112 protein-coding genes and 3 tRNA genes (2 of these 115 only partly in view) are annotated in these 115,343 nt (G+C 52.4%); 74 read left to right on the forward strand and 41 right to left on the reverse strand.

The window, feature by feature from the left end; translation table 11 throughout:
* The 3 genes from ACVL1J_RS08480 to ACVL1J_RS08490 form a co-directional block, all read right to left on the reverse strand.
* Positions 1–10: the 5' end (the start) of a peroxiredoxin gene (locus ACVL1J_RS08480; RefSeq protein ID WP_159570954.1), read on the reverse strand. 461 nt of this gene lie to the left of the window's left edge; 10 of the gene's 471 nt are visible here — the first part of the coding sequence; it begins with the start codon at positions 8–10; its stop codon lies off the left edge, out of view.
* Positions 11–91: 81 nt separating this feature from the next.
* Complete coding sequence (locus ACVL1J_RS08485) at positions 92–445, reverse strand: SMR family transporter (protein WP_236550878.1); 354 nt, start codon at positions 443–445, stop codon at positions 92–94.
* 14 nt (positions 446–459) lie between these two features.
* On the reverse strand, positions 460–837 hold the full coding sequence (locus ACVL1J_RS08490) for an Mth938-like domain-containing protein (protein ID WP_159570948.1): 378 nt from the start codon (positions 835–837) through the stop codon (positions 460–462).
* 117 nt (positions 838–954) lie between these two features.
* Between ACVL1J_RS08490 and ACVL1J_RS08495 the strand changes: the two genes are divergently transcribed.
* The 10 genes from ACVL1J_RS08495 (at position 955) to ACVL1J_RS08540 (ending at position 11,421) form a co-directional block, all read left to right on the forward strand.
* A complete protein-coding gene (locus tag ACVL1J_RS08495; protein ID WP_159570946.1) occupies positions 955–2,181 on the forward strand; it encodes a pyridoxal phosphate-dependent aminotransferase in 1,227 nt (408 codons plus the stop codon).
* A gap of 7 nt (positions 2,182–2,188) precedes the next feature.
* Positions 2,189–3,502 (forward strand): homoserine dehydrogenase, encoded by a 1,314-nt coding sequence (locus ACVL1J_RS08500; protein ID WP_341237432.1) that lies wholly within the window; start codon positions 2,189–2,191, stop codon positions 3,500–3,502.
* 1 nt (position 3,503) lies between these two features.
* On the forward strand, positions 3,504–4,919 hold the full coding sequence (gene thrC / locus ACVL1J_RS08505) for a threonine synthase (RefSeq protein WP_341237431.1): 1,416 nt from the start codon (positions 3,504–3,506) through the stop codon (positions 4,917–4,919).
* 124 nt (positions 4,920–5,043) lie between these two features.
* Positions 5,044–6,456, forward strand: coding sequence for a sigma-54-dependent transcriptional regulator (locus ACVL1J_RS08510; protein ID WP_341237430.1), 1,413 nt, complete (start codon positions 5,044–5,046; stop codon positions 6,454–6,456).
* Complete coding sequence (locus tag ACVL1J_RS08515) at positions 6,441–8,603, forward strand: sensor histidine kinase (RefSeq protein ID WP_341237429.1); 2,163 nt, start codon at positions 6,441–6,443, stop codon at positions 8,601–8,603. Before ACVL1J_RS08510 ends, ACVL1J_RS08515 begins: the two co-directional genes overlap by 16 nt.
* A 1-nt stretch (position 8,604) precedes the next feature.
* Positions 8,605–9,105 (forward strand): molybdopterin-guanine dinucleotide biosynthesis protein B, encoded by a 501-nt coding sequence (gene mobB / locus ACVL1J_RS08520; RefSeq protein ID WP_159570931.1) that lies wholly within the window; start codon positions 8,605–8,607, stop codon positions 9,103–9,105.
* Positions 9,098–10,318, forward strand: a complete 1,221-nt coding sequence (locus ACVL1J_RS08525; RefSeq protein ID WP_491665278.1) for a molybdopterin molybdotransferase MoeA — start codon at positions 9,098–9,100, stop codon at positions 10,316–10,318. Before mobB ends, ACVL1J_RS08525 begins: the two co-directional genes overlap by 8 nt.
* Positions 10,315–10,572 carry a molybdopterin converting factor subunit 1 gene (gene moaD / locus ACVL1J_RS08530; protein ID WP_159570925.1) on the forward strand — a complete coding sequence of 86 codons (258 nt, stop codon included), beginning with the start codon at positions 10,315–10,317 and terminating at the stop codon, positions 10,570–10,572. The genes ACVL1J_RS08525 and moaD overlap by 4 nt, the downstream gene beginning before the upstream one ends.
* A 1-nt stretch (position 10,573) precedes the next feature.
* Complete coding sequence (gene moaE / locus ACVL1J_RS08535; protein WP_491665279.1) at positions 10,574–11,041, forward strand: molybdopterin synthase catalytic subunit MoaE; 468 nt, start codon at positions 10,574–10,576, stop codon at positions 11,039–11,041.
* The gene (locus tag ACVL1J_RS08540) at positions 11,038–11,421 is read left to right on the forward strand and encodes a fluoride efflux transporter FluC (RefSeq protein WP_236550877.1); all 384 of its coding nucleotides are present in this window, start codon (positions 11,038–11,040) and stop codon (positions 11,419–11,421) included. The genes moaE and ACVL1J_RS08540 overlap by 4 nt, the downstream gene beginning before the upstream one ends.
* A 16-nt stretch (positions 11,422–11,437) precedes the next feature.
* Here ACVL1J_RS08540 and ACVL1J_RS08545 read toward each other — a convergent pair whose 3' ends face one another.
* Positions 11,438–11,908, reverse strand: a complete 471-nt coding sequence (locus ACVL1J_RS08545) for a rhodanese-like domain-containing protein (protein WP_159570919.1) — start codon at positions 11,906–11,908, stop codon at positions 11,438–11,440.
* Positions 11,909–12,244: 336 nt separating this feature from the next.
* On the opposite strand from ACVL1J_RS08545, the gene glnA reads away from it, so the two are divergent.
* The 4 genes from glnA (at position 12,245) to ntrC (ending at position 17,081) form a co-directional block, all read left to right on the forward strand.
* A complete protein-coding gene (gene glnA, locus ACVL1J_RS08550) occupies positions 12,245–13,657 on the forward strand; it encodes a type I glutamate--ammonia ligase (protein WP_341237427.1) in 1,413 nt (470 codons plus the stop codon).
* A 177-nt stretch (positions 13,658–13,834) separates the two neighbouring features.
* Positions 13,835–14,362, forward strand: a complete 528-nt coding sequence (locus tag ACVL1J_RS08555; RefSeq protein ID WP_341237426.1) for a DUF4124 domain-containing protein — start codon at positions 13,835–13,837, stop codon at positions 14,360–14,362.
* A 5-nt stretch (positions 14,363–14,367) separates the two neighbouring features.
* On the forward strand, positions 14,368–15,474 hold the full coding sequence (gene glnL / locus ACVL1J_RS08560; RefSeq protein ID WP_341237425.1) for a nitrogen regulation protein NR(II): 1,107 nt from the start codon (positions 14,368–14,370) through the stop codon (positions 15,472–15,474).
* 23 nt (positions 15,475–15,497) lie between these two features.
* On the forward strand, positions 15,498–17,081 hold the full coding sequence (ntrC, locus tag ACVL1J_RS08565; protein ID WP_341237424.1) for a nitrogen regulation protein NR(I): 1,584 nt from the start codon (positions 15,498–15,500) through the stop codon (positions 17,079–17,081).
* Between the two features lie 70 nt (positions 17,082–17,151).
* Here ntrC and ACVL1J_RS08570 read toward each other — a convergent pair whose 3' ends face one another.
* From ACVL1J_RS08570 to ACVL1J_RS08595, 6 genes are all read right to left on the reverse strand, one after another.
* Complete coding sequence (locus tag ACVL1J_RS08570) at positions 17,152–19,221, reverse strand: methyl-accepting chemotaxis protein (RefSeq protein ID WP_341237423.1); 2,070 nt, start codon at positions 19,219–19,221, stop codon at positions 17,152–17,154.
* A gap of 158 nt (positions 19,222–19,379) precedes the next feature.
* A complete protein-coding gene (xth, locus tag ACVL1J_RS08575) occupies positions 19,380–20,159 on the reverse strand; it encodes an exodeoxyribonuclease III (RefSeq protein WP_491665323.1) in 780 nt (259 codons plus the stop codon).
* Between the two features lie 8 nt (positions 20,160–20,167).
* Complete coding sequence (locus tag ACVL1J_RS08580) at positions 20,168–22,225, reverse strand: M3 family metallopeptidase (RefSeq protein WP_491665280.1); 2,058 nt, start codon at positions 22,223–22,225, stop codon at positions 20,168–20,170.
* A gap of 39 nt (positions 22,226–22,264) precedes the next feature.
* Entirely contained in the window at positions 22,265–23,113 is an 849-nt protein-coding gene (gene folD / locus ACVL1J_RS08585) for a bifunctional methylenetetrahydrofolate dehydrogenase/methenyltetrahydrofolate cyclohydrolase FolD (RefSeq protein ID WP_159570900.1), read from the reverse strand.
* 83 nt (positions 23,114–23,196) lie between these two features.
* Entirely contained in the window at positions 23,197–23,844 is a 648-nt protein-coding gene (locus ACVL1J_RS08590) for a response regulator transcription factor (protein ID WP_201301478.1), read from the reverse strand.
* 5 nt (positions 23,845–23,849) lie between these two features.
* The gene (locus tag ACVL1J_RS08595; RefSeq protein ID WP_491665281.1) at positions 23,850–26,183 is read right to left on the reverse strand and encodes a PAS domain S-box protein; all 2,334 of its coding nucleotides are present in this window, start codon (positions 26,181–26,183) and stop codon (positions 23,850–23,852) included.
* Positions 26,184–26,414: 231 nt separating this feature from the next.
* Here ACVL1J_RS08595 and aceE point away from each other — a divergent pair, with 231 nt between their 5' ends.
* The 5 genes from aceE to phoU all read left to right on the forward strand — a co-directional run bounded on the left by aceE (position 26,415) and on the right by phoU (position 33,925).
* Positions 26,415–29,120 (forward strand): pyruvate dehydrogenase (acetyl-transferring), homodimeric type, encoded by a 2,706-nt coding sequence (aceE, locus tag ACVL1J_RS08600; RefSeq protein ID WP_159570894.1) that lies wholly within the window; start codon positions 26,415–26,417, stop codon positions 29,118–29,120.
* Positions 29,121–29,134: 14 nt separating this feature from the next.
* On the forward strand, positions 29,135–30,487 hold the full coding sequence (gene aceF / locus ACVL1J_RS08605) for a dihydrolipoyllysine-residue acetyltransferase (protein WP_491665282.1): 1,353 nt from the start codon (positions 29,135–29,137) through the stop codon (positions 30,485–30,487).
* 14 nt (positions 30,488–30,501) lie between these two features.
* Positions 30,502–32,286, forward strand: a complete 1,785-nt coding sequence (gene lpdA / locus ACVL1J_RS08610; RefSeq protein ID WP_341237418.1) for a dihydrolipoyl dehydrogenase — start codon at positions 30,502–30,504, stop codon at positions 32,284–32,286.
* Between the two features lie 138 nt (positions 32,287–32,424).
* A complete protein-coding gene (gene rpiA / locus ACVL1J_RS08615) occupies positions 32,425–33,078 on the forward strand; it encodes a ribose-5-phosphate isomerase RpiA (protein WP_491665283.1) in 654 nt (217 codons plus the stop codon).
* A 145-nt stretch (positions 33,079–33,223) separates the two neighbouring features.
* The gene (phoU, locus tag ACVL1J_RS08620) at positions 33,224–33,925 is read left to right on the forward strand and encodes a phosphate signaling complex protein PhoU (protein WP_491665284.1); all 702 of its coding nucleotides are present in this window, start codon (positions 33,224–33,226) and stop codon (positions 33,923–33,925) included.
* A gap of 89 nt (positions 33,926–34,014) precedes the next feature.
* Here phoU and ACVL1J_RS08625 read toward each other — a convergent pair whose 3' ends face one another.
* The 11 genes from ACVL1J_RS08625 to ACVL1J_RS08675 form a co-directional block, all read right to left on the reverse strand.
* Entirely contained in the window at positions 34,015–34,287 is a 273-nt protein-coding gene (locus ACVL1J_RS08625) for an oxidative damage protection protein (protein WP_008249931.1), read from the reverse strand.
* Positions 34,288–34,316: 29 nt separating this feature from the next.
* On the reverse strand, positions 34,317–34,898 hold the full coding sequence (locus tag ACVL1J_RS08630; protein ID WP_236550875.1) for a dihydrofolate reductase: 582 nt from the start codon (positions 34,896–34,898) through the stop codon (positions 34,317–34,319).
* Between the two features lie 3 nt (positions 34,899–34,901).
* Positions 34,902–35,696 (reverse strand): thymidylate synthase, encoded by a 795-nt coding sequence (gene thyA / locus ACVL1J_RS08635; protein WP_474562360.1) that lies wholly within the window; start codon positions 35,694–35,696, stop codon positions 34,902–34,904.
* A gap of 66 nt (positions 35,697–35,762) precedes the next feature.
* Positions 35,763–37,544 (reverse strand): ABC transporter transmembrane domain-containing protein, encoded by a 1,782-nt coding sequence (locus ACVL1J_RS08640; protein WP_491665285.1) that lies wholly within the window; start codon positions 37,542–37,544, stop codon positions 35,763–35,765.
* Positions 37,545–37,563: 19 nt separating this feature from the next.
* Positions 37,564–38,682, reverse strand: a complete 1,119-nt coding sequence (locus tag ACVL1J_RS08645) for a lipocalin-like domain-containing protein (RefSeq protein WP_159570868.1) — start codon at positions 38,680–38,682, stop codon at positions 37,564–37,566.
* Positions 38,679–41,237 carry an FtsX-like permease family protein gene (locus ACVL1J_RS08650; protein ID WP_341238171.1) on the reverse strand — a complete coding sequence of 853 codons (2,559 nt, stop codon included), beginning with the start codon at positions 41,235–41,237 and terminating at the stop codon, positions 38,679–38,681. Before ACVL1J_RS08650 ends, ACVL1J_RS08645 begins: the two co-directional genes overlap by 4 nt.
* A gap of 8 nt (positions 41,238–41,245) precedes the next feature.
* Complete coding sequence (locus ACVL1J_RS08655) at positions 41,246–41,917, reverse strand: ABC transporter ATP-binding protein (RefSeq protein WP_341238170.1); 672 nt, start codon at positions 41,915–41,917, stop codon at positions 41,246–41,248.
* 43 nt (positions 41,918–41,960) lie between these two features.
* On the reverse strand, positions 41,961–42,746 hold the full coding sequence (fabI, locus tag ACVL1J_RS08660) for an enoyl-ACP reductase FabI (protein WP_159570859.1): 786 nt from the start codon (positions 42,744–42,746) through the stop codon (positions 41,961–41,963).
* A 75-nt stretch (positions 42,747–42,821) separates the two neighbouring features.
* Positions 42,822–43,961, reverse strand: coding sequence for a glycosyltransferase family 4 protein (locus ACVL1J_RS08665; protein WP_394672519.1), 1,140 nt, complete (start codon positions 43,959–43,961; stop codon positions 42,822–42,824).
* A 6-nt stretch (positions 43,962–43,967) separates the two neighbouring features.
* The gene (locus tag ACVL1J_RS08670; protein ID WP_491665286.1) at positions 43,968–44,924 is read right to left on the reverse strand and encodes a UDP-2,3-diacylglucosamine diphosphatase; all 957 of its coding nucleotides are present in this window, start codon (positions 44,922–44,924) and stop codon (positions 43,968–43,970) included.
* A gap of 96 nt (positions 44,925–45,020) precedes the next feature.
* Positions 45,021–45,290 (reverse strand): hypothetical protein, encoded by a 270-nt coding sequence (locus ACVL1J_RS08675; protein ID WP_008249951.1) that lies wholly within the window; start codon positions 45,288–45,290, stop codon positions 45,021–45,023.
* Between the two features lie 128 nt (positions 45,291–45,418).
* On the opposite strand from ACVL1J_RS08675, the gene ACVL1J_RS08680 reads away from it, so the two are divergent.
* The 11 genes from ACVL1J_RS08680 to ACVL1J_RS08730 all read left to right on the forward strand — a co-directional run bounded on the left by ACVL1J_RS08680 (position 45,419) and on the right by ACVL1J_RS08730 (position 53,579).
* A tRNA-Val gene (locus tag ACVL1J_RS08680) sits at positions 45,419–45,495 on the forward strand.
* A 78-nt stretch (positions 45,496–45,573) separates the two neighbouring features.
* Positions 45,574–45,726 (forward strand): hypothetical protein, encoded by a 153-nt coding sequence (locus ACVL1J_RS08685; RefSeq protein ID WP_159570850.1) that lies wholly within the window; start codon positions 45,574–45,576, stop codon positions 45,724–45,726.
* 88 nt (positions 45,727–45,814) lie between these two features.
* The gene (gene thrS / locus ACVL1J_RS08690; RefSeq protein WP_491665287.1) at positions 45,815–47,722 is read left to right on the forward strand and encodes a threonine--tRNA ligase; all 1,908 of its coding nucleotides are present in this window, start codon (positions 45,815–45,817) and stop codon (positions 47,720–47,722) included.
* A 30-nt stretch (positions 47,723–47,752) separates the two neighbouring features.
* Entirely contained in the window at positions 47,753–48,274 is a 522-nt protein-coding gene (gene infC, locus ACVL1J_RS08695; RefSeq protein WP_491665324.1) for a translation initiation factor IF-3, read from the forward strand.
* Between the two features lie 171 nt (positions 48,275–48,445).
* Positions 48,446–48,643, forward strand: a complete 198-nt coding sequence (gene rpmI / locus ACVL1J_RS08700) for a 50S ribosomal protein L35 (RefSeq protein WP_008249957.1) — start codon at positions 48,446–48,448, stop codon at positions 48,641–48,643.
* A 16-nt stretch (positions 48,644–48,659) separates the two neighbouring features.
* A complete protein-coding gene (rplT, locus tag ACVL1J_RS08705; protein ID WP_008249959.1) occupies positions 48,660–49,016 on the forward strand; it encodes a 50S ribosomal protein L20 in 357 nt (118 codons plus the stop codon).
* A 211-nt stretch (positions 49,017–49,227) separates the two neighbouring features.
* Positions 49,228–50,190: a phenylalanine--tRNA ligase subunit alpha gene (gene pheS / locus ACVL1J_RS08710; protein ID WP_491665325.1), complete on the forward strand. Its 963-nt coding sequence runs from the start codon at positions 49,228–49,230 to the stop codon at positions 50,188–50,190.
* A 31-nt stretch (positions 50,191–50,221) separates the two neighbouring features.
* The gene (gene pheT / locus ACVL1J_RS08715) at positions 50,222–52,654 is read left to right on the forward strand and encodes a phenylalanine--tRNA ligase subunit beta (RefSeq protein WP_341238006.1); all 2,433 of its coding nucleotides are present in this window, start codon (positions 50,222–50,224) and stop codon (positions 52,652–52,654) included.
* A 46-nt stretch (positions 52,655–52,700) separates the two neighbouring features.
* On the forward strand, positions 52,701–53,054 hold the full coding sequence (locus ACVL1J_RS08720; RefSeq protein ID WP_371717251.1) for an integration host factor subunit alpha: 354 nt from the start codon (positions 52,701–52,703) through the stop codon (positions 53,052–53,054).
* Between the two features lie 37 nt (positions 53,055–53,091).
* Positions 53,092–53,475, forward strand: coding sequence for a MerR family transcriptional regulator (locus ACVL1J_RS08725; protein ID WP_138518433.1), 384 nt, complete (start codon positions 53,092–53,094; stop codon positions 53,473–53,475).
* A 27-nt stretch (positions 53,476–53,502) separates the two neighbouring features.
* Positions 53,503–53,579: transfer RNA gene (locus tag ACVL1J_RS08730), tRNA-Pro, on the forward strand.
* A gap of 80 nt (positions 53,580–53,659) precedes the next feature.
* On the opposite strand, the gene ACVL1J_RS08735 is transcribed toward ACVL1J_RS08730, so the two are convergent.
* A complete protein-coding gene (locus ACVL1J_RS08735; RefSeq protein ID WP_341238005.1) occupies positions 53,660–54,232 on the reverse strand; it encodes an exopolysaccharide biosynthesis protein in 573 nt (190 codons plus the stop codon).
* Positions 54,233–54,260: 28 nt separating this feature from the next.
* Positions 54,261–54,929 carry a TetR/AcrR family transcriptional regulator gene (locus ACVL1J_RS08740; RefSeq protein WP_341238004.1) on the reverse strand — a complete coding sequence of 223 codons (669 nt, stop codon included), beginning with the start codon at positions 54,927–54,929 and terminating at the stop codon, positions 54,261–54,263.
* Between the two features lie 93 nt (positions 54,930–55,022).
* Here ACVL1J_RS08740 and ACVL1J_RS08745 point away from each other — a divergent pair, with 93 nt between their 5' ends.
* The 7 genes from ACVL1J_RS08745 to ACVL1J_RS08775 all read left to right on the forward strand — a co-directional run bounded on the left by ACVL1J_RS08745 (position 55,023) and on the right by ACVL1J_RS08775 (position 64,399).
* On the forward strand, positions 55,023–56,372 hold the full coding sequence (locus tag ACVL1J_RS08745; RefSeq protein WP_341238003.1) for a GDSL-type esterase/lipase family protein: 1,350 nt from the start codon (positions 55,023–55,025) through the stop codon (positions 56,370–56,372).
* 8 nt (positions 56,373–56,380) lie between these two features.
* Positions 56,381–58,702, forward strand: coding sequence for a TIM-barrel domain-containing protein (locus ACVL1J_RS08750; protein ID WP_491665288.1), 2,322 nt, complete (start codon positions 56,381–56,383; stop codon positions 58,700–58,702).
* Between the two features lie 46 nt (positions 58,703–58,748).
* Complete coding sequence (locus tag ACVL1J_RS08755; protein ID WP_491665289.1) at positions 58,749–60,200, forward strand: sensor histidine kinase; 1,452 nt, start codon at positions 58,749–58,751, stop codon at positions 60,198–60,200.
* Positions 60,197–60,898, forward strand: a complete 702-nt coding sequence (locus ACVL1J_RS08760; RefSeq protein WP_341238000.1) for a response regulator — start codon at positions 60,197–60,199, stop codon at positions 60,896–60,898. Before ACVL1J_RS08755 ends, ACVL1J_RS08760 begins: the two co-directional genes overlap by 4 nt.
* A gap of 73 nt (positions 60,899–60,971) precedes the next feature.
* Positions 60,972–62,861: a potassium transporter Kup gene (locus ACVL1J_RS08765; RefSeq protein WP_491665290.1), complete on the forward strand. Its 1,890-nt coding sequence runs from the start codon at positions 60,972–60,974 to the stop codon at positions 62,859–62,861.
* Between the two features lie 53 nt (positions 62,862–62,914).
* Positions 62,915–63,136 (forward strand): DUF3820 family protein, encoded by a 222-nt coding sequence (locus tag ACVL1J_RS08770; protein ID WP_159570823.1) that lies wholly within the window; start codon positions 62,915–62,917, stop codon positions 63,134–63,136.
* 12 nt (positions 63,137–63,148) lie between these two features.
* A complete protein-coding gene (locus ACVL1J_RS08775; protein ID WP_491665291.1) occupies positions 63,149–64,399 on the forward strand; it encodes a TIGR03862 family flavoprotein in 1,251 nt (416 codons plus the stop codon).
* Here ACVL1J_RS08775 and ACVL1J_RS08780 read toward each other — a convergent pair.
* Positions 64,389–65,036, reverse strand: a complete 648-nt coding sequence (locus ACVL1J_RS08780; RefSeq protein WP_491665292.1) for a class I SAM-dependent methyltransferase — start codon at positions 65,034–65,036, stop codon at positions 64,389–64,391. The genes ACVL1J_RS08775 and ACVL1J_RS08780 overlap by 11 nt on opposite strands.
* Before the next feature lie 251 nt (positions 65,037–65,287).
* Between ACVL1J_RS08780 and ACVL1J_RS08785 the strand changes: the two genes are divergently transcribed.
* From ACVL1J_RS08785 to ACVL1J_RS08805, 5 genes are all read left to right on the forward strand, one after another.
* Complete coding sequence (locus ACVL1J_RS08785) at positions 65,288–65,569, forward strand: BrnT family toxin (RefSeq protein WP_341237973.1); 282 nt, start codon at positions 65,288–65,290, stop codon at positions 65,567–65,569.
* Complete coding sequence (locus ACVL1J_RS08790) at positions 65,544–65,879, forward strand: helix-turn-helix domain-containing protein (RefSeq protein WP_341237972.1); 336 nt, start codon at positions 65,544–65,546, stop codon at positions 65,877–65,879. The genes ACVL1J_RS08785 and ACVL1J_RS08790 overlap by 26 nt, the downstream gene beginning before the upstream one ends.
* Before the next feature lie 19 nt (positions 65,880–65,898).
* Positions 65,899–66,534 (forward strand): hypothetical protein, encoded by a 636-nt coding sequence (locus ACVL1J_RS08795; RefSeq protein WP_341237971.1) that lies wholly within the window; start codon positions 65,899–65,901, stop codon positions 66,532–66,534.
* Positions 66,535–66,708: 174 nt separating this feature from the next.
* The gene (locus ACVL1J_RS08800) at positions 66,709–67,548 is read left to right on the forward strand and encodes an SDR family NAD(P)-dependent oxidoreductase (RefSeq protein ID WP_341237970.1); all 840 of its coding nucleotides are present in this window, start codon (positions 66,709–66,711) and stop codon (positions 67,546–67,548) included.
* Between the two features lie 15 nt (positions 67,549–67,563).
* Positions 67,564–68,544 (forward strand): NADPH:quinone oxidoreductase family protein, encoded by a 981-nt coding sequence (locus tag ACVL1J_RS08805; protein ID WP_159570812.1) that lies wholly within the window; start codon positions 67,564–67,566, stop codon positions 68,542–68,544.
* Between the two features lie 5 nt (positions 68,545–68,549).
* Here ACVL1J_RS08805 and ACVL1J_RS08810 read toward each other — a convergent pair whose 3' ends face one another.
* On the reverse strand, positions 68,550–68,948 hold the full coding sequence (locus tag ACVL1J_RS08810) for a GreA/GreB family elongation factor (RefSeq protein WP_491665293.1): 399 nt from the start codon (positions 68,946–68,948) through the stop codon (positions 68,550–68,552).
* Between ACVL1J_RS08810 and ACVL1J_RS08815 the strand changes: the two genes are divergently transcribed.
* Positions 68,947–69,090 carry a hypothetical protein gene (locus ACVL1J_RS08815; RefSeq protein ID WP_491665294.1) on the forward strand — a complete coding sequence of 48 codons (144 nt, stop codon included), beginning with the start codon at positions 68,947–68,949 and terminating at the stop codon, positions 69,088–69,090. The genes ACVL1J_RS08810 and ACVL1J_RS08815 overlap by 2 nt on opposite strands.
* Before the next feature lie 77 nt (positions 69,091–69,167).
* Here the strand turns inward: ACVL1J_RS08815 and ACVL1J_RS08820 are convergent, their stop codons facing one another.
* Positions 69,168–69,791: an LON peptidase substrate-binding domain-containing protein gene (locus ACVL1J_RS08820; RefSeq protein ID WP_341237968.1), complete on the reverse strand. Its 624-nt coding sequence runs from the start codon at positions 69,789–69,791 to the stop codon at positions 69,168–69,170.
* 45 nt (positions 69,792–69,836) lie between these two features.
* Positions 69,837–70,472, reverse strand: coding sequence for a LysE family translocator (locus ACVL1J_RS08825; protein ID WP_491665295.1), 636 nt, complete (start codon positions 70,470–70,472; stop codon positions 69,837–69,839).
* Between the two features lie 104 nt (positions 70,473–70,576).
* On the opposite strand from ACVL1J_RS08825, the gene ACVL1J_RS08830 reads away from it, so the two are divergent.
* Positions 70,577–71,428 carry a LysR substrate-binding domain-containing protein gene (locus tag ACVL1J_RS08830; RefSeq protein WP_491665296.1) on the forward strand — a complete coding sequence of 284 codons (852 nt, stop codon included), beginning with the start codon at positions 70,577–70,579 and terminating at the stop codon, positions 71,426–71,428.
* A 68-nt stretch (positions 71,429–71,496) separates the two neighbouring features.
* Positions 71,497–72,324, forward strand: a complete 828-nt coding sequence (locus ACVL1J_RS08835; RefSeq protein WP_491665297.1) for an MBL fold metallo-hydrolase — start codon at positions 71,497–71,499, stop codon at positions 72,322–72,324.
* 7 nt (positions 72,325–72,331) lie between these two features.
* Here ACVL1J_RS08835 and ACVL1J_RS08840 read toward each other — a convergent pair whose 3' ends face one another.
* Genes ACVL1J_RS08840 through ACVL1J_RS08860 form a run of 5 tightly spaced genes read right to left on the reverse strand, consistent with a single transcriptional unit; the run spans position 72,332 to position 77,705 of the window.
* Complete coding sequence (locus ACVL1J_RS08840) at positions 72,332–73,105, reverse strand: enoyl-CoA hydratase/isomerase family protein (RefSeq protein ID WP_159570795.1); 774 nt, start codon at positions 73,103–73,105, stop codon at positions 72,332–72,334.
* A 20-nt stretch (positions 73,106–73,125) separates the two neighbouring features.
* Positions 73,126–74,592, reverse strand: coding sequence for an LVIVD repeat-containing protein (locus ACVL1J_RS08845; protein WP_159570793.1), 1,467 nt, complete (start codon positions 74,590–74,592; stop codon positions 73,126–73,128).
* 19 nt (positions 74,593–74,611) lie between these two features.
* The gene (locus ACVL1J_RS08850) at positions 74,612–75,271 is read right to left on the reverse strand and encodes a DUF305 domain-containing protein (RefSeq protein WP_159570791.1); all 660 of its coding nucleotides are present in this window, start codon (positions 75,269–75,271) and stop codon (positions 74,612–74,614) included.
* Positions 75,272–75,330: 59 nt separating this feature from the next.
* On the reverse strand, positions 75,331–76,371 hold the full coding sequence (locus tag ACVL1J_RS08855) for an NAD(P)H-dependent flavin oxidoreductase (protein WP_491665298.1): 1,041 nt from the start codon (positions 76,369–76,371) through the stop codon (positions 75,331–75,333).
* A gap of 14 nt (positions 76,372–76,385) precedes the next feature.
* The gene (locus tag ACVL1J_RS08860; protein ID WP_341237962.1) at positions 76,386–77,705 is read right to left on the reverse strand and encodes an MFS transporter; all 1,320 of its coding nucleotides are present in this window, start codon (positions 77,703–77,705) and stop codon (positions 76,386–76,388) included.
* 144 nt (positions 77,706–77,849) lie between these two features.
* Between ACVL1J_RS08860 and cyoA the strand changes: the two genes are divergently transcribed.
* From cyoA to ACVL1J_RS08895, 7 genes are read left to right on the forward strand one after another with little or no spacing between them, the layout of a single operon-like run.
* The gene (cyoA, locus tag ACVL1J_RS08865) at positions 77,850–78,899 is read left to right on the forward strand and encodes a ubiquinol oxidase subunit II (protein ID WP_491665299.1); all 1,050 of its coding nucleotides are present in this window, start codon (positions 77,850–77,852) and stop codon (positions 78,897–78,899) included.
* A complete protein-coding gene (cyoB, locus tag ACVL1J_RS08870; RefSeq protein ID WP_491665300.1) occupies positions 78,880–80,883 on the forward strand; it encodes a cytochrome o ubiquinol oxidase subunit I in 2,004 nt (667 codons plus the stop codon). The genes cyoA and cyoB overlap by 20 nt, the downstream gene beginning before the upstream one ends.
* The gene (gene cyoC / locus ACVL1J_RS08875; RefSeq protein ID WP_159570778.1) at positions 80,876–81,511 is read left to right on the forward strand and encodes a cytochrome o ubiquinol oxidase subunit III; all 636 of its coding nucleotides are present in this window, start codon (positions 80,876–80,878) and stop codon (positions 81,509–81,511) included. The genes cyoB and cyoC overlap by 8 nt, the downstream gene beginning before the upstream one ends.
* Positions 81,508–81,909, forward strand: coding sequence for a cytochrome o ubiquinol oxidase subunit IV (cyoD, locus tag ACVL1J_RS08880; protein ID WP_341238274.1), 402 nt, complete (start codon positions 81,508–81,510; stop codon positions 81,907–81,909). The genes cyoC and cyoD overlap by 4 nt, the downstream gene beginning before the upstream one ends.
* Complete coding sequence (locus ACVL1J_RS08885; RefSeq protein WP_159570772.1) at positions 81,906–82,640, forward strand: SURF1 family protein; 735 nt, start codon at positions 81,906–81,908, stop codon at positions 82,638–82,640. Before cyoD ends, ACVL1J_RS08885 begins: the two co-directional genes overlap by 4 nt.
* 53 nt (positions 82,641–82,693) lie before the next feature.
* Entirely contained in the window at positions 82,694–84,025 is a 1,332-nt protein-coding gene (locus ACVL1J_RS08890) for an ATP-binding protein (protein ID WP_159570769.1), read from the forward strand.
* A gap of 2 nt (positions 84,026–84,027) precedes the next feature.
* Positions 84,028–84,576, forward strand: a complete 549-nt coding sequence (locus tag ACVL1J_RS08895; RefSeq protein ID WP_341238156.1) for a response regulator transcription factor — start codon at positions 84,028–84,030, stop codon at positions 84,574–84,576.
* 24 nt (positions 84,577–84,600) lie between these two features.
* Here ACVL1J_RS08895 and ACVL1J_RS08900 read toward each other — a convergent pair whose 3' ends face one another.
* The gene (locus tag ACVL1J_RS08900) at positions 84,601–85,083 is read right to left on the reverse strand and encodes a DUF1178 family protein (protein ID WP_341238157.1); all 483 of its coding nucleotides are present in this window, start codon (positions 85,081–85,083) and stop codon (positions 84,601–84,603) included.
* A gap of 116 nt (positions 85,084–85,199) precedes the next feature.
* Between ACVL1J_RS08900 and ACVL1J_RS08905 the strand changes: the two genes are divergently transcribed.
* From ACVL1J_RS08905 to ACVL1J_RS08945, 9 genes are all read left to right on the forward strand, one after another.
* Complete coding sequence (locus tag ACVL1J_RS08905) at positions 85,200–85,565, forward strand: hypothetical protein (RefSeq protein ID WP_341238158.1); 366 nt, start codon at positions 85,200–85,202, stop codon at positions 85,563–85,565.
* Positions 85,566–85,664: 99 nt separating this feature from the next.
* Entirely contained in the window at positions 85,665–87,050 is a 1,386-nt protein-coding gene (soxC, locus tag ACVL1J_RS08910; RefSeq protein WP_341238159.1) for a sulfite dehydrogenase, read from the forward strand.
* A 3-nt stretch (positions 87,051–87,053) separates the two neighbouring features.
* Entirely contained in the window at positions 87,054–88,076 is a 1,023-nt protein-coding gene (locus ACVL1J_RS08915; RefSeq protein ID WP_491665301.1) for a c-type cytochrome, read from the forward strand.
* Between the two features lie 29 nt (positions 88,077–88,105).
* The gene (gene soxY / locus ACVL1J_RS08920; protein WP_159570753.1) at positions 88,106–88,579 is read left to right on the forward strand and encodes a thiosulfate oxidation carrier protein SoxY; all 474 of its coding nucleotides are present in this window, start codon (positions 88,106–88,108) and stop codon (positions 88,577–88,579) included.
* 21 nt (positions 88,580–88,600) lie between these two features.
* Positions 88,601–88,912 carry a thiosulfate oxidation carrier complex protein SoxZ gene (gene soxZ, locus ACVL1J_RS08925; protein WP_159570750.1) on the forward strand — a complete coding sequence of 104 codons (312 nt, stop codon included), beginning with the start codon at positions 88,601–88,603 and terminating at the stop codon, positions 88,910–88,912.
* A 37-nt stretch (positions 88,913–88,949) separates the two neighbouring features.
* On the forward strand, positions 88,950–89,786 hold the full coding sequence (soxA, locus tag ACVL1J_RS08930; RefSeq protein ID WP_201301477.1) for a sulfur oxidation c-type cytochrome SoxA: 837 nt from the start codon (positions 88,950–88,952) through the stop codon (positions 89,784–89,786).
* Positions 89,787–89,803: 17 nt separating this feature from the next.
* On the forward strand, positions 89,804–90,445 hold the full coding sequence (soxX, locus tag ACVL1J_RS08935; RefSeq protein WP_341238161.1) for a sulfur oxidation c-type cytochrome SoxX: 642 nt from the start codon (positions 89,804–89,806) through the stop codon (positions 90,443–90,445).
* A 71-nt stretch (positions 90,446–90,516) separates the two neighbouring features.
* Positions 90,517–92,244, forward strand: a complete 1,728-nt coding sequence (gene soxB / locus ACVL1J_RS08940) for a thiosulfohydrolase SoxB (RefSeq protein ID WP_491665302.1) — start codon at positions 90,517–90,519, stop codon at positions 92,242–92,244.
* 5 nt (positions 92,245–92,249) lie between these two features.
* A complete protein-coding gene (locus ACVL1J_RS08945; protein ID WP_341236579.1) occupies positions 92,250–92,693 on the forward strand; it encodes a thioredoxin fold domain-containing protein in 444 nt (147 codons plus the stop codon).
* 9 nt (positions 92,694–92,702) lie between these two features.
* Here the strand turns inward: ACVL1J_RS08945 and ACVL1J_RS08950 are convergent, their stop codons facing one another.
* Positions 92,703–94,100 (reverse strand): response regulator, encoded by a 1,398-nt coding sequence (locus ACVL1J_RS08950; protein ID WP_341236580.1) that lies wholly within the window; start codon positions 94,098–94,100, stop codon positions 92,703–92,705.
* A 260-nt stretch (positions 94,101–94,360) separates the two neighbouring features.
* Here ACVL1J_RS08950 and ACVL1J_RS08955 point away from each other — a divergent pair, with 260 nt between their 5' ends.
* The 3 genes from ACVL1J_RS08955 (at position 94,361) to ACVL1J_RS08965 (ending at position 99,372) form a co-directional block, all read left to right on the forward strand.
* Positions 94,361–95,389 carry a hypothetical protein gene (locus ACVL1J_RS08955; RefSeq protein ID WP_341236581.1) on the forward strand — a complete coding sequence of 343 codons (1,029 nt, stop codon included), beginning with the start codon at positions 94,361–94,363 and terminating at the stop codon, positions 95,387–95,389.
* An 83-nt stretch (positions 95,390–95,472) separates the two neighbouring features.
* Positions 95,473–96,513, forward strand: a complete 1,041-nt coding sequence (locus tag ACVL1J_RS08960; RefSeq protein ID WP_341236582.1) for a putative solute-binding protein — start codon at positions 95,473–95,475, stop codon at positions 96,511–96,513.
* Between the two features lie 132 nt (positions 96,514–96,645).
* Positions 96,646–99,372, forward strand: a complete 2,727-nt coding sequence (locus ACVL1J_RS08965; protein WP_491665303.1) for a TRAP transporter large permease subunit — start codon at positions 96,646–96,648, stop codon at positions 99,370–99,372.
* A gap of 56 nt (positions 99,373–99,428) precedes the next feature.
* Here the strand turns inward: ACVL1J_RS08965 and ACVL1J_RS08970 are convergent.
* A tRNA-Arg gene (locus tag ACVL1J_RS08970) sits at positions 99,429–99,503 on the reverse strand.
* A gap of 220 nt (positions 99,504–99,723) precedes the next feature.
* Here ACVL1J_RS08970 and ACVL1J_RS08975 point away from each other — a divergent pair.
* From ACVL1J_RS08975 to ACVL1J_RS08990, 4 genes are all read left to right on the forward strand, one after another.
* A complete protein-coding gene (locus ACVL1J_RS08975) occupies positions 99,724–100,329 on the forward strand; it encodes an RNA polymerase sigma factor (RefSeq protein WP_159570729.1) in 606 nt (201 codons plus the stop codon).
* Positions 100,330–100,408: 79 nt separating this feature from the next.
* Positions 100,409–101,743 (forward strand): sigma 54-interacting transcriptional regulator, encoded by a 1,335-nt coding sequence (locus ACVL1J_RS08980; protein ID WP_341236584.1) that lies wholly within the window; start codon positions 100,409–100,411, stop codon positions 101,741–101,743.
* A gap of 25 nt (positions 101,744–101,768) precedes the next feature.
* Positions 101,769–101,978 carry a hypothetical protein gene (locus ACVL1J_RS08985; protein ID WP_341236585.1) on the forward strand — a complete coding sequence of 70 codons (210 nt, stop codon included), beginning with the start codon at positions 101,769–101,771 and terminating at the stop codon, positions 101,976–101,978.
* A 14-nt stretch (positions 101,979–101,992) separates the two neighbouring features.
* On the forward strand, positions 101,993–102,331 hold the full coding sequence (locus ACVL1J_RS08990) for a hypothetical protein (protein WP_159570720.1): 339 nt from the start codon (positions 101,993–101,995) through the stop codon (positions 102,329–102,331).
* A 5-nt stretch (positions 102,332–102,336) separates the two neighbouring features.
* On the opposite strand, the gene ACVL1J_RS08995 is transcribed toward ACVL1J_RS08990, so the two are convergent.
* Positions 102,337–102,768 carry a hypothetical protein gene (locus ACVL1J_RS08995; protein ID WP_491665304.1) on the reverse strand — a complete coding sequence of 144 codons (432 nt, stop codon included), beginning with the start codon at positions 102,766–102,768 and terminating at the stop codon, positions 102,337–102,339.
* On the reverse strand, positions 102,768–103,343 hold the full coding sequence (locus ACVL1J_RS09000; RefSeq protein WP_159570716.1) for an RNA polymerase sigma factor: 576 nt from the start codon (positions 103,341–103,343) through the stop codon (positions 102,768–102,770). The genes ACVL1J_RS08995 and ACVL1J_RS09000 overlap by 1 nt, the downstream gene beginning before the upstream one ends.
* Before the next feature lie 288 nt (positions 103,344–103,631).
* Between ACVL1J_RS09000 and ACVL1J_RS09005 the strand changes: the two genes are divergently transcribed.
* A complete protein-coding gene (locus tag ACVL1J_RS09005; protein ID WP_159570713.1) occupies positions 103,632–105,593 on the forward strand; it encodes a DNA topoisomerase IV subunit B in 1,962 nt (653 codons plus the stop codon).
* Between the two features lie 12 nt (positions 105,594–105,605).
* Here ACVL1J_RS09005 and ACVL1J_RS09010 read toward each other — a convergent pair whose 3' ends face one another.
* Genes ACVL1J_RS09010 through lexA form a run of 4 tightly spaced genes read right to left on the reverse strand, consistent with a single transcriptional unit; the run spans position 105,606 to position 111,503 of the window.
* Positions 105,606–108,758, reverse strand: coding sequence for an error-prone DNA polymerase (locus ACVL1J_RS09010; protein WP_341236588.1), 3,153 nt, complete (start codon positions 108,756–108,758; stop codon positions 105,606–105,608).
* Entirely contained in the window at positions 108,755–110,128 is a 1,374-nt protein-coding gene (locus ACVL1J_RS09015; RefSeq protein ID WP_341236589.1) for a DNA polymerase Y subunit UmuC family protein, read from the reverse strand. Before ACVL1J_RS09015 ends, ACVL1J_RS09010 begins: the two co-directional genes overlap by 4 nt.
* Positions 110,052–110,801, reverse strand: a complete 750-nt coding sequence (gene imuA / locus ACVL1J_RS09020) for a translesion DNA synthesis-associated protein ImuA (protein ID WP_491665305.1) — start codon at positions 110,799–110,801, stop codon at positions 110,052–110,054. The genes ACVL1J_RS09015 and imuA overlap by 77 nt, the downstream gene beginning before the upstream one ends.
* A 39-nt stretch (positions 110,802–110,840) precedes the next feature.
* Positions 110,841–111,503 (reverse strand): transcriptional repressor LexA, encoded by a 663-nt coding sequence (lexA, locus tag ACVL1J_RS09025; protein WP_159570701.1) that lies wholly within the window; start codon positions 111,501–111,503, stop codon positions 110,841–110,843.
* Between the two features lie 299 nt (positions 111,504–111,802).
* Between lexA and yaaA the strand changes: the two genes are divergently transcribed.
* The 5 genes in view from yaaA to rlmD are tightly spaced (at most 18 nt apart) and all read left to right on the forward strand, a layout consistent with a single transcriptional unit that may run on beyond the window.
* On the forward strand, positions 111,803–112,573 hold the full coding sequence (gene yaaA, locus ACVL1J_RS09030) for a peroxide stress protein YaaA (RefSeq protein ID WP_341236642.1): 771 nt from the start codon (positions 111,803–111,805) through the stop codon (positions 112,571–112,573).
* 2 nt (positions 112,574–112,575) lie between these two features.
* Positions 112,576–113,337 (forward strand): 5'/3'-nucleotidase SurE, encoded by a 762-nt coding sequence (gene surE / locus ACVL1J_RS09035; RefSeq protein WP_159570695.1) that lies wholly within the window; start codon positions 112,576–112,578, stop codon positions 113,335–113,337.
* A gap of 9 nt (positions 113,338–113,346) precedes the next feature.
* Entirely contained in the window at positions 113,347–114,087 is a 741-nt protein-coding gene (locus tag ACVL1J_RS09040; protein WP_159570692.1) for a protein-L-isoaspartate(D-aspartate) O-methyltransferase, read from the forward strand.
* Positions 114,084–114,893 carry a peptidoglycan DD-metalloendopeptidase family protein gene (locus ACVL1J_RS09045; RefSeq protein ID WP_341236591.1) on the forward strand — a complete coding sequence of 270 codons (810 nt, stop codon included), beginning with the start codon at positions 114,084–114,086 and terminating at the stop codon, positions 114,891–114,893. Before ACVL1J_RS09040 ends, ACVL1J_RS09045 begins: the two co-directional genes overlap by 4 nt.
* A gap of 18 nt (positions 114,894–114,911) precedes the next feature.
* On the forward strand, positions 114,912–115,343 hold the beginning of the coding sequence (rlmD, locus tag ACVL1J_RS09050) for a 23S rRNA (uracil(1939)-C(5))-methyltransferase RlmD (RefSeq protein ID WP_491665306.1). The gene runs 942 nt beyond the window's last position; only the first 432 of its 1,374 coding nucleotides appear in the window; it begins with the start codon at positions 114,912–114,914; its stop codon lies off the right edge, out of view.

A 115,343-nucleotide genomic window follows, 5' to 3' on the forward strand; every position in this document is an offset into this window, starting at 1 on the left:
CAAGAGACACGGTACTGCTCCCCACGGTGTTGTGATTGCATGTCGATGGCTCAGTATAACCACAGCTTTTGGCAGCAAATTGCCGCAAGTGTCAGGAACGCGCCAAAAGCGCCACACCGAGTACGATCACCCCAATTGCCACCCAGCGCTGCAGGCTCACGGGTTCATTCAAAAAGTACTGTGCCGCAAAAGCGTTGATCACATAACCAATGGCCAGCATGGGGTAAGCCAGGGTTACGTCTACCCGTGACAGCGCCATCAGCCAAATGAGCAGCGAAAATCCATAACAGAATAGTCCCAGAATCATGGGCCACTGCAAGAACAAAGCAGACATGGCACCCAGGCTGAGCGCGCTGGAGACTTCGATCACCCCCACTTTATTGGTCGCCATTTTCAGAAGAAACTGGGCCAGCGCATTCAGTACCACGCCGGAAAGTACTAGCATTGCAGCGTAGCTTGTCATAGCAGAATCGCGGCAATTACTTGCCGGCCTTCACCAATTAAAATGTTGTAAGTGCGGCATGCGGCCTGGCTGTCCATGTATTCCACCGGGCAGCGTTTGTTGGCGAAAAACTTGCGTATGTCCATGCCCGGAAAAACCTGTTTGGGACCTGTGCCAATCAGCAGCACTTCCATGCTGTCGGGGCATTGGCTGTAAAGCCATTCGCAGTGTGCCAACGTTAGCGGGCCTGAACCCGTGTTCTCCCAGATACGGGGTGCGAAATCGGTGCCAAACACCACACTTTCAGTTTGAAGCCTGCCGCTGATCACGACACCTTCCTCGTCATACCGCTGAACGACGAATTGATTGTCGAGCGATTCAGGTTGAAATTTCATTCGAAAGATGCTCCAGGATGGGGCCAAAGCCTAGCAGGCAAGGGCCTAAACGGTTAAATTATAAGACTTTGCGCGAGCAAAAGAATAACAACCTTAACAATCTACACACAGGTCGACATGAAACCCATTCTCAAATCTGCCAAGCTGGCCAATGTTTGCTATGACATCCGCGGACCGGTGATGCAGCGAGCGCGGCAGCTGGAAGAGGAAGGGCACCGAATCCTGAAGCTCAACATTGGCAATCTGGCTCCTTTTGGGTTCGAAGCACCCGACGAAGTTCGGCAAGACGTGATCATGAATCTGGGCGATGCCTCGGGCTACAGCGACAGCAAAGGCCTGTTTGCAGCGCGCAAGTCCATCATGCATTACACCCAGCAAAAGAAAATCAAGGGTGTAACACTCGACGACATCATCGTTGGCAATGGTGTGTCTGAGTTGATCGTGATGAGCATGCAGGGGCTATTGAACAATGGCGATGAGGTGCTGGTACCTGCGCCGGATTACCCCCTGTGGACCGCTGCCGTCAGTATTTCTGGCGGTACGCCGCGCCACTACCTTTGCGATGAGCAAAGCGATTGGTACCCCGACACCAAACACCTTCGCAGCCTGATCAATGAAAAAACCAAGGCCATGGTCATCATCAACCCCAACAACCCGACGGGTGCTTTGTACCCCGAGGAAGTGTTGCAAGAGCTGATCCAGATTGCCCGTGAGCACCAGCTCATTATTTTTGCGGACGAAATTTACGACAAAATGCTGTACGACGGTGCCGAGCACACCTCGATTGCCTCGCTGGCCGACGACGTGTTGTTCATCACCATGAACGGTTTGTCCAAAAACTACCGCGCCTGTGGTTACAGGGCAGGCTGGATGGTGATTTCCGGCGACAAACGGCATGCCACCGATTACATCGACGGTTTGGGCATCATGGCGTCCATGCGCCTGTGTGCCAACGTGCCGGGCCAGTACGCCATTCAAACCTCGCTGGGCGGCTATCAAAGTATCAACGACCTGGTGGGTCCGGGTGGGCGTTTAACCCGTCAGCGCGATTTGGCCTACGATTTAATGACTTCCATTCCTGGCGTTACTTGTGTGAAGCCCAAGGCAGCGTTGTATCTGTTTCCGCGCCTGGACCCCAAAATTTACCCCATCAAGAACGATCAACGCTTTGTGCTTGAACTGTTAGAGGCTGAAAAGGTACTTGTGGTGCAGGGTACAGGCTTTAATTGGATCAATCCGGATCATTTCCGGGTGGTTTTCCTACCCAACACCGATGATTTGACGGACGCAGTTGGTAGAATTGCACGCTTCCTGGAAAGTTATCGAAAACAACACCTTGGCTGATTTAAAAATGAATAAACCTCTTCGAGTGGCCCTGCTGGGTTTGGGTACTGTCGGTTCTGGCACATTCAACGTGCTGAAAGACAATGCGAGTGAAATTGAACGCCGTGTGGGTTTTCCCATTCAGATCAAAGTCATCGCCGACCTGAATACCGAGAAAGCCCGTGAACTGGCTGGCCCCGGTGTTGAGGTATTGGGTGATGCATTCGAAGCGGTCAAGCGCGATGACATCGACGTGGTGGTTGAGCTGATCGGTGGTTACACCATCGCCAAGCAACTGGTGTTGGCCGCAATCGATGCAGGCAAACACGTAGTAACCGCCAACAAAGCCTTGCTGGCGGTGCATGGCGACGAAATATTTGCAGCAGCGGAGGCCAAACACGTGATGGTGGCTTTTGAAGCCGCGGTGGCCGGTGGTATCCCTGTGATCAAGTCGATCAAGGAAGGTTTGGCTGCCAACAAAATTGAGTACGTGGTCGGCATTATTAACGGCACTTGTAACTTTATCTTGTCAGAAATGCGGGACAAGGGCTTGCCGTTTACTGAAGTATTGGCCCAGGCCCAAGCCTTCGGATATGCCGAAGCAGACCCCACATTCGACATTGAAGGCGTGGACGCCGCCCACAAAATTAGCCTGTTGAGCTCGCTTGCTTTCGGTGTGCCCGTGCAGTTCGAAAAAGCCTACATTGAAGGCATTACCAAACTGACCAAGGAAGACATTCAGTTTGCTGAGCAACTGGGTTATCGTGTGAAATTGCTGGGCATTGCCAAGCGCACCGATCAAGGCGTTGAGCTGCGGGTGCACCCTACATTGATACCGGGCAAGCGCCTGATCGCCAATGTAGAAGGCGTGATGAATGCGGTGCTGGTGAAGTCCAACGCCGTGGGCCCAACCTTGTACTACGGCGCAGGTGCGGGCAGTTTGCCCACGGCATCGGCTGTGGTGGCTGACCTGATCGAAATTGCACGTGCAAGCCAGGGACCATTGGCCAGCCGCGTGCCCGTGCTTGCGTTCCAAAAGTCGGGCATTCAGAATCTGGAAGTATTGCCCATGGAGAAGGTGGTTACGGCCTTTTACCTGCGCTTGGCGGTGGACGATCGCCCGGGTGTGCTGGCTGAAGTGACGCGCCTGTTGGCCGACAATCAAATTTCAATCGAGGCCATGATTCAGCGTCAAGCCACCAGTGAGAAAGAGACCGCTGAAATTGTGCTGTTGACTCACCGTTGTGTGGAAGGCGACGTCAACAAAGCGATTTCCAAAATTGAAGCCTTGGACAGCGTACATGGCCCATTGACTCGTATTCGCGTAGAGGACTTGAGCTGAAATGAAATACTTCAGCAGCCGAGGGGGAATGGACCCCCAAGATTTCTCGGAGATTTTGCTGGAAGGGCTGGCCCCTGACGGCGGCTTGGCCGTGCCCGAGTTTTATCCGCAAGTGCCCCTGCATGTGCTGGAAAGCTGGAAAGACCTGAGCTATGGTGAATTGGCATTTGAGGTGTTGAAGCCCTATGCCACCGACATTCCCGAAGCCGATCTGAAAGCACTGACCACCAAAACCTACACCAAGGCGGTGTATGGCACCGAGGAAATTACGCCGATTCGTGAGCTGTTTGATGGCATGAAGGTGTTGGAGCTGTCCAACGGCCCCACCTTGGCTTTCAAAGACATGGCCATGCAGTTGTTGGGCAATTTGTTTGAGTACCAATTGGCCCGCACCAACCGCGAGTTGAATATTTTGGGTGCAACCAGTGGTGACACGGGTTCTGCAGCTGAATATGCCATGCGTGGCAAGAAAGGCGTGCGTGTTTTCATGCTGAGCCCGGCAGGTAAAATGAGCGCGTTTCAGCGCGCGCAAATGTACAGTCTTCAAGACCCCAATATTTTCAACATTGCTGTTGAGGGCTTGTTCGATGATTGCCAAGACATCGTAAAGGCGGTCAGCGAAGACCTGGTCTTCAAAGCGCGTCAAAAAATCGGCACGGTGAATTCCATCAACTGGGGGCGTATTTCCGCCCAGGTGGTTTATTACTTCAACGCTTACCTGCGTACAGCTGAAAAAATCGGTGATCCGGTCAGTTTTGCTGTGCCTTCCGGTAATTTCGGAAACGTGTTGGCCGGTCACATTGCGCGCCAAATGGGTTTGCCCATTCGCAAACTAATTGTGGCCACCAATGAAAACAACGTGCTGGACGAATTTTTCAAAACCGGTGTGTATCGCCCGCGTAAATCTGCGGAAACCTACATTACCTCCAGCCCGTCTATGGACATTTCCAAAGCTTCGAATTTTGAGCGCTTTGTGTACGACCTGCTGGGCCGAGACCCCAAGGCATTGAAGGCTTTGTGGCAAGGTTTGGCGAAAAACGGTCACTTTGACCTGTCCCATGATTCGCGCTTCAAACACATCGAATCAGACTTCGGGTTTCAGTCGGGCTCATCCAGCCATCAAAATCGTCTGGATACCATCAAGGAAGTGTATGCCCGCACCGGTACTTTGATCGACACACACACTGCAGACGCAGTCAAGGTGGCTCGAGACCTGGTGGAGCCCGGTGTACCCATGGTGGTTTTGGAAACAGCGCTGGCGGTGAAATTTGCCGAAACCATTGAAGAAGCTACAGGCCAAACACCACCTGTACCGGCCCAGTTCCAGGGCATCGAGAAGTTGCCCCAGCGTGTAACTGAAATGCCAGTTTCAGTAGAACAGGTCAAAGCATTCATTACCGACAACACTGGGCTTTAAATCGTTCCAGTTCGGTATTTCAAACAATCGTTTGCCTGCAAGTAATAGGGTTTACCTAACTTGCAGGTACAAACGGAATCATGAACAATGGCAAAGTTAAGTAACACCTCGTGAAGCCACTGTTTTGACCTCTCAATCCAACACTGTTGACCTTCCCCAAGTTGCCGCAGGCCAAGGCATTGACGCCCAGCCCAGAAAGGGTTTGGCCGCATTGGCGGTGGATGACGAGCCCGGCATGCGCCACTTTCTGGAAAAAGCGCTGGAAACCCGTTTTGCCCGGGTAGACACGGCTGGTTCCGTTGAAATGGCGCAAGCACTGTTTGACGGCCATGACTACAGCACTGTGGTGCTCGATGTGAGCCTGCCGGGTAAAAGTGGCTTGTCTTGGTTGAATGAGTTGCGGCAAGGTGGTTATGAAGGCGATGTGATTTTAATCACAGGCTATGCCGACATGGACACTGCAATTGGTGCACTGCGGGCAGGGGCTCAGGATTTTCTGCAAAAACCGTTTCGAATTGATCAGCTTTGGTATGCGCTGGATCGCGCGGCTGATCAAAACCGCTTGAAGCGCGAAAATTTTGTATTGAAACGGGCAGTTTCCAACCTGCAACAAAACGAGCAGGTAATGGTGGGTGAAAGCCCGATTGTGCGCCAGCTCCGAAAGCTGGTGGCCAAAGTGGCCCCCACAGATTCAACCGTGTTGCTCACAGGTGAGTCAGGCTCAGGCAAAGAAGTGTTGGCCCGTACGCTTCATGGCATGAGCCTGCGCAGCGAACGCCCGTTTGTGCCAATTAACTGTGGTGCCATTTCCCCTGAGCTGATTGAAAGCGAGTTGTTTGGTCATGCCAAAGGTGCTTTCACCGGTGCCAATGAATCGCATCAGGGTCTGTTCTATTACGCACAAGGTGGCACCCTGTTTCTCGATGAAATTGGCGAGTTGCCGCTCAGCATGCAAACCAAATTACTGCGTGTTCTCGAGGATCGGCGAATCCGGCCCGTGGGCAGTACCAAGGAAGTGGATGTGGATGTGCGCATTGTTGCTGCCACGAACGTGAATCTGGATGTCGAGGTTAAGCGAGGGCGCTTCAGGCAAGACTTGTACTACCGCTTGCAGGTGATGCCGATTGAAATGCCGCCCCTGAGAACCCGCCCGGAAGACATCGAACTGTTGGCCAATTACTTCATCAAGGTGTTTGCCAAAAAGCTGCGCATTGATCCATTGACAATCAGCCCCGACATGCTGGCCCGCTTGCAGGCCTATGAATGGCCAGGCAATGTGCGCGAGCTTCGCAACTTCATTGAACGTTCATTGATTTTAGGCTACTTCCCCAAAGAAGACTTGCCTTTGAATCTTGATCTGGATGAGCGAGAGCAAACCGAAGAAAACCCACAAAATGAATCACTTGAGCAGGTTGAAAAGGCCCACATTCTTCGTGTGTTGAATGCGTGCAGCGGAAATAAATCCGAGGCGGCGCGTCGCTTGGGCGTGTCCCGAAAAACACTTGAACGAAAGTGCATGGCGTGGAGCCAAGAATAGGTCAGCGGCCGTTTCCGCCACGCGGGCATTTCTGGCCCAGCCACTGGACTGTCAAAACCAAACTGGTTGTTACAGCCTGTATCCCTTTGCTGGTACTTATTCCAATTGTGGCCATGTTGGTGTGGTCGGCTGGGCAAGCTGCCTACACCAAAATCCTGATTTCAAAGGTACGCAGCGATCTGGTGCTGGCACAGCAAGAACTTGCCGATGTGCAAGAGAGTAAATCGCAAGCGTTAAAGGCCTGGTCCGAGAGCGCCTTTCTTCGAAATTTGTTGAGCCAGCGTGGTGGCAAGCTGAATAACAAAGACCTGCAAACGCAGGCAGAGCGACTCGGTTTTGCTTACCTTCGTTTGATCAGTCCAACTGGCATGGTTGTGAATTCGTTTCCGTCTCGCTTGCCCTACATGCTCGACCCCGAGGTTCAAAAGTCGGTGAAGTTTCGAGAGTCGGGCAGTTACACTGTGTTGCTCTCGAACAAAGAGCTGAAGGACATTTCTCCCGATCTAGCGTCGAGTGCCGTGCAAGCCATTATTCCCACATCCAACGCCAGTCCTTCACCCAAAAGTACCGAAGATCGAGGTTTGGTCGTTCAGGTTCTGCAACCCCTTTTCAACGACGGCAACATGCTGGGTTACCTGGAAGGTGGCTTGCTGTTGAACGGCAACCTGAGTTTGGTGGATGAGATCAATAACCTGATTTACTCGCCCAATACTTTGCTGGAAGGTTCGATCGGCACCACGACTATTTTTCTGGAAGACGTGCGTGTGGCCACCACGGTTCGTCGTGATGGGGAGTCGCGTGCCTTGGGTACCCGAGTTTCCGATGTGGTTCGGCAAAGTGTGTTGGGGCGCGGTGAAGTGTGGCTGGAACGCGCCTTTGTGGTGAACGACTGGTATGTGGCCGCTTACGCACCGTTGTTGAGCCCAGAGGGCGCACGGATCGGCATGTTTTATGTCGGCTTTCTGGAAGCACCTTACGCCAATATCAAAACCCAGTTGCTGATTTTGTTTTTGCTGGCGGTGGGCGCTGCCATGGTGTTGGGTGCCATGATGGTGGTGCGCTTGACTTCGGGTATTTTTTACCCGCTGCGCCGCATGAACTACATTATGAGTCTGCAGGAAAAGGGCGATACAGCAGCCCGTGTGGGTGATCTTCGCCGCGAGGATGAGTTTGCGGACCTAGCCAATCACTTTGATGCTTTGCTGGATCAACTGGATGCTCGCCGCAGCGAGTTGCTTGGCTTGAATGAGCAATTGGATGAGCGTGTGCGGCAACGAACGGCAGATTTGCAAGCGGCCAATCAAAAACTTCATCAGGCGGTGGAACAGTTGCTGGCCTCCGAGAAATTGGCGGCCTTGGGGCAATTGACTGCGGGTATTGCCCATGAATTCAATAACCCCTTGGCGATCATGATGGGGCATCTGGATTTGATTCGCATCACCTTGAACGATCCTGAAAGCGCAAAAACATTGCGTTTGCTCGATGAGCAAGTTCACCGCATGCGCAATATTGTTCAAAAGCTGCTGCAATTTTGTAGACCAGATGAATATGCTTCTTACACCGAAGAAGTCAGTGTCAATGAAATCATTCAGGACAGTATTTTGTTCGTTCGCAATGAAATTGACACGGCGCGTGCGCAACTGAAGTTTGATTTTTCTGCGCAGCAAACGGTGCAAATCAGCAAAACCGAATTGCAGCAGGTCATGGTGAATTTGTTGATCAATGCAACCCATGCATTGGAGGGGGCCTTTGATGCGCAGTTTGCCGCTTTGAATGAAGGGCCCACCATTTGCATAAAAACTGCAGATGTTCGTTTGAGCGATGGTCAGCAAGCAGTGCAAATTCTGGTACAAAACAACGGTGAAGCGATTCCCCCTGATCGCCTGCAACTCATTTTCAAAATGTTCTACACCAGCAAACAGGCTGGTCGGGGAACTGGTTTGGGTTTGCCAGTATCGCGGATGTTGGTGCAACGTTATGGCGGCGATTTGTTGGCCGCCAGCCCGGTGGTGCCTGAAGGTGAACCACAATTCGGTGCGTGTTTCGAAATCGTATTGCGTTGCAAGGCGCGTCCATCCGCGGATATTTTGAAGGAAACAGGTCAGCAGCTTTTGCTGATCGAGAAGCAACTGTCAGAAGGAAACTGAAGTGCCCAAGGTGTTTGGCTTTGCCGGTTTTTCCGGCGTGGGTAAAACCACATTGATTGAACAGCTCTTGCCCATTTTGATTGGCGAGGGCGTTCGGGTGTCTGTGATTAAACATGCCCATCACGATTTTGACATTGATCGACCGGGCAAGGACTCGTATCGGCACCGCGAGGCGGGCGCCTATGAAGTACTGATTACAGCCAACAAGCGTTGGGTGTTAATGCACGAGTTGCGCAATGAAACCGAGCCCACCCTGGAAGAACAACTTGAAAAGCTGTCTCCTTGTGACTTGGTGATTGTTGAAGGTTTCAAAAGGGCAGATATTCCAAAAATTGAAATTTGGCGGGAGGCCAACGGCAAGCCAGTGTTGTATCCTCAGGATCAAAACATTGTGGCTGTGGCTTGCGACACTGAAATTGAATGCCGCGGCTTGCCGGTGCTCCCCTTGAATGACCCCGCTTCAATTGCGAAATTTATTCTGAAACGGTTTTTGAATGATTGATTTGAATGATTTGCTTGAGCAGGTGTGGCCGATTGCCGCCCAGCAAGCAATGCGTACTGAATCTGTGGAATTGAAGAATGCCTTGAGCCGTGTATTGGCCGAAGACGTTGTGTCCACGTTAAACGTACCGCAGCACGACAACAGTGGCATGGATGGGTACGCAGTTCGATGTGCCGATTTACAGCCGGGTCAACCATTCAGGGTGTCTCAACGTGTGCCTGCCGGTTCTTCACCGCAACATTTGCAGCCAGGAACGGTGGCCCGAATATTCACCGGCGCACCAATTCCTCCGGGCGCAGATTCCGTGATCATGCAGGAAGACGCTGTGGTCAATGACGACGCCAGCGTCACGTTCAACGCCTTGTCAAAGCCAGGGCAGTGGATACGCCGCGCGGGCGAAGACATTGCGAGCGGGCAGGTGGTGTTGTCCAAAGGCACCCGCCTGGATGCAATTCATGTGGGCTTGCTGGCCTCGATTGGCGTGCCCGCTGTGGCGGTCACCAAGCGCCTGAAAGTGGGTGTCATGGTCACTGGCAGCGAGCTTCAAAGCCCCGGAGAAGTTTTACAGCCCGGTCAAATCTACAACTCCAACGAGTATGTGTGGTGTGGTCTTCTTGAGTCGATGAATATGGAAGTGCGCTCGGTGGGCATTGTTCCTGATAATTTTGAGGCCACCTGCACTGCGCTACAGTCTTTGGCCGATTGCGATGCGGTGATCAGCTCGGGTGGGGTGTCGGTTGGCGAAGAAGATCATGTGAAACCCGCCATTGAAAAAGTGGGGCAGCTGCGTTCATGGAAAGTGGCGATGAAGCCCGGCAAGCCCATTGCATTTGGTCATATCAATCGACCAGGTGGTGGGCAAAGCTGGTTTTTCGGGTTGCCTGGTAATCCAGTCTCGAGCGCAGTCGCTTTTCAGTTGATTGTGAAACCCTTTCTGGGCCTGCTGGAAGGCCAAGCCCGAAATGAGGTGGACTGGCGTTCGCGCATGCGAAAAGTAAAAGCGGATTTTGCCTGGAGCAAGCCCGATTCTCGCCGTGAAGAGTTTTTGCGGGTCGATGTACAATCTGACAAAGCGGGTTTGTTTGCGAATCAAAGCTCGGGCGTGTTGACTTCGCTGGCCAGCTCCAGCGGTTTGATCAGATTGGCCAAAGGGCAGCAAGTTGAGCCGGGCGGCTGGGTTGATTACGTGTCGTATCAGGATTTGATGAAATGAAAGTAAAAGTGCGGTTTTTTGCGAGCCTGAAAGAATATGTTGGGCGCGACGGTCTGGAGATCAACGCGATATTTTCACCTGCAACCGTGGCAGGTTTGCGTGCCTATTTGTGTGCCGAGTATCCAGATTTCGCCAGGGCCATTTCAGAAGTGGGGCGTGTGCGTGCTGCTGTAAACCAGGACATGGCCGATGATGAAACCCCCGTGGCTGAGCACGCAGAGGTCGCCTTTTTCCCGCCGGTTACAGGGGGTTGAAATGAAGCGCTCCAAGGTCTTGGTTCAAGAGGCAGATTTTGATGTGGCCGAGGAAATTCGCTGGCTTCGGCAAGGTTTGCCCGAAATTGGTGCAGTGGCAAGCTTTATTGGCACCGTGCGCGACATCAACGACAACAGCAAAGTTCAGGCAATGACCCTTGAGCATTACCCGGGCATGACGGAAAAGGCACTTGAAAACATTTTGAAGGTGGCTGATGCACGGTTCGAAATTACATCAGCCATGATTATTCACCGAGTAGGGTCACTGTATCCTGAGGATCAGATCGTGTTTGCCGCAGCCACCAGCGAACACCGGCAGCAGGCTTTTTTGGCCTGTGAGTTCATCATGGATTACCTGAAAACAGAAGCGCCCTTCTGGAAAAAGGAAGACACGCCTGACGGTGCGCGTTGGGTGTCCGCACGCGACAGCGACGATTCCGCCAAAACACGTTGGGAGCAGGCTCAGTGAGTGCGCTGAACGCCTTGGCAGTGTTTGTGGGCGCAGGCTTGGGTGGAGTAGGGCGTTATGGCCTGGGGTTGGTATTGATCCAACCCGCCTGGTTACCTTTTCAAATCGGGACCTTGGCGGCCAACCTGGCGGGCGGCTTTGTCGCCGGTATTTTGTTCTCGGTTTTGGGACCCGTGTGGCTAAAAGCCAACCCTGTGGGTTTGTTTCTCATGACTGGGGTATTGGGTGGGTTGACCACTTTCTCTGCTTTCACAGCCGAAGGCGCTAATTTGTTGCTCGACAAGCCTGTACTGGCCTTGGGGCATGCCGCAGTGCATGTGCTGGGCTGTTTGGCAGCGTTTTTTGTGGCTGGCAGGTTGTTTGGCCTTTTCGGGCAATAATGCCCATATTGCGGCGTTAATGTTGCTCCCAGGGCAGCCCATGAAAACGCCATCCATTTGTACTCGAACGCTGGTGAAAGTCGTTCTTGTCACCCTCAAATCCTTCCAGAACATTGATTGCAAATTCAAAACCATGCTTGGCAGCCAATGTGGCGGCATGGTGTGAGCGAGCACCGCTTCTGCAAATAAAAAGTACCGGTTGATGCTTTTCAACCCGCGCTTCAATTTGAGCAATAAAGTCTGGGTTGCGTATTCCGTCGGGATAATTGTTCCACTCCACGTGAAATGAGCGGTCCTCTGAAAAACTCACTTGCCCAACCCAATCCAGTTCTGCGTCTGTTCGCACATCAATCAGCACGGCATTTTCATCGGTATTGAGTAACGCCCAGGCTTCTTGGGGGGTCAGCGCGCCCAAATAGCCCAGCCCCTTTTCAGACGCGTACTGTTTGGCCAGGTCAATCAATTGTTGTGAGGTGGATGGTGGCATCAAGATGTTGTTCGCAAATGGCATTATCAATGAGTGTATTGTAATACAAGCATGCGATCGATTAGACAAAATACTAATTTGCACCGTTGTGGTGCGTTTTGCACTGTAATGGTGCAAATCAGATTGGATGGATTCAAAGTGACCTGCGTGAAGCCTTGATTTGGTGTTGCCTGCGACTTGGTATGAACTTTGCTTTACCCCTCCACGTTGAAGATTGAATTCGTGCTGAGCGTCATATATAGCTGTATCGAACGTGCTATTGTTTCGCTTAAATCAAAGAGTTCAACCCAGAATTTTTTTAGATCACTATCCACCTCACGTACCAGGAGATTTTCAATGGCGACCGCCCAAGATGTAATGAAGATGGTTGCGGAAAACGAAGTGAAGTTTATTGACTTCCGCTTCACCGACACCAAAGGCAAAGAACAGCACGTGTCTGTGCCAGTTAAGATGTTTGACGAAGACAAGTTCGAGTCTGGCCATGCATTCGATGGCTCTTCCATCGCTGGCTGGAAAGGCATTGAAGCCTCTGACATGCTATTGGTGCCCGATGCTGACACTGCTCGCATGGACCCGTTCCGCGAAGAGCCCACACTGATTTTGACTTGCGATGTAATCGAGCCAACCGATGGCAAGGGTTACGACCGCGACCCACGCTCCATCGCGCGCCGTGCTGAAGCTTATCTGAAGTCCTCTGGCCTGGGCGACACGGCCTACTTCGGTCCAGAACCCGAATTCTTTATTTTCGACAGCATCACCTGGGGTGATGAAATGTCTGGCTGTTTCTTCAAGATCAAATCAGAAGAAGCTGCATGGTCTACCAGCATCGATTACGAGCACGGTAACCTGGGTCATCGCCCAACAGTAAAAGGCGGCTATTTCCCTGTGTCCCCAACTGATTCTTTCCAGGACATTCGTTCGGAAATGTGTCTGTTGCTGGAACAGCAAGGCGTACCCGTTGAAGTGCACCACCACGAAGTGGCTGGCGCAGGCCAGAACGAAATCGGCACCATGTTCTCCACGCTGACCAAGCGCGCTGACTGGACTCAAATTTTGAAGTACACCGTATGGAACGTGGCCGCCAGCTATGGCAAAACAGCCACATTCATGCCCAAGCCAATGTGGGGCGACAACGGTTCCGGTATGCACGTTCACCAGTCGATCTGGAAAGACGGCGTGAACCTGTTTGCTGGTAACGGTTACGCAGGTTTGTCTGATTTCGCCCTGTACTACATCGGCGGTATCATCAAGCACGCACGTGCCCTGAACGCGATCACCAACCCATCTACAAACTCGTACAAGCGTTTGGTGCCTCATTACGAAGCGCCGGTAAAACTGGCTTACTCTGCCAAGAACCGTTCTGCTTCTATCCGCATTCCACACGTGTCCAACCCCAAGGGTCGCCGCATTGAAGCGCGCTTCCCGGATCCAATGGCCAACCCATACCTGGCGTTTTCTGCCTTGTTGATGGCTGGTCTGGACGGCATTCAGAACAAGATTCACCCCGGTGAAGCCTCAACCAAAAACCTGTATGACTTGCCTCCAGAAGAAGACGCATTGGTACCAACCGTGTGTTCCAGCCTGGAACAGGCATTGGAAGCCCTGCAGGCTGACCACGAGTTCCTGACTCGTGGTGGCGTGTTCAGCAAGGAAATGATTGATTCATACATTGCCTTGAAAATGGAAGAAGTTCAGCGCTTGCGCATGAGCCCACACCCAGCTGAATACGACATGTACTACGGCCTGTAATTCAGACTGTACGCATTAGTCCGATGTGAAAATGGCCCTGCAAAGGGCCATTTTTGTTTTGAACAGTTTGTAAAGGTCTTCCCCCGTCTGGTATCAGCACTCGCCTTCAATGGGGAGGGGCTTCCGAAGGGGATCGAGTATCATGAAAGTCGTCCGGAATTTTTTAGAGATGCAACCATGGTGAAGTCGAGCGTCATCCAACATTTATTTTTTGCCTTGGTGCTGGGGGTTTTTGTTGTACCCAAGGCGCAAGCCAAAGGCACCGAAATGTTTGTGTGTACAGGCGCAGACGGTGTTCGAACCTATCAAAACTCGGATGGTGGTGCCGGCTGTGTGCCTTTGAACCTGAATCCGATTACTGTGGTGCCTTCTCCCCGTTCAGCCTCAAAAAGCAACGGAATGTCCGGGCCTTCCTCCACCGGTGGTTCTGGAAGGCGAGCCACGGCTGCTTACGACAACCGTTCAGCCTCTGATTTCAATGCGAAAGACGATCGAATGAAAATTATGCAAGAAGAGTTGCGCATTGAAGAAAGCAAGTTGAAGTCTTTGCAAGACGAATACAAAAACGGCCAGCCTGATCGCTTGGGCAGTGAGAAAAATTACCAAAAATATTTGGACCGTGTTTCACGACTTGAGCAGGAAATCATGGTGACCAATGACAATATTGAAATTCTTAAAACAGAATTGATCCGTCTTTCAAAATAGCTGTTTTGAATGCCGCCGGGTCACCCGAGGACGAAGTGAAAAAAGAACGGTTTCAAGGCCTTGAATTGTTGGCCACTGCGGTGGTGGTAAGTAACCCGGAAGGCGTGGTGTTGTACGCCAATCTGTCTGCCGAAACTTTGCTTGAAGTGTCACGGCGAAGCCTGGATGGGCAGTCACTGGCCGCGTGGTTCGTCGAGGCCAATGCGTTTCGGGAGTTTCTCAACAAATCCCTGATAGATCCCTTTGGTGTCAAGCGGCAGGTGTTTGAACTGATTCGTCCAAGCGGTACCTCAGAGCATGTGCACGTGACTCTTTCATGTCCCGATGGTGCCAACGGCGTCACCGTTATCGAGCTGCGTGAAATTGAACAGCAGCTCAAAGTAGATCGCGAAGCCAGAATGATGGACCAGTCGCTTGCGAACAAAGAGCTGATTCGCAACCTGGCCCATGAAATCAAGAATCCTTTGGGAGGTATTCGCGGCGCTGCGCAGTTGCTTGAAATTGAGCTGCCTTCACCCGAGCTAAAAGAGTACACGCAGGTGGTGATCAAGGAATCAGATCGCCTGCAAACCCTGGTTGATCGTCTGCTGGCCCCGCACCGCAAACCTCACATTGTCTCGATGATGAATATTCACGAGGTGTGCGAGCGTGTCCGTTCTGTGATTTTGGCTGAGCATCCAAAAGGTTTGAAATTCGTTCGTGACTACGACATTTCCATCCCCGAGTTTTTGGGCGACCTGGAGCAGCTTATTCAGGCAATCCTGAATATAGTGCGCAATGCTGCACAAGCTTTGGCACCTCAAATCGCAGAAAGCACCGCACAAATAACTCTATGCACCAGAGTGGTGCGTAGGGTAACCTTAAACCGCAAACAACACAGGCTGGCATTAGACTTGCAAGTGATCGACAACGGACCCGGTATACCTGCCGAAATCATGGAAAGAATTTTTTTCCCGCTGGTTTCCGGGCGTGAGGGCGGCAGTGGTTTGGGCTTAACGTTGGCTCAAACATTCGTGCAACAACACGAAGGCATTATTGAATGCAGCTCCACACCGGGAAGAACACTTTTTAAAGTCACATTGCCGCTTCAGTTTGATCACGCTACCAGCTGAGCGGTTTGAAGGAACCACAATTAATGCGTCCAATTTGGGTTGTTGATGATGACCACTCCATTCGATGGGTGTTGCAAAAAGCAATTTCCCGCGAAGGGATTCCTTGCGAAATTTTTTCGTCCGCAGCCGAGGTTTTAGAACGACTGGAAACTGAAGTACCACAGGTATTGGTCTCAGATATTCGCATGCCAGGGCAAAGCGGGCTTACGCTACTGTCCAAGGTTCGCGAGCTTCAGCCTGATTTGCCGGTCATCATCATGACGGCTTATTCTGATTTGGACAGTGCGGTGTCTGCCTTTCAGGGCGGCGCATTTGAATACCTTCCCAAGCCATTCGACATAGAAAAAGCGGTTGAATTGATTCTGCGCGCAGTGCGCGAATCGCAAACTGAAGAGTTTGTTGAAGAAGCTGATACGGCAGCCCCTGAAATATTGGGTCAGGCGCCCGCCATGCAAGACGTTTTTCGCGCCATCGGCCGTTTGTCGCAGTCCAATGTCACCGTATTGATTACGGGCGAGAGCGGCGCAGGCAAGGAATTGGTGGCCCGTGCATTGCACCGCCACAGCCCGCGCGCAGCTAAGCCGTTTATTGCCTTGAATACGGCAGCCATTCCCAAAGACTTGCTTGAATCGGAATTGTTTGGTCACGAGCGTGGTTCCTTCACGGGTGCGCAGGCTCAACGGCAGGGCAGGTTTGAGCAGGCCGAGGGCGGTACGCTGTTTCTGGATGAAATTGGCGACATGCCCGCTGAACTGCAAACCCGTTTGCTACGGGTGTTGTCTGACGGACATTTTTACCGTGTGGGCGGCCAGCAACCGATCAAAGCCAATGTGCGGGTGATTGCAGCCACACACCAGAATCTGGATGAACGTGTGAAGCTTGGCATGTTCCGCGAGGATTTATATCACCGTTTGAATGTGATTCGTCTTCGATTGCCTCCGCTGCGCGAGCGGCAGGAAGACATTCCCATTCTCGCTAAACACTTTCTCAATGTGTCGGCACGTGAACTGGGTACTGAAACCAAACGCCTGTCCGATTCAGCCATTCGAATCATCGGTGAATTCCCGTTTCCGGGCAATGTGCGCCAACTGGAAAACGTGTGCCGTTGGATCACTGTAATGGCACCTGCCCAATTGGTCGAGGCGCGTGATTTGCCTCCTGAGCTCAATGCCTTCCAGAACGAAGGTGCTAAAGCGCCGGATAAAATGGCGGAGAACTCCTCTACAAGCCCCAGTTTTTGGCGTGCCGAAGGCAGTCCTGTCTTGCCTGCAACAGATGCGCAGGCGTTGCCGCTGAACTTGGGCATGTCTGCTGGCAAGTATCCTGTTGATTCTGGCGTGGTGGATTCCTTTTCGAATTCACCTGTGCCGGTTGGCAGTGTCAGTTGGCTTGAATTGCTGTTCGTCGAGGCTGAAAAGGCATTGGAAAGCGGCCAACCTGATGTGATGGATGCCTTAACTGCCCAGTTTGAAACCATCATGATTCAAGCTGCTTTGAAGGCAACACACGGCAAACGAATTGAAGCCGCTCAGCGTTTGGGAATAGGGCGCAACACCATTACCCGTAAAATTCAGGATCTGAACATTGATGTAAAAGACATCGATTGATTGGTTCAGCCCCACCAATAAAAAAGCCTCTGCATGCAGAGGCTTTTTTGTTACACCGGGTGGTGTGAGATTACATGTTTTTAACCTGAAACTTTTTCAGAATATTGGACAGATCGGTGGCCACACCCTTCAGGCCTGAAACAGCATTGGCCGCGCGGCGTGCCATGTCCAGGTTGCCTTCGGACAACTGGGCTACCACTTCCACTTGCTGGCCGATGCTTTCCGAGGCCTGGTTTTGCTCCAGCAAGGCAGCGTGAATATTTTCAACTGAATGCGCTACCGCAGAAGAGTCTGCCGTAATTTGATTCATCGCCTGGCCTGCACGGTCCACAAGTTCCACGCCTTTTTTCACGCTTTCTACAGCCATGTCCATGTTGTTCACGGCCACGCCTGAGCTGTTTTGAATGGCTTCAATCATGCCGTGAATATCGTCGGTAGATTTGCGAGTGCGTTCAGCAAGCTTGCGCACCTCATCGGCCACAACAGAGAAACCTCGACCTTGTTCGCCGGCACGTGCGGCTTCAATGGCGGCATTCAAGGCCAGCAGGTTGGTTTGCTCTGCAATGCCCTTGATAATCAGCGCAATTTCAGAAATCTCGCGAGACTGTTCACCCAGTTGTTGAATCACACTGGCAGTTCCCTGAACGTTCTCGGAAATCTTGTGCATTTGCTGGGTGGCTGAATTGATCGCACCCAGGCCATCATCAGCCAACTGGCGAGCCTTGTTGCTCACGTCTTTGGCTTCGGTTGCAGACTCACCCACGCTGGAGATGGAAGAAGACATTTCTTCAACTGCAGCAGCCATACCCGAGGCGGCATCGCTGCCCGATGCGGCACCCTTGCTCAATTCTTCGCTGGTTTGAACCAGATCTTCAGAAGCAAACTGAACTTGATCTGTGCTGCGTTTTACCGCGCCCAGCGCCTGTTCCATGCTTTCAGCCATGCGATTCATGCTGCGAGCCAGCAGGCTGATTTCGTTTTTCGTGGACACGCTGCCATTGGTCACATCGTCGGCAGCACGTGCGGTCATATCGCCATTGCCCAACTTCAAGGCCAAGGCAGTCAGTACTTTGGTAGAAGCAGTCAAGCGGTTGGTTACCCAAAACAGGGCCAAAGCAATTATTGCAGAGGCGATCAGGCCCATCACAACCATCATCGACGACATGGCGTAAATGGTGCTAAACATTTCAGAGGTAAGCGCTGGTGCAACAATGGCTGCACCGCCCCACTGGGGAACCTTGGTGAATGCAACAAACTCTGTGCGGCTTTCACCTGATTTCGGATCGTTCCAGCTGACTTGGGTAATACCTTTGTCTTCCTTGCTCATCTTGTCGAGCAAACCCTGCAAATCAGATTCCTTGGCTGCCAATTCCTTGAATTCATCGCCTTTGAATTGCGAGTGAATCATTACTTTGCCTGCATTGGCACCTGTGGTGTACAGCACGTAAGGAATGCCAGTTTCGCCAACGCGTGTGCTTAACACGGCATTCTGAACATCGGCAAACAGATTGGTCATATCAAAACCAATGTACAGCACCAAATCATGTTGACCGTTGGTGCTTTTAATCGGCAGGTACTTGGACATGTATCGCTTGCCGAACAGCAGGGCTTCACCCACATAGGTTTCGCCTTTAATCACCTTGGCGTAGCTTGGGTGGCTGCGATCCAGCTTGGTGCCCACGGCACGGTCGCCATTTTCTTTCTTCAAACTCGTGGAAATTCGCAGGTAGTCGTCGCCCGTGCGAACAAACACCGTGGCAATGCCACCGGTCATTTTTGTAAAGTTATCGACCACACCGTAGTTGCCGGTGATGAAAGTAGAATCCAGGGTAACCATGGGGCCGTCAATTTCAGGGGTAATTGAAATTGGCTGTTCTGGATCAACCAGTAACTCACCCTTGAACTCAACCTCAAACAATTCGGCAAGTTGCGTCACAGAGCCTTCTGACAGCTTGTAGGCAATTTCCATTGTTTGTCGCAAACCTTCAGCCTGAGTTGAAACGGCACGCTCGGTGCGCGCAGTGGCGGCATTGAAAGTGTAAGCAGCAGTAATGCCGACCAGACTCAATACAATCAAGGCCACCAAGGCCGCGCTGGTGAAGCTGATCTGTTTGGAAAGGGGCAGAGTCTTTAGGTTCATGATTCGGAGCGATTGGGAGGGTGATGAACAGCCTCGATCATCGCATCGCTTACCCCAGACTAATTGCCTAATTAGAGGGGTAAATCGCCTGCTATCAGTGTCTAAAGTTCGGTTGTTGGGTTCAAGCATTCCCCCTTTTGGAGGGGGGTGCTTGTCAATCAAATACTCAAGGTTGCAATTGCGGGGGCGTGGTCGGAAGGCTTTTCCCATTTGCGGGGGGCACGGTCAATCACGCTGGCTGTGCAATTCTCGGCAAGTGGCTTGGAAAGTAAAACATGGTCAATTCTCAAGCCTTTGTTTTTCTGAAAACCCAGCATGCGGTAATCCCACCACGAGAAGGTTTTCTCGGGTTGCTCAAACAGGCGAAAACTGTCGACCAAACCCATACCCAGAAGCGTGTTGAAGCGACTGCGTTCATCGTCTGAGCACAACACTTGCCCGGCCCAAGCCTTGGGGTCGTGCACATCGCGGTCGTCGGGGGCAATGTTGTAATCGCCCACCAAGGCCAGCTTTGGATATTGGGCAAGCCAACCTTTGCAGTCTTTCAGCAAGGCATCCAGCCAGGTTTTTTTGTACTCGAACTTGTCCGAGCCCACTTCTGAGCCATTGACCACATAGGCGCTGATAAAGCGCAATTCACCGAATGTGGCTGCAATGACCCGCTTTTGTTCATCCGGAAAGCTGGGCAAGTTCACCTGCACATCTGCAGGCTCAGGCATGGTGGCTTTTTTGTACAGAATGGCCACGCCGTTGTAGGTTTTTTGACCTGCAAATACGGCACCGTATCCAGCGGCTTGAAGCTCGGCCACTGGAAAGTTCTCGTCAGTCAGTTTCAACTCTTGAAGGCCTAGCAAGTCAACCGGGTTGCTTTCAAGCCACTGCAAGAGGTGCGGCAAACGCACCTTCAGCGAATTCACATTCCAGGTTGCAAGTTGAATGTTGGCCATTACGCCGCCTGCCTGTTGTCAACCATGCCAGTGTGGCGAAGCAGGGCGTCGATACTGGGTTCGCGACCACGGAAGGCCTTGAACGATTCTGCTGCCGGGCGGCTGCCACCCACCGACAGTATTTCCTCCAGAAACTTCTTGCCAGTTTCCGGGCTTACCACACCGTTTTCCTCGAACATGGCAAATGCATCGGCCGACAATACTTCAGCCCACTTGTAGCTGTAGTAACCCGCGGCATAGCCACCCGCAAAAATATGACCGAACGAATTGGGGAATCGGTTGTAGGCTGGGGGAATCAACACTGCCACCTCGCTGCGTACTTGGGCCAGCAGGTCCAGAATATTCGTTCCGCTGTGCGGGTCGAAATCGGTGTGCACCAGCATGTCGAACAAGGAAAACTCGATTTGGCGCAGGGTTTGCAAACCACTCTGGAAATTCTTGGCGGCCACCATTTTGTCGAACAAGGCTTGGGGCATTGGCTCGCCAGTGGTCTCGTGTGCAGTCAGTGATTCAACCACACTCCATTCCCAGGCAAAGTTTTCCATGAATTGCGATGGCAGCTCCACTGCATCCCATTCCACGCCATTGATGCCGGCCACATCCAGTTCGTCTACACGGGTCAGCATGTGGTGAATGCCATGCCCGAATTCATGAAACAGGGTTTGAACGTCGTCGTGCGAAAGTTGTGCCGGCTTGCCCGCTGCCGGTTTTGTGTAGTTGCAGGTGAGGTAAGCCACAGGTGTTTGCACACCTTGGTCTGTGCGTTTGCGGCCACGGGCATCGTCCATCCAGGCACCTGAGCGCTTGCTGGCACGCGCATACGGATCCAGGTAAAAGTGCGCAATCGCTTTGCCTTCTTTCTGAACTTCAAAGAAGCGTACATCGGGGTGCCAGGTGTCCGCCTGGGCTTTCACAATTTGCACGCTGAACAGCTTCTCGGTCAGCTTGAACAGACCATCCAGCACGCGGTCTTCCTGAAAGTATTGGCGCACTTCGAGATCACTGAAGGCGTATTTCTTTTCTTTCAGTTTTTCGGATGCATAGCTCATGTCCCAGCTTTGCAATTCATCCATGCCCAGCTCGGCTTTCGCAAATGCCTTGATTTCTTCAAGGTCACGCAAGGCAAATGGTTTGGCCTTCAGGGCCAATTCGCGCAGGAAGTTTACAACCTCACCGGGTGTGTTGGCCATTTTTGGAACCAGGCTCAATTCACCGAAATTCTTGTAACCCAACATTTGGGCTTCTTCAAGGCGCAGCTGGAGCAGCTCGCGGATCAGTGCCGTGTTGTCGAGCTCCGCAGGGCCGAATTCAGACGCGCGCTTTGCATAAGCCTCATAAAGGGTTTCGCGCAACTCGCGTTTGTCTGCGTACTGCAACACAGGAAAATAGGAGGGGAATTGAAGGGTGAATTTGTAGCCTTCCTTGCCCTCAGATTTCGCCAACTCTTCAGCGGCCTGAACTGCATAATCGGGAATGCCCGCCAACTCGGCTTTGTCGGTCACGATCAGTTCAAAGGCATTGGTCGCGTCCAGCACGTTTTCAGAAAACTTGGCCGTAATGGCCGCCTGGCGGTCTTGAATTTCGGCGTAGCGCGGCTTTTGATCAGCCGGCAGTTCGGCACCGCCAAGCTTGAAGCCGCGAATGGAATTGGCCAGTACTTTCAGTCGCGCCGGTGTGAACAGCTTGGCCGCATCACTTTGTTCAATGGCTTTGTATATGGCATACAGGCGTTCGTCCTGCCCAACCATGGTCCAGAATTCGGTGGTTTTTGGCAAACAGGCATTGTAGGCGGCGCGCAGTTCGTCGGTGTCGGCCACCGAATGCAGATGACCCACCACACCCCAAGCGCGGCTGAGCTGTTCACAGACCACATCCAGTGGCAGAAGGGTGTCTTCCCAAGTTGCTTGTTCTGGTGCAGTGCTGGCGGTTGTTTCCAGTTGTTTTTTTGCGGTCGCAAGCAGCGTGTCAATTGCTGGTTCCACGTGCTCGGTTTTGATATCCGAAAAACGAGGTAATCCGGAAAAGTCGAGTAGGGGGTTGCTCATGTTCGCGTTCATAGGTCTTGGGTCCTGCTAAAAAATGCTTAAAGGCTGCGCTTATATGCTGCGTTCAACCGCTTCAATTGTGTTTTGCAACAGCATGGTGATGGTCATGGGGCCAACGCCGCCAGGCACTGGCGTAATCCAGCCGGCCACTTCCTTGGCTGATTCAAAATCCACATCGCCACACAATTTTCCGTCTGGCAGGCGATTAATACCCACATCGATCACCACTGCGCCGGGTTTGATCATGTCGCCAGTAATCATATTGGGGCGCCCCACCGCAACGACAAGTATGTCAGCGCGCTGGCAATGCGCTTTCAGGTCTTTGGTTTTGCTGTTGCACAAGGTGACCGTTGCACCTTGTTGCAGCAGCAACATGGCTTGGGGCTTGCCCACAATGTTGCTCGCGCCAATGACGACTGCTTCTGCGCCACGCAATTCAATGCCAGTCAATTCCAGCATTTTCATCACGCCGTAGGGCGTACACGGGCGAAACAGGGGTTTGCCTGTCATCAGCAAGCCCGCATTGCTGATGTGAAAGCCATCCACATCTTTTTCGGCGTTGATGGACTCAATCACCAAATGCGAATCCAGGTGCTTGGGCAAAGGCAGTTGCACCAGAATGCCGTGGATGCTGGGGTCGGCATTTAGTTGTTCAACCAAGCCCACCAGCGCGTCCTGGCTGGTGTTTTCGGGCATGCGGTGCATGACCGATTTAAAGCCCGCTTTCTCGCACGCAGATACCTTGTTGCGCACATAAACCTGCGAGGCTGGGTCTTCACCCACAAGTACCACGGCCAAGCCCGGCTGGTGGCCCAGCGCGGTGAGTTCGGCAGCGCGCTTTGCAATGGTTTCACGAATTGAGGCAGCCAGTTCAGTGCCGCTGATAAGTTGTGCAGACATGGTTGAATGAGTTCTTAAATTTGAAATGGTTCAATTGAACAAGGCCCACCTTCAGGTTGGCAGTGGGCCTTGTTGAGAGATCGTCAGGACTGTGCCAATTCCGGTGATTTACGCAAGGCAATTTTCAGCAAGTCGGCCACAGTGGTTACTTGCAGCTTGTCCATAATATTGGCGCGGTGGGCCTCTACTGTTTTAATGCTGATATTCAGGTCGTCGGCTATTTGTTTGTTCAAACGGCCAGAAACGATGCGCTCAAGCACCTGCAACTCACGCGTTGTCAGCTTGGAATACAGTTTGTTGATTTGTTCATCAAGTTTGGCAGTTTGTGCAAGTTCATGGGCAAGGCGCATGTGCTGGTGAATCAGGTCTTTGATTTTGCCTTCATCAAAGGGTTTTTCCAGAAAATCAACCGCACCGTTTTTCATGGTTTCAACGGCCAGGGTGACATCGCCATGGCCGGTGATGAACACGATCGGAATGGGTATGCCGCGTTCATTCAGTGTTTTTTGAACTTCCAGGCCAGAAAGCTTGGGCATGCGTATGTCCAGCAGCAACACACAGGGCTGTGGCCATGCCAGTTGTTCCAGAAACAACTCAGGATCTTCATAGGTTTTTACCTGATATCCCTCGGTTTCAATCAACCATTGAAGCGAGTCTCGCACCGCCTCGTCATCGTCCACGATGAACACGGTTTCTTGTATTTCGGTGGGGCGTGGCTGGGTGTGGAGCATTGGCTTTATTCCATAACAGGTGGGTTGATGTGCGCAAGCACCGAGTCTTCGGCCAAGGGCAAGGTGAACTTGAACACGCTGCCTTGGCCTTGCGCGGGTTCTACCCACAATTGGCCTTGATGATACTCAATAATAGTACGACAGATGTTCAGCCCCATGCCCATTCCATCGGATTTGGTGGTGAAAAAGGACTCAAACAGCCGTTGACGAATTTCTTCGGGCACTCCAACACCGTGATCCCGAACTTCAATCAGGGCAAACTGAGCCGATTGGCCCACCTGGATTTCAATCAGCTTTTGCTCCGATGGCAAATGCCCCATGGCCTCAAGTCCGTTCTTGATCAAGTTCATGAGTACTTGCTCGATCAGTACGGGGTCTGCTACTACAGACATCAATGCGTCCGGCAGGTGCATTTCGATTCGTGCAGACTGGTGTTTCGCCTCCAGTCGCGAGAAGCTGATCGCATCCTCAATAATTTTTCCGATCGGGCAGGGGCCACGCTTGGGTTCCTGTTGCTTCACAAACTCGCGAATGCGACGAATGACAGCTCCGGCGCGCTGGGCCTGGACATTGACCTTTTCCAGCACAGGAAGCAGTTCCTCAGGACTTACCTTGCCTGCTTTAAGGCGTGTGACGCTGCCCATGTTGTAGTTGGAAATGGCCGCCAGCGGCTGGTTAATCTCGTGGGCCAGGGAGGAGGCAAGTTCACCCAGCGTGATTAATCGGGAGGTGAACTGCAGTTTTTCCTGTTGCTGACGTGACATGTCCTCGGCTTCCTTGCGCGAAGATATGTCGGTGGCCACCTGCATCACCACCGTTGCGCCGTCTACCCAGGAAATGGATCGTCTTCGAACCTCGTACCAACGCTGTGAAACGGGATTAAGCCACTCAAAAGGCTCATACAGGTTCACACGGTTTCGGCGATTCTTCGACATGCGTGGCGGCATCGCTTTACCAAACCATTCGCGATGCAGCCGATTCACGAAAATATATTCGTCAAGCCCGGCCTCGGGGCCTTGCACGCAAACAGCGGCATCCAGCTCTTCGAGAATGCGAACAAACCGGCGGTGGGCTGCAGCCAGCTCATCGCGTACCCTGCGGGGTTCGGTGATGTCTGTCATTGAGGTCATCCAGCCACTTTGCTGGCCATCGCTATCGACCAGTGGCGAAACGTACATGCGCGCATCGAACACGCTGCCGTCGCGCCTGCGAACTTGCACTTCGATGCCCTTCTGCGGCGCGTTACCCGACAAAATCAAGTCCAGATTGGTTTGCTGTTCCTCGTAAGACCGGTCTGGCCAATAAGGAAACGGCGGCGTCATGCCCACCAGTTCCGATTCCTTGTAGCCTGTCATCTTGCAAAAAGCTGGGTTGACATAGGTAATCCGCCCTTGCATGTCGATGGCTCGCATCCCGGTGACCACTGAGTCCTCCATCGCACGTCGAAACTTGGTCTCAGCCAACAATCGCTTCTCAGCCTGACTGCGAAGTTTCGCATGGCGAAACAGCAAGATAAAACTCCATACAATCACCAATGAAAGTCCAAACACGGCCCACGCCAGCATATTGGAGAACAGCTCGGTGTTGGTTTTGTAAAGCACTGCGCGCAGTTTCAGGCCGTGCCCCGGTGGGTCTAGCGGTACCTCGTGGCTTAGTTTGGCATTGTCGATCGACCGGCTGACATTGGACGCCACCGGGTTGCCCCCTCCGTCCACAATGCTGACCAGATAGAGTTGAACAAAAGACTCCGGCACTGCATCGTTGAGCAAAGAGGCAAGGGGAATGGTCGCGGCAACTGTGCCAATGAAATCGCCCTTGTTGAAGATCGGGCTATGAACTTCAATAAAAACCTTGCCGGAGGGGTCCAGGAAAGGTCTTGAAAACACGGGCAGGCGAGTTTCCCTGGCGGTGTTGAATGCCCAGTAGCTCTCGGCATCTTCGATGGTTTGGAATAGGGGATGCAGCACTTCCGAGGATCGCGAACCAGGCAGGGCCAAATTGGTGACCCGTCTTTCCTCATCAATAATCAGCACGCTGCTGACTTCCTGAAACTCATTTAACAGGGCTTGGGCGGAAAAGCGAAACCCCTCAACATCACTGCTGTTTTGTTCAAAGCCACGGGCGATTTGGTTCAGGCGTTCTTGCGAGGCCAGCAAGCGGGTACGAATGGTTTGGCGTGCAAGTTCGACATCGCGGATCACCCGCAATTGGGTTTGATTTTGATCCTCGGAATGCAGGGTGTAGAAAAACGCCCCCATGGCGAGCAAAAACAGAATGATGCCCACCAGCGGGGTGGCCCAAACCAATGGGCTTGTACGGGGTTGATCGCTGAGGCGCACGGTCGAATCGGTCTCGAAATCCTGAAGATGACTGAAGTGTACAAAACAAGCGGGCAGGTGGGTTGACTGGATTCAAGGGGATTCGGGAAAATCCTTATAAATTCCACGATATGAAAACACAAATCATAATTTGAAACTTTATGAATTAGGTGTGATACTCTAATATCAACAGGAAATACAGCCAAAAGCTCGTACTTCTGCAAAAGAACCCAGAGACCCAAGGAGGAAGCAATGTCAGCGCAACTCGATTTCCCCGGATCGGACGATCCCGATTTCCAAGAAACCCAAGAATGGCTAGATGCCCTGGAGGCCGTGCTTGAACGCGAAGGCCCGGAGCGCGCGCATTACTTGCTCGAACAACTCATTGCCAAAGCCCGTTTAAGCGGTGCCTTTATCCCGTTTTCGGCGAACACCGAGTACGTGAACACCATCCCCGTGCACCTTGAAACCCGTTGCCCCGGCAACATGGAATATGAAGAGCGCCTGCGCAGCTGGATGCGCTGGAACGCCATGGCCATGGTGGTGCGTGCCAACAAAAAAAGCCCGCCCGATGGCGGAGACCTGGGTGGTCACATTGCATCGTTTGCATCCCTGGCTACCATGTTGGGCGTGGGTTTTAACCACTTTTGGCATGCTGAAGATGAAAACCACGGCGGCGACTTGTTGTACCTTCAAGGCCATGTTTCTCCCGGTATTTATGCCCGCGCCTTTCTCGAGGGTCGCCTAACCGAGGATCAACTGGACAACTTCCGTCAGGAAGTGGATGGCAAAGGTCTTTCAAGCTACCCCCACCCCAAGCTGATGCCTGAATTCTGGCAGTTCCCCACCGTGTCAATGGGTCTTGGCCCGTTGATGGGTATTTACCAAGCCCGTTTCCTGAAGTACCTGCACGCCCGCGGTATTTGCGATACATCCAAGCGCAAAGTGTGGGTGTTCTGCGGTGACGGTGAAATGGACGAACCCGAATCATTGGGCGCCATCGGCATGGCCGCGCGCGAGAAGCTCGACAACCTGGTGTTTGTGGTGAACTGTAACTTGCAGCGCCTCGATGGCCCTGTGCGTGGTAACGGTAAAATTATTCAGGAACTCGAAGGCGAGTTCCGTGGTTCAGGCTGGAATGTACTCAAAGTAATTTGGGGCGGTTACTGGGATGAACTGCTGGCCCGCGACAAAGACGGGCTGATGCGCAAAGTCATGCTGGAAATGGTCGATGGCGAATACCAAAACTGCAAGGCCAACGACGGCGCTTATGTGCGTAAAAACTTCTTTGGCAAGCACCCCAAATTGCTGGAAATGGTTGCCCGCATGACCGATGAAGACATTTGGCGCTTGAACCGTGGCGGCCACGACCCGCACAAGGTACATGCTGCATACGATGCGGCCATGAAACACGAAGGTCAGCCCACAGTGATTCTTGCAAAAACCGTGAAAGGTTTCGGCATGGGCAAAGTGGGTCAGGGCAAGAACACCACTCACCAGCAGAAGAAGCTGGACATTCAATCCATCAAGGAATTTCGCGATCGTTTCAACATTCCGGTTTCCGACGACATCATCGACGAAGTGCCTTTCTTCAAACCGGCCGACGATGCGCCGGAAATCAAATACCTGCATGAACGTCGCCAAGCCTTGGGCGGTTATTTGCCCAAGCGTCGCCGCGAGGCCGACGAAAAGCTGAAAGTACCTGGCCTGGATGCATTTGAATCAGTGCTGGAGCCCACCAAGGAAGGCCGTGAAATTTCCACCACCCAGGCTTTTGTTCGCGTACTTACTGCATTGGTTCGCGACAAAGAACTGGGTCAGCGCATTGTGCCGATTGTGCCCGATGAAGCCCGCACCTTTGGTATGGAAGGCATGTTCCGTCAGTTGGGTATTTATTCCTCACAGGGGCAGTTGTACGAACCAGTGGATCGCGACCAGGTGATGTACTACCGCGAAGACAAGGCCGGCCAAATTCTGGAAGAGGGCATCAACGAAGCGGGCGCATTCAGTTCCTGGATCGCGGCGGCCACGTCGTACTCCACCAACAACCGCGTCATGATTCCGTTCTACATTTATTACTCCATGTTCGGTTTCCAACGTGTGGGCGATCTGGCCTGGGCCGCAGGCGATATGCAAGCGCGTGGCTTCCTGTTGGGCGGCACTGCTGGCCGCACCACATTGAATGGAGAAGGTTTGCAGCACGAAGATGGTCACAGCCATATTTTGTCTTCGACCATTCCCAACTGCGTTAGCTACGATCCCACATTTGCGCACGAACTGGCGGTGATCATTCAACATGGCTTGAAGCGCATGGTTGAAGATCAGGAAAACGTGTTTTATTACCTCACCGTGATGAACGAGAACTACGCGCAACCTGGTCTGAAAAAGGGCACCGAAGAGGGCATTCTGAAAGGCATGTACGTGTGCCGCGAATCTGCCTTGAAGAAAGCGGGCAAGAAACGCGTTCAGTTGTTGGGTTCGGGCACCATTTTGCGTGAATCACTGGAAGCTGCCGAGTTGCTTGAGAAAGACTGGGGTGTTGCTGCCGATGTGTGGTCAGTAACAAGTTTCACTGAACTGCGCCGTGAAGGCCTGGATGTTGAACGTGAAAACATGCTGCACCCTGAGAAAAAATCCAAGCCTAGCTATGTCGAAAAAACGCTGGCAAAAACCGAAGGTCCAATTGTGGCTTCAACCGACTACATGAAGTTGTTTGCGGATCAAATTCGGCCATTCATGCCCAAAGGTCGTGAATACAAAGTATTGGGCACCGATGGTTTTGGTCGTTCCGATTTCCGCTCCAAGTTGCGTGAGCATTTTGAGGTGAACCGTCATTTCGTAACCGTTGCAGCATTGAAGGCCCTGGCCGATCAAGGTGAAATTCCCTTGAGCACCGTGGGTGATGCAATCAAGAAATACGGCATCAACCCCAACAAGCCCAACCCAGCCTACGCATAAAAAGGACGACTGAAATGACAATCGAAATCAAAGTACCCGACATCGGCGATTTTGACGGGGTGGAAATCATTGAGGTGCTGGTGAAAGCCGGTGACACCGTATCGGCGGAGCAATCCATCATCACGGTGGAATCTGACAAAGCCAGCATGGAAATTCCCTGCCCGCAAGCCGGCGTAGTAAAAGAACTGAAAGTGAAAATCGGCGACAAGGTTAAAGAAGGAACCTTGATGCTGATTCTGGAGCCTGCTGAAGGAGGTGCTGCTGCAGCGCCTAAATCTGAAGCGGCCCCAAAGGCAGAAGCACCGAAAACCGAGGCAGCCAAAACGGAAGCACCGAAGCTTGCAGCACCAGCCGCAGCGCCTGCGCCTGTTGCAAGCGCTGCGCCAGCGCCTGCTGCTCCAGTTAGTGCTGAGCCGCACAATCCAACAGCTGCACCGGTGAACGCACCGCACGCAAGCCCTTCAGTGCGCAAGTTTGCACGTGAACTGGGTGTGAATTTGACCACCGTGCAAGGCACTGGGCCCAAGGGTCGCATTACACCCGACGACGTTCGCAATTTTGTGAAAGCCGCCGTTGCGGGAGTGGGTTCTTCTTCGACCGGTGCAGCCAAGGGCGGCAGTGGTGTCGGTCTTGATTTGTTGCCTTGGCCAAAAGTGGATTTCACCAAGTTTGGTGAAATTGAAGAACAAGAACTTTCTCGCATCAAGAAGCTGTCTGGCCCGAACTTGCATCGCAACTGGGTCATGATTCCCCACGTTACCCAGTTCGATGAAGCCGACATTACCGATCTGGAGCAATTCCGCAAAGACACCAATGCAGCTTTGGCCAAACAGGGCGTGAAGCTGACCATGCTGGCTTTCGTCATGAAAGCTTGCGTGGCCGTGCTGAAAAAGTACCCCGCTTTCAATGCCTCGCTAAGCGAAGCTGGCGACAAGCTGATTGTGAAAAAATATTGGAACATCGGTTTTGCAGCCGACACACCCAATGGTTTGGTGGTGCCTGTGATCAAGGGCGTTGACCAAAAAGGCTTTGCGCAAATTGCCAATGAATTGGGCGAGCTTTCCGCCCAGGCACGCGATGGCAAGCTGAAAGGTGCCGACATGCAAGGCGCCACATTCACGGTGTCATCCCTTGGCGGTGTGGGTGGAACCCTGTTCACCCCCATTATTAATGCACCAGAAGTTGCAATTCTCGGCTTGTCCAAATCGGCCATGAAACCGGTTTGGAACGGCAAGGAGTTCGAACCACGCCTGATGTTGCCTTTGAGTTTGAGTTACGACCACCGTGTCATCGACGGTGCCATGGCTGCCCGATTTACCACTGAGCTTGCTGGCGTGTTGGCCGACATGCGCAAAGTGCTGTTGTAAAGGGGGATGAACACATGAAACTGATCGTTCCTGATATTGGTGATTTTGATTCCGTAGAAATTATTGAAGTGTTGGTGAAAGAAGGCGACAAAGTGAGCAAGGAGCAATCCTTGATCACGGTGGAGTCCGACAAAGCCAGCATGGAAATTCCGGCATCGGATGATGGCGTGGTGACCAAGCTGCTCGTGAAAGTGGGCGACAAAGTATCCAAGGGCAGCGAGATTTGCGAAATCAGTGGTGGTGGTGCTTCTGCTGCCGCCCCGGCTTCTACCCCTGCCGCCGAGTCCAAGCCAGCAGCACCTGCGGCGGAGTCCAAACCGGCTGCGCCTGTGGCCGCTGCACCCGTGGCATCTGCTGGCCCCGCCAGCAGCTACAGTGGTCAAGTGGACCACACGTGCGATGTGTTGGTGTTGGGTGCGGGTCCAGGTGGATATTCCGCAGCGTTCCGCAGTGCCGACCTTGGCATGAACACAATTCTGGTTGAACGCTACAGCACCTTGGGTGGTGTGTGTTTGAACGTGGGTTGCATTCCTTCCAAAGCACTGTTGCACACTGCACAGGTGCTGGAAGAAGCGCAGCACATGGGCGAGCACGGCATTGCATTTGCAAAGCCGAAAATTGATCTCGACAAACTGCGTGCGCACAAAGCAGGCGTGGTTGGCAAGCTGACCGGTGGTTTGGCTGGCATGGCCAAGGGCCGCAAGGTAAAAACCCTGCAAGGTGTGGGCAGCTTTTTGAGCGCCAATCACCTGGAAGTGGTGGCTGCCGATGGCGGTAAACAAGTGGTGCAATTTGGCAAGGCAATTGTTGCTGCTGGTTCGCAACCTGTGCATTTGCCATTTATTCCTGAAGATCCGCGAATTGTCGATTCCACCGGTGCCCTTGAACTGCCGTTTGTTCCCAAACGCATGTTGATTATTGGCGGTGGCATCATCGGCCTTGAAATGGCCACTGTGTATTCCGCGCTGGGCGCACGCCTTGATGTGGTCGAAATGCTCGATGGCCTGATGCAAGGTGCTGACCGTGATTTGGTCAAGGTTTGGCAGAAGCGCAATACACCGCGTTTTGACAACATCATGATGAAAACCAAAACTGTGGGGGTTGAGGCCACCAAGAAAGGCATTTTGGTAACTTTCGAAGGTGAGCAAGCCCCGAAAGAACCCCAGCTTTACGACATGGTGTTGGTGTCAGTGGGCCGTACGCCCAATGGCAAAAAAATTGGTGCTGACAAAGCAGGTGTTTCTGTCACTGACCGTGGCTTTATCCCGGTGGACAAGCAAATGCGCACCAACGTGCCGAATATTTTCGCCATCGGCGATGTAGTGGGGCAACCCATGTTGGCGCACAAGGCTGTGCATGAAGCCCATGTGGCCGCTGAAGCCGCTGCGGATGAAAAAGCCTATTTCGATGCTCGGGTTATTCCAAGCGTGGCCTATACCCACCCCGAGGTGGCCTGGGTCGGTCTGACTGAAGACCAGGCCAAAGACCAAGGCATTAAAGTGGGCAAAGCGGTATTCCCGTGGGCGGCGTCCGGTCGTGCCATTGCCAACAACGCCGATGATGGCTTCACCAAACTTCTGTTTGATGAGGAAACCAAGCGTGTGGTGGGCGGCGGTATTGTCGGCATGAATGCCGGCGACTTGATCGGTGAAGTATGCCTGGCCGTAGAAATGGGCGCAGACGCTGTCGACATTGGCAAAACCATTCACCCCCACCCAACCCTGTGTGAAAGTGTGGGCATGGCTGCTGAGGTTTACAAAGGTGTGTGTACCGATTTACCAGCCCAGAAAAAGAAGTAAACACAGACCTCTTGGTCGCAAACTCAGGAAAAACCAACTGCATGCAGTTGGTTTTTTCTTTTCCGCTTCACTTCTGCCTTTAAAATACGGTTTACCCGTCAGCACACTCAATATCAATCAGGAATATCAACACCCATCATGGATGCTCTAACACTGAAGAAAATGGTGGCCAAGGCCGCGCTTGAATATGTCCAGCCTGGCACCGTACTCGGTGTGGGCACTGGGTCGACTGTGGATTGCTTCATTGATGCCTTGGCCGAGTCAGGCATTCAACTCAAGGGCGCAGTGTCATCTTCCGTGCGTTCCGAGAAAAAGCTGCGTGAAATTGGCGTGCTGATTGTCGACATGAACGATGTAGAAAGTCTGTCGATTTACGTGGACGGCGCTGATGAAGTGGATCCAGCGAATTGCCTGATCAAGGGTGGTGGCGGTGCCAACACCCGCGAGAAAATTGTGGCTGATATTTCTGAAAAATTTGTTTGTATCGCAGACCAATCGAAGCTGGTGCAAGTGCTGGGGGCTTTCCCTTTGCCAGTTGAGGTTTTGCCCATGGCGCGCAATGCGATTGCTCGAAAGCTCGAAGCCTTGGGTGGTCAGGTGAAATTGCGCGAAGGTTTTACCACCGACAACGGCAACATCATTCTGGATGTGAGTGGCTTGAAAATCACCGATCCGGTTGCCATGGAAAAAGATATTAATCATTGGCCGGGCGTGGTAACCAACGGGCTTTTTGCGATTCGAAAGGCCGATGTGGTGCTAATAGCGACAGCAGAGGGCATAAAAACCCTTTAATCCCACATGCAGACAGGATGAAGGCCTGAATAATTGTGTAGAACATGGCAGAATAAAGTGACGATGTGGCTCGGTTTGACAAATTCCTGTCATGTGCTTGTGCCACATTGCATCGTTACAACAATTATCCGGTTAAGGAAGACAAATGACTGAACACACCTCCAAACAGTACGACGCCGAACTGGAGTCGCTGCGCACTCGCGTTCTACAGATGGGCGGCCTGGTGGAGAATCAGATCGTGTCAGCAATCGAGGGTCTGGGTGCGGCCGATACCAACATTTTCAAGGAAGTGATTCGTCGCGAGAAAGAGGTCAACGACATCGAACTTGAAATTGATGAATTGTGTAACCATATTCTTGCGCGTCGCCAACCAGCAGCCGTCGATTTGCGTTCCGTGATTGTGGCCATCAAAATGATTCGCGACCTTGAGCGAATTGGTGATGAGGCTGAGAAAGTGGCGCGTATGGGCATGATGATTGCCGATGCCGGTAAACATTTTGTGCCCAAAGTTGATCTGCATCGCATTGCCGGCAACGCAATTGCCATGTTGCGCAAGGTGTTGGATTCATACGCTCGGGTGAATGCGGTTTCGGCGGCTGAAGTGGTGAAGGCGGATATCGAAGTGGACGACGAATTCAAGGCGATTTTGCGCCAGTTGATCACCTTTATGATGGAAGACCCACGCACTATTTCTCGTTCTATTGAAATTTTGTTTATTGCAAAAGCAATTGAACGAATTGGCGACCATTCCAAAAATATGTCTGAACACGTGGTTTACATGGTCAAAGGGCGTGACGTTCGCCACCAAGGTCCAGAGGCAGTTGCCCAAGAAGCCTCGGGAAACTGATCAACCACTGTTTGTGCCTTAGTAAAACTAGAAAGCCCGCTTCATTACTGTGTAGCGGGCTTTTTTTTAGCTAAATTTGCTTCGATCAATCAGTTGCTGGGTGGTACATAACCCGCTGCCTGTTCGGCACCATCGCCAAAGAAATGCTTTTCCATTTGCTCCATCAGGTACTTGCGGGCGCGTGCATCAGCCAGGCTCAGGCGGTTTTCGTTGACCAGCATGGTTTGGTGCTTTAACCAGTCTTGCCAGGCTTGTTTGGACACGTTTTCAAAAATTTTCTTGCCCAATTCACCGGGTGCGGGGGGGAAGTCCAGCCCTTCGGCTTCTTTACCCAATTTAATGCAGTTCACTGTGCGTGCCATTTTTTACTCCTTCTAACCCTGTAAAGGGTTTAATTCTTCGCGGGGTGATTGTCTACTTTTGCGTATTTTACAAAATCAAAGCCCCATGCGCGTTCGCTGGTGGCTGGATTGACGATTCGATCTGTTTCCCCGAACCTGGATCGGTCCCAATCTGGAAAACTGGCGTCACCGTCAAAGTCGTGATGGATCTCGGTCAGAATCAACTCATCGACCAGGTTCTGGTTCAGTGCCTGTTGATACAAGTTGCTGCCGCCAATCAAAAATACCTGTTCAAAGCCTGCAAGCCATTTCAGTGCATTGGGTAAGTTTGTGGCTGTGGCAATTTGAGTGGCGCTGCCTTCCGGTAGCGCTGCAGGGTAGGCAATTACGTTTCGAGGCGTGCCGTCTTTGGCGGGGGCGGGAGTCCATTCCGCGTTGCCCGACAACACCACGTTCAGGCGGCCAGGCAGCGGTCGATTAATCGACTCATAGGTTTTTCTGCCCATTAAAACCGGGCACCCCAGGGTGGTTTGCTTGAAAAAAGCCAGGTCTTCGGGCAAATGCCAGGGAAGGCTGTTGTTGATGCCGATAATGCCGTTTTTGGCCACCGCAGCCACAATGGATACTTTCATGATTTAAATCGCCACGGGCGCTTTGATGTGCGGGTGGCAAGTGTAATTCAGAATTTCAAAGTCTTCGAATTTGTAATCGAAAATACTTTCGGGCTTGCGCTTGATTTGTAGCGTTGGCAAAGAATAGGGCTTGCGGCTGAGTTGCTCGGCCACCTGCTCCATGTGATTGCTGTACAGGTGGCAATCGCCGCCCGTCCACACAAAATCGCCCACATCGAGATCGCACTGCTGGGCCACCATGTGGGTGAGCAGGGCGTAACTGGCGATGTTGAAAGGCACACCCAGGAAAATATCGGCACTGCGCTGGTAGAGTTGGCAACTCAACTTGCCATCGGCCACATAAAACTGAAACAGTGCATGGCAAGGTGGCAACTTCATATTGTTGATTTCAGCCACGTTCCAGGCGCTCACAATGTGGCGGCGAGAATCGGGGTTGTTTTTGATTTGTTGCATCAATTGCGAAATTTGATCGATGTGGCGGCCGTCGGCTGTGGGCCAGCTGCGCCACTGCACACCATAAACAGGGCCCAGGTTGCCGTTCTCATCGGCCCACTCGTCCCAAATGCTGACGCCGTTTTCTTTCAGGTAGCGAATGTTGCTGTCGCCCATCAGAAACCACAGCAGCTCGTGAATGATCGAGCGAGTGTGCAATTTTTTCGTGGTCACCATCGGAAAGCCGTCTTGCAAATTGAAGCGCATTTGATAGCCAAACACGGAACGCGTGCCGGTGCCGGTGCGGTCCATTTTGTCGGTGCCGTGGTTTAGCACGTGCTGCATCAAGTCAAGGTACTGTTGCATGGTGTATTCGCTGCAAATTCGAGGGTTCTTGGATCCGACAAGTTTACCTTGTCGGGCCGATGCACCCTAAGCTGGTGCCATCATTTTCTGTGCATTTTCATCAATGAACTGAAGCGAGGCCAGCTTGGCATACAACCCTTGCCGGGCCATCAGGTTTTTGTGGGTGCCCATTTCGACAATCTTGCCTTCATTCATCACTACAATGCGGTCGGCTGCCATCACTGTGGCCAGGCGGTGAGCAATAATCAGCGTGGTTCGGCCGTGACGGCTTTTTTCAATGGCCTGTTGTACCAGTTGCTCACTTTCTGCATCCAGGCTTGCGGTGGCCTCGTCAAGCAATAGCAAGCCTGCATCGCGCAGCACAGCGCGGGCAATGGATACCCGTTGACGTTCGCCGCCGCTTAAGCGCACACCTTTTTCACCCACGTTTGTATCCAGGCCCTCTGGCATTCTGCGTACAAAATGGGTTGCAGCCGCATCGGCAAGCGCCTTGTTGATTTCTTCGGCGGTGGCGTCAGGTTTGCTGTAGCGCACATTGTCCTGAAGGCTTCCAGAAAAAATCACGGCTTCTTGCGATACATAGGCACAATTGGCACGCCATTGCTCCAGGTGCAAACTTTCCAGGGCTTTGCCTTCGATCAAAATTTGTCCTTGGTTCACGTCGTACCAGCGCAGCAGCAGGCTGAACAGGGTTGATTTGCCAGCACCCGAAGGTCCTACCACGGCCAATGTCTCGCCGCGTTGAATGCTCAAGTTGAAGTCTTCGAGTATGAATTTTTCAGGGGCAGAAGGGTAGGCAAAATCAATGTGGTTGAACTCGATCAAGAAACCACCTTGTTTGGGCGGCGGCGGCAAGCCATGTTTGTGAATGGTGGTGTCCAGGTTCAGCAATTCAACCAGCCGCTCGGCTGCACCTGCAGCACGTTGAAATTCTCCCAGTACTTCCGACAAAGCTGCAAAGCCCGCGCCCACAAAGGCTGCATACATCACAAACTGGGCCAATTCGCCTGCGCTCATTTCACCACTGGCCACTGCCTTGGCACCCATCCACAGCACCACCACCAGGCCTGAAAAGGCCAAGCCAATGGCGACAAACAACAAGGCCGAGCGGTTCACCGTGCGCCTGCGTGCGGTTTGATACGTTTGCTCGCTGGACTTGGTGAATTTGGCTGCTTCGGTGTGTTCCTGGTTGAATGCCTGGACGGTGGTAATCTGGTTCAGAACCTCTTGCGCAATTGCGCTGCTGTCGGCCAGTTTGTCCTGGCTGGCCCGGGACAATTTGCGTACGCGCCTTGCCAATATCACCACCGGGATCATGACCACCACGACCAAGAGAAGTACCGCACCCGAGAGCAGGGGGCTGGTGAGCAACAACATCACCAAACCACCCAATGAGGTCAAACTGTTTCGCAAAAAAAAGGACAGGCTGCTGCCAATCAATGTTTGGATGAGTGTGGTGTCGGCAGTAAGTCGTGAAAGTACTTCGCCTACTTTCAGCGTTTCAAAAAACTCGGGTCGTTGTACCAGCAGGTGGCTGTATACGCGGTTGCGCAAATCAGCAGAAATTCGTTCGCCCAGTGTGGTCACCAGGTAAAACCGCACAGCGCTGGCCATGGCCAGAACGAACACCAATATCAGTAAATAAGCAAATGCGGTATTCAAGCCTTCCGGATTTTCACCAGCCAGATAACCGCTGTCGATCAGCCAGCGAAACATGACTGGCATGGTCAGCGACATGGCCGAGCCCAGCAGCAATGCACCCAGCGCGGCAACGGCCCAGGACTTGTGCGGGCTTATCAGCGAGCCGAGTGTGGAGCCCAGCGTTTGAAGTTTGTTAGTGTTGCTCATTCAGTGTGTGGCATTCGACTTAAAGTTGCATGGGGCGATCATACCCCGTCATTTCAAGATAGCCTCGGCCCCAAGGCGAAGCCTTGTTGCTTTTCACGCGCACGGCGCCTTCCCAATACAAAGTGCCCGTGCTGGCGCGTGCGTCCAGTTCCTGATCATCAAACAGCGGTTCAAGTTCGAAGGTTTGCTCATCGAGTTGCAGCTGTTGCGCCACAGGGTATTGAATTCCGGTTCGGGTTGATTTCCATTGGCGCAACACCTTGAACTGGATTTGCCTGAAATTACGTACCTCGCCATTGGCCTGGCGAAGTGCCGCATGGGTCCACACCGGGGGTTTGGTGTTGTCGCGGTCGCGAATTTGAAAGGCCATCAGCGACTCACCCTGATCACCGTGCAAACCAACCCAGTCCCAACCCTGGGCGTTGGGTGCCAATACAGTGCTGGACCATTCATGATCCATCCAGAAGGTGCCTTGCACTGGCAATGTTTTGCCCTCAATGCGAATGGTGCCCGTGCTTTTCAGGTGCGGCATGGTGATGTAATAACTCGCTTGCTCTGGTTTTGGTCCTTTTTGGGAGTAGCCGCCTTGGCCCTGTATCCATGGGGTCTGGGTTTCCGCCATGCTCAGGTTCATCGAAAGTTGCGGTGTATCCACCCGGCATTGCCATTGGCTGCCATTGCCACTTTGCAGGTGCCAGCCTGGCATTCGAATATTCAGTACCTCAGTGCTGCTGGTTTTCAATTCGGCGCCGCCGCGGCCTGCGCGGCGAACGATTTGCTCATGCACCAGCTTGCCTGCCTTGGGCAGCGCCACCGCTGCATGCGCAAATAACAGTTGTTGGGGCGAGAATGCACTGGGGTTTTGAACATTCACATTGGGTGCAGATCTGAAAAACGTAATTTGCACGCCGAAAGCCTGTTCAAATTCAGGGCTTTCAAACCACCCGGTGAAGTACCACCATTCGGTACGAAATGCAGGGTGCACGCCGTGGTCTTGTGGCAGCCTGGGTAGTATCTCTGGGCTCGGCTGCGCGTATACCCGTTCAAGGCCGCGTGCAGCATGCACCGATCGCGGCAAGGCCAGTTGCGCGAGGACGGGCAGCGCCAAGCCTGCTTTCAGAATTTTCCGCCGCATCATGCCCAGTCCTCTTTGAGTTGGTCCACCAGTTGTGTATTCAATTTGCCGCGCAGGGCAAGCGTGACTGTTGCGCTGCTCATTGCCACCAACACCACGACCATCAAGATCAGATCACGCCAGGGCGTAAACCATTCCATGGTCCAGTGAAACGATTGTGGATTGACCACAAAAATCAGGATGGCTGCAAATGCAAGGCCAATCGTCAAACCCACGCCAGCCGCCAAAGTCGAGGCCAGGAAAGCTTCGCGTGCAATCAGCTTGAGCATCCATCCCGGGCCAGCCCCAATGGCACCGAGCAGCGCGAATTCGCGCTTGCGTTGCAATGCCATGGCAGAGAAGGTTGTGCCCACACCAAACAGGCCAATCACTATGGCGGCAATTTCCAGCAGGTAGGTGACCGCAAAACTCCGATCGAAAATGTCCAGGCTGATTTGTCTGATTTCTCCAGGCTCGGCAAAGTCGATTTTGTTTGACAAGGCGGTAGTGCTGGCTGCCTTTTCAATCCGGGTGATGGCTTCTTTCACCGTGACAGCCTGGTTTGGCCATACAGCGCCTTGAGTGTCTTTGAATTTCACATTGAATTCACTCAGCAGTGCAGCTTTGGGCAACACGATCGCACCGTGCTGCCGGGTGTAGTCGCGCCACACGCCCATCACCGTGGTGGGTATCACGGTGCCCTGGTCCAGTTGCAACACAAGTTGACTGCCTGCTTTTAAACCGTAAAGGTCGGTCATGGGTTCACTGACCCACACTGGCAAAGTACCAGCCTGTGGTGAATCCAGGGTGGTGCCGGTCATTGGCAGGCGTTGCCGGGCCGCGTCGACACCAATCGGTCTTGCAATCAATTCCACGGCAGGTCGTTTCGGGTCGAGCACCAAAGATTGCGAGCCCCAGAATTCAATCAAATCAATGCCTGGCTCCGCAGCCAGTTTGTTTTGAAATTCATCCGGAAATGCTGGAATTGTGGGTGTGTTTAATTTGACATACAAGGGCGCGGGCAGCACCTGCGTTAACCAATTGTCGAGCGAAAAGCGAAAACTGTAGATCATCACATGCATGGCCACCACCAACGCAAAACTGGCCACCACGCCCGATAACCCTACCGCCAGCAAATTCGGCGTACTGGCCAGCCGCGATTTTGCAAGATCCCCAAGGGCAGACAGCTGCGCGGGGTGGCGAATGAATGCGCGCACCACAAGCCCGATCATGGCAATGCCGCCAAACAGGCCGAAGGCAACTGCCAAATAGCCGCCCACGGGAATGTTGCCATATGGAGGAATCCACAGGCAGGCAAGCGCAATTGCACACAGCAGCAAGCCCAACCAGTGCGCTTTGTTGGCAAACTGCAGGCCTGCCTCTTCGGTGCCAGCGCGCAGCCGCTGGTGCAAAGCCATTTGCCCGGTTTGAAATGCAGGGGACAAGCCGCCCAGTAATGTCGCCAACACGCCGAAACCGCCAAACAGCATCGCGTCAACAGGTGCAAGGCTTACCGCACCGTGCGCTGCTTCAAAGTAACCTGCGCCCAAATCAACGCCCAAATAGCGCACTACCGACCAGGCCAATCCCCAGCCCATTGCAACACCCAAGGCCCCACCCACGATGCCGCAGCACATGGATTCAAACAGCACTTGCATGCGCAATGCGCCCGCTTTGGCCCCCAAGGCTGCCAACAAGGCCCATTGGCGCGAACGTTGCGCCACGGCGAGCATTTGAGTTGAAAAGGTGAGAAAGCCACCTGTTAACAGGGCCACCATGGCCAGAATTGACAGGTTGGCACGGTAGGCCTGTGACACACTGGCACCCCGTGTGCCTTGTTCACTGGGTGTTTCAAGGCGGCCCAGGCTGGCGAACTGCGCCTCGTATTGTTTTTGAAATGCAGCCGGACTTACGCCTTCTCTGAGCTTCAGGTCGACTCGGGATATCTGTCCCAGGGTGCCCAGGCGCCACTGCACTGCTGCGATATCCGCCATGGCCAACACCTGGCCCGCACCCGCCGCAGGCACATTGCCCGCAATGCGCCATTCAGCACTACGGTTACCTTGCAGTGTGCTGAGCGTCGGCTGTTCGCCGGGCAACTGTTCTTTCAATGCCGGGCTGATGAATACGTTGTTGCTGTTTAACAGCGGTATGTCGCCTTGCTCTGGGGGGTTCTCTGTTTTTTCATTGGTTTGTCCAATCAGGTTGGGGGTTACCAGGGCCGCGGTAAAAACATCCAGCCCCAACCAACGCACTGGTTTTTCCAGGTCCCTGACTGGTACCAAAATGTCAATGACTGGCGATGCCACAGCCACTTCAGGCAGCACACTGAGTTGGTCCAGTGCGGCTTCCGGCAACAGTTGGCTGTGCGGCAGCAATTGCAAATCGGCCTGCCCGGAAAACTGGCGCACACCGTTGTTGAACTGATCCAGTGCCTGTTTGTGAATCAGGTGCACTGCAAAGCCAAGGCCCACGCCCACTGCAATTGACAACGTGGCGATCAACCATTTGAAAGGCTGGTCTCGCAACGCACCCGAGAACAATTGAAATTTCAATGCGAGTTGCGCAGGTAGGAACATGCCGGATTTCATACCAGTCGGTGCTCGGCCAAGCTGAGTTGTTGATTCAAATGGCCTGCTGCCTTCATGGAGTGCGTCACCATGACCAAGGCACAGCCATGTGTATTGCAGGCTTGCAGCAACACCTGCAGAACACGTTCGGCGTTGTCTTCGTCAAGGTTTCCAGTGGGTTCGTCTGCAAGTATCAGGGGCGGGTTCAAAGCCAGGGCACGCGCAATGGCCACGCGCTGTTGCTCGCCACCCGACATTTCTCGGGGGAAACTATTTGCCTTGTGGGCCATGCCCACTTGTTCCAGCAAGAGTGATGCGTGTGCGGAATCGGGTTTTTGACCCGCAAGCAGAAAGGGCAGTTCAACGTTTTGTCGGGCGCTTAAATGCGGCATCAGGTAGTAGGCCTGAAACACCAGACCCACGTGCCGAAGGCGAATGGCCGCCACTTGATTGGTGTTGAGTGTGCAGATATTTTTACCTGCCCAATACACTTCGCCTGTGTCGGGCTGATCCAGGGCCGCCATCAGGTGGAGCAATGTGGATTTGCCTGAGCCCGATTCTCCAACCACTGCAAGAGATTCACCCTGCTGAAGTTGCAGATTGACGTCTTTAAAAAGCTGAACGCCACCAAGTGTTTTTGAAACCCCCGCTACAGCGAGGGTTGCCGTGTTTGCATGTGCTTGATTCACCTGAATACCGCCCTAGGGTGAAACGTTTTAGGAACAATGTTCCTTATTCTGCCATGCCACCTACAACCGTGCTGTAGCCCGCGTCCACATAGGTAATTTCAGCAGTAATGCCACGCGCCAAATCAGACAACATGAAGGCAGCGGCGTTGCCCACATCGTCAATGGTCACGTTGCGACGCAGTGGGGCCGCGTCTTCCACGGCGTGCAAAATTTTGCTAAAGCCCTTAATGCCAGCGGCAGCCAATGTTTTGATGGGGCCAGCCGAAATACCGTTGACGCGAATGCCTTTGGGGCCCAGTGATTCAGCCAGGTAGCGAACAGATGCTTCCAGCGATGCTTTGGCCAAACCCATTGTGTTGTAGTTGGGCACCATGCGCACCGAACCCAGATAGCTCAGCGTAAGCAATGCGCCTTCGCGGCCCTGCATCATGGGGTAGGCAGCCTTGGCCAGTGCCGGAAAACTGTAGGCAGAAATATCGTGCGCAATGCGGAACGCGTCGCGTGAAATACCTTCCAGAAAGTCACCTGCAATGGCTTCGCGTGGTGCAAAGCCAATGGCGTGTACCAAACCATCCAGACCATCCCATTGTTTGCTCAGTTCGGCAAACAGGCTTTCAATTTGAGCGTCTTCAGCCACATCCAAAGGAAACACCAACTTGGAGTCAAACTCGGCAGCCATGTCGGTTACACGGTCGATAAAGCGCTCGGTTTGGTAAGTGAAGGCCAGTTCAGCCCCCTGCGCATGGCAGGCCTTGGCAATACCGTAAGCGATTGAACGGTTTGACAGCAGGCCTGTGATCAGAATTTTTTTACCGGCTAGGAATCCCAATTTGTATTGCTCCCGAGAATAGGTTTTGAGTTTTCATTTTGTGCCTATTATAGGCAATTCACAGGGCAATCGACTTCAGGGGCGGTTGGACAAAGGTTTGGGGTTGCCCGGCAGCTTCTTGGGGGCAAGGTTGCCCAGTCCAATTGGGGCCAAATAACCTTGAAACTGCTCAGCACAGTTTTCCCAGGTAAACGTGCTGGCGTGTTTCAGTGGCGCATTTCGTTCAATTCTCAATGCGGCCATGGCGGCTGTTTTCAGGTTCCAGTCCAGCACGCCAGCACCGGAACTGCCTACTACATCCAGCGGCCCGTTCACGGGGAACGCCGCCACGGGGCAGCCACTGGCCATGGCCTCAAGCAGCACCAATCCAAACGTGTCGGTCAGGCTGGGAAAGACAAACACGTCAGCACGTTTGTACAACTCAGACAAGGCAGCATGGTTCAACATGCCAAACCACTTGGCCTCGGGAAACTGCCTTTGAAGCGCCTTGCGGGCAGGTCCATCACCAGCAATCCACTTCTCGCCGGGCAATTCAAGACTTAAAAAAGCCTCCAGGTTTTTTTCCACAGCCACTCGACCCGCGTACAGAAACACCGGTTTTTCCTCCGTGAATTCATTCAGTCGACGCAGCAGTTCTACTTGTTGCGCGTCATCTTGAGGCAAATCGCGCGGGCTGTAACTTAGGTGCTTGCTGGCGGCCGATTGATCGGGATTGAAGCGTTTCAAATCCACACCCCGTTGCCACAGCACGCAGTTGGATAAACCACGATCTTTCAACGTGGTGATTACTGATTGGGTGGGCACCATGACTGCGCGGGAGGGCTTGTGGAACCACCGCAACAGTGCGGCAGTAAAGCGAATGGGAATGCCCGACCTCGCTTTGACATACTCGGGAAACTGCGTGTGGTACGCAGTGGTAAAGGGCAACTTGCGGCCATGGGCCAGCAAACGCATGGCCAAGCCAATGGGTCCTTCGGTCACAATGTGCACGGCCTGCGGTTTAAACTGGTCGAGTTCAGTGCGCAGGCGGTTGAAAGGCCACAGGGCCAAGCGAATTTCAGGGTAGGTGGGGCAAGGAATGGTTTTGAACAAACCAGGGTGAATCACCCGCACGTCGTGGCCGCGGGCAGTGAGCTGTGCCACCACCTGGCTGAGCGTTTGTACCACACCGTTGACTTGTGGTGCCCAGGCATCAGTTGCTATCAGAATTCGCATGGTGGTTCACTCCGCTGCTGTGTGCGCAAGCGCTTTTTGTTTGCGAACCGGCAGGTCACGGTGTGGCCAGTGAACAATGTCCAGTTTGCCGCAAGGGTGTTCAACCAGGGCGGTCAGGCTTTCCACCCAGTCGCCATCGTTGCAGTACAACAAGCCGTCGACTTCTTTAATCTCGGCTTTGTGAATATGGCCACACACAACACCGTCGTAGCCGCGGTGTTTGGCTTCATTTATCAGAGCATGCTCAAACTCGAGAATGAAGTTCACCGCGTTCTTGACCTGCTGCTTCAAGAACTGGGACAGCGACCAGTACGGGTAACCCAGCTTGATTCGAATGTTGTTCAGCATTCGGTTCATGGTCAAAGCGAAGGTGTACAGCGTGTCGCCCAGGTAGGCCAGCCACTTGGCATAGCGCACCACCTGATCAAATTCATCTCCATGCACTACCCACAAACGTTTGCCGTCTGCGGTGACGTGCACCGCATTTTCCATAATCGGAATATCGCCAAAGGTCATGCCTGCAAACTGGCGCGCGGCTTCATCGTGGTTGCCGGGAATAAACACCACTTGCGTGCCCTTGCGCGCTTTGCGCAACACTTTCTGAATGACATCGTTGTGGCTTTGCGGCCAAAACCAGCTTTTGCGCAATTGCCAGCCGTCAATAATGTCCCCGACCAGGTACAGCGTGTCGCTTTCATTGTGTTTCAGAAAGTGGAGCAGGGCGTCGGCCTGGCAACCGGGCGTGCCCAGGTGAATGTCTGAAATCCAGATGGTGCGGTATTTGTTGGAACTTTGTTCCTCAGAAGCAGGGTCGACGGGGTCAGCGCCCTGAGAAACTGCGGATGCCGCTGCATTGAGGGAATGTTCTTCAGTTGTTGTCGCTTTCGCAAACAGTTGTTCGGCAAGTTGCTGCTTGAAATTCAACTGGTTCGAGCGCATTTTTAATGTCCATGTTCTTGTCATGGCCCCATTAAACGCGCTCGATTTGACTACCTTGTGACAGTTATATGACTCTTTTTTGACAAAAACCCCGAGCCATAAACAGCAATGTGACTGGTTTTATTTTGCTTCCAGGCTTTTCGGCAGCCACCAGGTGAAGCCATACAGCAGGGTTTTTGACACCACTTCCATGGTTGGCAAGTTTTTACCGCGCAGTCGCAAGAAGGCAATTGGCAATTCCAGCGTGTGCGCCACCAGCAGCAAAGCGGCCAGCACCAACAGGAAAGGCATGACCAGGCTAATCAGCAAATAGGCTGGAACCACAATCCAGAAGCCGTTCATGACTTTGCGCATGGATTCAAACGATTGAGGGCTGACTTTAATGGCCATTTGCTTTCCTTGTGGGTGAGGTAGGTCTTGAAAAATTGAATATGACAATAGTTCTTGTCAGAAGTCTTGTCAAGCGCGTTTGGACTTGCCCCCGCAAGCGCACTGGTGTATATTTCGCACTCTTCTTTAGGACCGTAGCTCAGCTGGTTAGAGCGCTGCCTTGACATGGCAGAGGTCGCTGGTTCGATTCCAGTCGGTCCTACCAAATTCTCCCCCCAAAACTAAATCATCAAGAATCTCCATTCCGTTGCACAATGCAGGAATCAGGTTTGCATTTGCATGCTTGAAACCTTCAGGAGTGCTGGCCATGGGCCATGAACAGAAAAGCAACAAGATGGACAAGAAGAAAGCGCTAAGCTCACCCAAAGAGAAAAAAGCGGCGAAGAAAGTGAAAAAAGACATCAAGGAAGGCATTCACAAGCCCAAATTGGTTTGATTTCAACATTCAGGCACCGATTGAAAGGCTAAAATAGAGGGTTGATGAAAAGTCTATCCAAGCCTAAACAATCGTAAGGGAAGTACATATGCCAGTTATCCGCCTGCCTGACGGATCCGAACGTGTTTTCGATCACCCCGTGACAGTCGCCCAAGTGGCTGCAAGCATCGGCCCCGGTTTGGCGAAAGCCGCCTTGGCCGGCACGGTAAACGGCACGCTGGTTGATACCTCCTACACCATCGAAAGCGACTCCTCACTTTCTATCGTCACTGAAAAGGACGAGGAAGGGCTGGACATGATTCGCCACTCAACGGCCCACCTGTTGGCCTATGCCGTGAAGGAATTGTTCCCCACAGCGCAGGTCACCATTGGCCCGGTCATTGAAGACGGCTTTTACTACGACTTTTCTTACGAGCGCCCCTTCACCCCTGAAGACCTGGAAGCAATCGAGAAAAAAATGGCCGAGTTGGTCAAGCTCGATGAAGTGGTTACCCGCGAAGAATGGGTTCGCGACGACGCCGTGCAGTTTTTCAAAGACCAAGGCGAGCATTACAAAGCGGAAATTATTGCCAGCATTCCCAGCAACGAGAATATTTCCCTGTACCGCGAAGGCAAGTTCATCGATTTGTGCCGTGGGCCCCATGTGCCCAACACCGGCAAACTGAAGCACTTCAAGCTGATGAAAGTGGCTGGTGCCTACTGGCGCGGCAATTCAAACAATGAAATGTTGCAGCGTATCTACGGCACGGCCTGGACCAAGAAAGAAGACTTGGCAGCTTACCTGCACCGCCTTGAAGAAGCTGAAAAGCGCGACCACCGCAAACTGGGCAAGCAGCTTGATTTGTTCCACATGCAAGACGAAGCGCCTGGTTTGGTGTTTTGGCACCCCAAGGGCTGGGCGCTGTGGCAACAGGTGGAGCAGTACATGCGCAAGGTGTACGTGGATGGCGACTATCAGGAAATTCGCTGCCCCCAGATTCTGGACCGCAAGCTGTGGGAAAAGTCGGGTCATTGGGACAACTACAAAGAACACATGTTCACCACCGAGTCGGAAAAGCGCGACTACGCCTTAAAGCCGATGAACTGCCCGGGTCACATCGAGGTGTTCAAGAGCGATTTGCGTTCATACCGCGACTTGCCCATGCGCTATGGTGAATTTGGTGCATGCCACCGCAATGAAACCTCCGGTGCCTTGCACGGCATTATGCGAGTGCGTGGCTTCACGCAAGACGACGGTCACATTTTCTGTACCGAAGATCAGGTTCGCGAAGAGGTGACCAAATTCAACCAGGTGGCCATGCAGGTGTACGCTGACTTTGGTTTCAATGAAATCAATGTCAAGTTGGCCTTGCGCCCCGAGGCCCGTTTGGGCACCGATGAAACCTGGGACAAAGCCGAAGGTTCCCTGCGTGCTGCCTTGAAGGCCTGTGGCGTTGAGTGGACCGAGCTGCCGGGCGAGGGCGCTTTCTACGGCCCTAAAATTGAATACCACATGAAAGACTCGATTGGTCGTTCATGGCAGTGCGGCACCATTCAGGTTGACTTCCAGTTGCCTGGTCGCTTGGGTGCCGAATATGTGGCTGAAGACAACAGTCGCCGCGTGCCTGTTATGCTTCACCGTGCCATTGTGGGTTCAATGGAGCGCTTCATCGGCATCTTGATTGAAAACCATGCGGGCGCCATGCCCCTGTGGCTGTCGCCGGTGCAAGTGGTGGTTGCTACCATCACCGAAGCGCACAATGAATACGCGCACAATGTGGTGCAAATGTTGAAAAAACAAGGCATTAGGGTGGAGGCGGATTTGCGTAATGAAAAAATCAATCGTAAAATCCGTGAGCACACCATGCAGAAAACCCCGTATATCGCTGTCATCGGCGACGCGGAACGTGATGCAAACCAAGTTGCTGTGCGCCTGCGCGGCAACGAAAACCTGGGCTCCTTGCCTGTTGATGAATTCGTTCAGCGCTTGCTGGGTGAAATCAACAGCAGGGCCTGATTTTATTTAACCAGAAGAAAGAGGCTAGATATCGTAGCAGAAAAGAAAAATCGCACGAACGAGGAAATTCGTATCCCCGAAGTGCGCCTCATTGGAATTGAGGGTGAGCAGTTAGGCATCGTTAAAACACCAGACGCGCTGCGGATGGCTGAAGAAGGCGGTGTGGATTTGGTAGAGATTGCACCCCAGGCGGTGCCGCCAGTGGCCAAGCTGATGGATTACGGCAAGTTCCGTTACCAAGAGCAAAAGAAAGCTGCTGAGGCCAAATCCAAACAAAAACAGGTTCAAATCAAGGAAATCAAGTTCCGCCCCGGAACAGACGACGGCGATTACAACGTGAAGTTGCGTAATTTGACCCGTTTTCTGGAAGACGGCGACAAGTGCAAAGTTACCTTGCGCTTCCGCGGACGTGAAATGGCTCACCAAGACATTGGTGCCCGCCTTTTGGAGCGTGTTCGCAACGACCTCGAAGAAATTGGTCAGGTAGAACAAATGCCCAAAATGGAAGGCCGCCAAATGGTCATGATGATTGCGCCACGCAAGAAAGTGTAATTTTCCAAATAGATTGCCAGTATTAGCAAACCCGCGCTATAATCGCGGGCTTGCTGCATTGTGCGTAAAAACACAGCGCAACAAATTGCCCACCAGGTCAGAAAAGTGCTTCGTCGAAGCCACCTGCAAGCAGGTTTGGTTCAATTACCAAACAGTATCAGGAGCACCAAGATGCCCAAGATGAAGACCAAAAAGAGCGCCTCCAAGCGTTTCTTGGTCCGCTCAAGCGGATCGATCAAGCGTGGCCACGCCTTTAAGCGCCACATCCTCACCAAGAAAACGACCAAAAGCAAGCGTCAATTGCGCGGCATGGAAACGATTCATAAATCAGACATCGGTCGCGTTCGCGACATGATGCCTTACGCATAACCGGGAGGAGTGTCAAATGCCTAGAGTAAAACGTGGTGTAACGGCTCGCGCCCGTCACAAAAAAGTTATCGCCCAAGCCAAAGGCTTCCGCGGTCGTCGTAACAATGTATTCCGCGTTGCCAAGCAAGCGGTTATGCGTGCTGGTCAGTACGCATACCGTGACCGTCGCAACAAGAAGCGCGTATTCCGCGCCCTGTGGATCACCCGTATCAACGCAGCAGTGCGTGAACACGGCATGACCTACAGCGTATTCATCAATGGCTTGAAGAAAGCCGCAATTGGTCTGGACCGCAAGGTGTTGGCTGATTTGGCAGTGACCGACAAAGCAGCATTCGCTGCCATCGTGGGTCAAGTGCGTGCAGCGCAGGCCTAAGCTAGTCAAATAATTGTCATAAGTGTTACCAGTGAGGTATTTCACTTAAGTCGGCGAAAAGACTAAACAAAACGGAGCTCTCGGGCTCCGTTTTTGTTTTCAGGCGGTACAATTCAGGGCTCTACGCAAAGCCGTTCCAATCTCAAGAAGAATCGACCCAATACCCATGGATGCATCGCTTTTAGCCATTCTTACCGAGGCCGAACAGGCCATGTCATCGGCAACCGACCCGGTCAGTCTTGAAAACATCAAGGCCCAGTTTTTGGGCAAGCAGGGCAAGGTCACCGAGTTGCTCAAAGGCATGGCAGCGCTGTCGCCCGAAGAAAAGAAAACCCGCGGCGCGGAAATCAACCAGCTTAAGCAGCAGGTTGAGGCCGTGTTGAATGCCAAGCGCCAGGCGCTGGCCGATGCCGCCATGCAAGCCAAGCTGCAGGCACAGGCCATTGATGTCACCAAGCCTGGTCGCATGCGTGGCACCGGCGGTTTGCACCCAGCCATGCGCACACTAGAGCGCATTGAAGAAATTTTCACCACCATTGGCTTTGATTTGGCCGATGGGCCTGAAATTGAAACCGATTTTCACAACTTCACCGCATTGAACACACCGGAGAATCACCCCGCGCGTTCCATGCACGACACCTTCTACGTTGAAGGCACCGGCGGTAACCTGCTGCGCACGCACACCTCGCCCATGCAGGTGCGCTACATGCAAACCAACAAGCCGCCCATTCGCATTATTGCGCCGGGCCGCGTGTACCGCGTAGACAGCGATGCAACCCATTCGCCCATGTTTCATCAGGTTGAAGGTTTGTGGATTGATGAAGGCGTCAGTTTTGCTGATTTGAAAGCGGTGTTCATGGATTTCCTGAAAACCTTTTTCGAAACCGACGACATCACCATTCGTTTTCGCCCCTCGTTTTTCCCGTTCACTGAACCGTCTGCGGAAATTGACATGGCATTCACCAGTGGCCCCAACAAGGGCAAGTGGCTGGAAATTGCCGGTTGCGGACAGGTGCACCCGAATGTGTTGCGCCATGTGGGCATCGACCCGGAAACCTATACGGGCTTTGCCTTTGGTGTGGGCCCCGACCGTTTGACCATGCTGCGCTATGGCATCAACGATCTGCGCCTGTTCTATGAAAACGACATTCGTTTTCTGCAGCAATTCAATTAAATTTAAATAAACCAGTTTTGGATATTTCAAGATGCAATTCACAGAATCCTGGTTGAAGTCACTCGTCAACACCCCTTTGAACACGCAAGAACTGGGCGACAAGCTCACCATGGCGGGTTTGGAGGTTGAAGAACTTGAACCCCTGGCCCCGGAATTTTCTGGCGTGGTGGTGGGTTTGGTTGTTAAAAAAGACAAGCACCCCGATGCCGACCGCTTAAGCGTGTGCCAAGTGCAGGTTGCCGAGGGCGATGTGCGCCAAATTGTGTGCGGTGCCCCCAATGTGGCTGAAGGCCTGAAAGTACCTTGCGCCTTGCCCGGTGCCGAGTTGCCTGGTGGCTTTAAGATCAAGCCCACCAAAATGCGCGGTGTTGAAAGCGGCGGCATGTTGTGTTCCGGCAAAGAATTGGGCGTGCCCAGCGATGTCGATGGCCTGCATATTCTGAACAGCGACTTCCCAGTGGGTGGCAATGTGCGTGAACTTCTCGGCTTAAACGAGATGAAGTTCACCCTGAAAATGACACCCAACCGCGCGGACTGTTTAAGCGTGTGGGGCGTGGCCCGTGAAGTGGCAGCACTGACAGGCGCAGCACTGAACGCACCTTCATTTGCACCTGTGGCCGCAAGCATTGGCGACACACTGAATGTGAAAGTTGAAAACACCGATCTGTGCGGTCGTTTTGCCGGGCGCGTTATTCGTGGTGTGAACAACAATGCAAAAACACCGCAGTGGATGGTTGATCGCCTTGAAGGCGCAGGCCAGCGCAGCTTGAACGCCTTGGTCGATATTTCCAACTACGTGATGCTTGAACTGGGCCGCCCCAGCCATGTGTTCGACCTGGACAAAGTGCAGGGCGACCTTACCGTGCGTTGGGCGCGCGACGGCGAGAAGCTGAAGCTGCTCAACGACATGGAAGTAACGCTGAAGCCGCACATGGGCGTGATTTGTGATGCCAATGGCCCTGAAGCGCTGGCTGGCATTATGGGTGGGGACCACACTGCAGTGAACGAAGGCACCACCCATATTTTTGTGGAAGCTGCGTTTTGGCACCCCGACGCCATTGTGGGCCGTGCGCGCGAATTCAATTTCTCGTCCGATGCCTCGCACCGATTTGAGCGTGGCGTGGACTTCCAAACCATTCCCGAGCACATTGAGCGCATTACCAGTTTGATTCTTGAAATTTGCGGTGGCCAGGCTGGCCCCGTGGTGGATCAGGTGTTGAACCTGCCTGCACGCAAGCCGGTTACGCTGCGCCATGCGCGTGCTGAAATGGTGATTGGCATGCCATTCACTGTTGAGCAAGTAAACGATGTGTTCACCAAGCTGGGTTTTCAGTTTTCAACCGAGGGGCAGGGCGCTGAAATCCGCTACGTGGTCAACCCACCTAGCTACCGCTTCGACATTAATATTGAAGAAGACCTGATTGAAGAAGTGATTCGCGTGGTTGGCTACGACAGCTTGCCGCTGCGCGCGCCCATGGGCAAGCTGAAAATGCTTCCTGCCGCTGAAGGCAAAATTGGCCGCCATGCCATTCGCCGTCAAGTGGCAGCGCTGGGCTATCAGGAAGTGGTCAGCTACAGCTTCACGCCCGAACAATGGGAGGCTGACTTCAATGCCAACACCAACCCCGTGCGCCTGCTGAACCCGATTGCAAGCCATTTGAGCGTAATGCGCTCCACCTTGATAGGCAGCTTGGCTGGGGTGTTGAAACACAACCTGGGCCACCGTGTTGACCGCTTGCGCGTGTTTGAAGTGGCCCGCGTGTTCGAGAAAGACGACAAGGTGCAAGACGGTGCGCAAACCGTGGCCGGTTTCAAGCAAACCTGGAAATTGGGCGGCTTGGCCTATGGCTTGGCCGACCAGCTGCAATGGGCTGCCGGCAATAACCGCGCACTCGATTTCTTTGATGTAAAAGGCGATGTAGAGCAATTGCTGCATGGCCGCAAGGTGGACTTTGAAGTATTCGATGCTGCAAACCCACACCCAGCCTTGCACCCAGGCCGCAGTGCCCGCGTGTTGGTGAACAAGCAGCCCATTGGTTTTATCGGCGAGCTGCACCCCAAGCTGGCACAAGAGTACGATTTGCCCCAAGCGCCTATTGTGTTTGAGTTGCTGCTCGATGGCCTGAACACCCGCAAGTTGCCTGCATTCAAAGAGGTGTCCAAGCAACCTGTGGTGGTTCGTGACCTGGCGTTTGTGGTGGACCAGGCAATTGCTGCTGCGCAACTTAAAAAAGCCTTCACGGAAGTGAAAGATGACAACCTTGGCTGGCTGAAATCGGTTATCCTTTTTGATGAATTCGTACCGAAAGAAGAAGGTAAGGGTCTGAATCTAAATGAGAAAAGTTTGGCATTCAGGTTAACCCTCCAGGCCGCGGACCGCAGCCTGACCGATGCAGACATCGAGCCATTGTTAAAGAAAATGATTGAGCAAGCCAGCCAGCGTTGCGCTGCTCGTTTGCGATAAAAATATATTTGGTTAATAGGTAGAACTCACTGTGGATCAATTTGTGTTGAACGACGACCGAAGTAACGAGATGACAGCCCGCTCCGACCGCATGGACCTGATTGAAGACGGTCTGGCATCGGGGTCTCTGACCAAAGCCGAACTGGCTGAAATGCTGTTTGACAGCTTGGGCCTGAACAAGCGCGAAGCGAAAGATTTCGTCGATGCGTTTTTTGATGAAATTCGCACCACTCTTGAAGGCGGTGACTCGGTCAAATTGTCGGGTTTTGGCAATTTTCAGCTGCGAGACAAACCACAACGCCCAGGTAGAAACCCAAAAACTGGTGAAGAAATTCCCATTGCAGCGCGTAGAGTGGTAACCTTTCATCCCAGCCAGAAACTTAAAGCTTTGGTTGAATAATTTTCACTAAATTATTTAAGTACAAGCAAATTACTCAATGCAAAAAACCGTAAACCCAGACGGAGCACCACCCTCAGCCAGCTTGCCGCCCATTCCGGCCAAGCGTTATTTCACCATTGGTGAGGTGTCTGAATTGTGTGGCGTTAAAACCCACGTGCTTCGCTATTGGGAGCAAGAATTCACGCAACTGAAGTCGATTACCCGCCGTGGCAATCGCCGTTACTACCAGCATCACGAAGTGCTGTTTATTCGCAGAATTCGTGAATTGCTGTATGAACACGGCTTTACCATTAACGGTGCACGCAATCGTTTGGATCAAGAAAAAAATGGCCCTGCGGGCGATGCACCGTTGCCAATTTTGATTGATCGTGAAGTTTTGAAAGAACAATTGCTAAATTTGCGTGAAGCCCTGAAAGCTTAAACGTTTCTAGGTATAATCCAGCCTTCTCGGAATGTGGCGCAGCCTGGTAGCGCACTTGCATGGGGTGCAAGGGGTCGGAGGTTCGAATCCTCTCATTCCGACCAAAATTGAAAAAGCCCAAGTCTAAAAGCTTGGGCTTTTTTGTTTTAAAATTGAGCAAATTTCTTTGCCTGTAAATTTCATTTCACACTACTCTCAATATCAACCACACCAAAAACCCCAACACACCGACACCCACCAAGCCAGTCACAATGCCCGCGATGATCGCAATACCATCGCGCGCCATCAGCCCAAGCCCAATCAATATAAGTGCAACTGCGGGGGTGCCGTTGCCACCGGGTATGGGCAAAAAAATGATAAAGCCCATTAGCGCGATGAAGGGAACAAGCCAGCCCCTGTGGGCGGGGCTGCTGAGTGCTTCAAGCCGTGGTTTGCACACCAGGTCAGCTTTGGTGTAGATCCACGTCAAAATCTTGATCATCCGGGTGGCTGATGTTTTGGACAGTTGAACGCGGCACACCGATTCAGGCAGGCCGTGGCTGCTGTCGTTGATCCACATCATGCGTGCAATTGCCCAGATTCCGAATGAGAACAAAAAGCCTGAGAAGGGAATGGGCAGCAGGGTGAGCACTGCGAGAAAAAGCAGCAATGCGCCGTGGGCGGATTCGCCGTGCATGTCGGCTAAAAATCGCACGGAAACTTTGTCGTCGTGAGGGTGTGCAACTGCCAGTTTCAGGCGCAGAAGTAATTCGTTCATGCGGCAGTATACCTGCGATGTATTGCACTCAAATGTAGCCTTTCACGCCGAGTTCGCGGCCCATGCCGCCAAACACGCGCTCGGTGCCGTCCACCAGTTCCTTGACTGGTTGTTTAAAGTCGGTGGCTATCCAGCTTTGGCACAAATGAATAATTATACCCACAGCGCTTTTGGCCATCACACGCAGCACTTTGTCGGGCACTTTGGGGCCGCTTAAAAACGGCCGGGTAAATTGCAGCATCAGATCGACAAACGCATCGTAACGCTCACCGTACATTTCGCCCAGTTGGCCACGCACGGTCATGGCTTCAATCAATATTAGCCGCGCTTTAACAGGGTTGCGCTGTACAAAGCCAAAGCTTTCCTCAAGCCCGGCGCGGACCAGTTTGCGGGCGTCCATGAGGTGGGGGGAGACTGCCGCCAAAATGGATTGCATGTAGTCTCGCGTTGCTGATTCATAGGCAGCAGTCAACAGGGCTTCGCGGCTGGGAAAGGTTTGGTAGAAGTAACGTTTGGTCAGGCCAGCTTCTGCACAAATGGCATCAATGCTGACGGCTGCGAAACCTTGCGTGCCAAACAATTGAACGGCAGCTTCCACCAATGCGCGTTTGCGTGCGGTCTGCCGTTCCTCTGCGGATTTACCGCCATAGCTGCGAAGTGTGGCCGGCTGGGGCAGGGTGTGATTGGGTTCAGTCACGATTTTTTTGCATGTTTTGAAATATTTGACACGGAATCGTATCACATTTATTCTGATACGCAATCGTGTCAAATTTATCAATTTTTCCTTGTTATGAACATTTCATTTACGCGTGTTGTGGGCATGGTTTGTGCCCTGTTGCTGGCAGCCTGTGGTGGCCAGCAGGGTAGCGGCGCCAATGGCTCTGCTATGGTGCGTGCAAGTAGCGCCAACTTTTGCACGCCCATTCAGGGCAATTCAGTACCGGACCGCGCGGTTACCTCATGGAAAACTGCGCCCGGCGACGCGCTGATTACGCACCCCATCAGCTTTTTAACGGTGCGGCAATCGTTTGCGCCGCACTGGGCGGGTGATGTGGTGCGCTTGCGTTTAAGCAACAGGTATTCAAGCCTCCCAGTTACTTTTAGCAATATTCATTTGGCTGAGGAAGCCGCACCGGGCAGTGCCGATATGGTGCCCAATACGCAATGTTTGCTCACCTTCAATGGCCAGCCCAGCGTAACTTTACAGGCCGGTGAAACGGTGGTGAGCGACTGGATGGTGTACCCGGTGCAGGCGTTTAAACGCTTGGGGGTTAGTTTTTACGCACCGGGCCTTACGCCACAGGTAACCCGCCATTTGAATGCGAATGAAGTGCTGTACCTGAGCCTGCCCGGCGACCATGCCGCCAATGCAGATGGCAGCGTTTTTGTGGCTGCGCCTGAGGGTTACACCGCCAATTTTTTGGTGATTGAAGCACTGGAAGTGTTGGCGCGGCCCGAGGTTAGCACAGTGGTTGCAGTGGGCGATTCCATCACCGATGGGTCAGATTCAACCACGGCGTTGTTAAGCGGACGCGGTTCGCCACTGGTGGCCACCGATCAACGTTATCCCAACCATTTGCAGCGCCGCTTCAACGATGCGGGCATGCCTTTTACCGTGGCCAATGCGGGTATTGGTGGCAACGAGCTTTTGCGCGATGGCTGGTTGCCCCAGTTTGGTAAATCACTGCTTGCCCGTTTCGATGCCGATGTGCTGCAAACCCAGGGTGTAAGCCATGTGTTGGTGATGATAGGCACCAACGATTTCGGAAACCCCAAACCAGGGCAAGCACCCACATCTGAAGCACTGATTGCAGGGTACCAAGAGTTGATTGCCAAAGCCCGGAATGCAGGCTTGAAAATTATTCTGGGCACCATACCGCCTGCGCAAGGAACGGTGACAGAGTTGGTGCCTGTATTGCACGGTACTACAGCCGCAACACGTTCTCGTGATGAAGCCAATGCCTGGATACGCAGTCAACATTTGAGTGATGGTGTGGTGGATTTTGAGAAGTGCCTGGAAGATAAAAACCGTGCGGGTTTTTTGGCTGAGGAATACAACAGCGGTGACAACCTGCACCCCAACCCGGCAGGTTACGCCGCCATGGCGGACTGCGTGAATTTGAATCTATTTAGAAATTGATTTGAGAGATGGGCATGAACACTTTGTTTACACGCAGTATCCACTTTGCATTGCCTTTGTTGATGGTTGCAACAGCAGGCCTGCTCAATGGCTGTTTGGGCAGCAGCGACAGCACAACGGCGGCCAATGCTGTACGCACGTCCCCCAGCGCCGTACAAGCTGCGCAGGTGGAGATGGGCGAGCAAACCATCGCCTTGCGCAATGCCAATGGCAGGGTGGAAGTGCTGAAAAACCCGTTGAGGATTCGTTTTTTTAATGCAGCCGACGAGTTGGTGCTTGAGCAGGTAAGTAGCAGTGGTGGTGTGTTTGAACCGGGCTTTGCTGTGGATGAACCGTTGGGCAGCGACTACCTTCCGCGCATGTTGTTGAATGCGCCTTTTAGTTACATGGTGGGCGCTGAAATTGTGCCCCAATTGCGGGCCACGCCATGGGTGGGCAATTACCTGACACAGGCCTTGGTGGGCTTGCAGTACCATGGCACCGAAGTGTTGGAGGCCAACAAAACCGCAACCGGTGTGGCATTGACAATTGCCACCAACGACCCGACCGGGCGTGTGATTGATGTGGAAATAGCGCCTGCAGACAACAACAGTTTTGAAGTGCGCATGGCAGTGAAGCCAGCTTCGGGTGTGGTAATGGTGGCTGACAGTTTTGTATTGCAGCAAGAGGAATCGTTTTACGGTTTTGGTGGGCGGCACAATGCGGTTAACCAGCGCGGCAACTTGCTCACCAATTTTATTCAGGCACAAAATATTGGTGCAGGCCCCTTGGCACCTGTGGCCAATTTGGCTTCCGGGCAGGGTGAGGGCTATATGTTCCCTTCCGGGCCTGATGCGGCGTACTACATTTCCACAGCATTTGCGTCCACGGGCGGATATGGCTTCATGCTGGACAGCACTCGGCCTTCACGCTACGACCTGGGCGCATCAAATACTGATGCATGGCAGGTGAATGTGTCGGGCAGCGAGATGATTTACCTGCTGGTACCCGGTACCGAGAAAAAAGCATTGCAAGGTTTGTCGGGTTTGCAGGGACGCCACCGAGTGCCGATGCAAGCTGACCTTGGTCCAACCCTGTCACGTGCAGTGCGGGTGCTGTCTGCTGAGGCGGATGACGCCACCAGTTACGAGGCAAAAATTTGGGACGACATTGCGCAGATAGATGCTTTCAAATTGCCTGTGAAAGGTTATGTGTTTGAAGGTTGGGAAATTTTGCCACGCGAGACCAGCAAAACAGTCATCAAGGCTTTGCACGACAGAAACATACGCGCGTATTTGTACATTCGAAATTATGTAGGGCTTGATGTGGCCAACACCGAGCGGCCTGAAACCTTCACTGAAGCTTTGCAAGAAGGTTATGTGGTGAATGATGCTGCCGGTTTGCCCTACCTGTTTGGCACGCCCTTTGGCGGGCTGGGTGCAGCAATCGACTTCACCAACCCTGAGGCGGTCGCTTGGTGGGAAGGTCGCATTCGAGAGATGCTGGAAGAGCTTGGGGCCGACGGGTTTATGCAGGATTTTGGCGAACACATTGCGCTGGACATGCATTTTTTTGACGGCAGTACCGGCGCGACCATGCACAACCATTACCCGACCGTGTTTCACCAAACCACGCGAAAAATCATCGATGACATTGAAAGTAAAACCGGGCGACACATTTTTTTCTGGACCCGCGCCGGGTATTCGGGGCGGCAGGGTAGTTCGGGGTTTGAGTCATCGAATTTTCCCGGTGATGAAACCAGCGACTGGTCGCGCGCCTCGGGCATCGCCTCATTGACCACAGACATGTTGAGTCGTGGTGCGACAGGCTCGTACGGCTACAACACCGACATTGGTGGCTACTTTGACTTTCACACAGGCCCGGCCAGCGCAGAGCTTTATACACGCTGGTCATTCTGGGCGGCTTTGTCGCCTGTGTTCAGGGTGCACAATTCTTCCAGCAACGGCGTGCGCATGCCCTGGTTTTATGGCGAAGAAACTTTGCAACACTGGCGCAAGGCGGCCGAGCTGCATTTGAAAGCGGCACCACTGATCATCAAACTGTGGCAAGAGGCACAAACCACGGGTGTACCGCCTGTGAGGGGTTTGTGGGTGGAGTACCCTAAGGATGAACGCGCCCGGCAGGAAGACCAGCAATGGATGTTGGGACCGGATGTGTTAGTGGCCCCGGTGGTAGAGCAAGGTGCTAGCACCCGCGACGTTTATTTGCCAAAAGGTTGCTGGAAGCATGTGGATACCGGTGTGCAGTACGAAGGGCCGCGAGATGTGACGGTCCCTGCGCCGATTGATTCGTTGCCCTATTTTTTCCGTTGTGGAAGCAATCCGTTTTAAATGATCACTTGATTTTCGGAAGCATGTGCCGGTATAAACTGGGCAAATGCGACTTAACTCTTTGATATTCGGAATGTGGGGCATTGCCCTGTGGGCCACCCTGATGTTGGTGCTTGCCTACCCGCACGACTGGGTTACGATTTCCAATGCGCCCGTGGTGCTCATTCTGGTGTCCTCCATCTATTCCCTTTTATTGCCTTTGGCGCTTTCGCTGGCACTCAGCGCGCTTGCGGTGCTCATGTTCAACTACCAAATGGTGCCCCCCGTGCACACATTTCATGTTGACCTTCACGAGCATGGCATTTTGCTGATCACAATGATGGGCGTGTCGTGGCTAATCACCTATTTGTTGCGACGGCAAAAGCAAATTGCGGCGCTTGAACGGCAACAGGCGCAGCGCACCTTGCAGCTGATGCAATGGAGTGAAACGCTGCGAGAGGTCGACAAGCCGGAACAGCTTCTTTCAGATTTACAGCAGTTGTTGTTTGGCATGGCCGAGGGTTGTGCACAAGTGGTTGTGGAGTTTACTGCTACGGAGGTTGATTCACTGAATGCTGCACAAATCAAAGCGTTCAATGCCTGCCTGAAAGAGAACAAGGCGCTGGGGAAAAGCACTGGGCGTTACGACAACCTTGAAGACCTTTACCTGCCCATGCGTGGAAAATCGAAAGCCTATGGTGTGTGCGTGTGTGTGGGTGGTGATATTGATTTTAACGAGACCTTGTGGGTGCGGGACGCACAGGCACTGTTGGATCAAATGGGCCTTGCCTGCGAGCGCCGAGACAATGTGTTGCGCGCCCAAAGTGCACGTGAATCGGCACAAACCCAGAAAACCCGCAGCTTGTTTTTAACATCGATTGCCCACGATCAGCGCACACCGCTGGCCAGTATCATGACTTCCGCCTCGGCGATACTGGAGCAAACTGACCGTTTGAGCAAAGATGAAATTCGGCATTACGCCGAGTTGATTCAAGAGGAATCACAGCAGGTGGCGCGCCTTACCGACAACACGCTGACTTTGGCGCGGCTTAGTGGTGAACAGGTGCAGGTGCCCATGCAACTGGAATCGGTTGAGGACATGGTAGCGGCCGTGTTGCAGCGCCTGAGAAAACGCAAAACCCTGTATTTGCCCACCGTGAAAGTTGATGCTGGCTTGCCCTTGGTGAATTGCAATATGGTGCTGGTGGAGCAGGTGTTGGACAATCTGATTGACAATGCGATGAAACATTCGGGCGCTCCTGGTTCAGTCGAATTGCTTGTGTTGCAACAGCAGAATGAGGTGGTGTTTCAAGTGGCAGACTGTGGCCAAGGCATGCAGGGTCAACACAAATTGCAGGGTGATGAATCACGTGGTTTGGGCATTGGCTTGCAGCTTTGCCATGCCGTGGCGCAGGTTCATTCGGGCCGTTTGCATTTTTCCTCGTCAACAAATTCAGGGCAAGGCGTGTTGGTTACTTTTGCCTTGCCTCTGGCCGCTGTGCAGGAACAACGCGCATGAGCATTCGTATTTTGTTAATTGAAGACGACCGGGAGCTTGGCAGGGCGCTGCGCAACACCTTGAGCACGGAAGGGCATTCAGTGGCCACGGCGGCCAGTTTGTCTGAAGCCAAGGCCTTGTTGGCCAATCAGCCCGACGGGCAGGCTTTTGATTTGTATTTGCTGGATTTGGGTTTGCCCGATGGCGATGGCAAAAGCTTTTTGGAACTGGCCCGCCGGGCAGGCAGTGCATCAGTGATTGTGATTTCAGCGCGCCCGCATGAAGACAGCAAAATTGAATTACTGGATGCCGGGGCTGACGACTACCTGGTGAAGCCCTTTAACGTAGGCGAATTATTGGCACGCATCCGTGTGGCCTTGCGCCACCGTGGCAATTTGGCGCAGCCAGCCACTTTGATGTATCAGCGTGATGGTTTGAACATTGACCTGGTGAAGCGTGAAATTACCCTGCAAGGCGCTGAAATCAAATTAACGCCCACCGAGTATGAGTTACTGGCTCGCCTGGTGCGAAGTGCCGGGCAGGCCGTAAGCCATCGGCAATTGTTGGCTGATGTGTGGGGTGCGGAGTACCTTGAGCACACCCAATACACCCGCTTGTATGTTGGCCAGTTGCGCGCGAAAATTGAGAACAACCCCGCAGACCCACACTTTATTTTGACGGAAACCGGTGTTGGCTATCGTATGTTAGCCAGCGAATAAGTTTCCTTATAACTTCCTTATATGTTGCAGCGCATGATGCAGGCTGTTTTCACACTGCAGATGCGTTGCAAACATGAACAAACCCGAATCAAAAGACAAAACCAAAGCTGGTCTGGCCGCACTTACCTTGGGTGCCATCGGCGTTGTGTACGGCGACATTGGGACCAGCCCGCTGTACACAGTTAAGGAAGTGTTTGGCGAGAACAGTGGCGTGCCATTGAATCCAGAGAATCTAACTGGCGCCATTTCGGTCATTTTTTGGGCCTTGATGTTGGTGGTCACTTTGAAGTATGTGATCCTGATTTTGAAGGCTGACAACAATGGTGAAGGCGGTGGCTTGGCGTTGACAGCCTTGGCTTCGGAAGCGGTGCGAAAAAATCCCGGATTGAAAACTGTTTTGTTATTAGTGGGTGTGTTTGGTGCCACGCTTTTTTATGGCGACAGCGTAATTACACCAGCCATTTCAGTGCTAGGTGCCATGGAAGGGCTGACGCTGATTACGCCCACCTTAACGCCCTACATTATTCCGCTTAGTGTATTGATCCTGATTGGGCTGTTTGCTGTTCAACGCCACGGTACTTCGGTGGTGGGCAAGTTTTTTGGCCCTGTTATTGTTGTGTGGTTTATTACCTTGGGCGTGGTGGGCATTGTCAATATTGCCAGTGCACCCAAAATTTTATACGCACTGAACCCGGTGCATGCCGTTCAATTTGTGCTCGACAGAGGATGGGGTTTGTTTGCTGCATTTGGCGCAATTGTGTTGGCATTAACCGGCGCAGAAGCGCTATATGCCGACATGGGACACTTCGGGAAAAAACCAATTCGGCTAGCATGGACATTCTTTGTTTTTCCAAGCCTTGCTTTGAATTACCTGGGGCAGGGGGCTTTGTTGATTGCAGACCCCAGCGCCATTGAAAATCCATTCTATCGTTCGTTCCCCGAAACCATGGTAATTCCTGCATTGGCCTTGGCCACCATGGCCGCCATTATCGCATCGCAGGCGGTTATTTCTGGTGCGTATTCCATGAGCAAGCAAGCCATTCAGCTGGGCTTTTTACCGCGCATGAAAATTCACTACACCTCCGCCAAAGAGTCGGGCCAAATTTACATGCCAGCCGTAAACTGGTTGTTGTTGGCGGGCGTGTTGCTGGCGGTATTGTTGTTCCAGAATTCCTCCAACCTGGCGGGGGCTTATGGTATCGCGGTCACCTTGACCATGCTGATCACCACCACGCTGACCTACTTTGTGATTCGTCACAGCTGGGGCCTGCCTGCATGGTTGTCGGTGGGGGCCACCATCTTCTTCATTCTGATCGACATACTGCTGGTGGTTAGCTGCGCATTCAAATTGCTGGATGGCGGCTGGTTTCCGATCGTGTTGGGCTTGGCCTTGTTTGTAGCCATGTCTACCTGGTGGCGTGGCCGCAAGTTGCTGATGAAAAGCATTCAGAAAGACGGTATTGATTTGAACGATTTTTTGCCCACGCTGAATGTGGATCAAATTAACCGTGCTTACCGCACTGCAGTGTACCCGGTGGCTGACCCTGACAAAGTACCCATGGCTTTGCTGCACAACTTGAAACACAACCAGGTGCTGCATGCATCGAATGTAATATTGACGGTGGTGTTTGAAAGTGTGCCGTGGGTTGGCAATTTGAACCGCGTTGAGGTGAAGTCGCTAAGCCGCGGGTTTTGGCAAGTGACGGTGCGCTATGGCTTTATGAACACGCCTGACATTCCCAAGGCTTTGGAGTTGACTGACGAGGTTGGCCTTAAAGTTTCTCTGTTCGAAACCACTTACTTTTTAAGCCGCGAAACTGTGGTGCCCACGGCGGGTTCGGGCATGGCGAAGTGGCGCGAGCAATTGTTCGCCACCATGAGCCGCAATGCGGGTGGCGTAGTGGATTTTTTCAGATTGCCCTCGAATGCGGTGGTGGAGTTGGGTACGCGGGTACAGATTTAACGCGCAAGGGTAAACCTTGCTGGGCGGCGGGCTTCATGCTTTATAATTTTTAAATGAATCCAGACGATCTACAAAAGCTTGTGACCATGAAAATGCCTTTTGGTAAGCACCAGGGCAAGTTGCTTGCAGACCTGCCCGGCAATTACCTGAACTGGTTTGCCCGTGAGGGCTTTCCGAAAGGTGAAATTGGTCGTTTGCTTGCCTTGATGCAGGAAATTGACCACAACGGTTTAAGCCACTTGCTCAAACCACTTCGCAATTCAACTTCAAATTAAGCCTATCACTGCATGCCTGACACCTTGAATAAATCAGTGGCCATTGTTGGCGGCGGTCCTGCGGGCTTGATGGCTGCGGAGGTGCTCAGCAATGCGGGCGTGCAGGTGGATGTGTTTGATGCCATGCCTTCGTTTGGGCGCAAGTTTTTGTTGGCGGGCATTGGTGGGCTCAACATTACACACAGCGAAGAGTACACAAAGTTTTGTGCTCGCTATGCAGACCGGCAACCCCATTTACAAACCACACTTGATTTGTTGCCCCCTGAGCAATTGTGCGAATGGGTACACGGTTTGGGTATTGAAACCTTTGTGGGTACTTCAGGGCGAATTTTTCCGAAGGAAATGAAGGCAGCCCCTTTGTTGCGGGCCTGGTTGCATCGATTGCGAAGCAAGGGAGTGCGTATGCATGTGCGCCACAGGTGGCAAGGTTGGGACGCGCAGGGTCAATTGCAATTTTCTGTGCCGAATGGATTAGTTGAATATTCACCCACGGCCACGATACTGGCATTAGGCGGCGCAAGTTGGCCCAGGCTGGGTTCTGATGGCGCATGGGTTCCCCTGTTGCGTGGGGCCGGTGTTGATGTGGCTGAACTTGAAAGCGCGAATTGCGGTTTTGAGGTGAAGTGGAGCGATTACCTTCGCGAGAAATTTGCAGGTGTACCGCTGAAATCGGTCGCCCTGAAATTCGTGGATTTGCAAGGCAATGAAACCGAGCGGCCAGGTGAAATGGTGATTGGCCAGTACGGTGTTGAGGGCAGCTTGATTTACGCTTTTTCGCGTGAAATTCGCCAACGGTTGAATGCGCAGGGCAGCGCAACTTTCACGCTCGATTTGTTGCCGGGGCGCAGTGTTGAACGGGTTCGAACTGACGTGGCGGGTTTGGCTCGCAGCAGTCAGTCCATGTCCAGCTACTTCAAGAGTAAATTGGGAATTGCAGGCGTGAAGTTGGCCCTGTTGCATGAAGTGTTGGGTAAAGATGATTTCAAGAATTCTGACAAACTGGTTTCAACCATCAAGGCCCTGCCGATTACTGTTCACGCAACACGCCCCATCGACGAGGCAATTAGCACAGCAGGTGGCGTGTGTTTTGAAGGCATGGACAGCAATTACATGCTGACGAACAAGCCGGGTACATTTGTGGCAGGTGAAATGCTGGACTGGGAAGCACCCACTGGCGGTTATTTGCTCACTGCCTGTTTTGCAACCGGAATGGCTGCAGGGCAGGGCGTGTTGCGCTGGGATTACGACTCAATTACGGATTGATGAACGTAATCATGTTCTGCCAGCTCAGACTTTCGGCTTTGTCGTATTTCAGCCCCAGGTTTTCCGCTTCTTTTTGAACCTGCGCCACGCTCATGGTGTGCAGCGCTTTAATCGGCACATCGGGGTCAAAGGCCCTGTATTCTACAAACACAATTTTTCCGCTTTTTTTTACAGCCTTCATCAGCGATTGAAGCGTTTCACGCGGGTATTCAAGCTCGTGATACACATCGACCATAATCGCTACATCCAGTATTCGGTCGGGCAGGTTCAAGTTCTTCTCGCCCGATTGTCGAATTTGCATGCGGCCTTTGGGCAAACCATCCGCCTTCTTTTGCAGCATTTTGATCATTTGCGGCTGAATATCAACTGCCCAAACCAAACCGTTCGGTGCAATTTTGTCGGCGATCATTTGGGCAATGTGCCCTGTGCCCGCGCCAATGTCGCCTACCACCATGCCGGGTTTTAAATTCAATTTCTGGATCAGTAAATCGGTGCGCTCTTCTTCAAGGCGTTGCGGGCGCTCAAGCCAGGGCGCACCTTGCCAACCCATTACTTTTGAAATTTGACGGTCGCAATACGATTTGCCAATTCCATCGGGGTGGGGGTTGGCAATGGTGGCGTAGGTGCAATTTGCCAATGCCTTTGTATGTGTAAAGCACAATACAAGTAATACCAATGCGAATCTGATTTTCTTAAATAATAGTTGAGTCATCTAATGCACTTTAAGGACGAAGGAACAACCTTATGGTTGCATAATAATTTTGAAATAACTAAGGCTAACTTCATGATGTTAATGATTTTTTCTTTGGTTTTTTGATTGTCAGAAAATTTAAAGGAAAACAGTTATGATTGTTGTAAATGGTAGTCCATTGAACTACACTTAAGCGCATGAACTTTGAATGGGATGACAAGAAGAACGAAGCGTGCTTTCAACAGCGCGGATTTGACTTCGCCTATGTCGCACATGCGTTTTTTGATCCCGACAGGCTTGTGCAAGAGGATGATCGTTTGAATTACGGTGAATCTCGTTACCAGTTAATGGGTGAGATCGAAGGACGATTGTTTGTGGTGGTGTACACCTACAGGGGCGATTTTGTGCGCATCATTTCTGCGCGCAAGGCAAATCAAAGAGAAAAGAGGCAGTATGAAAACAGTTCGAATGAAGATTAATCCAGGCTCTCTAGCACCTGGCAAGGTTGGGCGAGTTGATAAAAAGCGTGTTGATTCAACCAGTGAATTGGATATTGCATCCCATAAGTTGATTGATGAAGCAGAAGCCAATATGGATGCAGCAAGGTTTGCGCGCCGAGTGCGTAAACGATTGGGGTTCAGTCAAGCAGAGTTTGCCGAGCGAATTCATGTTTCTTTGGACACAATCAGAAACTGGGAGCAGGGTAAGCGTGTTCCCACAGGCGCTGCAAAAGCTTTGTTGCAGGTATTGGATAAGGCACCGGAAGCAGCGTTAGCTGCGCTTCATTGAATTGAATGTTGGAATGGGTGTGACTACTTATACGTTTGAGAAAAATGATCGTAGTTTCAGGCACATTTGTACGGGGTTGGCTGCCTTGTTTTCTGTCTCAGCAATGACGACGGCTCAGAAATTCGGTTATGCACAAAAAGTTTACCCTGGTGCTTCTGCATTGCTTTATGGCAAGCTAACAACAGATTTGATTCTGTCGCACAACCTGTATGACCTCGTACAGCCCGTTGCTGAGAATAAGTGGCCGGATAGCCTCGTTTTCTTTGAAAAGAACAAAGTGAAGGCTCAAGATGATTTGTCGTCACCTGATCCACTTACACTCACTGAAACCGGTGAGATGGGAATCACTTGGTCGTTGATGGGGCAAGCTTATTTGGCATTTTTCGAAGATATTCGGCACGATCTCATACAAAAACTAGGTCGGGACTCGAATCTCTGGTCATATGAAACTTTGAAATTTGGATACCAAATTCGCAATGCTGTGGCCCACTCGGGCCGTATTCATTTTAATCGTCCGGATAATTCTCCCGTTTCATGGAAGGGTTTGTATTACAGCCACGCCAACAACGGAAAAGTTATTTTTGAAGACATTGGTGTTGTTGAGTTGATTTTGTTGATGTTCGAAATAGAGTCTGTTTTGAAAACTATGAGTTAACTTTGTCGTTCATGATCAAGAATAGCCTAGATTCGTAGTTTTTAATCTTGTCTTTTTTCATATTAGGTTGACTTGTCGCGTGACTGAGGAGTCCCCACTTCTCTGCCGTTCTGCTAGTCTGGTTTGGCTCGCTAGAGGCACACTGAACAATAAAAGCAAACGGAGACGTGAACAATGAAAGAATTCAACGGCAAAACCGCCGTGATCACTGGGGCGGCCAGTGGCATTGGTTTGGCTTTGGCCAAACATGCGGCAGCACAGGGCATGAACGTGGTGCTGGCCGACATTGATGAGGCTGCACTTCTTGCGGCGACAGAACAACTGAACTTGTCGGCTGATCGGGTGTTGGCGTTGCGCATCGATGTGCGCCATGCAGCAGAAATAAAATCCCTTGCCGATGCAGCATATTCAAAATTCAACGCCGTGCATTTGCTGTTCAATAATGCGGGAGTGGCCTTGGCGCGCACCACGTGGGAACACACCGTGGCCGATTGGGAATGGGTGTTGCAGGTGAACCTGTGGAGTGTGGTGCACGGCATTTCTGAATTTCTTCCCCGCATGCAAGCACAAGGCGGCGCGGCGCATATTGTGAACACAGCCTCGGTGGCCGGGTTGGTGTCTAACCCCGGCATGGCGGCTTACAACGTGAGTAAGCACGGTGTGGTAACGCTAAGTGAAACCTTGAGCCTTGAGCTTCAAATGACTCAATCAACGGTGGGTGTTTCTCTGTTGTGCCCGGCATGGGTACCGACAGGCATTGGCAATTCCGAGCGCAACCGACCCAGTGATGTGGCGCAAACCATGCCAATCGAGGGATTTTCTGCTCAACTGAACAAGCGAATTGGCAAGGCAATTGCCAGCGGGCAGTTAACTGCAGATGACATGGCCGTGGAAACTTTCAATGCAATTTCAGAGAACCGTTTCTATGTGATTCCACACAGCTACATGTTCCCGGTGATTGAAACCCGTATGCAAGAAATTCTGGGGCAACAAAATCCCACACTGCCAAAATAAGAAGGAGACAAAACAATGAAAGCATTGCTGTGTAAAACTTTGGGACTGCCCGACACGCTGGTGCATGAGGAAACAGCTGACCCGCAGCCGGGCCCAGGCCAAGTGGTGGTGGACATGAAAGCCGCTGGTGTTAATTTTCCCGATGCCTTGATTATCCAGGGCAAGTATCAGTTCAAGCCTGCCTTGCCCTTTGCGCCGGGCGCAGAACTGGCTGGTGTGGTGGCTGCACTGGGTGACGGTGTAAAGAACGTGAAAGTGGGCGACCGCGTGATTGCAATGTGCACACACGGTGCCTTCGCTGAAAAAGTGCTGGTGCAAGCCAAGCAGATTATCCCTATGCCTGCGGCCATTGATTTCGAAACTGCTGCCTCGTTCACCTTGGCCTATGGCACTTCCTACCACGCGTTGAAAGCCCGTGGACAACTGAAAGAAGGTGAAACCCTGTTGGTGTTGGGTGCTGCAGGTGGCGTGGGTTTGGCTGCTATTCAAATTGCCAAGGCCTTGGGTGCGAAAGTGATTGCAGCCGCTTCTACGGAAGAAAAGCTGGCCATTTGCAAAGAGAACGGAGCTGATGAATTAATTAATTACAGCACCAGCGATTTGCGTGAACGCGTGAAAGAATTGACTGGCGGTAAAGGTCCGAATGTTATTTTTGATCCGGTGGGCGGCAAGTATGCTGAACCGGCATTTCGCAGCATTGGCTGGAGTGGGCGCTATTTGGTGATCGGTTTTGCAGACGGTGAAATTCCAAGTATTCCACTGAATTTGCCCTTGCTTAAAGGCGCAGCGATTGTGGGTGTATTTTGGGGTGACTTTGTGAATCGTCAGTTGTTCGATTTCATCAAAGACCTGGGTGAAATGTTTGCCTTGATCGAACAAGGCAAACTGAAACCACTGGTGTCCAAGGTGTATCCGCTCTCGCAGGGCGCACAGGCCCTGCAAGATTTGTTGGACAGAAAAGTGGTGGGCAAGGTGGTGATCACAGCCAACACTTAAACAACTTAAGTTGTGTAATCGCCGCTGGCCTCGGGCTGAAACAGAATTTCCTTCACCACTGCGAAATGCTGTTCTCCGTTCGGGGTTGCCCATTGTGCCAGCGTGCCCGCTTTACGACCCAATAAGCTGGCACCCACAGGCGACAGTACGGAAATATAGCCTTTCGCAGGTTCAGCATCGTTGGGGTAACACAGCATCAGTTTGTTGCTGTGTCCACTTTCTGTTTCAACGACTGTAAACAGGCTGTTCATGGTGATCACATCGGCAGGAATTTCTTGCGGCGTGATCACTTCAGAATCATCAATCGCCTCCAGCAATTCCGGCGGGAATGGAGCAGTCAATTTGGAAATGCGAGCCAAATCCAGTTCGTTCATCAATCGCTCGGGCGTGCGTAATTTCTTCATGTTTAACTCTCAGGCTGTTGCGCTTGAAGTGTGCCCGGCGATGCGTGTGGTGTGCGCGAATTGGGTAGGGTGGGTGATCGCCGGGCTTAAGAATGTGCGGCCGGCGGGCAAACACGCGCGCGGCAGCGTGCCTTGCAGTTGAGCAAGGCGAGCAGTGCGGCTGCAGCATGTTTTTTGAAGGTAGGCATGGCGCAATGGTAGGTCGCATTGCTGGTTTGGTCAACTTTTGAGCAAACCTTGCGCTGCCAAAGTGTCGTCAATCAACTCAAGCCGCAGCAATGGGTTGTCCAAAGCCAGCAGTTGTAGTTTGGTGGGCTTGTCCAGGGGCAGCAGTTCGCACCAACGGTTGGCAACCCAGCCGCTATCCATCAATTTATAGGGTTTGCGAAATGGCAATTGATCCTCGGCAATTCCTTGCTCGTCGATTGAGTTGATCAGGTTGGCCAGGGCATTGGCGCTGCCTTGCAGGTAGTCGGGTATTTCAACCACGGAGTCAGCGGGCAGGGTTTGTATCTCGCCCATCCACAAACCATTTTTTTCTTGTTCGGCATTCAGCAATTTGAAACGCTGTGTTCCCACGGTGGAAATATTCATCAATGTGGGCGTGGTGAATTCGTGGTGTTCAATATTGACCAGTGTGCCGAACTTGGCCAACTGAATTTGTTCATCGGGGCGACGAACTTCATTGCCATCGAGCAGGCTGACCACACCAAAGGGTGTGTTGTCACGCAGGCATTTTTTCATCAAGTCGAGATAGCGCACCTCGAAGATTTGAAGATTCAAAACACCTTGTGGATACAGGACTGTTGCCAACGGAAACAGTGGCATGGGCGCTTGCGACATGGGGTACTTCCTTCGGTAAAACTGACCGTAACACACTACAGCATATCAACCCAAAGCCTGCAATGCCATCTCTGCGCTCAAGGTCAGCAAGGTAACACCCATCACCACACGCTGAGTCAACAGCCAGCCAGGTTTACGCGCAAGAAAAGCAGCCATGCTGCCCGAGAACAGGGCCATGCCAGCATTCACGAAGGCGAACATGAAGATTAACAAGCCGCCGTAAAAAAGCGACTGCTGCAACACTTCGCCTTGGGTTTCATCAATGAATTGCGGCAACAAAGTGAGAAAAATCAGAGCCAGTTTTGGGTTCAACAAACTGGTGGTGGCACCCATCGCGAATAGTTTGCCTGCAGGTTCGCGCGCTAAGTGGTCGAGAATTTCAAGCGGTGAACGACCGCCGGGGCGAATGGCATTCCAGCCCAGCCAACCCATGTACACCGCACCACAGGCGCTGAGTATTTGCGCAGCATGAGGCTGTGTTTTAAAAAAAGCAGTAATTCCGAATGCAGCACCAAACATGTAAAAAAGGTAGCCCACAATGACGCCGCCCAGCGAAGTCAGCCCGGCGCGCCGCCCTTGTGTTATTGAGCGTGAGATCACGTAAATCATGTTGGGGCCGGAGGTAATGGACAGCAAACTGCCCACCACTAAAAATGCATACAGTGAACTCAGGTCTTGCACTTGAAGAATTCCTTGTTGAGTGAATTGCGAGGTGAATTATTGAATGCTGGATAAATTTCGTAAAACGAATTAAATTGAAGTAATTATTCAGAAAAACTGATGAAATGAAAAAACTCGATCTGGATGCCTTGGCCATGTTGGTTGCAGTAGCTGACTCGGGCAGTTTCGCGGCGGGTGCTACTTTGGTACATCGCTCGCCGTCAGCGGTCAGCATGCAGATCAAGGGGCTGGAGAGCCTGCTGGGCAAGCCTCTGTTTTTGCGCGACACCCGAAACCTTGAGTTGACAGCCGAGGGGCACACCTTGCTGGGCTACGCTCGACAAATGTTGGCTTTGCGTGATGAAGCGTTTGCAGAATTAACCCGGCCTGCATTGACTGGGCGTGTCAGCATCGGTGTGCCCGATGACTATGCTTCGTCTTTGCTGCCAGCGGTGTTGCGGAAATTTTCTGCCACTTATCCCCGGGTGGAAATACAGGTGGTGGGCCGACCCAGCCAGCACATTGCGCAAATGCTGAAAGACAATGAAGTGGATTTGGCCGTGATTACACGAACCAAGGGTTGTCCTGGTGTGTTGTTGAGAATGGAACCTTTGGTGTGGGCTGGCTCGCCCAGCAACAAAAATATCTGGAAAGAGCGTCCGTTGCCGCTTGCTGTGTTTGGTGAGGGCAGCACCGCACGTGCCCATGCTCTGAAAGCCTTGCAGCAAGCAAAAATTCCCTATCGCATGTCGTACGAAAGCCCGGCCGTGCAGGGTTTGGTGAGTATGGTAGACGCTGGCCTTGCAATTGCGCCCTTGGCCCAGTGTGGCGTGCCTTCGCACCTGGTGCGACTGGGTGCAGCGGAGGGCTTGCCACCGTTGCAGCCCGTGGAGGTGGTGTTGTCCAGAAGTTCGAAATCCAAGCGCCCGCCTTGTGATTATTTTGCTGAATTGTTGGTTCAGGAGTTGGAGAATTGAACAGCTTAAGGCATTGTGGATGGGTTGCAATTTAAACTGAATACACACAACCACACGGAATCTGACTGATGAAAATTCACCACATGAATTGCGGCACCATGTGCCCGATCTGTAAACGCTTGATCAACGGCAGTGGTGGTTTTTTTGAACGGGCGAACATGGTGTGCCATTGCTTGTTGGTTGAAAGCGGGCAGGGTCTTGTTTTGGTGGATACCGGCGTGGGCACGGGCGATATACTCGAGCCCAAAAGGCGCCTGGGCACCGGTTTTGTGGCCATGTTGGCACCACAATTGAAAATGGAAGAAACAGCCGTTGAGCAAATCAAGACCATGGGGTTTAAAGCGAGTGATGTGAAGCACATTGTGCCGACTCACCTCGACTTGGACCATGCAGGCGGTTTGAGCGATTTTCCCGATGCGCAGGTGCATGTGTTTGAGCCAGAACACCGGCATGCGATCAACCCGAGTTTGCGCGATTCCATGCGATTCAGAAAAGCGCAGTTTGAGCATGGCCCACAGTGGGTCATTCATTCAGAACCAGTTGAAACCTGGTATGGCTTTCAAGCCATTCGCCCGATTACCAGTGTTGACTTGCTGATGGTGCCCTTGATTGGACACACCCGCGGCCATGTGGGTGTGGCGGTGAAGCAGGGCAACGAGTCGGGTAGTAAGTGGCTACTGCATTGTGGTGATGCTTATTTTCACCGCAGCGAAGTGGCATTGAAACACGAAGACCCCATGCCTGCGGGCGTGGCATTTTTTGAAAAGCTGGTGCAAACATTGCCTGCAGAGCGCGTTGCGACGCAGGCGCGTTTGCGTGAGTTGGTGAAAAGCAGCGGCGATGAAGTTGAGCTGTTCTGTGCGCACGACCCCGTGGAGTACGCGCGCTACAGTTGAAACAGATTTAGCTTTTTGCTTTCCGCGCTGCAGCCAATTGTGCTTGCAGCGCATCAATGCGCTGGTGGTTGTCTTCCGAACCAATGTAACTTCTGAACAGCCATTCTTGAGTTCGCATGGACATGTCCAAATCCTGATTCAACACCACATTCGAAAGCCGCTTCGTTTCAGCCAAGCAGGCGCGGTCGTATTGCGCCATGTCGCGTGCAATTTGCGCAACCGAGCTTAGTAGTTCACCTTCGGGAAACACCTTGCTGACATAGCCCATGCGCTCGGCTTCAGCCGCATCATAAATGCGACCAGTCAGCGCCACTTCCTTGGCGCGACCCATGCCAATGATGCGCCACAGCGGATCCATGATGGGGGTCAGCGACAACACAATTTCACGCTGCCCGAACTTGGCGCGTGTTGATGCGTAACGAATGTCGCACATCATGGTCAAGTCAAACCCACCTGCAATTGCGGCGCCGCCCACAGCGCAAATCACGGGTTGTTCGCAAAACAAAATTGCGCGGTATGCGCGGTGAAACAGGGCAGTGTAGGCTTCGTTGTTAACCTTTTCCAGTTTGCGAATTTCGTTCAGGTCAAAGCCTGCTGAAAAGTATCGCTCGCCACCGGTGAACACAATCACGTTCACGTCTTGCCTTGTACCCAGCGCGTTGAACATCGCCGTTACTTCTTCAAGCACATCAGGCGCCAAGGCATTGCCCTTGTCGGGCCGGTTGATCGTGACAGTGGCCACGCGTTCTGCTACTTCAAGATTCAAATACTGAAAGTTCATTGAGATAAATTCCGGTTGAATTATTTCCAAGCGTTGTTGGTGACCTTGACCACATAAAAGCCTTGGTAACCATCGGTGTACCAAATCTCTTTGCGTTCAGGCACAAATGCCGGGCTGGACATGGCCCAGTTGCTGGCAGGTGCTGGCAAAGTTAACACACGCGGCTTCACCGGAGCGTTGAAATAGGCCACTTCAACAGGGTTGGCGGGGTCGCGAATGTCAAAAATTCGCAAACCAGACAAAATCATGCTGCAAGCAACAATGGTGGGGTTCACACGCGTTGGAATGTTGCAGTAATGCCCTGCGTAACCACCTGTCGGGTTTTGTGCGCCCGGGTCGTTGGCAATTTCTTCGCGGTTGGCAATGTTGTGTACATCAAGCCGCAAGTTTGAAATGACCTTGGGTTTTGTTTCATCTGAAATATCGATAATTCGAGCCGCGCCCACATTGGGACCATTCGCGCCCACAGGCAAGGGTCCACTGTTGCCACCTGAATATTCATCAACTTCCATCACATACTTTTTACCATTGCGGGTAAACGGAATTGCGTTTTGTGGAATGGTCACCGTGTCCCAGGTTAGACGGGAAACTTCACGCACTTCCGGGTTGGCTTTGCGGGCCTGAATATCAGAAATATCCAGAATCAGCATGCCAGCAGGGTCGCCAATGCTGGCCACATAGGCGCGGTTGCCATCGGGGCTAATCGACAATCCGTGTGATGAATATTGCCCTGCCCAAAGTGGGCGTGGCAGGCTGGGGTTGGAGATATCAAGCGCCACCAGCGTGGAAGTGGAGGGCGAACCTGAGAAAAATGTTTTGCCGTCGGGAGAAATACCGCTTTCATGGCCAAACAGGCCCAAAGGGGTGGATGATTTCAACACAGGGTTGCGGCAGTCTTCTGACACATCGTAAATATCGACAATACCCGGGCCAAATGCAGGGTTGCCTAATACAGCAGCCAAAACGCCCCCTTCCTGACTCACCACCAGTGATTCATGCGGCGACAACATCGCAGGCGTAATCAAACGTGTAGTACGCACTGGCTTGGTGGGGTCGCTCATGTCGAACACATTCACGCCCAATTCCATGTCCAGAATATTGGTGGGGAACAACAAGGTGCTGTCTGCGAATGCGCAGTCGCGACCTGCTTTGTCGCGGTAGCGTTCCACTTTGAAGCCACCTACGGTACCGATCACGCGTTCAGGCGCGAACGAGCCCACCATTTGTGTGTTGCACGTAAAACCAGCTGTGGCCAGGCCTGCGTCATGGTCTGCCTGCGAAACGCGGCCTTGCATGCCCGTTTCAGGGCGCGAGCCCGGGCCGCATTGGCTTTGCGGTGTGGCGGTTACATTCAAACCGTTGACCACTTGACTGGAATTGGTGCGCGCACCCACGTTGCTGCTGGAATCTGAGCCGCCCAGGCAGCCCGCGACCAGCGTGGGCAACAACAAGGCGGCGAGTACCACTTGTGTCGGTTTCTTTAACATGATTGGGAATGTCTCCATTTCAGGAATTTTTGATTTGTTGTAATTTCAATTGGATCCAGCCAATCTCCATGCCTTGGTCGCGGATCATGCTGCTGGCCAGGGCTTTAACCAGGCTGGACTGGCCGTTTCGGTTTGCAAACCAGGCCATGGGAATGGCTGCACGGTGGTGGGCCAGCATCAGCTCAAGAAAAAGAACTTCTTTCTCTGAACCCTTGGCATTTTTGAGTTGTTCCAGTTGCTCCGGTGTGGCAATGCCAGCCATGGCGCCACCGTCGGCTTTGCATTGGGCCTGGTACAACTGGTCATCCAGATGGCGCACATGGCTTGCGTTTTCCACCCAAGCCATGGGCTGACCTGCCAACATCACGGGTTCATTCCAGGCTGTGAGCCAACCTTCCATCACGCCCATTTCCCGCGTCTGTTTCATGATGATGGACTGAGCCAAGGCTTGAATTTCAGGAGACGCTTCGCTGCGCATCATCATCGACATTTGAATGGCCTGGGCATGGTGCAACAGCATGCTGCGTGCAAAGCCCGAGTCAATGGCGCTGACAGTGCTGGCTGGTTTACTTGTGGTTTTGTAAGTGAAGATACCCGCGACAAGCGCCAGAACGAGAAGCGCGCATAGCGCAATCAGCACGTTTTTTCGGCGTGAGGCTGGGTTTGTGGGGTGTTGCATGTCTCGTGAAGTTGTTGTGATGTTTATACCACTTCTACTTCAAAAAACCTCTATTGGATTCAGTCCTTTACGGGCAAAAGAGTACTGACAAGGCGGCGCGTTGTCTCGGCTGCAGCCGTTGCAGTGCATTCACTGGCGTTTTGGCCCGCCCACAATGGCGAAAAGTCACCAGAGCCCATGCTTTCCGCCTTGGCTCGCAAGGGGGCAATGCCGGGTGTGGCCAATGGAAATTCGGGCGGCGATTCAGACAAAGCCCCCAATTCGCGAATGACACGGTTCACAATGCCGCGCGCTGGCCGACCGCTGAACAAGTTCGTCAGCGCCGTGTGGCGGGCCGCTTCACTTTGCAGGGCCTTGCGATGAATGGCGCTGGTGTTGCATTCTGGCGCAAGCAGGTAGGCTGTACCCACTTGCACTGCACTGGCACCCAGAGCCATTGCGGCTGCCACACCTTGTGGATTGGCAATTCCACCTGCTGCAATCACCGGTACTTGAACTGCTTTAACCACTTGGGGCAGCAGGGCGAACGTACCCATTTGCAAGTTCAAATCATTATTCAAAAAATGCCCGCGGTGCCCGCCAGCTTCCAGCCCCTGCGCAATGATGAAATCGCAGCCATTGGCCTGCAACCAAATTGCTTCGTCAACCGTGGTGGCCGACGAAATAATTTGCGCACCCATGGCCTTCACGCGTTTCAGCAATTCCGGTTTTGGCAAGCCAAAATGAAAACTAACAATGGGCGGTTTGAATTCTTCAAGCAGTTCGGCTGACTCGGCATTGAAAGGCGTACGCCCTTGGCCACTTGGGAATTCATCAATATTCAAGCCAAATTCACGGTAATAAGGCGCAAGGGCGTTTTTCCATTTCAAATTGCGTGCTGCGTTAATTTCCGGTGGCGTGTGGGCGAAAAAATTGACGTTGTAAGGCTGGTCTGTACCAGCACGAATTGCCAGTAGTTCAGCACGAAGTTGTTCGGCCGAGAGCATGGCGCAGGGCAGGGAGCCCAGGCCACCAGCATTGCTGACTGCAATGCACAAGGCACTGGTTTGAACACCCGCCATGGGTGCCTGCACAATTGGGTATTTCGTGTTGAAAATCATATAAAACTTCAGGGTTAGTCTTTCAGCTCAAGTGCACGGTTCAGGCTCAGCGCGGCAAGTGAACCCACTGCACCCGAAAGCAGATACAAGCTTACGTATTCCAGGCCAAAGTGAGCAGCCAGACCCAAGGCCACCAGCGGCGCAAAGCCTGCGCCCACCAGCCAAGCCAAATCAGATGTAAGCGCCGCACCCATGTAACGATACTTTGCCTTGAAGTTGGCGGTGACCGCACCAGCGGCTTGGCCATAAGAAAGACCCAACAACACAAAGCCGATCAAGATGAATGCATTTTGACCACTGTAGCCACCATCCATCATGTGGGGTACAAAAAAGCTGAACAAGGCGATCAAAATGGCCAGAAAGCCCAATGTATTGCGACGCCCCAGCTTGTCGGCAATCACACCACTCAACACGACTGAACCTGCGGCCAACACGGCACCTGCAATTTGAATCAGCAAAAATTCGGAAATGGAGCGCTCGGAGTGCAGTGCAATCCACGAGAGCGGAAATACGGTAACCACGTGGAACAGGGCATAGCTGGCCAATGCAGCCAACGCACCCACCAAAATATTATGGCCTTGCGAGCCCACAATTTCGGTCACTTTGACGGGTTGAAGTTCGCGTTCTTCCAGCAGGCGTGCGTACTCACTGGTGGCCACCAAGCGAAGGCGTGCAAACAAGGCCACTACGTTGATGGCAAATGCCACGTAAAACGGATAACGCCAGCCCCAATCCAGAAAGTCAGCGTTGGACAAGGCAGACAACAAATAGGCGAACAAGCCTGCTGCAATCACGAATCCCAAGGGCGCACCCAATTGACCCAGCATGGCGTACCAGCCGCGTTTGTTTTCAGGCGCATTCAAGGCCAAAAGCGATGGCAAACCATCCCAGGAACCGCCGAACGCAAGCCCTTGCCCGATTCGCAGTACCGACAACAACACGATAGAGGCGACACCCAGCGATGCGTACGTGGGCAGGAAGGCGATGCCGGCTGTAGAAATACCCAACATGAAAAGGGCCACAGTCAGTTTCGTTTCTCGTCCGAATTTTTGCTGCACCATCATGAGCGCCACTGTGCCGAATGGGCGGGCTATGAAGGCGAACGAGAAAATCAGGAAGGAATACAGGGTGCCAGTGAGCGGGTCTTCAAAAGGGAAGAACACTGCAGGAAATACCAACACTGACGCGATCGCATATACAAAAAAGTCGAAATACTCGGATGCGCGTCCGATGACCACCCCGATGGCGATTTCGCCCGGGGACACATTGCTGTTGCTGCCGTGATGGCCCGGTGTGACGCCTTGTTCCGCATGAATTGAACTTGTGCCGGACATTTGAACTTCTCCTCGAATCTTTGCTTGCTTGAATATTATTTTTATTTTCAATGGGTTGAAAGTGATATTTGCCAACTGGGACAATATGTCCACTGCCCATAGGCCACCCATGTCAGTAAATTAGCATGAAATCAATTCCTAACCATGCTGGGTATTATGTTCAAGCCACTGAAACGAAGTCTTTTGTTGGTGCCGCTTCTCCTGCTTGCAGGATGTAACACCATTGTGATGAATCCCAAGGGTGATATCGCTTCTCAACAGGCCGATTTGATCGTGCTGTCCACGGTGTTGATGCTGATCATCATTGTGCCGGTGATTTTTCTGACCTGTTTTTTCGCATGGAAGTATCGCCAGGCCAACACGCAAGCTGAGTACGACCCTGAATGGGACCACTCCACCAAGCTAGAACTGGTGATCTGGGGCGCGCCACTGCTGATTATCATTGTGTTGGGCTTGGTGACCTGGGTAAGCACCCACAAACTCGATCCATATCGCCCGCTTGACCGAATCAACGCCAGCACGCCTTTGCCGGTAGACCACGAGCCACTGGTGGTTCAGGTGGTGTCACTGGACTGGAAGTGGCTGTTCATTTACCCAGAGCAAGGCATTGCGACCGTGAATGAATTGGTCACACCGGTGAACGTACCCGTGCGCTTCAAGATCACCTCCAGCACAGTGATGAATTCCTTCTACATTCCTGCGCTGGCTGGGCAGATTTATTCCATGGCTGGCATGGAAACAACTTTGAACGCGGTAATTAATGAAAAGGGCAGTTGGGAAGGTTTTTCTGCCAACTACAGCGGCGCCGGTTTTTCCCACATGCGTTTTAAATATCGCGGCGTGAGCGAGGGCGAGTTTGATCAATGGGTAGCCCAGGTCAAATCTGCGGGACAAACGCTGGACCGTGCAGAGTACATCGATCTGGAAAAGCCCACCACCAAGCATCCGGTGGAGTACTACGGCAATGTGGAACAAAACCTGTTTCATGCCATCGTCAACCGTTGCGTGGTCGAGGGCACCGTGTGTATGGACACACAGATGATGGCGGATTCCATGCGCAACCGCACCAATCTGTCTGCCGACGAACTGGCAATTTTGATCAACGAAGCCATGTGCACAATTGCACCCAACGCTGACGCGCTTCCACTCATTACTTCATCCAAGAAGAACGGCTATGACTCAGTATCCAATTGAAACAAGCCCGATATTCGGGCGGCTAACACTGAACGCAATCCCATACTACGACCCAATCATCATGGGCACGTTGGCCGTGGCGATGATTCTGGGTATCGGGCTGCTGGCCATGATTCACAAATATCGCCTGTGGGGTACTTTGTGGAACGACTGGTTCACCAGCATCGACCACAAGAAGATCGGCATCATGTACATGGTGTTGGGTCTGGTCATGATGATGCGTGGCTTTGCCGATGCGATCATGATGCGTGCCCAGCAGGCCATTGCCTTCAATGGCAATGAAGGTTTCCTGCCGCCGCACCACTACGATCAAATTTTTACAGCTCATGGCGTGATCATGATTTTCTTCGTGGCCATGCCCTTGATTACGGGCCTGATGAACTACCTGATCCCCTTGCAGATCGGTGCACGTGACGTGGCGTTTCCGTTCCTGAACAACTTCAGTTTCTGGATGACAGCCATGGGTGCGGCGCTGATTATGGCCTCGTTGTTCGTAGGCGAATTCGCCATGACCGGCTGGTTGGCCTACCCACCGCTCTCGGGTGTCTTACAAAGTCCGTATGTGGGGGTTGATTACTACATCTGGGCGCTGCAAATTGCCGGGGTCGGTACGCTGCTTTCGGGTGTGAACTTGATCGTGACCGTAATCAAGATGCGCGCCCCTGGCATGACCATGATGAAAATGCCGATTTTCACCTGGACTTCCCTGTGTGCCAACGTGTTGATTGTTGCTGCTTTCCCAGTGTTGACCGCTGTGTTGGGCATGTTGACCATGGACCGTTACCTGGGCACCAACTTCTTCACGAACGACCTGGGCGGTAACTCCATGATGTACGTGAACCTGATCTGGATTTGGGGCCACCCCGAGGTTTACATTCTGATCCTGCCGTTGTTTGGCGTGTTCTCCGAAGTGGTGTCCACATTCAGCCGCAAGCGCCTGTTTGGTTACAGCTCCATGGTGTACGCCACCGTGGTGATTACGATTCTTTCTTACCTGGTGTGGTTGCACCACTTCTTCACCATGGGCAGTGGGGCCAGCGTGAATGCCTTCTTCGGCATCACGACCATGATTATTTCCATCCCAACGGGTGCGAAAATTTTCAACTGGCTGTTCACCATGTACAAGGGCAAAATCAGTTTCGAGTTGCCCATGATGTGGACCATTGCTTTCATGATCACTTTTGTGATCGGCGGCATGACCGGCGTATTACTGGCAGTGCCACCCGCAGACTTTGTGTTGCACAACAGCCTGTTCCTGATTGCGCACTTCCACAACGTGATTATTGGTGGTGTGTTGTTTGGCTTGTTTGCAGCCATTAACTTCTGGGCGCCCAAAGCGCTGGGTGTGAAGCTCAACGAGTTCTGGGGCAAGGTGTCTTTCTGGTTCTGGGTGATTGGTTTCTACTTCGCTTTCATGCCGCTGTACGTGTTGGGCCTGATGGGCGTTACGCGCCGCATGAGCCAGTTTGACGATCCCTCACTGCAGATCTGGTTCCAGATCGCAGCCTTGGGTGCCGGCATGATTGCCGTGGGTATTGCGGCCATGTTGATGCAGTTCTATGCAACTTACCGTGATCGTGCCAAGTTGCGCGACACCACCGGCGATCCCTGGGGTGGCCGTACGCTGGAGTGGGCCACTTCAAGCCCACCTGCAGAGTACAACTTTGCATTCACACCTGTGGTGTACGACACCGACGCCTGGGCCGACATGAAAAAGAATGGCTACAAGCGCCCAAGCAGTGGTTTTGTCGACATTCACATGCCCAAGAACACCGCTGCTGGTTTCATTATTTCCGCAATCAGCGCTGTGATCGGCTTTGCCTTGGTGTGGCACATCTGGTGGCTTGCCGCAGGCGGTGCAGCGGCCCTCTTGGCGGCCGTGATTACACACACATTCAATTACAAACGCGACTTCTACATCAAGGCCGATGTGGTGGCCAACACGGAAGCCGCGCGCACGAAACTGGAGCAAGCCCATGTCTGACTTAACAATCAATGCAGCCATGAACGAATCCGCTGACCCCAGTGCACGTTATTACGTGAAAGACCACCATCCGAAAAATGGTTCGTCGCTGGGCTTCTGGATTTACCTGATGAGCGACTGCCTGATTTTCGCTTGTCTGTTTGCAACCTATGCGGTGATTGGTCGCAACTACGCCGGTGGCCCCACCGGTGCGGAAATCTTCGACTTGAATCTGGTGGCTCTGAACACAGCATTTTTGTTGCTGAGTTCAATCACCTATGGCGTGGCCATGGTCGGCATGCAAAACCGCAACCAGAAGAAAACCATTCAGTGGCTTGCAATTACTGGCGTACTTGGTCTGGCATTTCTGGCAGTCGAAATCTACGAGTTCTGGCACTTCATCAGCATTGGCGCCACACCGCAAACCAGTGGCTTTCTAACGGCCTTCTTTGCCTTGGTGGGCACGCACGGTTTGCACGTGTTCTTCGGCATTATCTGGTTGGTGGTGTTGTTGTTCCAGTTGAAAAAACACGGGCTGATTCCTGAAAACCGCCGCCGCGTCATGTGCCTGTCCATGTTCTGGCACTTCCTCGACGTGATCTGGATCGGTGTGTTTACCTTCGTTTATTTGATGGGAGTATTGCCATGAGCGCACATCCACACAATACAAATGACCATCACGATCACCACGATGATGAGGATGAAGTGCATGTCAGCATGCGCGACTACACCACCGGCTTCGTGCTGGCAGTCATTCTGACAGTCATCCCGTTCGGCCTGGTCATGGGCAATGTATTTGAAAGCTCAACCACCACTGCCTTGGTGATTCTGGCCTTGGGTGCTGTTCAAATGGTGGTGCACATGGTTTACTTCCTGCACATGAACAGCAAATCGGAAGGTGGCTGGACCATGCTGGCTTTGATGTTCACCTTGATTATCGTGGTGATCACCTTGGTCGGTTCGATTTGGGTGATGTATCACCTGAACACGAACATGATGCCCGGCATGAATCACGAGGCCATTGAGTCGATTCAACAACTGAAGTGAAAAACAGCTCGACCAATACGGTAAAAAGGCTGCTGGGCTTTGCCCTGGCGGCCTTTTTTTTCCTTGCATTTTGTGCGCTGGGAACCTGGCAGGTTTATCGGCTGGATTACAAGCTTGATCTGATTGAGCGGGTAGACAATCGGGTGCATGCCCAGCCTGTTGATGCACCGGCCAAATCAGAATGGCCCGCGGTTAGCCGGAATACCCACGAATACCTGAACGTGAAAGTGCAGGGCGAATTGCTGCCTGAATACACCACCCGTGTGCAAGCCACCACAGCCTTGGGTGCGGGGCACTGGTTGATGACACCACTGCGCAATTCAGCGGGCAACATTGTCTGGATCAATCGTGGCTACATTCCGGTCAATGAAGCAGATCCCATGACAACGGAAAACACCCAAGGCCAGTTTGAAGTGCGCGGCCTGTTGCGCATCAGCGAAGCGGGCGGGGCGTTCTTGAGAGAGAACGACCCGGCCGGTCAACGTTGGTATTCTCGCGACATTGCGGCGCTGTCTGCCCACCATGGTTTGGAAGGTACCGCGCCTTACTTCATCGATGCTGGAACACCGCGCAACCTGGGCGAAGAAATCACAGGCTTTACCCCGAAATCTTATCCAGTGGATGGATTAACTGTGATCAAGTTTCACAACAGCCATTTGGTGTACGCCTTCACTTGGTATGCTTTGGCCTTGATGGTGGCGGGTGTCACTGTGTGGCTGAATCGAAAGTAGTCCGATCAGGTCAACCCCGTTTTTACAGGTTCAGCAGCAGGATTCACATTTCAATGGCCATTAATTCCGACATTGTTTCCATTCGGCAGGGCGCCAGTGCGTTTGATGAAACAAACGTATTGAATGAAACTGGCCACAAAAACATGTTGCATTTGATTCACCTGCGCTGGCTGGCTGTGGGTGGTCAAATCGCCACAATTCTGGTGGCCACCTGGGGTTTTGGCATTCAGTTGCCGCTGTTCAACATGCTTGCCGTGATGGTGTGCCTGATTGCTTTCAATGTGGGTGGCCACTTGCGTTGGCACGAAGAACGCGTGGTCAGCAATCGTGAATTGTTTTTGGCCATGCTGGTCGATATCGCCAGCCTTACCGCGCAGTTGTACTTCACCGGGGGCATCAACAACCCCTTCGTGTTTCTGTTTTTGCTGCAGGTCATTTTAAGTGCCGTGCTGCTGCGCGCCGAATCCACCTGGCTGGTGGTCGCCATCACCACCTTGTGTCTGGCTTTTCTGTCGGTTGTGAACAAGCCCCTGGTGTGGCCAGCCAACAGCCCATACAAGCTTGCTGATTTGTACGCCATCGGTTTGCTCATTTGCTTTGTGCTTAACGCAGCCTTGCTGGTTATCTTTATTACCCGCATTGGGCGCAATTTGCGCGCTGGCGATGCTGCCCTGGCCAGCTTGCGACAACGTGCCGCCGAGGAAGAGCACATTGTTCGCATGGGCTTGTTGGCCAGTGGTGCAGCCCATGAACTGGGCACGCCATTGGCCACCATGTCGGTTGTGTTGGGTGACTGGAAGCGAATGCCTCAATTTTCAGGCAATGCGGCCATGCTCGAGGAAATCGAAGAAATTGAAGGTCAGCTGCTGCGCTGTAAAAGTATCGTCAGCGGTATTTTGTTGTCGGCTGGCGAAACCCGTGGGGAGTCTTCATCAAAAACCAGTCTGGACAATTTCTTTGAAAGTCTGGTTGAAGAATGGGAAAGTAGTCGCCCGGCCCAGCACTTTGAGTACAACAATTGCATTGATGAAGAGTTCACCGTGGCCTTTGATTCAACGGTGAAACAAATGCTGTTCAACGTACTGGACAATGCACTTGAAGTTTCTCCGAACTGGTTGCGATTTGAGGTGTCCAAAAACCAGGAGCAATTGTTCCTGATTGTTTCAGACCGTGGGCCTGGTTTCCGGGCCGATATTCTTGAACAGGTGGGCACGCCCTACAACTCAAGCAAGGGGCGCCCAGGTGGTGGTTTGGGTCTGTTTTTGGTAATGAATGTGGCGCGCACCTTGGGCGGCACATTGGCAGTCAACAATCGCAAAGAGGGCGGTGCAGAAGTGGTGATTACATTGCCATTAAGCTCACTGGTCTTGCAGGAGAACCAATAGCCATGAGCCAAAGTAGCAGTACGGAAAGGCTTTTGTTGCTGGTCGAAGACGACGAAGCATTTGCCCGCGTGCTTAAGCGTTCATTTGAGCGGCGCGATTACAAAGTGCTTCATGCCAGCAGTCAGGAAGAAATGCAGGCAGTGTTGTTGAAACAAACGCCAACGCATGCGGTGGTGGATTTGAAGCTCAGTGGAAACTCATCGGGCCTGAATTGTGTTCAAGACTTGCATGCGCACAACCCAGCCATGTTGATTGTGGTGTTAACGGGGTTTGCCAGCATTAATACGGCGGTTGAAGCAATCAAGCTGGGCGCTTGTCAGTACTTGGCCAAACCCTCAAATACCGACGACATTGAAGCTGCATTTGGACATGTGGCTGGTAGTGAACCCGTCGAGCTGACCAACCGAACCACCTCGATCAAAAACCTGGAATGGGAGCGTATTCACGAAGTGCTGGTAGAAACCGATTTCAATATTTCTGAAACAGCGCGCCGGCTCGGCATGCATCGCCGGACCTTGGCCCGCAAGCTTGAAAAGCGTAGGGTCAAGTAGCTGGCGGTGGTCGGGTAATCTGTTTTAATTCAACTCTTCTTCGCTGGGCAACACCGGCAGTGCAATGACTTCAATGCCTTCATCGCGCAGTTCGTCGAACTCTTCTGGGCTGGCTTGTCCGCGAATGGCGCGTATGGGCGCTTCCTCGTAATGAATTTTTCGGGCCTCTTCGGCAAAGCGGTCGCCCACATCTTCAGAATGATTAATTAAAGCCTGTATGGCTTGCCGTGCCATGACAAAAGCAGTGGCCACATCCACGGAATTTGGTTTTTGCACAGCGGGTGCCGCAGGTAACTCTTCTGCTTTTTGCCCGGTAACTGCATGTGCATGATCGGCCTTGCTGCCAATATTGATTTTTGAAGGCACTTTACGAATGGCAGATGTGCCACACTCGGGGCAGGTGAGAAGTTTTTGTTCGCGCTGGTCGTCGAAATCCTCGTTGGATCGAAACCAGCCCTCGAAGCGGTGGGAGTACTCACACTCCAGGTCGTAAATAATGATTGCCACAATATTTGAATCTGTCTCTGAATTTGGGTATTTTACAGTGGAATGGTTTGCCTACTGCTGAATTTGAATCTCTTCTAGAATTCGATCAACAACAATCAAGGCCCAAAGAGGTTTGTATGTCCCGAAAAAAGTCACTTGAGCCCCATTTGCGCGGCATTGTTGACTTGGTATCCGCCACACTTGACGAAGGCACCCGGCAAGTTGAGGGTGTTCATCGTCGAATTGCAGACATTCCATTTTCCGTGCTGAAAAAGATTCGCCCAATTGCACCCATTTCATCGGCCGTGCACATGGTCGAGAAGAAAATTACCCATTCTGCCTATGACACCGTTCGTTTGGTGGCCAAGGTGGGCGCGCAGGCCGTGCACAATGTTTTGCCCACCGACCCCACCAGCCAGGGCATTTCCAAACCCGAGTACAAAATAGACCACGACAGTCTTCGAAAGCAGAAATCTGTGCAGAAGACTAAGAAGAAACCCTAGGTTCAAACTGCTTGCACAAGTCAATTTTAGAGCGTAAATTCTAGATATGATTATATGCGCATATAAGATTTAATAATCAAGTGCGTCGTATGGAAAAACATGCATATCCAGGAGACATTTGTGTCGTTTGACATTTCTTCAGACACCCCGTTGGGTCAAGTTCGACGCGCACCAGAAAACTTTGTAAGCCGCAGTGACATTGCCTTTGTCAATCGTGCCAGTGAAACGGATCGTCGTGGTTTTTTCAAAAAAGCATTCGCAGCCGCTGCCGCGGGCGCGGTGGTGGCAACACCTGCTTTGGCCCGCGCAGCGCAGGGCGACCCAGCCATACTCAACTTGCCTGCACACAGCAAAGGGCTTGGTCAGCCCGTGGCCACCATGCCTTACGGCATGCCCTCACAGTACGAGAAGAATTTGCAACGCCGTGAATCACCGGGCTTGACCCGCGTGGGCGGCTCGTCCGTTTCGTTTTGCCCTTTGCAGGGTTTGTTTGGTGTCATCACACCCTCCGGGCTTCACTTTGAGCGCCACCACCAGGGTTGGTGGGACATCGACCCCACCCAACACCGCTTGATGATCAACGGTTTGGTCAAAAAGGAAATGGTGTTCACAGTCGATGAACTCATGCGCATGGAATCGGTTTCGCGTGTGCATTTCATTGAGTGTGGCGCAAATTCCGGCATGGAATGGGCCAATGTGGCGGTGCCCACCGTGCAGTACACCCATGGCATGTTGAGCTGTTCCGAATTCACGGGTGTGCCCTTGATCAAGGTGCTGGAATACTGCGGCGTGAATTTGAAAAAGGGTCGCTTCATTCTGGCCGAGGGTGCCGATGGTTCATCCATGACCCGCACCATTCCCATGGAGCTGGTTGAAAGCGGCGAGGTGTTGTTGGCCTACGGGCAGAACGGTGAAATGCTGCGGCCTGAAAATGGTTATCCCTTGCGTTTGGTGGTGCCCGGGGTTCAAGGCGTAAGCTGGGTGAAATACCTGCGACGCATTGAAGTGGGCGACAAACCTTATGGCACCAAAGACGAAGCCATTCATTACGTTGACTTGATGCCCGATGGCACGCACCGTCAATACACCTCGATTCAAGAATGTAAATCAGTGATCACAACGCCATCGGGTGGTCAACAATTACTCAGCCCGGGTTTTTATAACATCACAGGGCTGGCCTGGAGCGGCAGAGGGAAAATTACTGCAGTGGATGTGTCCACCGATGGGGGTAAAAACTGGAAAACTGCCAAACTGCAGGGGCCTGTACATGACAAGTCGCTGACCCGTTTCAACTTGCCCTGGGTTTGGGATGGAAAAAGTGAGGTGTTGCTGCAAAGCAGGGCGGTTGATAGCACCGGTTACGTGCAGCCCAGCTACCGCACGCTTCGCGAGAAGCGTGACAACAAAAGCATTTATCACAACAACGCAATTCAAAGCTGGCGAGTCGATGCCGCTGGTGAAGTGCACAATGTGCATGTGGGGTAAGGCATGAAATTCAAATTTGAATCCCTGCTCGCCCTTTGTGCAACGCTTTTAATCAGCACCCACGCTTTTGGTTTTGAGGGTTTGGGGCGTGTGGCAACGCCCGATGAAGTCAAAGCCTGGGACATCGACGTTCGCCCTGATTTTGTGGGCTTACCCAAAGGCAGTGGCAGTGTCACCAAAGGCATGCAGGTGTGGGAATCGCAATGCGCCTCATGCCACGGCGTGTTTGGCGAAAGCAATGAGGCATTCACGCCCATCGTTGGCGGTACTACAGCCGAAGACATTAAAAAGGGTCGCGTGCAATCGCTGATTGACGGATCCTCTCCCCAACGCACTACCTTGATGAAAGTGCCCACCCTGTCCACTTTGTGGGACTACATCAACCGTGCCATGCCTTGGACCGCACCCAAAAGCCTGAGTACTGAAGAAGTGTATGCGGTGACTGCTTATATTTTGAACATGGGTGGAATCGTGGGTGATGACTTTGTCCTCAGCGACCAAAACATGGCGCAAACTCAAGCCCGGCTGCCGAACCGCAACGGCATGCAAACCAATCATGGCATGTGGCTTGCCTCGGGTAAACCCGATGTGAAAGCGCCACGTTGCATGTCAAACTGCAAACCTGACGCGAAAGTCATTTCTTTTTTGCCCGATTACGCACGTGATGCGCATGGCAATTTGAAGGATCAAAATCGTTTGGTTGGCCCGATTCGGGGCGTACTCACTGTGGCGCAGGCAAATGAAAAATCCGCAGATCTCAAAGTGAGCAAGCACTCGGGTGAGTCCCTGTTTAGTGCAAATGGTTGTGTGGCCTGCCATGGCATGGACAGTAAAAAATTGGGGCCGTCTGTTGTGGCAGTGGCCAATAAGTACGCTGACAAAACCGATGCAAAAGCCTATCTTGCGGGTAAAATCAAGGCAGGTAGCAGCGGTGTTTGGGGTGACATGCCCATGCCGGCGCAGTCGCATTTGTCTGAAGAAGATTTGAACGCACTTTCTGACTGGTTTTTGTCCAAGAAGAAGTGATTGATGGAATTTTTAGGAGGAGTTAGTCAATGAACCAAAACAGACGCACCATGCTGAAAGCCTCGTCGGGCCTGACAGTATTGGGCTTGGCAGTTGCCGCCGGATTGATCAAACCCAATGAGGTGTTCGCAGCCGCTGGGTACCCAGAAAAAGCATTTGGTGCCAAGTCTCTGGATGAACTGATGAAAGCCTTGGGCGGCAGTATGCCCACGGAAAGCAAGGAAATTACAGTGATTGCTCCTGACATCGCTGAAAACGGCGCCGTGGTGCCAGTTGGTGCTGACAGCAAGTTAAAAAACACCACAGAAGTAGCCCTGTTGGTTGCCAATAACCCCTCCATGATGTCGGCCCAGTTCATGATTCCCGCTGGCACAGAGGCCAAGGTAAACACGCGCGTAAAAATGGGTAAGTCCAGTGATGTTTATGCGCTCGTCAAGGCCGATGGCAAGTATTACTTTGCCAAAAAAGAGGTCAAAGTAACCCTCGGCGGTTGTGGCGGTTAATTCAAAATTCAGGAGAAAAATATGGGTGATCCAATGAAAATTCGCGCCAAGGCCAACGGCGATGAAGTGGAAGTGAAAGTATTGATGGCGCATGAAATGGAAACTGGCCAGCGCAAAGCCTCCGATGGCAGTTTGGTTCCTGCCTGGTTTATTCAGAACGTGACCGCCAAGTGCAACGACAAGGTGGTTTTGCAGGCCAATTGGGGTCCTGCCGTATCCAAAAATCCCTTCTTGTCCTTCTCTTTCAATGGGGGCAAAGCCGGTGATACAGTGGAAGTGACATGGACTGACAACAAGGGCGACTCCCGAACTGACAAGACCAAAGTGGCGTAATCTCCAATTAATGCATAACCATAAGAAGGGGTGTGAGATGAGGCAAACAGCAAGAACAGCGGTCAAGCTAGCCGCTGTGGCCTTTGTGGGCGCAGGTGCAATGGCGACCTTCACAATGAGCGCACATGCACAAAAAACCACCGAGCAGGGTATTCAGGAATACCGCGACATGCTGGCCGACGGCAATCCTGCCGAGTTGGTCGAGTTGCGCGGCGAAGACATTTGGCAAAAGCCGCAAGGCCCCAAGAATGCATCGCTTGAGCAATGCGATTTGGGCGTAGGCCCCGGCAAGCTGGAAGGGGCAGTGGCGACCATGCCCCGCTTCTTCAGCGACACAGGCAAAGTCATGGACGTGGAATCTCGTCTGGTGCATTGCATGGTGACATTGCAAGGGCGCGATGTTGCTGAAATAACCAAAAAACCTTTCTCAAGTGCGGGTGAAAAACCCACCGAGATGGAGTCTTTGGTTGCTTATGTGTACGCACAATCCCGTGGTGCCATGATCAAGGTTCCACAAGGCCATCCTGAAGAAAAGGCATCCCGCGCACGCGGCGAAAAAATCTTCTTTTACCGTGCAGGCCCTTATGACTTTTCCTGCGCAAGTTGCCACGCAACTGACGACCAGCGCATTCGTTTGCAAGGTCTGCCCAACTTGACAAAACCCGAACCTGCTCAAGCTGCATTTGCTGCTTGGCCGGCGTATCGCGTTTCTCAGGGTGCTGTGCGTTCCATGCAATGGCGCATGTACGACTGTTTCCGGCAGCAACGTTTCCCCGAGTTGAAGTATGGCTCGCAAGCGTCGATCGACCTGATTACCTTCCTGGGCGTGAAAGCCGAGGGCGGTACCATGCAGGCCACATCGCTGAAGCGCTAACAACGAGGAGAAAAAACATGCACAGCACAATTAAATATTCGGCCAGTGTTTTGCTCATTGCCCTTTTGGGGGCATGCGCGAACACAGACAGCAAGCCCGTGGTCGCAGAGCCAAGCAATGAGGAAATCACTCAGTTGATGTTGGCCTCGTTCAAGACAAAAGGGCAAGCCAATATTGACCGCCTCAACCAAACCGAATTGCAGCAAGCCTGTTCGCTGGCTGAAACTGCACCGGGTGGTTTACCGGATACCCAGCGAACTGCGCTGCAAAATGCTGCTTTGGCCTCGGTGAAATATCCAGGCGATGGCAAGTACCTTGGGGACTGGAAAGCCGGTGAAAAAATCGCGCAAAGCGGAAAGGGTTTTCAGTTCAATGACAAAGAAGGCAGCACTGCAGGTGGCAACTGTTATGCCTGTCACCAGTTGGCACCGCAAGAATTGGCTTACGGCAACATTGGTCCGTCCTTGTATCAGTATGGCAAGTTGCGGGGCAACTCGGATGCCATCATGAAATACACCTGGGCAAAAATCTGGAACTCACATGCTTATAACGCCTGCTCCAACATGCCACGTTTTGGCGCGGAAGGCATTTTGACGGAAGATCAGTTGAAAGACGTGATGGCCTTGTTGATGGCAACCGATTCGCCGGTCAACAAGTAAACACAATTGTTCCGATCACCTGTGCTTGAAAAAAGTGCAGGTGCTAACTCTCTGAAAAGCGAAATTATTCAATGCAGATGAATCGACGCGAATTCATGGGCATGCTCGCGGCCGCCTCGGCGGCGGGCATGGCGATCCACTCACCGCATGTACTGGCCGGTGGTCACGGTGAAAAGCTGTATGACCTGAAACCATTTGGCAATGCCAGCCTGTTGCACATGACCGACTGCCATGCGCAACTGATGCCCATTTATTTCCGCGAACCGAATGTGAATTTGGGTGTGGCCGATGCCTTTGGCAAAGCCCCGCACCTGGTGGGCGAGTCATTGCTCAAGGCATTCAATATCAAGCCGGGTTCCGCACAAGCGCACGCGTTCACTTATCTGGATTTTGAAGAAGCCGCCAAGCATTATGGCAAGGTGGGTGGCTTTGCGCATTTGTCTACCTTGGTGAAAATGATGAAGGCCAACCGGCCTGGCGCTTTGTTGCTGGACGGCGGCGACACCTGGCAAGGCTCGGCCACCAGTTTGTGGACCAATGCGCAAGACATGGTTGATGCTGCAAAAATGCTGGGCGTCGATGTCATGACCCTGCACTGGGAATGCACCTATGGCTCAGACCGAATTCTTGAGGTGGCAGAGAAAGATTTCAAAGGCAAGATCGACATTGTTGCCCAAAACATTAAAACCACTGATTTTGGTGATCCGGTTTTTCCAAGCCATGTGATGAAAACCATCAATGGGGCCAAGGTTGCAATCATCGGGCAAGCCTTTCCGTATAGCCCAATTGCCAATCCTCGTTACTTTGTAAAGGATTGGTCTTACGGCATTCAGGAAGAAAGCATGCAGGAAGTGGTCGACGAAGTGCGGGCAAAAGGCGCGCAAGCGGTGGTGCTGCTTTCTCACAATGGCATGGATGTTGACTTGAAACTGGCCAGCCGCGTGACCGGGATCGATTTCATTTTGGGTGGCCACACGCACGACGGTGTGCCCAACGCCATTCCCGTGAAAAACTCTTCTGGCATAACCTATGTCACCAATGCAGGCAGCAACAGCAAGTTTTTGGGCGTGCTTGACATGGACATTCGTGGCGGCAAATTGCGCGATTTCAAATACCGCCTCTTGCCAGTGTTCTCGAACATGCTGCCCGCCGACCCCGCGATGGAAACCTTTGTGAGCAACGTGCGCAAACCCTACATTGAAAAGCTGAGCGAACCCTTGGCAGTCAGTGAAGGTTTGCTGTATCGCCGTGGCAACTTCAATGGCAGTTGGGATCAATTGATTGTTGATGCACTGATGGAAGTGAAGGGCGCTGAAATTGCTTTTTCTCCAGGCTTTCGCTGGGGCACCAGCCTGCTGCCAGGTCAAACCATCACGCGTGAACACCTGATGGACCAAACAGCGATTACCTATCCAAATACTACTTTGGTCGACATGAAAGGCGAGTTCATCAAAACTGTGCTGGAAGACGTGTGCGACAACTTGTTCAACCCGGACCCTTATTATCAGCAGGGCGGCGACATGGTGCGTGTGGGTGGTTTGACTTACACCTGCAATCCAAACGGGGAAGCAGGCCAGCGTATTTCCGATATGCGTTTGAACGGTAAACCCATTGAGGCGTCAAAAGCATACAAGGTGGCGGGCTGGGCTCCGGTGGCCGAAGAGGCTCGCAACAATGGTGAACCGCCAATTTGGGATGTGGTTGAAACCTATTTGAAAGCCAAAAAAACCATTGCCACCAAAGTGCCTTACACACCAAAACTGATTGGAATGAACGACAACCCGGGATATGTGGTCTAAATTGCATGAAAGCAGTCTGGGTGTTTCTCGTGTTGGCCTGGCTCTCGCCTGCACACAGTGCAGGTGGAGAACCACTTTCTTTTCCGGTTAATCTTCAACAACAGCAAGTGCCAGCTGTTGTGGTGCTGTTTTCCTTGCCCGATTGTGCTTACTGCGAAAAGGTCCGGCAGCAGTCATTACGCCATGTCAGCACCGATCCGAATTACAAGGGCAAGGTGGCTGTTTACGAAATCGATTTTTCAGACAGCAAGCGCAGTTTTATCTGGTTTGATGGAAATCGATACACCGGAAAATCCCTGGCCAGTCCGCTGAATGTGAAGTTTTCGCCCACGGTCATGGTGTTCAATGCAAAAGGTGCTGTGGCGGGAAAACCCTTGTTGGGTGCCAGTTTGCCCGAGTTTTATGGCGCTTATCTGGACCAGTTGATCAAGGCCGCATGGGCCTTGTAGATCGTAAATTCAGTCGTTGGCGGTACTCTGGCTGCCCTTGAAGTCCGATATGGCAGTTCGAATTCTGTCCAGCATGGCTTTGGACGGTTTGTGCTTGGTGATCTGGCTGGCCAGCTCATAACCTTTGGTGTCCATACTCACTGCGAAACACAATTCCAGCAGACTGGTTAAGGTTTCTGGCTCAAGCTTGGGCAACGCTTCTGTGTTGTCTTCGAAAAACGAAAGCAGTTTGCCACCTGCCTTCTCCCCGCGCCCATCGGCAATGTCTTTTTGAATCGCCATCATGGCACGCGCCAAATCAAGTTCAGTGGAATTCACCGTGCTGCGCATTTTTGCGGTCAGCTTCTCGGCTTCTTCATGTCGACCTTCCTGCACGTAAATTTTCGACAACTGAAGGTAGTCGTGTATTTGCGAAAGTGAGGTGTTTCGGGATCGATCAATTACTTTCGTCAGGTAGTTTTTCGAGCGCGTATTGTCACCAATGCGAACGGCGAGATCAGCAAGTTTGCGCAGGCGGGTCGTCGATGACAGTGCCTTCGCCCCCATTTTTTCAAGAATATCCAGGGCATCGGCCGGGCGGTTCTGCTCCCAAAGCACGTCGGCAAACAAGTCGCTGGCGGCCAGGTACTCCGGGTTTGTTTTTACCACCTCAGTGAGCAGGTCATTGGCTTGCTCAAACTGTTTTTTCTCAAGGTTGACCTTGGCCAGCAACAGTTGCATCCATGGTTTTGGCGCCTTCTCAATCTTTGCCTGCAATTCCTGTTCGGTTTTTTCGTATTCCGCCAATCTGTAGAACGATTCAATACGCATGCGTTCGAGCTCATTCAAATACTGCGGAAACTTTGATTCCAGATCTTCGCAAATGGCAGGCACTTCTTGAAACCGTTCTTCAAACATCGAACGGTACGCATCGGCCAATCGAATTTTTCGGTTAAATACTCGAACAACACGGTCTGAAAGCGTAGAGGCCGTGAAAGGTTTGATCAGGTAATCGTCGGGTTCGAATTCAGCCACTGCCACCACATTGCCGTAGCTCCGCTCACCAGTCACCATCATGAAAGCGGTTGACCACGCCAGTTTTTTGTTCACTCGCAGGTCTTCCAGCAGTTGTTGACCATTGCGGTCGCCTTCCAACTGGTATTCGCACACAATCAGCGCGAACTCGCGAGAACTCAAGTGCTGTTCAACTTCGGAAACCGAACTGGCGAAAATGACCGCTTTTGCACCCAGTTGAGAAAGTTGCTCCTGAAGCGCACGCCGCGTAGCCAAGGCCGAGTCCACCACCAGCGCAGTTTTGCCCTTCAATGGTGTCATGTCTTTTACGGCCTGCTTCATCCTGTCAGGCTTGTCGGTGCTGTTACTCGTAGCCGTATCAGAGTTGTCTGCCGGTAGATCGATCTGCGTCATGAATTTCGAAAGGCAACAAATGAAGATACTTTATTCTCCACGCTTTTTAACAGTTCGTTGCCTTCAATTGGGGGGTGTTTAGGCATCTGTCTTCAAATTTGGTGCCTCAAATAGAATAGCGCTTCTATTAACAACTGTTTACTTTCCCTTGGATGGGTGAATATTTCATGGTTTAATAACGTGCGCAAATCTTGTTACTCAAAGGTCAAATCTAAATATTGACTAGGCAAGGTATAAAAGAAAAATCAACGGAGACATCAATGATCAGAGCTGGCGTATGGCGTATTTTGGCCATTTCGGGAGTAATTGCATTTGCGGCAGGTTGCGCAAGCGTCGAAAGAGGGGCTACAAACCTCGCGATCAACCTGATTGAACGCAGAATTATTCCACCTCAGCTTGAAATTGACGATGTCGACATGGCCTGTCGCTTTGCCACAGGCAACTTTCCCCTGATTTCTGGCGGCACCCGCGCCTTTGGTGGCGATCCTCAACTGCTCGAATCTCTTTTGCTGGTCTCCTCTGCCGCGTGTTCTGAGCAGCGTGCAGTGGAAGAAGAACTGCGTTACCTGCGCGCTTCCAATCAAAACAATATTGTAGAAGCGCAAGACGCGCGTATTGGGCAAAAACGTTTGCTGGAAATTACCGCACGTCGCCAGTTGCGCGCATTTGAAGCCATGCGCAACAAGCTGGAAGACAAATACAACTTCGAATATGGTGAAGGTTGCCCCGAGTTCGAACGTGATTTTGATGAACTGACTTACTTGTTGGGCACCGTTGCTGGTTTGCAAGCTGTGGTGAACGACATTGCTTCCCAGCAAATGGTGGGTGTGCCCACCGACATCGCGCCAAAATCCGAACGTGCGCTCACCTGTATTTCCAATGCCAAGTGGTGGGGCGCGCCAAATGCCGCCCGCGCCGTGGTCTGGAGTATTTTGCCAGGTGCCTCTGAAGGCAAAGACGTATGGGGAACATTCCGCTTGTCCATGTTGATTGGCGAGCGCCAAGGCGTGCGTCTTTCTCACGTGATGTACGGCTTGTCCGCACTGGCCGTGGGTGATACCCCCCGTTTCCGCGATGCAACCAAGCGTTTTGCGAACGTGAAAGACTTCAAATCAAGCCAACAATACGCGTTGGTCGACAGCTTGGCTGGTGCGGTCATGCTGAATCTTTCAGACCGTTACTGGACAGAAAACGTGGGCACCCGTACCCCCGTGAACAGCATGGGTAAATATTGGGATGAAGAAGCCGCGATGCCAGCAGGCATGAACGTGGACGACTTGTTGAACTAAGTTTTTGCTCACAGCAGACCTGGGTTAGATTCTCTAGCAAAAAATCCCGGGTTCGCAAAAACACAATTTTGGGAGACCAGACAATGAAGTTGAAAATCAAAGCAATCACCGCCGGCTTGGGCTTGGCCTTGATGGCATCCGCATCACCGGCCTTGGCCAAACAGAAAGTTTGTGTATTCGACATTCTGGGCGCAGGCGGCGACGTATTTAACCTGAGCAAAGACTACGTGTTGGCAGCCAAAGGTTTCGGTGCCGACCTGGAGCTGGAAGCGTTTACTGACGAGAAAATCGCCTCTGAGAACTTCAAAACAGGCCAGTGCGATATGTTGGTAGCAACCTCGTTTCGCACGCGTGCTTACAACTCGGTTGCTGGTTCAATCGATGCATTGGGTGCGGCCTCTGTTGTGAAAGACGGTAAGGTAGACATGCCTTTGAGCTATGAAGTGGTCAAGCGCACCATTCAACTGTTCGCGACTGAAAAAGCAGATGCGTTGATGACTCAGGGCAACTATCAAGTGGCCGGTATCATTCCTTTCGGCGCTGCATACCTGTATGTAAAAAGCCGTGACATCAACTCAGTTGAAAAGCTGGCTGGCAAGAAGATCGCCTCGTTTGACTACGACTCTGCCCAAAAGGAAATGATTTCCAAGGTAGGTGCGTCTCCTGTTTCAGCCGATATTTCCAACTTCGGTGCCAAATTCAACAATGGTTCTGTCGACATTATTGCTGCGCCCGCCGCCGCTTATAAACCGCTTGAGCTTTACAAAGGCTTGGGCAGCGCAGGCGCAATTGTTCGCTTCCCGGTGGCTGTCTTGACCTATCAGGTCATCGTGAACAAGAGCAAGTTCCCCGAGGGTTTTGCCCAGAAATCTCGTGACTACTGGTTCAAGAAATTCCCTGCAGGCATGCAAATCATTACCAATGCTGAGAAGGGTATCCCCAACGCAGCGTGGATGGATATTCCTGCTGCCGACTCTGTGAAATACACTATTTTGCTGCGTGAATCACGCGTGGCGTTGGCCAAAGGCGGTTCATACGATCCCAAGGCCTTGAATATCATGAAGCAGATTCGTTGTAGCGTGAACCGCGCTGACTCCGAGTGCGCAACCAAGACCGAGCTGTAATCGATCCAGGGCGGGGCTTATTCCCGCCTGTTTGCCTTTGCAGTAATGGGGGCTTGCCGTTGCCCCCTTTTTATTACTTTTAATTCGCTATTTGATCAGCCAACTCAAAGTTGGCGCTGATAAGGATCCGTTATGCAGAGTTCCGCCGGCAAGAAATGGATGGGTCGCACACCGTCCGAGTGGTTATCCAGCCTACCGATTTTCTCCCTGTTGTTACTCACCCTGATTATTGGTACGGGTGAAATGGTGCACGGTCAGCTCTTGCGGCTAGGCGAGCGCATGTTCGGCGATCCTGAAAATCAGGTTCAATACTTTTTGCTGCGTGCAGATCCTTCAGCACCCACCTGCGAAGCCAATCCCGACATTGACGCGCTTGTGACCAAACAGGTCGCCGATGCAGAGAGTGCACCGAAGTCTGATCTGGATTTGTTATTCGGTGATGTCGCTGTTGACCCCAACGAGATTCGAGCTTCTTTGGAAGCCGCCCGTGATCAATGCCGCGAGCGATTTGCTGTATATGAAAGGGTGAGCAAAGCCATCACACCCGAAGTCGAGGTGTTTCGAGAAGTTGAAACCGGCTTTTTTGGCATTTTCAAGTTCGGTACTGAAAACCGTCCCCTGATTTTGTTGATCATGGTCGCAATTGCTGCCATTTCAACCACCAAGCAGTTCCACCACATCAGTTTGCGTCCACCACGCACCAAGAAAGACTTCCAGGTCTCTTCGTTGGCCATGCTGGGTGCAAACCTGTTGATGACCATTTCAGCCACCTATTACCTGAAGCTTCAATACGACTCGGGTGTGGCGGTTGAAAATCCGCTGATCAGTATTATTGCGATTGCCCTGTTTGCCAGCCTGTCGTTCATCAGTCTGAAAGACGTGCTGAAAATTCCAGCACAGGCTGAAGAGGGCGGAAGCTACGGCATGGGCCTGTTGAGTATCCCGCTGTATGCATTCATGGCCTTGAATGCGGGTATCAACTTTTTCATGGACGACTACATTGCTGGTTTGGCCATTTACTTTGGCCAGATCACCGAGTTGTCGAGCATTTTCCTGAACCTGGCGCTCTATCTGTGGGCCGGTATGTTGCTCAAGCAGACCCGTGTGGTGTCCTTGTTCATGGACATTCTCAAGCCCTGGAAGCTTCCGCCTGAAATATTCACCTGGATTGTGTTGCTCGCAGCGGCCATTCCAACCGCCTACACAGGCGCCTCCGGTGTGTTCGTGATCGCCGCCGGTGCGATTGTTTATCGGGAAGTGCTTGCCTCTGGCGCACGCCGTCCATTTGCATTGGCCGCAACAGCCATGTCGGGCTCGCTCGGTGTGGTGCTTCGCCCCTGTTTGCTGATTGTGGTAATTGCCGCATTGAACAAGGAAGTGACCACCAGTGAACTGTATGGCTGGGGTCTGTTCGTGTTCATATTGACTTCGACTATCTTCATGTTGATCGCGCTGCTAAAAGCAGAAGGGCGTGTCACTGAACGTGCCAAGGCGAAGGAAGCACTGCCACAATCCCTGCGAGCATTGGTACCCGTATCGCCTTACATTGTGATCGTGATGCTGGTGGTATTTGGTTATGAATATTTGCTGGACACCAAACTGGATGAGTTCACAGCGCCCGTGATGCTGCCTGTGATCATGCTGTTCGTGATTATTTTCGACAAGCTGCGCGGCGGCCCCACCAAAGTAGGTGGTGATACGCCAGCAGACAAGAAGAAAAACCAGGGTCTGGAAATGGCGGTGCGCAGTGCCACCTCTGAGACCATTGGTCACATTGGTGCCCTGATCATGTTGATGGCTTTGTCCATTAGCGTGGGCGGCATGATTGAACGTTCTGGCTTGATGAGCATTGTTCCTGCCGAAATGGCCAGCATTTGGGGTGCATTGACGCTATTCATGATCATGATGGTATTCATCGGCATGGTGATGGATCCATTCGGCGCGGTTATTCTTGTGTCGGCCACAGTGGCGCCAATTGCCTACAGCAATGGCATACACCCGGTCCACTTCTGGATGATCGTCATTACAGCGTTCGAGTTGGGTTATCTCTCGCCGCCGGTGGCATTGAACCAACTGCTCACTCGCCAGGTCGTGGGTGAGGCTGAAATGGACAAGGTTGCCGACGAAGTGAAAGGCAAGCCGTTCTACTACAGGTACGAACGCTGGTTGCTGCCCGTGTACACCTTGTTCATTGGTTTGCTCATCGTGACCTATGGTGGTCAAGCCTTGATCAACAATGCCGATAACTTGAGGCCAGTCAGTCATTTCCTGGGACTTGACCAACTTCGCCCGGCAGTACTTGACCAATCGCCCGCACCGGCTGCTGCACCTGCACCCGTTGCAGAACCTGCTGTAGACCCCGCAATTGATCCAGCAGCAGATACCTTGCTGGATCCTGCGTTGCCGCCTGCGGACGATTTGTTGAACGGTGAAATGCCTGCTGCAAGCGACCCCATGGCAGCTGCAGCACCCGCAGCACCTGTGGCGGCACCCGCAGCACCTGCTGGCCCCAGCCCGGTTCAGCTGCAAATTGAAGTGACAGAAGCAGTGAGCAATTGGGCTGCAGCTTGGAGTGCCCGCGATGTGGAGGGTTACCTCAGCTTTTATTCTGCCAACTTCGAGCTGCCTGGTGCACTAAGCCGTTCACAGTGGGAAAGCCAGCGCCGCGCCCGAATTGCCAACAAGTCGAATATTGAGGTTGACATCAGCAACCTGAATATTCAAATCAATGGCGAAGAAGCCACTGCAGAGTTTGATCAGGCCTACAAAGCTGACAAGTATTCTGACAACGTGCGCAAAACTTTGCGATTGAAGAAAGAAGATGGTCGCTGGAAGATTCTGACTGAGCAAGCCAGCTAATTTATTTGCCGTTCAATTGAAAAAGCCCCTGACTTGTCAGGGGCTTTTTTTATGCCTGGTCTCGCGGACAGGAATCGAACCTGTATCTAAGCCTTAGGAGGGCCTCGTACTATCCATTGTACTACCGCGAGATGAGCGCATTTTACACCGCATCTGCCGTCAGCCTGAGCCCGACCGGGTTCTGATTTAGAGATTTTGGATCATATTGAGTACGGAATTTATAAAAAATCAAAGAACTTACAAGAGCTAATCAATAAATACACCATGAAATCAGGCATTTGAAAATTACCTGTCCCTGGCATGCACACTGCACAACGCTTGTTACCACACACAAGCAAATAGAGGCAGGCCATGGAACAAATCGCAAACGTTCAACAGTTCGAAATCACCGTGTCGGGTATTGATGAAAGCACACCCGCACCGCTGAACGCAGCACAACTTTGCACGCTTGAAGCCTTGTTGAAATCGCAGCGATCGCGCTTGACCCATTTTGTTCGCAAGCACCTTCGCCGGGAGGATTATGTGGATGATCTTATCCAGCAAACGCACATGGCCGCGTTTCGCAACTGGGCCCGTTTTCGTGGCGACTCCAAACCCGAGACATGGCTGTTTGGCATTGCACTGAACCTGGTGAAAAACTTTCGCTACCGCGACACCAGTTTTCGGTTTCAAGGCGACGATTTCGATGAGCAGATCAGCATGATTCCCGCCGATTCAATCTGCGAGCCCGAAGAGTCCTTGATGCGCCAGGAGCGCATGGAAACCCTGAAGTCGGCGATTGATCAACTTCCGGGCAAAATGCAAACAGTGGTGCAGCTTGTTTTGCTCGAGGGTTTTACTTATCAGGACGCCGCACTTGAGCTGGATTTGCCCATTGGTACGGTTCGGTCCCGATTGTCTCGTGCAAGGGACATGCTTCGGGTGGAGGTGATGGCGCAGTCAGAATCACAGCATTGACTAATCCCAAGGGGTGATTCATTTGGCGTAAGCAGCCCTCACAATAAATATTGTTCAATTTATTGTGCCAAGGCTACAAATGACCGAGTTGATCCTTTGCATTGAATCGCAAGAACTTAAAAGCCGACTTCGTGCAGCAGCTTTGTTGATGCAGGCCAGTGTTCATGAATTGTCACTTGCTGAATTGATGGCCAAGCGCAACCTGCCCGCACACTGGTTGTTGGTGGACCATGGGCTGGAAGCAATTGGTGATTTAATCGAGCATTTCAAGGCACAGGGGCGTAATCCGGAAACCCAGATCATCCGGTTTATTGAAACACCCTGGCAAGAGTACGTTTATCACGACATTCCTATTTTTGCTTCGATCGTTCACCCCGCCAACCCATTGGCTGCCATGCAAGTACTGGAAAAGCTGACACGCACCAAGCCGTTCAGATCAGACCGAAAACCATTTCATACCAATCATCCCGGGCCTTACAGCGAGGAGTTCGTGCGTTCACAGCCCATGCGCCATGCGGTATCCCAGCTTCAACGATTAAAGCAACTGCCTGTTGATACTGTACTTTTGGGGCCAACAGGCGCTGGCAAAGACACCGCAGCACGCTGGTTACATTCGCAGTCTGGCGTGAAGGGGGAGTTTGTTCACGTCAACTGTGCAGCGCTGCCAGAACAACTTTTCGAGGCCGAGGTATTTGGCGTGATGGCAGGTGCTTTTACCGGAGCCCTAAAAGACAGACCCGGCAAACTGGAACAGGCGCACAATGGCACGCTGTATCTGGATGAAATGGACAGCCTGCCTTTGTCCTGTCAGGCCAAGTTATTAAATGCCTTGCAGTATCGCGGGGCCACGCGCCTGGGTGGGCAAACATCTTACAGCGCTGCATTCAGGGTCATTGCCTCCACCAAAGCCAGTCTGGAAACTTTGGTGGCGCAGGGGAAGTTTCGGGAAGATCTGCATTTTCGACTCAGCGTATCTCAGGTGCGCATTCCCGCCTTGGCTGAACGACTTGAAGACATCATTCCCTTGTATCGGCATTTTCTTGGTGAAGTGGCTACACAATTCAAACTCGGGGTGCCCGATCTTGAGCATGACGATATTGATGAACTCTTGAGCAAACCCTGGCCGGGGAATGTACGGGAGTTGCACGCGTTTGCACAACGTCATGTCATCGGCCTGGGTACACCTTCTTGCATGGCCGTTGGCGTTGAGCCCGCAACGGGTTTGAAGCAGCGGCTGCTGGCATTTGAAAAGGCAGTGTTGATTCAAACACTTCACGCTCATCAGGGGTGCGTGCGTCTTGCCAGCGAAAGTCTCGGCATACCTGTTCATTCCTTGTACTACCGCATGAAACGCTTCGATATTCTTGAGAAAGTCGGGAACCCTTTGGCTGGCAAAGCCACTCAATTTTCATGAAACTAAGTTTATTGGCATCTTGCAAATGATTAATCCCAATACCCCGTCAATTCAGGCTGGTGCAGTCAATGCGGCAAACTCCGTTGGCTCGGTCGCGCGCAACACCTTCAAATCCATTCTTTCCGAGCTGAATACGCGCCCCCTGAAACCCCTTGCCATGCAGCGTTTTGCGGGCCTTACTTCGCCCCGCAGTCTTGCACAACAAGTTCACAGCGATACCGCTGGTGTCGTGTAGGGCCCGGTTTATTCATGTCGCCTGGCGCTTCCGGAAACTGGTTCTTGATTGATCAGCAGGCTGTTGAGGGCTTGGGGCATGGCGAATTGTTGCAATCCTCTTCTTGCCCCTCCGATTTCCAAGCCACGCTTGTCTTGAACAGCTATGAAAGTAATTGCCTTCGTAACTGGCTTTCGCAACGTTGGCGAGCAAAGTCTCTCGAGCAAACCTGTGTTTACGAGGCTGAGCATTCGACCTTGCTAATATCCATGGCCATGTCTGCAATCAATCTGCTTGCTGCCAGGGAAAAATTCGAAGCTTGGCTGCAAGCGGTTTTACTTGATCAACTTAGTGCGGCGCAAAGTCGGGATTGAATACGCTACGTTGCGCTTTTATTCTGGAAGTAGGTTTGTTTGTAGGCAAATGCCACATGAACAAATCCCTGAAATTGAGTCATAACAATGTCGTTGTTCTCACTCACAATTTCCAGGCACAGCCGCAAACAGTTGTCGTGGTGTGAAATTGCAATGGATACGCCAGCGGGCATGTCGTCTTTCAGCGCGCCGAACAAGGCCGAGGCCAATTTGATCTGGTTTTCCTGAACTTGAAGCGATTTCCCCAGGCTGAATACTCTCGCGCTTACTCGGCAATCTGAGCCGCTCAAGTGTTGCAATTCAACTGTGAAATTCTTTTCAAAATCGATTCGATAACCGTCTGTGGCCGCACATTGCTCGGTGTCGCTGGGACTCATTCCCAAAGACTCCAGAATTTTGTTGAGTGCCCCATATCGGGTCGACAAATTTGCGTTCATTAGTCCATGTACAAATCGTAGATTGATTTCAATTGCGCACGTGATCTTGAAATGCGTGACCGCACGGTGCCAATTGGAATGCCTAGAATGTCAGCCGCTTCCTGGTAAGAATTGCCATGCTGAACGACCAGAATCAAGGTCTCACGCAGGTCGTTGGGTAAATTTCCAATGGCCGATTCCAGTTTGATGCTGAACTCGTTTTTCATGCAGTGCTGCATGGGGTCTGAGCCTTCTGCCTGTTCCAGTTCAAGGTCTTCATCCGAGGTGAAGTGAAATTTGTACTGTGGCGAGCGGCGGGCCGTGTTTCGAATAATGTTCAGTGCAATGCCGAACAGCCAGGTGGCTCTTTTTGCGTCTCCCCGAAAACTGTCCCAGCAGCAGTAAGCCTCAATCAGGGTTTGTTGGAACACATCTTCAACTGCATTTTCATCACGAAAATGTTTGATGATGAAGTTGCGTAACCGCTTTTCCTGCTTGGCCACCAACAACTCGAACTCCGAGCGGGTTGTTTCCAGATTCGCCCTCGAGCACCTTTGAATTGCGGTGATCTTTAACTTGGGGGCAATCGGTTTCATGTCGAGCCTCTCTACTTGAAACGGAAGTGGAATCATGGTCGGCCTTGGCAAATGGTTTAAATAACGCCACAGCGTATCAAGGCTGCAAAAAGTCCGAATGAGGTGTCACCATGGATAGGGGGTGGGGTGACATGCTGCTTTATTAGCCTTAAAAAGTGTGCTAACCACGCGCTACAAATTTCCTATCTTGATCATGAGTGCTGGCACAGCCGCAGATGGTTCCAGTACGGCCCGAAATGGGCTGAAATTATTGGTATCATCAAGCGGTCATTGAACTATCAGGTTGTCATGAGCCAGTACCAAGAATCGTCCATCCGTGTCCTTAAGGGGCTAGAGCCAGTCAAGCAGCGCCCTGGCATGTACACCCGCACCGACTGCCCCTTGCACATTATTCAAGAGGTAATCGACAACGCGGCTGATGAAGCCTTAGGTGGTTTTGGTTCAAGAATTACGGTCACCGTTCACACCGATGGCAGTGTGTCGGTGCAAGACGAAGGGCGGGGCATCCCGATCGGCCTTCATCCTGAAGAACAAGTACCCGTAATCGAGCTGGTGTTTACCCGCTTGCATGCAGGTGGCAAGTTTAATAAGGCCGATGGCGGTGCCTACCGGTTTTCCGGTGGTCTGCATGGTGTAGGTGTTTCTGTCACCAACGCCTTGTCTACCCGGCTTGAAGTGAGCGCTGTGCGCGACAAGCAGGTGGGCATACTGGTGTTCAGCGGTGGCGATGTGATCGAGCCCCTGAAAGTACGTCCCCAAGCCAGCGGCGATCCAAAAAAGGGAACCACGGTGCGCGTGTGGCCCGATCCCCAGTACTTTGACTCAGCTGTGCTGCCTCTCAATGAAATGGATCGCTTGCTGAGAAGCAAGGCGGTGTTGCTCAAGGGCGTGGAAGTTGTACTCGTGACCGAGAAAACCGGTGAAGCCAAACGCTGGAAGTTTGAGGATGGTTTGAGTGGCTTTTTGCGCGAGGAGTTGCTGGACCGTGAACTGGTCGCCCCCATGTTCAGTGGCGACCTGAACGTGGATGTGCTGCGCGACGAAGGTTTCGCTGAAGGCGAGGGCGCAGCCTGGGCCTTGGCCTTTGTGGCCGAAGGTGCGCCTGTGCGTGAAAGTTATGTCAACCTGATTCCAACTTCTGCCGGGGGTACCCATGAATCGGGCCTGCGCGAGGCTGTGTTCCAGGCCATCAAGGCATTCTGCGAAATGCATTCGCTCATGCCCAAGGGCATTAAATTGATGCCTGATGACATATTTTCCAAGGCCAACTTTGTGCTGTCAGCCAAGGTGCTCGACCCGCAATTCCAAGGTCAAATCAAGGAACGCTTGAACAGCCGCGATGCAGTGCGTTTGGTGTCCTCACTGGTGAAGCCTGCGTTCGAGTTGTGGTTGAACCAGCATGTGGAAGACGGCAAAAAAATTGCTGAACTGGCCATTAAACAAGCGCAAGCCCGTTCGCGTGCAGCGCAAAAAGTTGAAAAACGAAAAAGCTCTTCGGTGGCCATTTTGCCGGGCAAGTTAACCGATTGTGAAAGCACTGACATTACTTTGAACGAAGTATTCCTGGTCGAGGGCGATTCCGCCGGTGGCTCTGCAAAAATGGGGCGCGACAAAGAATTTCAAGCGGTGTTGCCTTTGCGCGGCAAGGTGCTCAATGCCTGGGAAACCGACAAAGACCGCCTGTTTGCCAATCAGGAAATTCACGACATTGCAGTGGCCATTGGTGTAGACCCCCATGGTGTGAACGACAACCCCGACTTGAGCGGTTTGCGTTACGGCAAAATTTGTATTCTTTCCGATGCCGATGTGGACGGTTCGCACATTCAGGTGTTGCTGCTCACCTTGTTCTACAAACATTTCCCTGCGCTCATTCGCAGCCAGAATTTGTATGTGGCTCGCCCGCCGTTATTCCGCGTGGATGTGCCTGCACAGGGCAAGAAGCCTGCACGCAAACTGTATTGTCTGGACGAAGCCGAGCTTTACGCCGTGCAAGACAAGCTGGGCAAGGAAGGTGTGAAAGAGGCGAACATCAAGATTTCCCGCTTCAAGGGTTTGGGCGAAATGAATGCGGAGCAACTTTGGGAAACCACTTTGAACCCAGACACGCGCCGTTTGTTGCCGGTTACTTTGGGCAGCCTCGATGTAGACCAAACCAACGCCATGATGCACATGTTGATGGGACGCACTGAAAGTGGTGCACGCCGCATCTGGCTGGAAGACAAAGGCAATTTGGTTGAAGTGGATATCTGATTTGTCCCCGGTCTATTTGAAATCGCGAGAAGGTGTTTGTAGTTGCGCAAGCAGGTGGGTGTAGTCCACCAGCCTGCGTGCTACCAAATTACATACTTCGCCTTCGCGCTGCCATATGCCAAATACGCCCATGATTTGCGCATTGCGTAACACTTGCCGCTGTTCCTCTGCCAGGCTGTTCCACACAATGACATTCACATTGCCTGTTTCATCTTCAAGGTTTAAAAACACGGTGCCATGCGCAGTGGCCGGGCGTTGCCGGTGCGTCACAATGCCGCAGGCACGCGCCAATCGGCCGTTCGGGTAGGTGCGCAATTCTTCAACCTGCCTTATTTTGTAAGGTGCCAGTTGCTTGCGCAAAAATGAAATAGGGTGGTGTTGAAGGCTTGCACCGGTTGCGCGGTAATCAGCCAGCATGTCTTCCAGTTCGCTGGCCTTTGGCAATGCAAGCGGTGTTTCATTGCTTCGGGTGTGGGTCAGCAAGTCTGGGTTTCTTGCGCCATCTCGAAAGCCATTTGTTTCGGTTGCTGCAGTTTGCCACACAGCTTGGCGGCGGTGCCCGGCCAGTTGTTCCAGCGCATTGGCGTCGGCCAGCGCAAGCAGGTCAGCGCGGTCAAGCTGTGCGCGTTTGGTCAGGTCTTCCACACTTTCAAACAGGCCTTGTTCACGGGTTCGAACAATGCGCAAAGCAGCATCGTTTTTCAGGCCATTCACACGGTTCAGGCCCAAGCGAACAGGGAGCAAGGTGCCGTTGCAACTGTCCAGCCGGGTTTCCAGCCGGGTTTCAAACGCACTGCATTGCACATCCACGGGCAATACTTTCACCCCGTGCCTTTGCGCATCCTGAATCAGTTGCGAAGGTGCATAAAAACCCATGGGTTGAGCGTTGAGCAAGCCACACAAAAATGCATCCGGGTGGTGGCATTTCAGCCAGGCCGACGCATACACCAGCATCGCGAAACTGGCTGCATGGCTTTCCGGAAAGCCATATTCGCCAAAGCCTTCCATTTGCCTGAAAATACTTTCGGCAAACTCGCGGGTGTAGCCGCGTTCTACCATGCCACCCACCACACGTTCATAGAAATGGTGCAGGCCACCCTTGCGCTTCCAGGCTGCCATGCCGCGGCGCAGCGCATCGGCCTCGCCCGGTGTAAAGCCTGCAGCCAAAATGGCCACCTGCATCACTTGTTCCTGAAAAATTGGCACACCCTCGGTGCGACCCAGTGCCTCTTTCAAGGCATCCGAGGGGTAGTTCACTGCCTCCAGGCCTTGCCTGCGTTTTAAGAACGGGTGAACCATGCCGCCTTGAATGGGGCCGGGTCGCACAATGGCCACCTGAATTACCAGGTCGTAATATTCGCGGGGTTGCAGGCGTGGCAGCATGCCCATTTGTGCGCGGCTTTCTATTTGAAACACACCCACAGTGTCGGCCTTGCACATCATGTCGTAAGCTGCGCGGTCTTCAGGCGGTATGGCTTGCAGGGTTTGGGGGGCGCCCCGCTTTTTGTGCAGTTCGTCCAGTGTCATGCGGATGGCGCTCAGCATTCCCAGCGCCAATACATCCACTTTCATCAGGCCCATGGCATCCAGGTCGTCTTTGTCCCACTGAATCACACTGCGGTCTGGCATGGATGCATTTTCAACCGGCACCAGTTCAGTCAGGCTGTCGCGCGCAATCACAAAGCCACCTGTGTGTTGCGACAAATGCCGCGGAAAACCCAATAGTTCATCAGCCAAATGCACGCAATGTTGAATCGTGGTTTGACGCACATCAATTCCCGCCTGCACCATGTGGTCGACACGCATGCTGCGGCTGTAACCGCCATCTTGTGACTTGGCCAATTGCTCAATCACGTCAGTGGCCAATCCCAGTGCTTTTCCCACATCTCGCAGTGCCGAGCGGGGCCGGTACACCACTACACTGGCGGCCAATGCGGCCCGGTCACGACCATATTTTTTGTATATGTATTGAATCACTTCTTCGCGGCGTGTGTGTTCAAAGTCCACGTCGATGTCGGGTGGCTCGTTGCGTTCGCGGCTAATAAAACGCTCAAACAGCACCGCCATTTTGTCGGGGTTTACTTCAGTAATGTGCAGGCAATAACACACCACGGAATTGGCGGCAGATCCACGTCCCTGGCACAAAATATTGCGCGAACGCGCAAAGCGAACAATGTCGTGAACGGTTAAAAAGTAAGCCTCAAATTTCAGTTCTTCAATCAGCGTCAATTCATGTTCAATCTGTTTTCGAACTTTTGCGGGTACTGCGTTGCTGTAGCGCTGCATCGCACCTTGCTCTACAAGCAGGCGCAAGTACTCTGTGGGCTCCAGGCCTTCGGGGCTGATTTCACGGGGGTACTGGTAGCGCAATTCATCGAGCGAAAACACACATTGCGCCGCCAGTGTCGTGGTTTGCTCAAGCAAGGTGTGCGGGTAAGTTTGGGCAAGTACCTGCAAGGGTTGCAGGCAACGTTGCGCATTCGTTTCCAGAAAGGGTCTGGCCTCGTTCAGGCTGCAGTTCAGCCGAATGGCAGTGAGCACATCGTGCAGGTTTTTTCGTTCGCTTGAATGCATCACAGGCAAATTGCTGGCCATTAATTCGACATGGTGCAAGTGGGCCAAAGTTTGCAAGTGCAGCAACCATGCTTTGTCAAACCCCCTGTGCTGCAAATTGCACACCAAGTGCATTCGGCCAGTGAAGCGTTTGGCGCACCAACTTAGCAGTGCAGCCAAGTTTTCTTTGTTGCGCTCATCGGGTAGCAGCAATAAATGCAGTCCGGGTGGAATGTCGGCAAGGTCTTCGCGGGTAAACAGGTAATCGCCTTTGAATGCACGGCTGCGTGCCTGTGTAATCAGCCGGCACAAGTGGGTGTAACCCGTTTTATTTTTCACAACCAGGGCAATGCGCTGGCCAGCAAATTGACTGCTGTGTGCAAACAGAAATTGCGCACCCACCAGCAGTTGTATGCCGCTTTCTTTGGCGGCCTGGTGTGCGCGAACAATGCCCGCAAGCGAACATTCATCGGCAATGCCAATGGCGCTGTAACCCAGTAGTTTCGCCTGTTGAACCAGTTCTTCGGGGTGCGATGCACTTTTTAAAAAACTGAAATTGCTCAATGCCAGTGGTTCCGCAAAGCGGATCGGATTTTCCATGGTTTTAGTCATGCAAAGTAACCGTGTAAAAACCAGCGTGTGTTGTCTTCAAGCAGGTCTTGGTACAGCCACACCAAACTCGAGTTGCTGTCGCGTGCGCAATAGTAATCGCGCTTGCAAGGTTGGGCATCCCACCAGCCAAACTCAACACGCTCAGGGCCACTGAGCAACTGCCAAGGGCCACCGGCTTGCCAGCTTGGGGTTTTACCTTGCAAGGGTTTGGGCTGTGGCAACAACCACAAAGGCCTTGGCGCACTGCAGGGCAAGGTGGCGTTGTTCAGTTCAGGGGTGTGTGTTTTATCGCCTTTTTTAAAGGCAATACTTGAATTTTTAATTAAGGGGACAGGCTGCAACACAACGCTGTATTCCGGTCTTGGGTCGCTTTCAGTGGCTGCAAACAACACGGTTTGTTCGCCCAGGCGCGCGCGCAGAACATCGCAGGTATTGTCCCAATTGTGCAAGCTTTTCCCTGGATCGGGTAAAAAACTGGTGTTTATATTGGGCAGCAATTCACTGTGCGCGCACTGTACCCGCAGGTTGCGTATGTCATCTTCAAATTGCATTCGCCCCAGTTGGTGGTGCAGCAGCCGTTTCCAGGTATCAAGGCAGTCGGTGGGCTGCGCACTTCGAAGGCGCAAAATTTCTTCACCATGCGCATGCTTGAAGGACCACTGCAATTCACGTGCACCATGTTTTTGCTGCTTTAACCAGCGGCACACTGCTTGAAGCAGGGTTTGTGCGTGGTGCTCAATCAGGTCTAGCCTGTCGCTGTGAAACGGCAATTCCGTTTCTTGTTCAAAGGTGTTGGCAGGTGTGTGGCTAACCGCGCCTGGTGCCAATTTGTTTTGAACGCCAAAGCCTGAATCAAGTTCTGCCAGTGCCTGCGCGCCAAAGCGTTTTAAAAACCCGTCGCGCGGCAAACGCCACAAATCACCAATGCGATTAAAGCCGCATTGTTGCCAGGTGGTTTGTAACTTTAAATCGCAATCCAGTGCATGTGTTGGCAGGGACAACAAGCTGTTGTCATTGAAACTCAGCATGGCCAGAAAGTCACTTTCAGTGTGCGCAGGCGCACATTTACCAAGCCACCAAGCCCCAGTGGCGGTGTGGTGGTTGGCCAGTTGCAGTTCACCAGGAAACTCTTCTGCGCTTTGCCACAATTGCGAAAGCAAAGCCTGTGCACCACCAAACAGCCTGAAGCTGCTGTGCACTTCAACCAACCACCCCGCATATTCATGGTGTTGGTCTTGTCGCCAACACACCATCGGGCTGTAATGTGCTGCCAATTCAAACAGTGAATTGGCGTCAAACTGAGGTGTAGTTTCCTGTGGCTTGCAGGGTTGTTTGAAAGTTTGTTTGTAACTCAGGGCGATCCAGCGCACGAACAAGCTCCTGTGAGTGCGGGGTGTCGGGTAAAGCACCTTGCGGTTTGGGTAAATCAATCAATACTGCTTGTTCCAGCACAGGGCCCCTGCGTTTGATCAAATGCACGCGCAAGCTGTTGGGGCTTTGCGCGGTCAGGCACAAACGCAGCGAAGCCGGGGAGGGCTGAATTTGTGCCCGAATAGGGCGAAATACAAAACTTAAACCTTGTGAGCGTGTGGCCTGGTATTGCAAGCGGCGTAATACGGTGGGGCTGCACAATGCTTTTTCCTCGGGTAACCACATGAAAAGCGCACCAAATGAATCGCTTTGAAGTACTTGTTCAATCGCCCAAAGCCGATCTTGAGGTTTGTCGGTTTGAATTAAATGGACTTGGTTTAAAGCCACACCGAACTGTTCAAATACGGGTGTAAGTGGAAGCAGTGGCGCGCCAATCAGCACCAGTTTTTTTTGTTCTAGCGAAAGCTTGCGTAACACGGGGATCAGAAAGCGAAGCTCGCCGATGCCGTGGTGTTTCAACAGCAGTTCAATCAGGTTTCGGGTGGGCCAGCCACCCCCTGGCAATTGTTGATCCAGGGCAGCAAAGCCGCTAGGTATGCGTACGCTGGTGTTGCTGGCTAGCTGATGGGCGCGCCAAACGCCAGGGTGAATGTTGGCAAGATCAGACGACACAACAACCCCCGACATTGCTCTTGGTGCAATGACTGCTTTTTAGTGCAACTGGCCCTGGCGGATCAAACCAACAGCCAAACCTTCAATTGCGAATGTTTCTGTTCGCAAGTCGACTTCAATGGGGGCGAAATCGCTGTTTTCAGCTTGCAGCTCAACCACATGGCCTTTCTGAAAAAAACGTTTCACGGTGACATCGTCGTTCACACGCGCAACCACCACCTGACCTGCGCGTGCGGTGCTTGCTTTTTTTACTGCCAACAAGTCGCCATCCATAATTCCGATGTCTTTCATGGACATGCCACGTACTTTCAGCAGGTAATCGGGCTTGTCGGGAAAGAGCGATGGATCAACCGGAATTTGTTTTTCCACGTGTTCTTGCGCAAGAATCGGGCTGCCTGCTGCAACACGGCCAATTAGCGGCAGTTGCATGAAATGCTCGAATGCACGTTCGGCTGCCTTGCTGGCGGTTTCTTCCAAACCTTCAGCATATTCACCCAGCAGGCGAATGCCGCGCGAGGTGCTGGCATCGAGCGCGATGACGTTTTTCTTGGCCAAAGCCTGTAAGTGATCTTCTGCCGCGTTGGCAGAGCGAAAGCCCAATTGCCGTGCAATTTCAGCACGGGTTGGGGGGCGGCCAAATTGCGCGATTTGATCGCGAATCAGATCCAGAATTTCTTGTTGACGAGCAGTTAAACCTTTCATGGCACCAATCTCGAATTGACATGCTGTGATTATATACAGTAAATCAAAACTTGCCAACACATTTGCTTGAATCCATTTGTGCATATGACAGGTAATACATTCATCTTCGGGAGAGACAGCCTGGGAGACACGGCCAGAAGCGGAGCGACAATGTCGCATCCGCGGCCAACCTCAAAAAAACCAGTGTCTCGCATACCTTGTCTTGGGTATTTTTCCCGGCTTCACACCACCCTGTCCCTGAATCACCTGCCAGATCCTGCGATAATAAACCCGTAGTAACAACCAGGTGATGCATGTCCATGCTTGTAGTTCTTTCTCCCGCAAAATCGCTCGATTACGAAACACCCTTGTCCGTTTCAACCAGCACGCAGCCCCAATTTGTTGAGCAGGCAGCCGAGTTGGTGAACATTCTTCGCCCTATGAGTCCGGCTGATATTTCCAAACTCATGTCAGTTTCTGACAAGTTGGGGGTGCTTAACGCAACGCGTTACAGCGAATGGTCAACCAAGTTCACCAAGAAAAATTCGCGGCCTGCATTGCTGGCGTTCAATGGCGATGTGTATGATGGTTTTGATGCCAAAACCCTGGACGAAGATGGACTGGCCTTTGCCCAAAAGCATGTGCGTATTTTGTCGGGTTTGTACGGCATTCTTCGCCCGCTCGATTTAATGCAACCTTATCGGCTTGAAATGGGCACCAAGCTGCCCAATTCGGCAGGCAGAGATTTGTACGCATACTGGAAGCAAACTGTGGCGCCCGCTTTGAACAAAGAGCTCGGCAAAAAAGACCCGGTGCTGGTGAACCTGGCTTCGGATGAATATTTCAAGTCGGTCGATACCAAGGCTTTGAATGCACGTGTGGTACAGCCTGCCTTTCAAGACTATAAAAATGGTCAGTACAAAATCATTAGCTTCTTTGCAAAAAAGGCCCGCGGCCTGATGGCCCGTCACATTGTTGATCAACGCATCACTGATGTAGAGCAACTGAAAAAATTCAAGGTCGCCGGTTATTCTTTTGCAGCCAAAGAATCCACTGAAAACACTTGGGTGTTTCGCCGCAAGGAAGCCTGATTTTGACCATTCCCCATATTTTAATCAGCAACGACGATGGCTACAGCGCCCCTGGCATTCTGGCCCTGCATGGTGCCTTGCTAGAACGATTCGGCAACACAGTTCACCTGGAAGTCATGGCGCCCGAACAAGACCGATCAGGTGTATCAAACGCCCTTACGCTTGATCGCCCGCTTACTGTGCGCAAAGCGGCCAACGGTTTTCGCTATGTGAATGGCACCCCCACCGATTGCGTGCATGTGGCAGTAACAGGTTTGCTGGAACGCCGCCCCGATCTTGTCGTTTCCGGTATCAACAACGGTGCCAATATGGGCGACGACACCATTTACTCGGGCACCGTGGCCGCAGCCATGGAAGGCTTCCAGTGTGGTCTGCCTGCCATTGCTTTTTCGCTGGCCGGCAAGGGTTATGCGCACCTGGACAGCGCGGCCCGTGTTGCTGCTGAAATCGTGGACCGTTTTCTGAACAATCCACTGGGGCTTGAACACTGCTTGCTGAATGTGAATATTCCTCCCATTCCTTACGACGACATGCAGGGCTATGAATGCACCCGCTTGGGCAAACGGCACCATGCTGAACCAGTTATTCCAACCCAGAATCCCAAAGATGAAACCGTTTACTGGATTGGCCCACCCGGTGGCGCGAAAGATGCTGGCCCTGGAACCGATTTTTATGCGGTGAAGCAGGGTAAAATTTCAATCAGCCCATTGAAGGCTGATTTGACTGACCTTGAACAAATGAAAACCCTGGCCGATTGGCTGTAAAACAAAAAAATGGATCAAAAGCCTCGCTTCAAGCCAGCACCTGCGCTGATTACCCAGTCTGCGCGCAAACTGGATCGCATACCGGAACGCCTCGGTGGGTCAAGCCTGACCTCTGAGCGCGCACGCGGGCATCTGGTTCAAAAGCTTAAAACATTGGGCATCACGAACCAGCGTGTGCTGGATGTGATTGGCACAGTACCGCGCCACCTTTTTGTGGATGAAGCTTTTGCTTCGCGGGCCTATGAAGATGCAGCACTACCGATTGGTCACCAACAAACCATTTCGCGCCCGTTCACCGTGGCGCGTTTTGCGGAATACGCGCTGGATGGTCGGACTGAGCTCGACAATGTGCTCGAAGTGGGGGCGGGCTGTGGCTATCAGGCCGCTGTGTTTGCCAAGATTGCAAAACAAGTGGTCAGCATAGAGCGCATTGAGGCGTTGTATGACAAGGCCCAGCGTAATTTAAAGCTTGCAGACTTTCCGAAAGTCAAAGTAATTCATGGTGATGGGCTAGCTGGCTTGCCCGCACAGGCACCTTTTGATGTCATCATTGTGGCCGCAGCTGGTTTGGAAATTCCGCAAGCTTTATTAAAGCAACTCAAAATTGGCGGGCGTCTTATTGTGCCCGTGGCTGATCAAAATCAGCAAAATCTGGTCATTGTTGATCGCTTGAAGGTCGATAAATGGCATCGTGAGAAAAAAGACTTGGTAAAATTCGTACCCCTGTTACAAGGAACTCGCATCGTATGAAACGTGGCGCATTAACTAGAACCCCATTGCTGGGTCACACACGTGCATTGGCAGTTGGGTTTGCAACCCTTATTTTTCTTGGCGCGTGTACTACAACTGGGAATCAAGCCCCGGTTGTGGATCGTTTGCCGTCCAGATCCTCCGATACTGCAGTGGCCACCGATGGTGTTTACACCGTGAAGGCCGGCGATACCCTGTACAGCATTGCCCTTGATTTTGGTCTTGATTGGCGTGAACTGGCTCGAGCCAATAACTTGAGCGATCCCAGCAAGCTGAGTATTGGTCAAAAACTGCGTGTAACAGGCGCGCCTGGCGTCGTGGCAGGCTCAACCATTGAAGACAGCGGTGTTGAAGTGACCCCGATTACCCCGGCGGGTGGCGCAAGACCTGTTGATGCCACGCCAGCGCCCGAAATCAAGCCGCCTGCGCCAGTGGCGGTTACTTTGGGCTTTATTTGGCCGCACCCGGGTGAAATTATTCAAGGGTACAAAGCAGGTGTGAACAAGGGCATTGACCTTGCTGCCAAAGTGGGTGACCCCGTAATGGCCTCTCAGGCCGGGCGTGTGGTGTATTCCGGTAACGCCTTGCGTGGTTATGGCAACCTGATCATTTTGAAACACGACAACAATTTGTTGACAGCCTATGCGCACAACAAAACCTTGTTGGTCAAAGAAGGTGAACCCGTGACCAAGGGCCAAAAAATTGCGGAAGCAGGGCAGTCCGATTCCGATCGCCCCAAATTACATTTTGAGGTTCGCAAGCAGGGCAAACCTGTTGACCCAATGGATTACCTGCCAGCCCGTTAATTTTTATCGAAAGTAGCCATGGGCCGCAAAAAGAAAAAAGAAAGAACACCTGTGGTGTTTCCACAGGTGCAAGTTGCCATTGAGTCGATTGATCTGGATGCCAATGGTATTGGTCATGTCGATGGCAAGGTGCATTTTATCGATGGTGCCATCACCGGCGAAACTGTTGTTGCTGAAGTTACTCGCGTCAAGCCGAGTTATTCAAGGGGCAGAACGCTTCAGGTGCTCAACAGCGTGTCCACGCGAACCACACCCAAGTGTCCGCATTACGGCGTGTGTGGCGGGTGTGCCATGCAGCACATCGAACCCAATGCCCAGGTGGCCATCAAAAATCGTGCCCTTGAAGACCTGTTGCAACGGATTGGCCGCCAAACCCCTGAACAAATGATGCCGCCTATTTACGGCTCGTTTTGGGGTTATCGTCACCGTGCACGCCTAAGCACCCGTTTC

The sequence above is a fragment of the Limnobacter sp. G6BE5S genome (assembly GCF_058448965.1).

Coding starts and splice junctions, on each gene's coding strand:
- ACVL1J_RS08485 (WP_236550878.1), bottom strand. CDS start 445: ATGCTAGTACTTTCCGGCGTGGTACTGAATGCGCTGGCCCAGTTTCTT.
- ACVL1J_RS08490 (WP_159570948.1), bottom strand. CDS start 837: ATGAAATTTCAACCTGAATCGCTCGACAATCAATTCGTCGTTCAGCGG.
- ACVL1J_RS08495 (WP_159570946.1), top strand. CDS start 955: ATGAAACCCATTCTCAAATCTGCCAAGCTGGCCAATGTTTGCTATGAC.
- ACVL1J_RS08500 (WP_341237432.1), top strand. CDS start 2,189: ATGAATAAACCTCTTCGAGTGGCCCTGCTGGGTTTGGGTACTGTCGGT.
- thrC (WP_341237431.1), top strand. CDS start 3,504: ATGAAATACTTCAGCAGCCGAGGGGGAATGGACCCCCAAGATTTCTCG.
- ACVL1J_RS08525 (WP_491665278.1), top strand. CDS start 9,098: ATGATTGATTTGAATGATTTGCTTGAGCAGGTGTGGCCGATTGCCGCC.
- moaD (WP_159570925.1), top strand. CDS start 10,315: ATGAAAGTAAAAGTGCGGTTTTTTGCGAGCCTGAAAGAATATGTTGGG.
- moaE (WP_491665279.1), top strand. CDS start 10,574: ATGAAGCGCTCCAAGGTCTTGGTTCAAGAGGCAGATTTTGATGTGGCC.
- ACVL1J_RS08545 (WP_159570919.1), bottom strand. CDS start 11,908: ATGCCACCATCCACCTCACAACAATTGATTGACCTGGCCAAACAGTAC.
- glnA (WP_341237427.1), top strand. CDS start 12,245: ATGGCGACCGCCCAAGATGTAATGAAGATGGTTGCGGAAAACGAAGTG.
- ACVL1J_RS08555 (WP_341237426.1), top strand. CDS start 13,835: ATGGTGAAGTCGAGCGTCATCCAACATTTATTTTTTGCCTTGGTGCTG.
- ntrC (WP_341237424.1), top strand. CDS start 15,498: ATGCGTCCAATTTGGGTTGTTGATGATGACCACTCCATTCGATGGGTG.
- ACVL1J_RS08570 (WP_341237423.1), bottom strand. CDS start 19,221: ATGAACCTAAAGACTCTGCCCCTTTCCAAACAGATCAGCTTCACCAGC.
- ACVL1J_RS08580 (WP_491665280.1), bottom strand. CDS start 22,225: ATGAACGCGAACATGAGCAACCCCCTACTCGACTTTTCCGGATTACCT.
- folD (WP_159570900.1), bottom strand. CDS start 23,113: ATGTCTGCACAACTTATCAGCGGCACTGAACTGGCTGCCTCAATTCGT.
- ACVL1J_RS08590 (WP_201301478.1), bottom strand. CDS start 23,844: ATGCTCCACACCCAGCCACGCCCCACCGAAATACAAGAAACCGTGTTC.
- aceE (WP_159570894.1), top strand. CDS start 26,415: ATGTCAGCGCAACTCGATTTCCCCGGATCGGACGATCCCGATTTCCAA.
- aceF (WP_491665282.1), top strand. CDS start 29,135: ATGACAATCGAAATCAAAGTACCCGACATCGGCGATTTTGACGGGGTG.
- lpdA (WP_341237418.1), top strand. CDS start 30,502: ATGAAACTGATCGTTCCTGATATTGGTGATTTTGATTCCGTAGAAATT.
- rpiA (WP_491665283.1), top strand. CDS start 32,425: ATGGATGCTCTAACACTGAAGAAAATGGTGGCCAAGGCCGCGCTTGAA.
- phoU (WP_491665284.1), top strand. CDS start 33,224: ATGACTGAACACACCTCCAAACAGTACGACGCCGAACTGGAGTCGCTG.
- ACVL1J_RS08625 (WP_008249931.1), bottom strand. CDS start 34,287: ATGGCACGCACAGTGAACTGCATTAAATTGGGTAAAGAAGCCGAAGGG.
- ACVL1J_RS08630 (WP_236550875.1), bottom strand. CDS start 34,898: ATGAAAGTATCCATTGTGGCTGCGGTGGCCAAAAACGGCATTATCGGC.
- thyA (WP_474562360.1), bottom strand. CDS start 35,696: ATGCAACAGTACCTTGACTTGATGCAGCACGTGCTAAACCACGGCACC.
- ACVL1J_RS08640 (WP_491665285.1), bottom strand. CDS start 37,544: ATGAGCAACACTAACAAACTTCAAACGCTGGGCTCCACACTCGGCTCG.
- ACVL1J_RS08645 (WP_159570868.1), bottom strand. CDS start 38,682: ATGATGCGGCGGAAAATTCTGAAAGCAGGCTTGGCGCTGCCCGTCCTC.
- ACVL1J_RS08650 (WP_341238171.1), bottom strand. CDS start 41,237: ATGTTCCTACCTGCGCAACTCGCATTGAAATTTCAATTGTTCTCGGGT.
- ACVL1J_RS08665 (WP_394672519.1), bottom strand. CDS start 43,961: ATGCGAATTCTGATAGCAACTGATGCCTGGGCACCACAAGTCAACGGT.
- ACVL1J_RS08670 (WP_491665286.1), bottom strand. CDS start 44,924: ATGACAAGAACATGGACATTAAAAATGCGCTCGAACCAGTTGAATTTC.
- ACVL1J_RS08675 (WP_008249951.1), bottom strand. CDS start 45,290: ATGGCCATTAAAGTCAGCCCTCAATCGTTTGAATCCATGCGCAAAGTC.
- thrS (WP_491665287.1), top strand. CDS start 45,815: ATGCCAGTTATCCGCCTGCCTGACGGATCCGAACGTGTTTTCGATCAC.
- rpmI (WP_008249957.1), top strand. CDS start 48,446: ATGCCCAAGATGAAGACCAAAAAGAGCGCCTCCAAGCGTTTCTTGGTC.
- rplT (WP_008249959.1), top strand. CDS start 48,660: ATGCCTAGAGTAAAACGTGGTGTAACGGCTCGCGCCCGTCACAAAAAA.
- pheS (WP_491665325.1), top strand. CDS start 49,228: ATGTCATCGGCAACCGACCCGGTCAGTCTTGAAAACATCAAGGCCCAG.
- pheT (WP_341238006.1), top strand. CDS start 50,222: ATGCAATTCACAGAATCCTGGTTGAAGTCACTCGTCAACACCCCTTTG.
- ACVL1J_RS08725 (WP_138518433.1), top strand. CDS start 53,092: ATGCAAAAAACCGTAAACCCAGACGGAGCACCACCCTCAGCCAGCTTG.
- ACVL1J_RS08735 (WP_341238005.1), bottom strand. CDS start 54,232: ATGAACGAATTACTTCTGCGCCTGAAACTGGCAGTTGCACACCCTCAC.
- ACVL1J_RS08745 (WP_341238003.1), top strand. CDS start 55,023: ATGAACATTTCATTTACGCGTGTTGTGGGCATGGTTTGTGCCCTGTTG.
- ACVL1J_RS08750 (WP_491665288.1), top strand. CDS start 56,381: ATGGGCATGAACACTTTGTTTACACGCAGTATCCACTTTGCATTGCCT.
- ACVL1J_RS08755 (WP_491665289.1), top strand. CDS start 58,749: ATGCGACTTAACTCTTTGATATTCGGAATGTGGGGCATTGCCCTGTGG.
- ACVL1J_RS08760 (WP_341238000.1), top strand. CDS start 60,197: ATGAGCATTCGTATTTTGTTAATTGAAGACGACCGGGAGCTTGGCAGG.
- ACVL1J_RS08765 (WP_491665290.1), top strand. CDS start 60,972: ATGAACAAACCCGAATCAAAAGACAAAACCAAAGCTGGTCTGGCCGCA.
- ACVL1J_RS08770 (WP_159570823.1), top strand. CDS start 62,915: ATGAATCCAGACGATCTACAAAAGCTTGTGACCATGAAAATGCCTTTT.
- ACVL1J_RS08775 (WP_491665291.1), top strand. CDS start 63,149: ATGCCTGACACCTTGAATAAATCAGTGGCCATTGTTGGCGGCGGTCCT.
- ACVL1J_RS08785 (WP_341237973.1), top strand. CDS start 65,288: ATGAACTTTGAATGGGATGACAAGAAGAACGAAGCGTGCTTTCAACAG.
- ACVL1J_RS08790 (WP_341237972.1), top strand. CDS start 65,544: ATGAAAACAGTTCGAATGAAGATTAATCCAGGCTCTCTAGCACCTGGC.
- ACVL1J_RS08800 (WP_341237970.1), top strand. CDS start 66,709: ATGAAAGAATTCAACGGCAAAACCGCCGTGATCACTGGGGCGGCCAGT.
- ACVL1J_RS08805 (WP_159570812.1), top strand. CDS start 67,564: ATGAAAGCATTGCTGTGTAAAACTTTGGGACTGCCCGACACGCTGGTG.
- ACVL1J_RS08815 (WP_491665294.1), top strand. CDS start 68,947: ATGTTTAACTCTCAGGCTGTTGCGCTTGAAGTGTGCCCGGCGATGCGT.
- ACVL1J_RS08810 (WP_491665293.1), bottom strand. CDS start 68,948: ATGAAGAAATTACGCACGCCCGAGCGATTGATGAACGAACTGGATTTG.
- ACVL1J_RS08820 (WP_341237968.1), bottom strand. CDS start 69,791: ATGTCGCAAGCGCCCATGCCACTGTTTCCGTTGGCAACAGTCCTGTAT.
- ACVL1J_RS08830 (WP_491665296.1), top strand. CDS start 70,577: ATGAAAAAACTCGATCTGGATGCCTTGGCCATGTTGGTTGCAGTAGCT.
- ACVL1J_RS08835 (WP_491665297.1), top strand. CDS start 71,497: ATGAAAATTCACCACATGAATTGCGGCACCATGTGCCCGATCTGTAAA.
- ACVL1J_RS08840 (WP_159570795.1), bottom strand. CDS start 73,105: ATGAACTTTCAGTATTTGAATCTTGAAGTAGCAGAACGCGTGGCCACT.
- ACVL1J_RS08845 (WP_159570793.1), bottom strand. CDS start 74,592: ATGTTAAAGAAACCGACACAAGTGGTACTCGCCGCCTTGTTGTTGCCC.
- ACVL1J_RS08850 (WP_159570791.1), bottom strand. CDS start 75,271: ATGCAACACCCCACAAACCCAGCCTCACGCCGAAAAAACGTGCTGATT.
- ACVL1J_RS08855 (WP_491665298.1), bottom strand. CDS start 76,371: ATGATTTTCAACACGAAATACCCAATTGTGCAGGCACCCATGGCGGGT.
- ACVL1J_RS08860 (WP_341237962.1), bottom strand. CDS start 77,705: ATGTCCGGCACAAGTTCAATTCATGCGGAACAAGGCGTCACACCGGGC.
- cyoA (WP_491665299.1), top strand. CDS start 77,850: ATGCTGGGTATTATGTTCAAGCCACTGAAACGAAGTCTTTTGTTGGTG.
- cyoB (WP_491665300.1), top strand. CDS start 78,880: ATGACTCAGTATCCAATTGAAACAAGCCCGATATTCGGGCGGCTAACA.
- cyoC (WP_159570778.1), top strand. CDS start 80,876: ATGTCTGACTTAACAATCAATGCAGCCATGAACGAATCCGCTGACCCC.
- cyoD (WP_341238274.1), top strand. CDS start 81,508: ATGAGCGCACATCCACACAATACAAATGACCATCACGATCACCACGAT.
- ACVL1J_RS08890 (WP_159570769.1), top strand. CDS start 82,694: ATGGCCATTAATTCCGACATTGTTTCCATTCGGCAGGGCGCCAGTGCG.
- ACVL1J_RS08895 (WP_341238156.1), top strand. CDS start 84,028: ATGAGCCAAAGTAGCAGTACGGAAAGGCTTTTGTTGCTGGTCGAAGAC.
- ACVL1J_RS08905 (WP_341238158.1), top strand. CDS start 85,200: ATGTCCCGAAAAAAGTCACTTGAGCCCCATTTGCGCGGCATTGTTGAC.
- soxC (WP_341238159.1), top strand. CDS start 85,665: ATGCATATCCAGGAGACATTTGTGTCGTTTGACATTTCTTCAGACACC.
- ACVL1J_RS08915 (WP_491665301.1), top strand. CDS start 87,054: ATGAAATTCAAATTTGAATCCCTGCTCGCCCTTTGTGCAACGCTTTTA.
- soxY (WP_159570753.1), top strand. CDS start 88,106: ATGAACCAAAACAGACGCACCATGCTGAAAGCCTCGTCGGGCCTGACA.
- soxZ (WP_159570750.1), top strand. CDS start 88,601: ATGGGTGATCCAATGAAAATTCGCGCCAAGGCCAACGGCGATGAAGTG.
- soxA (WP_201301477.1), top strand. CDS start 88,950: ATGAGGCAAACAGCAAGAACAGCGGTCAAGCTAGCCGCTGTGGCCTTT.
- soxX (WP_341238161.1), top strand. CDS start 89,804: ATGCACAGCACAATTAAATATTCGGCCAGTGTTTTGCTCATTGCCCTT.
- soxB (WP_491665302.1), top strand. CDS start 90,517: ATGCAGATGAATCGACGCGAATTCATGGGCATGCTCGCGGCCGCCTCG.
- ACVL1J_RS08945 (WP_341236579.1), top strand. CDS start 92,250: ATGAAAGCAGTCTGGGTGTTTCTCGTGTTGGCCTGGCTCTCGCCTGCA.
- ACVL1J_RS08950 (WP_341236580.1), bottom strand. CDS start 94,100: ATGACGCAGATCGATCTACCGGCAGACAACTCTGATACGGCTACGAGT.
- ACVL1J_RS08955 (WP_341236581.1), top strand. CDS start 94,361: ATGATCAGAGCTGGCGTATGGCGTATTTTGGCCATTTCGGGAGTAATT.
- ACVL1J_RS08960 (WP_341236582.1), top strand. CDS start 95,473: ATGAAGTTGAAAATCAAAGCAATCACCGCCGGCTTGGGCTTGGCCTTG.
- ACVL1J_RS08965 (WP_491665303.1), top strand. CDS start 96,646: ATGCAGAGTTCCGCCGGCAAGAAATGGATGGGTCGCACACCGTCCGAG.
- ACVL1J_RS08975 (WP_159570729.1), top strand. CDS start 99,724: ATGGAACAAATCGCAAACGTTCAACAGTTCGAAATCACCGTGTCGGGT.
- ACVL1J_RS08980 (WP_341236584.1), top strand. CDS start 100,409: ATGACCGAGTTGATCCTTTGCATTGAATCGCAAGAACTTAAAAGCCGA.
- ACVL1J_RS08985 (WP_341236585.1), top strand. CDS start 101,769: ATGATTAATCCCAATACCCCGTCAATTCAGGCTGGTGCAGTCAATGCG.
- ACVL1J_RS08990 (WP_159570720.1), top strand. CDS start 101,993: ATGTCGCCTGGCGCTTCCGGAAACTGGTTCTTGATTGATCAGCAGGCT.
- ACVL1J_RS08995 (WP_491665304.1), bottom strand. CDS start 102,768: ATGAACGCAAATTTGTCGACCCGATATGGGGCACTCAACAAAATTCTG.
- ACVL1J_RS09000 (WP_159570716.1), bottom strand. CDS start 103,343: ATGAAACCGATTGCCCCCAAGTTAAAGATCACCGCAATTCAAAGGTGC.
- ACVL1J_RS09005 (WP_159570713.1), top strand. CDS start 103,632: ATGAGCCAGTACCAAGAATCGTCCATCCGTGTCCTTAAGGGGCTAGAG.
- ACVL1J_RS09010 (WP_341236588.1), bottom strand. CDS start 108,758: ATGACTAAAACCATGGAAAATCCGATCCGCTTTGCGGAACCACTGGCA.
- lexA (WP_159570701.1), bottom strand. CDS start 111,503: ATGAAAGGTTTAACTGCTCGTCAACAAGAAATTCTGGATCTGATTCGC.
- yaaA (WP_341236642.1), top strand. CDS start 111,803: ATGCTTGTAGTTCTTTCTCCCGCAAAATCGCTCGATTACGAAACACCC.
- ACVL1J_RS09040 (WP_159570692.1), top strand. CDS start 113,347: ATGGATCAAAAGCCTCGCTTCAAGCCAGCACCTGCGCTGATTACCCAG.
- ACVL1J_RS09045 (WP_341236591.1), top strand. CDS start 114,084: ATGAAACGTGGCGCATTAACTAGAACCCCATTGCTGGGTCACACACGT.